At 70.2% G+C, this 107657-nt stretch carries 88 protein-coding genes (1 of these 88 only partly in view); 20 read left to right on the top strand and 68 right to left on the bottom strand.

Translation table 11 applies throughout. The features are described 5' to 3' along the window. The 4 genes from metK to LY40_RS11175 form a co-directional block, all read right to left on the bottom strand. Positions 1-809 (bottom strand): methionine adenosyltransferase (metK, locus tag LY40_RS11190; RefSeq protein WP_258936771.1); only part of this gene is annotated, 809 nt, incomplete at its 3' end. Positions 810-876: 67 nt separating this feature from the next. Continuing rightward, on the bottom strand, positions 877-2577 hold the full coding sequence (locus tag LY40_RS11185) for a glycine/sarcosine N-methyltransferase (protein WP_183784091.1): 1701 nt from the start codon (positions 2575-2577) through the stop codon (positions 877-879). A gap of 881 nt (positions 2578-3458) precedes the next feature. Further along, positions 3459-4802, bottom strand: a complete 1344-nt coding sequence (locus LY40_RS11180) for an alkaline phosphatase family protein (protein WP_258936731.1) — start codon at positions 4800-4802, stop codon at positions 3459-3461. Next, positions 4799-6487, bottom strand: a complete 1689-nt coding sequence (locus LY40_RS11175) for an alkaline phosphatase D family protein (protein ID WP_258936730.1) — start codon at positions 6485-6487, stop codon at positions 4799-4801. The genes LY40_RS11180 and LY40_RS11175 overlap by 4 nt, the downstream gene beginning before the upstream one ends. 177 nt (positions 6488-6664) lie before the next feature. Here LY40_RS11175 and LY40_RS11170 point away from each other — a divergent pair, with 177 nt between their 5' ends. Beyond that, the gene (locus tag LY40_RS11170) at positions 6665-8371 is read left to right on the top strand and encodes a GGDEF domain-containing protein (protein WP_183785660.1); all 1707 of its coding nucleotides are present in this window, start codon (positions 6665-6667) and stop codon (positions 8369-8371) included. 11 nt (positions 8372-8382) lie between these two features. On the opposite strand, the gene LY40_RS11165 is transcribed toward LY40_RS11170, so the two are convergent. Beyond that, a complete protein-coding gene (locus LY40_RS11165; RefSeq protein WP_258936729.1) occupies positions 8383-9336 on the bottom strand; it encodes a hypothetical protein in 954 nt (317 codons plus the stop codon). Between the two features lie 404 nt (positions 9337-9740). Between LY40_RS11165 and LY40_RS11160 the strand changes: the two genes are divergently transcribed. Together LY40_RS11160 and LY40_RS11155 are read left to right on the top strand one after the other, a co-directional pair. Further along, on the top strand, positions 9741-9998 hold the full coding sequence (locus tag LY40_RS11160; RefSeq protein WP_183784083.1) for a winged helix-turn-helix domain-containing protein: 258 nt from the start codon (positions 9741-9743) through the stop codon (positions 9996-9998). A gap of 108 nt (positions 9999-10106) precedes the next feature. Beyond that, positions 10107-10496: a DUF2237 family protein gene (locus LY40_RS11155; RefSeq protein ID WP_183784081.1), complete on the top strand. Its 390-nt coding sequence runs from the start codon at positions 10107-10109 to the stop codon at positions 10494-10496. A gap of 11 nt (positions 10497-10507) precedes the next feature. Here LY40_RS11155 and LY40_RS11150 read toward each other — a convergent pair whose 3' ends face one another. Together LY40_RS11150 and LY40_RS11145 are read right to left on the bottom strand one after the other, a co-directional pair. Continuing rightward, positions 10508-11251: a class I SAM-dependent methyltransferase gene (locus LY40_RS11150; RefSeq protein WP_183784080.1), complete on the bottom strand. Its 744-nt coding sequence runs from the start codon at positions 11249-11251 to the stop codon at positions 10508-10510. Between the two features lie 273 nt (positions 11252-11524). Further along, complete coding sequence (locus tag LY40_RS11145; RefSeq protein WP_183784078.1) at positions 11525-11935, bottom strand: STAS domain-containing protein; 411 nt, start codon at positions 11933-11935, stop codon at positions 11525-11527. Positions 11936-12637: 702 nt separating this feature from the next. Between LY40_RS11145 and LY40_RS11140 the strand changes: the two genes are divergently transcribed. The 3 genes from LY40_RS11140 to LY40_RS11130 all read left to right on the top strand — a co-directional run bounded on the left by LY40_RS11140 (position 12638) and on the right by LY40_RS11130 (position 16883). Then, on the top strand, positions 12638-13462 hold the full coding sequence (locus tag LY40_RS11140) for a PIG-L family deacetylase (protein ID WP_258936728.1): 825 nt from the start codon (positions 12638-12640) through the stop codon (positions 13460-13462). 254 nt (positions 13463-13716) lie between these two features. Further along, entirely contained in the window at positions 13717-14439 is a 723-nt protein-coding gene (locus tag LY40_RS11135) for a beta-phosphoglucomutase family hydrolase (RefSeq protein ID WP_183784074.1), read from the top strand. Continuing rightward, positions 14436-16883 carry a glycoside hydrolase family 65 protein gene (locus LY40_RS11130; RefSeq protein ID WP_258936727.1) on the top strand — a complete coding sequence of 816 codons (2448 nt, stop codon included), beginning with the start codon at positions 14436-14438 and terminating at the stop codon, positions 16881-16883. Before LY40_RS11135 ends, LY40_RS11130 begins: the two co-directional genes overlap by 4 nt. Here the strand turns inward: LY40_RS11130 and LY40_RS11125 are convergent, their stop codons facing one another. Continuing rightward, entirely contained in the window at positions 16884-17120 is a 237-nt protein-coding gene (locus LY40_RS11125) for a hypothetical protein (protein ID WP_183784070.1), read from the bottom strand. A gap of 88 nt (positions 17121-17208) precedes the next feature. Here LY40_RS11125 and LY40_RS11120 point away from each other — a divergent pair, with 88 nt between their 5' ends. Further along, positions 17209-17457 carry a hypothetical protein gene (locus tag LY40_RS11120; RefSeq protein WP_183784068.1) on the top strand — a complete coding sequence of 83 codons (249 nt, stop codon included), beginning with the start codon at positions 17209-17211 and terminating at the stop codon, positions 17455-17457. Positions 17458-17478: 21 nt separating this feature from the next. Here LY40_RS11120 and LY40_RS11115 read toward each other — a convergent pair whose 3' ends face one another. Further along, complete coding sequence (locus LY40_RS11115) at positions 17479-19155, bottom strand: DUF885 domain-containing protein (RefSeq protein WP_258936726.1); 1677 nt, start codon at positions 19153-19155, stop codon at positions 17479-17481. An 89-nt stretch (positions 19156-19244) separates the two neighbouring features. Here LY40_RS11115 and LY40_RS11110 point away from each other — a divergent pair, with 89 nt between their 5' ends. Beyond that, positions 19245-19952 carry an Lrp/AsnC family transcriptional regulator gene (locus LY40_RS11110; RefSeq protein WP_258936725.1) on the top strand — a complete coding sequence of 236 codons (708 nt, stop codon included), beginning with the start codon at positions 19245-19247 and terminating at the stop codon, positions 19950-19952. Positions 19953-20043: 91 nt separating this feature from the next. On the opposite strand, the gene LY40_RS11105 is transcribed toward LY40_RS11110, so the two are convergent. From LY40_RS11105 to LY40_RS10985, 25 genes are all read right to left on the bottom strand, one after another. Then, on the bottom strand, positions 20044-20970 hold the full coding sequence (locus LY40_RS11105; protein WP_258936724.1) for an RluA family pseudouridine synthase: 927 nt from the start codon (positions 20968-20970) through the stop codon (positions 20044-20046). Next, positions 20967-21698, bottom strand: coding sequence for a signal peptidase II (gene lspA / locus LY40_RS11100; protein ID WP_258936723.1), 732 nt, complete (start codon positions 21696-21698; stop codon positions 20967-20969). Before lspA ends, LY40_RS11105 begins: the two co-directional genes overlap by 4 nt. 42 nt (positions 21699-21740) lie before the next feature. Then, positions 21741-23219: a potassium/proton antiporter gene (locus LY40_RS11095; protein ID WP_183784059.1), complete on the bottom strand. Its 1479-nt coding sequence runs from the start codon at positions 23217-23219 to the stop codon at positions 21741-21743. 203 nt (positions 23220-23422) lie between these two features. Next, positions 23423-24082, bottom strand: a complete 660-nt coding sequence (locus LY40_RS11090) for a response regulator transcription factor (RefSeq protein WP_183784057.1) — start codon at positions 24080-24082, stop codon at positions 23423-23425. Continuing rightward, positions 24079-25596 carry a sensor histidine kinase gene (locus tag LY40_RS11085; RefSeq protein ID WP_183784055.1) on the bottom strand — a complete coding sequence of 506 codons (1518 nt, stop codon included), beginning with the start codon at positions 25594-25596 and terminating at the stop codon, positions 24079-24081. The genes LY40_RS11090 and LY40_RS11085 overlap by 4 nt, the downstream gene beginning before the upstream one ends. 38 nt (positions 25597-25634) lie before the next feature. Continuing rightward, a complete protein-coding gene (locus LY40_RS11080; protein WP_183784053.1) occupies positions 25635-26006 on the bottom strand; it encodes a hypothetical protein in 372 nt (123 codons plus the stop codon). A 101-nt stretch (positions 26007-26107) separates the two neighbouring features. Beyond that, a complete protein-coding gene (gene ileS, locus LY40_RS11075; protein ID WP_258936722.1) occupies positions 26108-29317 on the bottom strand; it encodes an isoleucine--tRNA ligase in 3210 nt (1069 codons plus the stop codon). Positions 29318-29632: 315 nt separating this feature from the next. Beyond that, the gene (locus LY40_RS11070; protein ID WP_183784049.1) at positions 29633-30238 is read right to left on the bottom strand and encodes a hypothetical protein; all 606 of its coding nucleotides are present in this window, start codon (positions 30236-30238) and stop codon (positions 29633-29635) included. Between the two features lie 116 nt (positions 30239-30354). Next, on the bottom strand, positions 30355-31275 hold the full coding sequence (wag31, locus tag LY40_RS11065; protein ID WP_183784047.1) for a DivIVA-like cell division protein Wag31: 921 nt from the start codon (positions 31273-31275) through the stop codon (positions 30355-30357). 49 nt (positions 31276-31324) lie between these two features. Then, positions 31325-31594: a YggT family protein gene (locus tag LY40_RS11060; protein WP_183657479.1), complete on the bottom strand. Its 270-nt coding sequence runs from the start codon at positions 31592-31594 to the stop codon at positions 31325-31327. A gap of 142 nt (positions 31595-31736) precedes the next feature. Continuing rightward, the gene (locus LY40_RS11055; protein WP_183784045.1) at positions 31737-32399 is read right to left on the bottom strand and encodes a cell division protein SepF; all 663 of its coding nucleotides are present in this window, start codon (positions 32397-32399) and stop codon (positions 31737-31739) included. Between the two features lie 78 nt (positions 32400-32477). Beyond that, entirely contained in the window at positions 32478-33242 is a 765-nt protein-coding gene (locus LY40_RS11050) for a YggS family pyridoxal phosphate-dependent enzyme (protein WP_258936721.1), read from the bottom strand. A 2-nt stretch (positions 33243-33244) separates the two neighbouring features. Then, positions 33245-33949 (bottom strand): peptidoglycan editing factor PgeF, encoded by a 705-nt coding sequence (gene pgeF, locus LY40_RS11045; RefSeq protein WP_183784041.1) that lies wholly within the window; start codon positions 33947-33949, stop codon positions 33245-33247. Positions 33950-34103: 154 nt separating this feature from the next. Next, the gene (gene ftsZ / locus LY40_RS11040) at positions 34104-35558 is read right to left on the bottom strand and encodes a cell division protein FtsZ (RefSeq protein WP_183784039.1); all 1455 of its coding nucleotides are present in this window, start codon (positions 35556-35558) and stop codon (positions 34104-34106) included. 291 nt (positions 35559-35849) lie between these two features. Continuing rightward, positions 35850-36674, bottom strand: a complete 825-nt coding sequence (locus LY40_RS11035) for a cell division protein FtsQ/DivIB (protein WP_258936720.1) — start codon at positions 36672-36674, stop codon at positions 35850-35852. A 20-nt stretch (positions 36675-36694) separates the two neighbouring features. Next, entirely contained in the window at positions 36695-38143 is a 1449-nt protein-coding gene (gene murC / locus LY40_RS11030; protein ID WP_372497756.1) for a UDP-N-acetylmuramate--L-alanine ligase, read from the bottom strand. Continuing rightward, complete coding sequence (gene murG, locus LY40_RS11025) at positions 38133-39269, bottom strand: undecaprenyldiphospho-muramoylpentapeptide beta-N-acetylglucosaminyltransferase (RefSeq protein WP_183784035.1); 1137 nt, start codon at positions 39267-39269, stop codon at positions 38133-38135. Before murG ends, murC begins: the two co-directional genes overlap by 11 nt. Beyond that, positions 39266-40813, bottom strand: a complete 1548-nt coding sequence (ftsW, locus tag LY40_RS11020; RefSeq protein WP_183784033.1) for a putative lipid II flippase FtsW — start codon at positions 40811-40813, stop codon at positions 39266-39268. The genes murG and ftsW overlap by 4 nt, the downstream gene beginning before the upstream one ends. Further along, positions 40800-42197: a UDP-N-acetylmuramoyl-L-alanine--D-glutamate ligase gene (gene murD, locus LY40_RS11015; RefSeq protein ID WP_258936719.1), complete on the bottom strand. Its 1398-nt coding sequence runs from the start codon at positions 42195-42197 to the stop codon at positions 40800-40802. The genes ftsW and murD overlap by 14 nt, the downstream gene beginning before the upstream one ends. A 3-nt stretch (positions 42198-42200) precedes the next feature. Beyond that, the gene (mraY, locus tag LY40_RS11010) at positions 42201-43286 is read right to left on the bottom strand and encodes a phospho-N-acetylmuramoyl-pentapeptide-transferase (RefSeq protein WP_183784029.1); all 1086 of its coding nucleotides are present in this window, start codon (positions 43284-43286) and stop codon (positions 42201-42203) included. Next, the gene (locus LY40_RS11005) at positions 43283-44755 is read right to left on the bottom strand and encodes a UDP-N-acetylmuramoyl-tripeptide--D-alanyl-D-alanine ligase (protein ID WP_183784027.1); all 1473 of its coding nucleotides are present in this window, start codon (positions 44753-44755) and stop codon (positions 43283-43285) included. The genes mraY and LY40_RS11005 overlap by 4 nt, the downstream gene beginning before the upstream one ends. Next, positions 44752-46314 carry a UDP-N-acetylmuramoyl-L-alanyl-D-glutamate--2,6-diaminopimelate ligase gene (locus tag LY40_RS11000; protein ID WP_258936769.1) on the bottom strand — a complete coding sequence of 521 codons (1563 nt, stop codon included), beginning with the start codon at positions 46312-46314 and terminating at the stop codon, positions 44752-44754. Before LY40_RS11000 ends, LY40_RS11005 begins: the two co-directional genes overlap by 4 nt. Positions 46315-46718: 404 nt before the next feature. Continuing rightward, a complete protein-coding gene (kstD, locus tag LY40_RS10995; RefSeq protein WP_258936718.1) occupies positions 46719-48500 on the bottom strand; it encodes a 3-oxosteroid 1-dehydrogenase in 1782 nt (593 codons plus the stop codon). After that, positions 48497-48691 (bottom strand): ferredoxin, encoded by a 195-nt coding sequence (locus tag LY40_RS10990; protein ID WP_183784025.1) that lies wholly within the window; start codon positions 48689-48691, stop codon positions 48497-48499. Before LY40_RS10990 ends, kstD begins: the two co-directional genes overlap by 4 nt. Continuing rightward, complete coding sequence (locus tag LY40_RS10985) at positions 48688-50292, bottom strand: FAD-binding protein (protein ID WP_258936717.1); 1605 nt, start codon at positions 50290-50292, stop codon at positions 48688-48690. The genes LY40_RS10990 and LY40_RS10985 overlap by 4 nt, the downstream gene beginning before the upstream one ends. Before the next feature lie 190 nt (positions 50293-50482). Between LY40_RS10985 and LY40_RS10980 the strand changes: the two genes are divergently transcribed. Next, positions 50483-51169, top strand: coding sequence for a class I SAM-dependent methyltransferase (locus tag LY40_RS10980; protein ID WP_258936716.1), 687 nt, complete (start codon positions 50483-50485; stop codon positions 51167-51169). Here LY40_RS10980 and LY40_RS10975 read toward each other — a convergent pair. The 17 genes from LY40_RS10975 to LY40_RS10895 form a co-directional block, all read right to left on the bottom strand. Continuing rightward, a complete protein-coding gene (locus tag LY40_RS10975; RefSeq protein ID WP_258936715.1) occupies positions 51145-52233 on the bottom strand; it encodes a prenyltransferase/squalene oxidase repeat-containing protein in 1089 nt (362 codons plus the stop codon). The genes LY40_RS10980 and LY40_RS10975 overlap by 25 nt on opposite strands. Further along, positions 52220-52993: a class I SAM-dependent methyltransferase gene (locus LY40_RS10970; RefSeq protein ID WP_258936714.1), complete on the bottom strand. Its 774-nt coding sequence runs from the start codon at positions 52991-52993 to the stop codon at positions 52220-52222. Before LY40_RS10970 ends, LY40_RS10975 begins: the two co-directional genes overlap by 14 nt. Next, positions 52994-54223, bottom strand: coding sequence for a glycosyltransferase family 4 protein (locus tag LY40_RS10965; protein WP_258936713.1), 1230 nt, complete (start codon positions 54221-54223; stop codon positions 52994-52996). Between the two features lie 154 nt (positions 54224-54377). Continuing rightward, a complete protein-coding gene (locus LY40_RS10960; RefSeq protein ID WP_258936712.1) occupies positions 54378-55163 on the bottom strand; it encodes a hypothetical protein in 786 nt (261 codons plus the stop codon). Beyond that, positions 55160-55672 carry a hypothetical protein gene (locus LY40_RS10955; protein WP_258936711.1) on the bottom strand — a complete coding sequence of 171 codons (513 nt, stop codon included), beginning with the start codon at positions 55670-55672 and terminating at the stop codon, positions 55160-55162. Before LY40_RS10955 ends, LY40_RS10960 begins: the two co-directional genes overlap by 4 nt. Then, complete coding sequence (locus tag LY40_RS10950; RefSeq protein WP_258936710.1) at positions 55669-56997, bottom strand: MCE family protein; 1329 nt, start codon at positions 56995-56997, stop codon at positions 55669-55671. Before LY40_RS10950 ends, LY40_RS10955 begins: the two co-directional genes overlap by 4 nt. Continuing rightward, on the bottom strand, positions 56997-58280 hold the full coding sequence (locus LY40_RS10945; RefSeq protein ID WP_183784008.1) for an MCE family protein: 1284 nt from the start codon (positions 58278-58280) through the stop codon (positions 56997-56999). The genes LY40_RS10950 and LY40_RS10945 overlap by 1 nt, the downstream gene beginning before the upstream one ends. Continuing rightward, positions 58280-59461, bottom strand: a complete 1182-nt coding sequence (locus tag LY40_RS10940) for an MCE family protein (RefSeq protein ID WP_183784006.1) — start codon at positions 59459-59461, stop codon at positions 58280-58282. The genes LY40_RS10945 and LY40_RS10940 overlap by 1 nt, the downstream gene beginning before the upstream one ends. Next, entirely contained in the window at positions 59458-60504 is a 1047-nt protein-coding gene (locus LY40_RS10935) for an MCE family protein (RefSeq protein ID WP_258936709.1), read from the bottom strand. Before LY40_RS10935 ends, LY40_RS10940 begins: the two co-directional genes overlap by 4 nt. Then, on the bottom strand, positions 60501-61535 hold the full coding sequence (locus tag LY40_RS10930) for an MCE family protein (RefSeq protein ID WP_183784004.1): 1035 nt from the start codon (positions 61533-61535) through the stop codon (positions 60501-60503). Before LY40_RS10930 ends, LY40_RS10935 begins: the two co-directional genes overlap by 4 nt. Continuing rightward, complete coding sequence (locus tag LY40_RS10925) at positions 61532-63079, bottom strand: MCE family protein (protein ID WP_258936708.1); 1548 nt, start codon at positions 63077-63079, stop codon at positions 61532-61534. Before LY40_RS10925 ends, LY40_RS10930 begins: the two co-directional genes overlap by 4 nt. Next, on the bottom strand, positions 63076-63864 hold the full coding sequence (locus LY40_RS10920; RefSeq protein ID WP_221213338.1) for an MlaE family ABC transporter permease: 789 nt from the start codon (positions 63862-63864) through the stop codon (positions 63076-63078). Before LY40_RS10920 ends, LY40_RS10925 begins: the two co-directional genes overlap by 4 nt. A 118-nt stretch (positions 63865-63982) precedes the next feature. Beyond that, on the bottom strand, positions 63983-64771 hold the full coding sequence (locus LY40_RS10915; protein WP_183784000.1) for an MlaE family ABC transporter permease: 789 nt from the start codon (positions 64769-64771) through the stop codon (positions 63983-63985). Between the two features lie 46 nt (positions 64772-64817). Continuing rightward, positions 64818-65615, bottom strand: a complete 798-nt coding sequence (locus LY40_RS10910; RefSeq protein ID WP_183783998.1) for a glucose 1-dehydrogenase — start codon at positions 65613-65615, stop codon at positions 64818-64820. 8 nt (positions 65616-65623) lie between these two features. Then, positions 65624-67138 (bottom strand): aldehyde dehydrogenase family protein, encoded by a 1515-nt coding sequence (locus LY40_RS10905; protein ID WP_183783996.1) that lies wholly within the window; start codon positions 67136-67138, stop codon positions 65624-65626. Next, complete coding sequence (locus LY40_RS10900; protein WP_258936707.1) at positions 67135-68055, bottom strand: 3-oxoacyl-ACP reductase; 921 nt, start codon at positions 68053-68055, stop codon at positions 67135-67137. The genes LY40_RS10905 and LY40_RS10900 overlap by 4 nt, the downstream gene beginning before the upstream one ends. Beyond that, positions 68052-69140 (bottom strand): Zn-dependent alcohol dehydrogenase, encoded by a 1089-nt coding sequence (locus LY40_RS10895; RefSeq protein WP_258936706.1) that lies wholly within the window; start codon positions 69138-69140, stop codon positions 68052-68054. Before LY40_RS10895 ends, LY40_RS10900 begins: the two co-directional genes overlap by 4 nt. 354 nt (positions 69141-69494) lie before the next feature. On the opposite strand from LY40_RS10895, the gene LY40_RS10890 reads away from it, so the two are divergent. The 3 genes from LY40_RS10890 (at position 69495) to LY40_RS10880 (ending at position 73618) form a co-directional block, all read left to right on the top strand. Then, positions 69495-70799, top strand: coding sequence for an acyl-CoA dehydrogenase family protein (locus tag LY40_RS10890; RefSeq protein WP_258936705.1), 1305 nt, complete (start codon positions 69495-69497; stop codon positions 70797-70799). 96 nt (positions 70800-70895) lie between these two features. Continuing rightward, positions 70896-72002 (top strand): acyl-CoA dehydrogenase family protein, encoded by a 1107-nt coding sequence (locus LY40_RS10885; RefSeq protein ID WP_258936704.1) that lies wholly within the window; start codon positions 70896-70898, stop codon positions 72000-72002. Continuing rightward, a complete protein-coding gene (locus LY40_RS10880; RefSeq protein WP_258936703.1) occupies positions 71999-73618 on the top strand; it encodes a long-chain-fatty-acid--CoA ligase in 1620 nt (539 codons plus the stop codon). The genes LY40_RS10885 and LY40_RS10880 overlap by 4 nt, the downstream gene beginning before the upstream one ends. On the opposite strand, the gene LY40_RS10875 is transcribed toward LY40_RS10880, so the two are convergent. The 3 genes from LY40_RS10875 to LY40_RS10865 are packed head-to-tail and all read right to left on the bottom strand — an operon-like array spanning position 73599 to position 78897. Continuing rightward, complete coding sequence (locus LY40_RS10875) at positions 73599-76643, bottom strand: bifunctional acetate--CoA ligase family protein/GNAT family N-acetyltransferase (protein ID WP_258936702.1); 3045 nt, start codon at positions 76641-76643, stop codon at positions 73599-73601. The two genes, LY40_RS10880 and LY40_RS10875, sit on opposite strands and share 20 nt — an antisense overlap. A gap of 6 nt (positions 76644-76649) precedes the next feature. Then, entirely contained in the window at positions 76650-77822 is a 1173-nt protein-coding gene (locus LY40_RS10870; protein WP_258936701.1) for an acetoin utilization protein AcuC, read from the bottom strand. Between the two features lie 43 nt (positions 77823-77865). Further along, positions 77866-78897 (bottom strand): sulfurtransferase, encoded by a 1032-nt coding sequence (locus LY40_RS10865; RefSeq protein ID WP_258936700.1) that lies wholly within the window; start codon positions 78895-78897, stop codon positions 77866-77868. 193 nt (positions 78898-79090) lie between these two features. On the opposite strand from LY40_RS10865, the gene LY40_RS10860 reads away from it, so the two are divergent. The 3 genes from LY40_RS10860 to galE all read left to right on the top strand — a co-directional run bounded on the left by LY40_RS10860 (position 79091) and on the right by galE (position 82276). Beyond that, on the top strand, positions 79091-79783 hold the full coding sequence (locus LY40_RS10860; protein ID WP_183783986.1) for an iron-dependent transcriptional repressor DtxR: 693 nt from the start codon (positions 79091-79093) through the stop codon (positions 79781-79783). Then, positions 79780-81009 (top strand): galactokinase, encoded by a 1230-nt coding sequence (gene galK, locus LY40_RS10855; RefSeq protein WP_258936699.1) that lies wholly within the window; start codon positions 79780-79782, stop codon positions 81007-81009. The genes LY40_RS10860 and galK overlap by 4 nt, the downstream gene beginning before the upstream one ends. A gap of 262 nt (positions 81010-81271) precedes the next feature. Continuing rightward, entirely contained in the window at positions 81272-82276 is a 1005-nt protein-coding gene (gene galE / locus LY40_RS10850) for a UDP-glucose 4-epimerase GalE (RefSeq protein ID WP_183783983.1), read from the top strand. A gap of 1 nt (position 82277) precedes the next feature. On the opposite strand, the gene LY40_RS10845 is transcribed toward galE, so the two are convergent. Further along, entirely contained in the window at positions 82278-83393 is a 1116-nt protein-coding gene (locus LY40_RS10845) for a DUF4192 domain-containing protein (RefSeq protein WP_258936698.1), read from the bottom strand. Between the two features lie 393 nt (positions 83394-83786). Next, on the bottom strand, positions 83787-85544 hold the full coding sequence (locus LY40_RS10840) for a Xaa-Pro dipeptidyl-peptidase (RefSeq protein WP_258936697.1): 1758 nt from the start codon (positions 85542-85544) through the stop codon (positions 83787-83789). Between the two features lie 210 nt (positions 85545-85754). On the opposite strand from LY40_RS10840, the gene LY40_RS10835 reads away from it, so the two are divergent. Together LY40_RS10835 and LY40_RS10830 are read left to right on the top strand one after the other, a co-directional pair. After that, positions 85755-86663 carry a serine hydrolase gene (locus LY40_RS10835; protein ID WP_183783979.1) on the top strand — a complete coding sequence of 303 codons (909 nt, stop codon included), beginning with the start codon at positions 85755-85757 and terminating at the stop codon, positions 86661-86663. 29 nt (positions 86664-86692) lie between these two features. Further along, on the top strand, positions 86693-88726 hold the full coding sequence (locus tag LY40_RS10830) for a prolyl oligopeptidase family serine peptidase (RefSeq protein WP_258936696.1): 2034 nt from the start codon (positions 86693-86695) through the stop codon (positions 88724-88726). 201 nt (positions 88727-88927) lie between these two features. Here LY40_RS10830 and LY40_RS10825 read toward each other — a convergent pair whose 3' ends face one another. The 4 genes from LY40_RS10825 to LY40_RS10810 all read right to left on the bottom strand — a co-directional run bounded on the left by LY40_RS10825 (position 88928) and on the right by LY40_RS10810 (position 94009). Then, entirely contained in the window at positions 88928-89503 is a 576-nt protein-coding gene (locus LY40_RS10825; RefSeq protein WP_183783977.1) for a hypothetical protein, read from the bottom strand. A 382-nt stretch (positions 89504-89885) separates the two neighbouring features. Further along, positions 89886-92744, bottom strand: coding sequence for a vitamin B12-dependent ribonucleotide reductase (locus tag LY40_RS10820; protein WP_183783976.1), 2859 nt, complete (start codon positions 92742-92744; stop codon positions 89886-89888). A gap of 80 nt (positions 92745-92824) precedes the next feature. Next, the gene (nrdR, locus tag LY40_RS10815; protein WP_183657185.1) at positions 92825-93286 is read right to left on the bottom strand and encodes a transcriptional regulator NrdR; all 462 of its coding nucleotides are present in this window, start codon (positions 93284-93286) and stop codon (positions 92825-92827) included. Between the two features lie 447 nt (positions 93287-93733). Then, positions 93734-94009 carry a LysM peptidoglycan-binding domain-containing protein gene (locus LY40_RS10810; RefSeq protein WP_183783975.1) on the bottom strand — a complete coding sequence of 92 codons (276 nt, stop codon included), beginning with the start codon at positions 94007-94009 and terminating at the stop codon, positions 93734-93736. A gap of 647 nt (positions 94010-94656) precedes the next feature. Here LY40_RS10810 and lexA point away from each other — a divergent pair. After that, positions 94657-95361: a transcriptional repressor LexA gene (lexA, locus tag LY40_RS10805; protein ID WP_258936695.1), complete on the top strand. Its 705-nt coding sequence runs from the start codon at positions 94657-94659 to the stop codon at positions 95359-95361. A gap of 36 nt (positions 95362-95397) precedes the next feature. Here lexA and LY40_RS10800 read toward each other — a convergent pair whose 3' ends face one another. The 3 genes from LY40_RS10800 to LY40_RS10790 all read right to left on the bottom strand — a co-directional run bounded on the left by LY40_RS10800 (position 95398) and on the right by LY40_RS10790 (position 98785). After that, a complete protein-coding gene (locus LY40_RS10800) occupies positions 95398-96543 on the bottom strand; it encodes a hypothetical protein (RefSeq protein WP_372497755.1) in 1146 nt (381 codons plus the stop codon). A 116-nt stretch (positions 96544-96659) separates the two neighbouring features. Beyond that, positions 96660-98108: a GTPase HflX gene (gene hflX, locus LY40_RS10795; RefSeq protein WP_183785650.1), complete on the bottom strand. Its 1449-nt coding sequence runs from the start codon at positions 98106-98108 to the stop codon at positions 96660-96662. 152 nt (positions 98109-98260) lie between these two features. Then, entirely contained in the window at positions 98261-98785 is a 525-nt protein-coding gene (locus LY40_RS10790; RefSeq protein WP_258936694.1) for an ArsR/SmtB family transcription factor, read from the bottom strand. Between the two features lie 86 nt (positions 98786-98871). Between LY40_RS10790 and LY40_RS10785 the strand changes: the two genes are divergently transcribed. Together LY40_RS10785 and LY40_RS10780 are read left to right on the top strand one after the other, a co-directional pair. After that, on the top strand, positions 98872-99255 hold the full coding sequence (locus LY40_RS10785) for an MFS transporter (RefSeq protein ID WP_183783966.1): 384 nt from the start codon (positions 98872-98874) through the stop codon (positions 99253-99255). A gap of 498 nt (positions 99256-99753) precedes the next feature. Then, the gene (locus tag LY40_RS10780) at positions 99754-100605 is read left to right on the top strand and encodes an SGNH/GDSL hydrolase family protein (protein ID WP_258936767.1); all 852 of its coding nucleotides are present in this window, start codon (positions 99754-99756) and stop codon (positions 100603-100605) included. A 117-nt stretch (positions 100606-100722) separates the two neighbouring features. Here the strand turns inward: LY40_RS10780 and LY40_RS10775 are convergent, their stop codons facing one another. The 5 genes from LY40_RS10775 to LY40_RS10755 all read right to left on the bottom strand — a co-directional run. After that, positions 100723-103365 carry a valine--tRNA ligase gene (locus tag LY40_RS10775; RefSeq protein WP_258936693.1) on the bottom strand — a complete coding sequence of 881 codons (2643 nt, stop codon included), beginning with the start codon at positions 103363-103365 and terminating at the stop codon, positions 100723-100725. Between the two features lie 81 nt (positions 103366-103446). Continuing rightward, positions 103447-104115, bottom strand: coding sequence for a GOLPH3/VPS74 family protein (locus LY40_RS10770; RefSeq protein WP_183783957.1), 669 nt, complete (start codon positions 104113-104115; stop codon positions 103447-103449). 57 nt (positions 104116-104172) lie between these two features. After that, a complete protein-coding gene (locus LY40_RS10765; protein ID WP_258936692.1) occupies positions 104173-106713 on the bottom strand; it encodes a M14 family zinc carboxypeptidase in 2541 nt (846 codons plus the stop codon). Positions 106714-106859: 146 nt separating this feature from the next. Next, the gene (locus LY40_RS10760; protein WP_183783955.1) at positions 106860-107021 is read right to left on the bottom strand and encodes an MFS transporter small subunit; all 162 of its coding nucleotides are present in this window, start codon (positions 107019-107021) and stop codon (positions 106860-106862) included. Beyond that, positions 107018-107657: the 3' end of an OFA family MFS transporter gene (locus LY40_RS10755; protein ID WP_183783953.1), read on the bottom strand. The gene runs 728 nt beyond the window's last position; only the last 640 of its 1368 coding nucleotides appear in the window; its start codon lies beyond the right edge, outside the window — the gene reads right to left on this strand; it ends in the stop codon at positions 107018-107020. Before LY40_RS10755 ends, LY40_RS10760 begins: the two co-directional genes overlap by 4 nt.

The raw sequence follows: 107657 nt of genomic DNA, 5'->3' as shown, positions 1-107657 counted from the left end.
GCCATCCCGCCATAGGTGTCAACAATGATCTTCCGACCCGTCAGACCCGCATCACCCATCGGACCACCAACCACGAACCGGCCCGTCGGATTGATCAGAATATTCGGATTCTCAGCCTGCAGACCCAGATCCTCGATCTCCGGATCAATCACATACTTCTGCACATCCGCCGCAAGCTGCTTGTCCAGATCGACACCCTCAGCATGCTGCGACGAAAGCACCACCGTGTCCAACCGGACCGGCTTGTCCTTGTCGTACTCGATCGTCACCTGCGTCTTACCATCCGCACGCAAATACGGCACCGTGCCGTTCTTCCGCACCTGCGACAACCGCAACGACAACCGATGCGCCAACGCAATCGGCAACGGCATCAACTCCGGCGTGTCCGAGCAGGCATACCCGAACATCAACCCCTGATCACCAGCACCCTGCTTATCCAGATCATCCAGAGCGTTCTCCAGACGCGACTCATACGCCGTGTCCACACCCTGCGCAATATCCGGCGACTGCGCACCAATCGACACACTCACCCCACACGAAGCGCCATCAAAGCCCTTCTCCGAGGAGTCATACCCGATATCCAACACAGCCTGACGAATCAACGCCGTCGTATCGATGTTCGCCGCCGTGGTCACCTCACCAGCCACATGCACCTGACCAGTCGTCACCATCGACTCCACCGCAACCCGCGACCGCGGGTCCTGCGCCAACATCGCATCCAAAATCGTGTCGCTGATCGCGTCACAAATCTTGTCAGGATGACCCTCGGTCACCGACTCACTCGTGAACAACCTGCCTGTAGTCAAAATGCTTCCTTCTTGTCGACGGGAGCGGTCTTACTTGTTCTCGTGAACTTTCTTGCGATGTGGCGCCGGATCACGCCTTGACGTGGAAGATGCCCCACGCGAGGTTGCCGGACTTGCCGCCGGCCACCCAGTTCTTGAGGCCGAGCTTCATGCGGTCGCGGTAGTCCTGGCTGATCGTGCCCGCCAGCTCGTCCTCCCGCTTCTCCAGCTCGGCCAGCACGCGACCGTAGTGGTTCGAGAGCTGGTGGGTGTGGTCGTCGAACTCGACCGACTTCATGCCGAGGCGCGTCAGCTCCTTCTTGTAGAAGCCGGGCGCGCCGAGGCTGTCCAGGTGCAGCCGGTCGAGGATCGGCTGCAGCGACGACGTGTCGCAGTTGTCCGCGGCCATCGGGTCGGTGAAGACCATCTGGCCGTTCGGCTTGAGAACGCGCACGGCCTCCTCGACCACGCGGACACGGTCACCGCTGTGCAGGTAGGCGTCCTGCGACCAGATGACGTCGAACTCGTTGTCGTTGAACGCGAGGTTCTCGAAGTCGCCGTCGACGACGTCGATCAGCTTGGCAAGGCCCGCGTCCTTGTTGAACTGCCGGTTCCGGTCGTTCTCGACCTCGGAAAGGTTCAGGCACGTCACGTGTACACCGTAGGTCTCGGCCAGGTAACGGGCGGCACCCCCATAGCCCGCACCCAGGTCCAGCACCTTCTGACCCTTCTTGAGGTCGAGCTTGTTCGCCATCTGCTCGACCGTGCGGCGGCTGGCCGCAGCGATCTCCTCGTTCTCGGACTGGTAGAGGCCGACGTGGATGTCGGTGCCACCCCAGACGTGGTAGTAGAAGTTGTCCGCGTCCTCGGAGTTGTAGTACTCGCGCGCGGTGTTGACCGCGCTCGAGTAGTTCTCCGTCATCGCGCTCTCCAGGTACTCCTTCGTCGCGACGTGCACGAAGAAGTCCGGCGCGTTGTCGTTGCCGTAGGCCTCCTGGAAGTCGCCGTACGTGTCGACCTTCTGGAAACCGACCTCACGCAGCAGCCGGCGCAGGTAGTTCTTGCGCAGCGGGAACATGTTGAGGTGGTAGAGCGAGCCGTCGGGGAACTCGTAGCGGAAGCGGGCGAGGCCGTCGTCGACGTACTCGGGCTCTGCGCTGACCTGGTCACCGCAGTAGTAGTACGTGTGCTTGCTCGAGAACCCGTCGTCGAGGATCGAGTCGTAGTTGCGCTGGTCGATGATCAGGAGGCCGTCGTGCTTGAGCACGGCGTAGAACTCGGCGAGCGCTTTACGCCGGTCGTTCTCGTCGAACAGGTGCGTGAAGGAGTTGCCGAGGCAGACGATCGCGTCGTACTTGCCCTGCACGTCCTTGCTGAGCCAGCGCCAGTCGGAGTGCACGACCTTCAGGACGTAGTCGCCGTACTGCTTGCCGTTCTCGAACGCCTTGGCCAGCATCTCGGCGGCACCGTCGACACTCGTCGTGTCGAAGCCCGCCTCGAGCATGCGCACGGAGTGGAAGCCCGTGCCGGTCGCAGCGTCGAGCACGGACTCGACACCGTGCTTACGGAGCAGGTCGACGAAGAAGCTGCCCTCGCTCTCGTACCGGCCCTTCCAGTCGATCAGCTCGTCCCACTTGTCGACGAAGCCCTCGTTGTACTCCTCGGCGTAGTGGTCGCTCTCCCGAACGGCCAGCGGGTCGGAACCGAACGCCTGGTCGGGATGCGCGTCGGCGCGGCTCTTCTCTGCGACTTCGGCCTGCGCATCGGTGGTGCCAGCCGCTGATTCCTGCATTAGGTTCCCTCCACGTTCGGCGGATCGGTGCTTGATCGTCCGTGGCCGGCTCACCGCAGTCTCGCCTGCACCTCTCGGCGCACATCGGTGCGGAGATACGGCCGCGAACACGTCGGGGAAGGGCACAGAAAAATCCCGGGCCGACGACGCGATGTATCGATCGCGGTTCAAATCAGCCCGCGGCGCGCATTGTGCGCAGCCTGAGTATCGCGCGTCACACCTGACGCGGCCCTTCGCCCCGACTGGGCGGAATTGCGCCGTGATCCGCACTGATCCCGCGCAAACCGCCTGAGCCACAATCTATTCACAAACTCGCCGTTCGATCAATGGGTCCATGGCGTGACGTGAATTTTCACCCCTCGTATACCGCTCGAGCGGGCCGCGACGAGCGGAACAGCGCCGCTCGCCACGGCGCGGCGAGCGGCGTTCTGCCAGGTCGGAGCGCTAATGCGCGCCATGCGCAACCGCGCCTCCGTTACACATCCAAGGGTTTTGTGACCTCCGCAACAAGCCGACACGTTCGGCCGAGCGAGCACTACTCAGGGTGTGTTTGTACGGATATTTCGCCGCAGCTCTAGTCCACGAGCCTGATGAGTGATACGGGATCTAAGTTCGTAGCGTATTCGGCAACGCGTTGCGTATGAATCAACAAGAACACCCTCGCGAAAATCGTGAGATCTCCGCGAGGGTGCTCCGCTGCCTGCGCTCCGGTTGCCAGAATGTTGTACCGTTATCGTTCTGTTACCACCATGACATCGTCATGAAACACTGCAATGTGCACAGACCGCAATTTCAAGGTGTGCGAACAGGCACAATTCCGGTGATCGAGATCATCGCTGTCGGCCGATTCGGATTGCGAATCAGAATTTTTATGAGATGGACTACCCTCCCCTTGAAAATAGCGCTTCCCGCCGGACCTCGCCGTCGTAGCCGCCCTCGATCGGCGGCAGACCGAGTAGCTCGCCCACGGTGGGCGCCACGTCGACCGTGGTGGCCAGGGCCGACGACATCGCCCCCTTGCGCACTCGCGGATGCCCGCCCGCGATGAAGAACGGGATCGGCTCGGTCGCCGGGTGGCCGTGGTTGCCCGGGATCGGATTCGATATCGGAGTCGGATCCGAGAAGCGCCAGCCCGCCTTGCAGTACACGACCAGGTCCGCGCAGTCCGGCGCGAGCCGCAGCGAGCCGGGCCGATGGACCGACAGCACACCCGGCGTGGCGAGCGCGATCTCGCGCATCCGTGCCACGGCCGCAGCACGGTCGGCCTCGGGACCGGTGAAGGTCAGCAGGTCCGCTCCGCCGTTCTGCGCGATCGCGATCCTGCCGGCCAGCGCCGCATCGGCCTCCAGTGGCGCCTGCAGCGAGATCACCTTGTGACCGTGCGACCAGTCCATCGAATGGTCCGCGATCACCATGACCACGCTCGACTCCCAGCGTCCGCTGCTGCGCAGTTCGTCGACGAACCGGCCGACGTACGCATCCGTCGCACTCAGCGCACCCGCACGCAACAGGCCCAGCGACGTGCCGGTCAGATCCGCATGGCCGACCCTGTCCACGTCACCGAGGTTGACGAACACCAGGTCGGGATCGGTCTCGGCCACCATGGCCGACAGCGCCAGCTTCGTCGCCAGGTCCGGCGCGTGGTCGGTGATCGGGATCAGCGGCTCCGGTTCCCAGCGGACGCTCGCCCGCTCCCCGAAGATCGTGTACAGGTACTCCTTGCTGAGCACGCTTCCGCTCACCCGGCCGGTCTCCGCAACGCGCTCGAGCAGGGTGGGCACCCGGATGTCCGACGGCCGGTCGAGCGTGCGCACCGCGCCTTCCGCACGGTCGTAGACATCGTTGGCAGGCACGCCGGAACGGTCCGGCCGCACGCCGGTCATCATCATCACGTGATTGGGCAACGTCTCCATCACCGGCAGCGCCCGCGCCTGCGGGAAGTTCGTTCCCTCGGCACGCAGCGTGTACAGGTGGGGAGTCGTGTCCGGGGTGATCTCGTCCGGCCGCAGTCCGTCGACGACGAGAACGTAGACGCGCAGCTTCTTCTCCCCCGCGCCACCTGCACCGTGTACTCCTGCCTGCGATGCCGACACCGCCGGCACCCCCGCAGCCGTGGACAGCACGACGGCGGCGCCGGTGGTCGTCGCGATCCGGAGAAACCGGCGCCTCGACACGTCCGTGCCGTCCGATGCCGCCGCGCCGGGCGTAGTGATCTCGTCGTTCATCGCGCCTCCTGCCGTGCCAGTGCCTGCCGGTGCGCGGCCGCGAGCTCGTGTTCCGTCGCGGCCTCGTGTCGCGGGACGATCCCGTCCATCGAGCGCGGAGCCCGCTCGAGCTTGTCGGAGCCCGCAGGTACGCGGTAGGACGCCGTGACCTCGGCAGCGCTGGCAGGGTCGGCGCGATCGGCGAGCCGGAACCAGTCCATACGCACCTGCGCGGGCGTGACCTCGAGGACCGAAAAGCCGTGCGAGTCGAAGTCGAGGTACTTCACATGCGGGTTGGCGAGCTTGATGACCGCTTCGACGACCAACGACAGCGTGCGGGGCGGCAGCTTCAGGTAGTCGTCGAGGTTGTCGCTCGTGACCGAGGTACAGACCAGTTCTGTCGCGACGGAGTCACCGCTCAACGGATAGGTCATCGGGTCAGCAGGTAGATCGGCGGCCCACCCGGAGTGGATGTCACCGGTGAGAAACACGGTTCCGGAAACACCGTGGTCGCGCAGCGCCCGCAACACCGCCGCCCGATCGGACGTATAGCCGTCCCATTGATCCACATTGTACGGAACGCCCTCGATGGGACCGAGCATCTCCGCGACCGCCTCGAGTTCGCGATTGTTCAATGTGGATGGAAACTGCACGGGCGAGATCATCACAGAATTGCCCACGAGCTTCCACTGCGAGGTAGCGGTCGTGAGTCCGGCCGTGAGCCAGTCCAACTGCTCCTTGCCCGTGATGGTGCGCTCCTCATCGTGGACGCCCCGGTCGAACGGGTGCGCAACCTGCTCACTGCGATAGGACCGAAGGTCCAGCATGGACAGTTCGGCCAGCGAGCCGAACGTCAGCCTCCGGTACAACTTGCCCCCAGGCTCGTAACGCACCGGCATCCACTCCGCGTACGCCTGCTGGGACACGGTCTTACGGTCGGCCCACGCGCCCTCGTCCGGCTCGGTGTGGTTCTCGGCGCCACCCGACCACGCGTCGTTGGCCGACTCGTGGTCGTCCCACGTGACCGCGAACGGCGCTGCCGCATGCAGGGCCTGCAACGACGGATCCGTCTTGTACTGCGCATGCCGTCGGCGGTAGTGCTCCAGCGTCGTCATCTCGACCGGCGGATCGTGCCGGCGCGGCGCATCGGACTCGGCGCCGTACTCGTACAGGTAGTCCCCGAGATGGATCACCAGGTCGAGATCACCCCGCTCGGCCAGGTGCCGGTACGCAGCGAACTGCCCGGCCTGCCAGTTCGAGCACGAGACGACGCCGAAGCGCAGGCTCGCCACCGCACTGCCGACGGCGGGGGCCGTGCGGGTACGGCCGACGGGTGAGCTGCTGCCACGCCAGGAGAATCGATAGAAGTACCACGTGTCCGGATCGAGCCCGACCACATCGGCCTTGACCGTGTGATCGCGATCGGGGCCGGTCCGCACATGTCCGCGCGCAGCGATCCGACGGAAACCGGCGTCGTGGGCCACCTCCCAGCCCACGAGCGACTCCTCTCCCCTGCCCGAACCGGGTGTGGCGCCTGCTGACGGGGTCAGGCGCGTCCACAGCAGCACACTGTCGGGCAGCGGGTCCCCCGAGGCCACCCCGTGCCGGAACGGCTGCTCGGCGCCGGCCGCGACCGCAGGCCCGGCAAGTGTGACGCCACCCACAGCAGCGAGCGAACCCGTTCGCAGCACCTGTCTTCTGTTCATCGTGTTCACGCTGGCACCCTTGCCGAAGGCACACGTTCGTGTCACGGGGCGCAGCCGGTTCGTTCAGCAAGATTTCGCCCGGACGAACAGGGACCGACGCTCGCGTGTGACCGTCATGGTTGATGGACTCAGCACGCTTGTGTGAGTATCGGACAACTGCTCGCTGAGTCGGTCCGGATGCCCCCGGATTCGGACGGACAGGAGTCGGTGTTGAACCAGGTTCAATTCGCCTTCCAACCGCTCTACAGCCTGCACACCGGCAGTGCGGTGGCTGTGGAAGCACTGGCCCGCCCTGCCGCGGGCCGCATAAGCGAACTGCTTGAATCAGCCATGCGCCTCGGCAGGCTGGTTCAAGCCGACACGGGCCTCGCGGCCCGTGCGATCCATGAGGCCGAACACCAGGCCATGCGACTGCCGCTGCACCTCAACATCACGGCACTGACGGCCGCCTCCCCCTCGTCCTCACTGGAACCGCTCCTCACCGCGTTACAGGAGACCGGACGCCGACCCCACGAGGTCGTCTTCGAAGTCGGCCCGCCCTTCCACACAGCCCCGCCCGCCGCCCTGCTCGACGGACTGAACCGGCTCACCGCACACGGCTTCCGACTCGCCTTCGACGGACTCGGCGCCGCCGACCTGCCACTCAATCTGCTCGCCGAGTCCCAGACCGACATGGTGAAGCTGGACCGCAGTTCACTCCGCCGGCTGCCGGACGACACCCCGACGGCCGCGTTGACCGAGGCGCTCGTGCACTTCGCCGACCGCACCGGTGTCCGGCTCGTCGCGACCGGCATCGAATCCGAGGACCAGCTGGACATGGTCCGCGGCCTCGGGATCGGCCTCGTCCAGGGAAACCTGTTCGCTCCGGCAGGACCCGGCTCCGTCCCCGCCGGCGCCATCGCCCCCGCCCACCAGGGCCGCGACGTGTACCCGTCCGGCGGCACACCCGCGATCAAGGACTTCCTCCGTCCTGCCAGGACCGTCGCCGCCGACGCCACGTGTGACGAAGTGCGCACGGTCCTCGTCGACGACGTCGCACTCAGCGGCCTCGTCGGCGTCGACGCCGACGGCAGGCCGCGCTGGTCGATCGACCGCACCCGGTTCCTGCTCGCCGTCACCGGCCCGTTCGGCCACGCGCTCCACGCGCACCGCCCGGCACAGCGGCTCGCCGACCCGCCGCACGTGATCCGGAACTCGGCGTCCGCACTCGAGGTGCTCGATCTCGTCAGCGACAGCCCGTCGGGCCGCGCCTCGGACGACGTGGTCGTCATCGACGAATCGGGCCGCTGTCAGGGCGTGGTGCTGATGCACGAGCTCGTTCGCGGCATGGCCGAGGCCAAGGTGGAGCAGGCCGCAGCCCTGAACCCGCTGACCCGCCTGCCCGGCAGTGACGCCGTGGCCAGGGACGTCGACCGTCGCCTCGCCGCGAACGAATCGCTCGTCGTCGGCTGGCTGGACATCGACTCGTTCAAGACGATCAACGACACGGCCGGTTTCGCCGCGGGGGACGACGTCATCCGCGCGATCGGGCGGGCGCTCACGCGCCTCGCGACCGACCTGGGCGGCGTGACCGTCAGCCACGTCGGCGGCGACGACTTTCTCATCTCGTGCGGGCCGGACACGATCCGCCCGCTCGCCGACGCGATGCTGGACACCCACTGGTCGGCGGACGGCATGCCGGTCACCGTGTCGTTGTCCACGCTGTGGTGCCTGCGACGGTCGGTCGAGTCCTACGGCGAGATCTCCCGGCTGCTGGCGCCGTTGAAGAAGCACGCCAAGAACCTCGCGGGATCGAGCTGGGTGTGCGGCAAGCCGGGCACGGACCACGTCGAGGTGTTGCGCGGCACGCCCGGCGGCTCCGGGGCGTCGGCGTCCGCGGTCTGAGGGTTCACCCGTCACCGATCCGTGCCGGGCGCATCGCCCTCGGCATGTCCCGCCACGGCACACCGGACCCGGCCACCAGCCGGCACCGGCCGACCGGACACGAGGCCGAACTCGGCGCGCACCTCCCTCGCAGCCGCCAGGCACACCGAGGCAAGGGCGACGGGCTCTCCCGGATCGCCGAGGCCCGCCTCGACCGCATCGAAGTCGTCCCACAACGCGTCGATCACGCGCGGACCGGCATCGCAGGCCGGATGGACCAGGCGCCCCTCCCCGGGGTCACGCCTGCCGTCCTGCGGTTCGATCCGGGTGACGGCCGCTGCCGGCGCACCTCGCGTGTCGACGATCGTCGCCGCCAGCTCGGCGGCCCTGGCGGGAGCATCCCCCGGGCCCGCCAAGAAGGAGACCCGCTGCCACACCTGCCAGCACGGGCCCGGCATGGACGTCTGCGGCAGCGTCCGGCGTACACCGCGGCCCGCCAGTTCGAGCGCCGCGGCGTGATCGGCGGCCTGCGCACGTTCCGCGTCCCGGCGAGGCACGTCCGGACCGCACGGTAGACCCCCCACGAGAGTGTCGTACTCCGGTCCGGACGACGGATGCGGGCCGCCGTGCAGGCGCCCGTCCACGGCGGCGTCCACCGATCCCGGCGGACTCCACCGGACCGGACCTGCCACCGAACAGAGCCGCCGGGCATGGCCGGTGCGGTGGTACGGGTGCGCCAACGTCACGAGCCGAAAGGTCGCGTCCTCGACGTCCCGTGCCGTCGTTCGCACCAGCAGCTCCGCACACCACAACCGCACGGTGCGGCCTCGCCGCCGCGCCTCCCAGGCCTCGACGTCCAGCGCCTCCTGACGACGCCTCCACTCGTCGCCGTCCTCCTCGTACGGACCGGGTTCGGCGCCACGGAGACGCGCCTCCCCGACGGCCACCGCCGTCCACGGCAGATCGGCCCTGCCACTGATGCCCACGATCGGCTCCCCCGTTCCCTGACGTCCTCCGCCGCGCACCGCGCCCGCTGAAACCGCACAGTGACGACGCTGGACAGCTCGTGACGCTGGGCAACTCGTGACCCTGGGCAGTTCATGACCCTGGGCAGTTCATGACGCTGGACAGCGTCGACACCTGCCCAGAGCCGACGGTTCATCGGTGTGATGTTGTGCCGACCCGGGACGCGCGGCCCCAATCCGGCATTCAGTGCGTCATCGCTGGTGAGCGGCCCGCGGCGCGCGCTGATGGCGGGAAAACTAGCACGGAACGGGACAGCCGCGCTACAGCGCGTTGCACAATGGTGTGACGCGGACCGACGCCGACCGACGCGGTGTGCCGCGTTCCACAACTTCGTGCAGCTCGGGACCGTTCTAATGTCGAGGTCATGAGCGGTCCCGCACCACGCAAGTACAACCCGGACAACAAGACCGGATACGAATACGAGCTGCTGGCCGAACACCTCGCCGGACTCATCGCCAGCGGCGAATGGACCCCTGGCAGGCGCATGCCAGGTGAGCGGTCCCTGGCCGAGGAGTACGGCGTCGCTCTCGACACCGTCCGCAAGGCCACCCGCATCCTGCGCGAGCGCGGCCTCGTGCAGACCTTGAAGTCGAAGGGCACGTTCATCGCCCATCCCGACTGAACCGCCGTCGCCGGCTGCCGCCGCCGAAACCTACAACGGGCGCATCGACCGCACCCGAATCCGGCCGACCGCTGTCGGTGCGGCCACCGAACGTGTCACCGTGGAACCATGAGCGAGCGCAACATTCTCGGCGACGAGCTCGAACCGTGCGGTAAGGACCCGCTGACCGGCTACTACCGCACCGGATGCTGCGAGACGGGCGACGACGATCCGGGCAATCATTCGGTCTGCGCCGTGGTGACGACCGAGTTCCTCACCCAGCAGCGGGCAATGGGCAACGACCTCACGACCGCACGCCCCGAGTTCGGCTTCCCCGGCCTCACTCCGGGAGACCGGTGGTGCGTCTGCGCCGACCGCTGGCTCCAGGCACACGAGGCCGGCGCCGCTCCGCCGGTCGTACTGGCCGCGACCCACGAACGGGCCGCCGAGGTCATCCCGCTCGACGTGCTCCGCGACCACGCGGTGGACGTCCCGGCCGACCCGAGCAGCCTGCTCTGACGCCGGGCCCGTCAGGCGCGCTCGGGTCCCGGCTTCTCGGCGAGCACCCGCGCGACGGGCGCCGTCGTCTCGGCCTCGACGACGGTCATGCCGTGAGCCCGCAACGTGGCCGCGATGGCCCGGTGACCCGGCATCCGCAGTCCGGCGAGGCCCGCCGCCGCGGCGACGGCACCCGCGCCCGGCCCGGCGTATCCCGGTTGCAGGACCGCGATCCGGCCACCGGGTGCGACGACCCTGGCGCATTCGGCCAGCGCCGTCTCCTGATCATGCACGAGTTGCAGCACCATCAGGCACGTCACGGCGTCGACGCTCGCATCCCGCAGCGGCAGGTCCGTGACGTCGGCCCTCAGGAACCCGACGTTGGCCCCGGAATGGGCCTCAGCCGCGCGTCGCAGCATCGACCGTGACACGTCGACACCGATCGCGAGTCCCCGGCGGCCGACATCACGTCCCAGCTCCGCGGTCACGGTGCCGGGCCCGCATCCGACGTCGAGCGCCGTCCCGCCCTCCGGCAAGTGCAACCGCTCGGCCGGCGGCCGCAGCCGCGCGACAACCTTCCTGGCGAATGCCTGCACCGGTTCGTAGACGGCCGTGCCCGCGCGCGATTCCCACAGCGACTGCACCGGACCACTCGGCTGCGGCTCCTCGGCGCCCAGCAGGTCGAGGTAGCCGTCCTGCAGCGGCGCGGCCGCCGGCTCGGTGGTCAGCAGTGGAAGTGCGCGGCGCAGGGCGTCGGGCAGCGCAGTGGTGTCCATGCGCGCGACCGTACTGGGCCCGTGGCGCCCCGGCACTCCATCGACCGAGTGGGGCGGCAGGTGAATACCGAACGACCCGTGATCACCGTTCAACAGTAGTTCGCCGGTCGGAAGCCGGAATGACACCGGGAATTCACTCCCCGGGTGCGGCTGACGTCGAGCTCCGCCTCCATCGGTGACCGAGCCGGAGAGTCCGGTTCACACCGGCCGCGACCGACGACGCCCGCCCAGCCGTCCGAACCTCCGTCGACACCGGCCGCGACCGACCGCGACTTATGCCGACATCGACCTGCTGGGCATGCGCACCGCGTCGACCGCGGGTGGGACGTCACGGTAGACCGGAAGTTGCCGCTCCAGACCGGTCACCTCGATCGGACGCAGGACCGGCCGTGCCGCGGCGAGCGCCCACGGAATGTTCCGCGACCGCGCATCGGCTCCGGTCTGCAACAGCAGAGACAATCCCGCCGCGCTCAAGTAGCTCGTCTCAGTGAAATCGAGAACCAGAGCCCGCACACTCCGTAATTGACGTTCGAAGCAGGGACGCAACAGGGAAACACCGAGCAGGTCGATCTCTCCCAGCACGTGCGTCACCACCAACCCGCCACTCCGAGGTTCGATCACCACTTCGACCCCGGTGGCCGAGATCGTGCCCGCGCCGAATCTTGCGCCGACGACCGTCTCCATGAAATTCCCTCCCCCGGATTCCATACTCTGTTGTCCCGCCCCGACGTCGGAACCCCGGATCGGTGCCCCGCAACACCGCAGCACCACAGCACCGCAACACCGCCGCAGCACCCGACGCCCCGTCGTTCGGTGAACCCCGCCGTCCGTGACGTCCGCCGTTCCCGTGGCTCGTCGTCGACCCGCGGCCCGCCGGACTCACCGGAGGATCACGCCACATCCCGCGATATGACGAGTACCCGCAGCGGCGAACAAATCGGAGCCGACCGTCCGCGATCTCACCTGCCCCGAGCCGAATTCACTCGGCGAAACCCGCTGCGAATCGGCGAAACTGTCACCAATCGCCGTCACCAATCGACGATGCGTCAACGGCCCCGACGCCGCTGCGGAAAACGGTACGCCCGTCGCAAACGAACTTCAATACCCGACCTCACCCGGCATTGGCTTGTCCTTAATGGACATCATCTGGAAAGTAACTCACGAACTTCATTCGTTCTACGATTAATCGCCGAATGCGAATGCGGCACTTCCGAGCGTCCACCACAGTCGGACCTCGTTCACGCACCCGCGGCGCATCTCCGACACGGCCCGTCACTGCGGCACGGTGACCACACCACTCTCGCCGCGACCGTCGCCCCACCCCGCCGTCGCCCCACCCGGCCGTCGCCGCAACCGGCGCGGACCCGAACGGCTACGGTCGTTTCCATGGCGACGCTGGTGACTTTTCACGCGCATCCGGACGACGAGTGCATCACGTGCGGCGGCGTGATGCGCATGGCAGCCGACCAAGGGCACCGGGTCGTGCTCGTGGTCGCCACGCGGGGTGAACTCGGCGAGGTGACCGACGGCGTGCTCGAACCGGGGGAACCGCTGTGGCGACGCCGGGTCGCCGAGACCCACGCCGCCGCCGACATCCTCGGCGCCGCCCGCGTCGAGTTTCTCGGCTACACCGACTCCGGCATGATGGGCGAGCCCTCCAACGACGAAGCGGGCACCTTCTGGCAGGCCGACGTGACCGAGGCCGCGCAGCAGTTGGCCGGCCTCCTCCGGGAAGAGGCCGCCGACGTCCTCACCGTCTACGACTCGCACGGCGGCTACGGCCATCCCGACCACATCCAGGTGCACCGGGTGGGCATGCGCGCGGCGGAGCTCGCCGGCACGCCACGCGTCTACGAGGCCACGCAGAACCGCGACCACATGGTCAGGGGACTCGCACAGCTGGCCGACAACCCGGAACTCGCGGGCGTCGAACTGCCGGATCTCGACGACGCTCCCGAGTTCGGCACCCCCGAATCGGTCCTCACCGCGGCGGTCGACGTGACCCCGTATCTGAACGCCAAGCGCGCGGCCATGCGGGCGCACGCCAGTCAGATCGCCGAACAGTCGTTCTTTCTCGCCATGCCCGATGAGGCGTTCGGGTTCGCTTTCGGCACCGAGTGGTTCATCCGGGCGGGCGGCGGGCCGGGAATCACCGAGAGCGACCTCATGGCGGGGCTGGACGTCACGGCCGGAGCGGAAACGTCCGGGTGAACTCACCGTCGCCACGGGCATGAGCGACCCGGCCGTCTCGCGGGTAACGCGGCGCCTCCGCGCGCACGGACCGGTCACCGCCGAGTGCGGCCACGGCCGGGTCGGCTCCCACCGGCTCACGGACGAGACCATGCCGAGGTGATCCACCGGGTTCGTCCGCGCCGGTGAGCCCGATCAGCTCGGCCCGATCAACGTTGACCCGCGAGCGCTGTGCAGATGGCAGGGTGACGACGAGCCCACTAGCGTGGAGGCACATGATCGGCCTTCCCGCGACGATCACCGCCTGCCTGTTCGATCTCGACGGCGTGCTCACCAGCACGGCGTCCCTGCACCGGGCCGCATGGAAGCGCACGTTCGACGAGGTGCTCGCCCGCCACGGGGACACGCCCTTCACCGACGAGGACTACGCCACCTACGTCGACGGGCGGCCACGGCTCGACGGTGTGCGTGCGTTCCTCGCCTCACGCAGCCTCGACCCGCCGGAGGGCGGTCCGGACGACCCGCCGGATGCGGAGACGGTCCACGGCATCGGCACCCGCAAGAACGACCTGGTCATGCGGCTCATCGACGAGACGGGCGTGACCCCGTTCCCGGGCTCGGTGCGGTATCTGACTGCCGTGCGGGAGGCAGGCCTCGCGATCGGCGTCGTCACGTCGTCGGCGAACGCGGTCCACGTGCTCGGCGCCGCGGGCCTGGACGGGTACGTGCAGGCCCGCGTCGACGGCGTGACGATCGCCGGCGAAGGTCTGCGCGGCAAACCCGCGCCCGATTCGTTCCTCGTCTGTGCCCGGCAGCTGGGAGTCGCACCCGAGGCCGCCGCCGTGTTCGAGGACGCGCTCGCCGGGGTCGAAGCGGGCCGAACCGGCGGCTTCGGCCACGTCGTCGGCGTCGACCGGGCCGGACAGCCAGCCGCGCTGCGCGAACACGGCGCCGACGTGGTCGTAGCCGACCTCGCCGACCTGCTGGAGGTGCCATGACCGGAACACGAGGTTACGAATGCTCGCCGTGGCAGCTGCTGTGGCGGGGTCTCGACCTGAAGGGGCTCACCCAGACCGAATCGACGTTCGCACTGTCCAACGGGCACATCGGCCTGCGCGCGACACTCGAGGAGGCCGAGCCGCGCGGCAGGCCCGGGACGTATCTGAACGGGTTCTACGAGGAACACCCGCTGCCCTACGCCGAGGCGGGGTACGGCTACCCGGAGGCAGGCCAGACGGTCGTCAACGTCACCGACGGCAAGATCATCCGCCTGCTCGTCGAGGACGAGCCACTCGACCTGCGCTACGGCCACACCACGGCACACCACCGCGTGCTCGACTTCCGCTCCGGCACGCTGCGGCGGGAGACGGAGTGGACCTCGCCGACGGGCAGGCGGGTGCGCGTGTGCAGCGAACGCCTGGTGTCGTTCTCGCAACGAGCGGTGGTGGCGATCCGGTACGAGGTCGAACCCCTCGACGGCGAGATGCAGCTCGTGGCGCAGTCCGACCTGCTGACGAACGAACCGATCGAAGCCGAGACCGGCGATCCCCGGGTCGCCGCTGCCCTGGAGGCACCGCTGCACTGCGAGTACATGACCGCAGCCGACTACGGTGCGGTGCTGATCCACCGGACGAGCCGGTCCGACCTGCGCATGGCCGCGGCGATGGACCACGAGATCGGGGCTCCCAACGGCACCGGCCTTCGCACCGACATCGCCGTCGAGGACGATCTCGCCCGGTTGACGGTCGCCGTCAACGTCGCCGAGGGCGGGAAACTCCAGCTGACGAAGTACCTCGGCTACGGCTGGTCGGCACAGCGTTCGATCCCGGCGCTGCGTTCCCAGGTGGACGCGGCACTGGCCGGGGCGCGTCAGACCGGGTGGGAAGGCCTGCTTGCCGAACAGCGGCAGTTCCTCGACGACTTCTGGACCTCGGCGGACGTCGAGCTCGAGGGCGATCCGGAGCTGCAGCAGGCGCTGCGATTCGCGCTGTTCCACGTGCTGCAGGCCGGCGCCCGTGGCGAGAGCCGCGCCATCCCCGGCAAGGGCCTGACGGGCCCCGGATACGACGGGCACGCGTTCTGGGACAGCGAAACGTTCGTCGCACAGGCTCTCACCTACACGTTGCCCGGCGCCGCCGGGGATGCACTGCGCTGGCGACACTCCACATTGGATAAGGCGCGTAGCCGCGCGCAGCAACTGGGGCTGCGCGGATCGGCGTTCCCCTGGCGTTCGATAAACGGGGACGAGTGTTCGGCGTACTGGCCGGCCGGCACGGCGGCGTTCCACGTCAACGCCGACATCGCCGACGCCGTGGCCCGCTACCTCGCCGCCACGGGTGACACCAAGTTCGAACGTGATCACGGCACGGAACTGCTGGCCGAGACCGCTCGGCTGTGGGTGTCGCTCGGTCACCACGATCCGCACGGCGGGTTCCGCATCGACGGCGTCACCGGGCCCGACGAGTATTCGGCCATTGTGGACAACAACGTCTACACGAATCTGATGGCGCAGCGGAACCTGTTCGAGGCCGCCGCATCGTGCAACCGCCAGCCGGACGTCGCCGCCCGCCTGTCGGTGACCGAGCACGAGATCAAGGCGTGGCTTGCGGCGGCCAGGGCGATGCTCGTGCCCTACGACGACCTGCTCGACGTACACCCGCAGTCCGAACGGTTCACCGAACACGCGCGCTGGAACTTCCAGGCGACGCCGGCGTCGGCCTACCCGCTGCTGCTGCACTTCCCGTACTTCGACCTGTACCGCAAGCAGGTTGTCAAGCAGGCGGACCTGGTTCTGGCCATGCACCTGCGCGGCGACGCGTTCACCGACGAGGAGAAGCGGCGCAACTTCGCCTACTACGAGGCACTCACCGTGCGGGACTCGTCGTTGTCGGCCGCCACACAGGCGGTGCTGGCGGCCGAGTGCGGCCATTCCGACCTGGCCTACGACTACCTGGCCGAGGCGGCGCTCGTCGACCTGCGCGACGTCCACGGCAACGTACGCAACGGCCTGCACATCGCGTCACTCGCGGGCGCGTGGATCGCGCTCGTCGCAGGGTTCGGCGGCATGCGCGACCACGACGGCGAGCTGTCGTTCCGGCCCCGACTGCCGCGCGACCTCGACTTCATCGCCTTCCACGTGTGTTTCCGGCAGGCGCGGTTCCGGGTCGAGGTCAGGAAGGACGAGGTGACGTACACGCTCACCGACGGCGGCCCGGTGTCGCTGCGCCATTACGGCGACACGGTGACGCTGGTGGCGGAGCCGGTGACGTTGCCGTTGCCCGAACCGCCCGACCTGCCGCGTCCGGCACAGCCCGAAGGCCGCGCGCCGCAGCGGCGTCGGCCGCGGCCGGGAACCGGTGCGGCTGCCGCCGCCGCTGCCCCTGCCTCGGTCGCGCAGGGCACGGTGACCGGCGCGGAGGACGGCAGGGTCAGCGGCCGCTGACTAGTCGGGGGGCTCGACCGCCCCGGCATCCGGGTTGACGTCGTCGTTTCCCTGCAGCTCTCGGCGCTGCCGGCCGGGCAGTCCGGTGTCGACCTCGTCGCGGTTCGGCGGTTCCGGCACGTCCTCGGTGCCGCCACCGGCATCCGGATGCGGCGGCACGGGTACGTCCGGGGACAGCGGCGGTGGCTCGGCCGGCCCCTCTGTCGTCGGCTCGTCGGGATTGCGCTGATCGCCCATACCCCGAGGTGTACCCGCAACGCCGCGACCCTGTCGACGTCACCGACACGGGCCGCGGCCGCGGCTCGCAGCGACTATCCTGCGCGCCATGGGGAAACGTCGTCAGCGGATGTGGCCGCCGTGCCAGTGCGGCGAGGCGTCGTCGCACTCGGAGCAGATGCCGGCCTGTGGCCGCGCCACCTGTCTGCGCCGCTGGTGGACGCTGGTCGGCATGCCGTCGTTGCTCGCACTCGCCGCCCTGGTCACGGCGGGAATGCTGCTCGGCTCCGACCAGACCCGCAGCTGCCCCGACGGCATGATCGACAAGGGCGCCGGCATCTGCGTCGACGCCGGCTGAGACCGCGAAGGGACCCGCCGACTACGAGGCCGCCACCTCGGTCGCTCCCGCCCATGCGGATACGACCCCGTCGAGTACCGACAGCGGCATCGCACCGCCGCCCAGCACCACGTCGTGGAACGCCCGGATGTCGAAGGCCTCCCCCAGCGTCTCCTCGGCCTTCGCACGCACCCGCTCGATCTCCAGCCTGCCCACCATGTACGCCAGCGCCTGGCCGGGCCAGTTGATGTACCGGTCGACCTCCGAGACGATCTCCACCTCCGGCATGGGCGTGTTCTCCAGCAGGTAGTCGATCGCCTGCTGCCTGCTCCAGCCCTTCGCGTGCAGCCCCGTGTCCACGACGAGCCTGCCCGCGCGCATCGAGTCGTTGCTCAGCATGCCGAGTAGCGTCACGTCACCGGAGTACAGGCCCATCTCGTGCGCCAGTCGTTCCGCGTACAGGCCCCAACCCTCGGTGTAGGCGTTGAAGTCACCGAGCCTGCGCAGCAGTGGCAGGTCCGTGAGCCCCAGCGCGCGGCTGATCTGGAAGTGGTGACCGGGAACGGCCTCGTGGAAGGCGGTGGCCTCGACGGTGTGCCGGAACCGCTCCTCGGCCTGGTACGTGTTGGCGAAGTACATGCCGGGACGTGACCCGTCGGTCGCGGGCGAGAGGTAGTACGCGGGCGCCGACCCCGGGGCCTCCGCCTCGGGTACGGCCTCCACCACACACTGCTCCGAAGGGATCGTGCCGAACCACTCCGGCGTGGCCCGCTCGGCGCGGGCCACCGCCTCCCGGGACGCCTCCATCAGTTCGTCCCCGCTGTTCCAGCGCAGTTCCTTGTCGGTGCGCAACCGCCGGAAGATCTCCTGCAGATCGCCGGTGCCGAAGACCCGCCCACCGATCTCGCGGTACTCCTCGGCCAGCTCACCGATCAGCCGCAGCCCCGTCTCGTGCAACTCGTCGGCGGTGCGATCGGTCGTCGTGTGCACGCGCGCCAGCGAACGGTAGATCGTCTCCCCGCCGGGCACGTGGCACACGCCGGACTCCTCGTCGGGCCTGCCGCGGGGCAGGATCTCGGTTTCCAGCACATCGCGGTACCGGCGGAACGCGGGCCGGACGCGTTCGGCGAGGATCTGCTCCCGCTCGGCGGCGAAGTCGGGCGCGTCGGTGGGCGCCTCCTGGCGCAGCAACGGGTCGGCGCCCGAGTCGGCCAGATAGCGGTCGATGTGGGCGATCGCGTTCCGCACGCCACGGGCGACCGGCCTGCGTCCCGCGGCGATCCCCGTGCGATGCCGTTCGGCGGCCTCCTCCAGGAAGCCGGGGACCGCGCGGAGTCTGTCGAGCTGCGCGGCGGCCTGCCCCGCCGTGGCGACGGGCGTCATCGGCAGCAGCATCAACACCCCCGTGGCCGGCGCCTGGAATCCGTCGCTGACACAGAACTCGACGGTCTTCGCGTCGAGGCTCTCAAGGCGAGCCTGCGCCGCCGCGATCAGCACGTCCCTCGTCGTCCTGCTCTCACCCGACAACCGCGCCGGGTCGATCGCCTTCGCCCGAGTGACGATGTCGGTCAGGGCCCGCCACTGCCGCTGCTCGGCCTCCTCCCCGAGGTCCTCCAGCCCCGATCGCTCGGGATCGATCCCGAGAATCGCCGGCATCAGCGGGTCCACGTCGAACATCAGGTCCATGTACTCATCAGCGAGCGCCACGACGTCATCCATGGGCGACGAGGATAACGGCTGTCGCGCGTTCCGGCTGCCCGTTTCGACTGCGCCCGGCGGCCGTGGCCGGTCACGGTATCGTCGGTGGCGTGTCCGTCACCGATCCCGCTGACGCACGGCTGCTGCAGGTCGTCGCCGACCTGGGCAGGGCGTCGGTCGTCGACATCGCGTCGCGTGCCGGCATGGATCCGCGCGAGGTCGCTCAGCGACTGCTAGCACTCTCGGCGACGGGCCTACCGTTGCAGGTCGGTGTCGAAGCCGACGGCAACCGGTTACGCGCCGCACTCGCGGCCGCGCCAGCGTCCCCGAACACCAACCCGCCGAACATCACCGCACCGGGTTCCGGGCCTGTACCGGGTTCCGGGCCTGTACCGGGTTCCGGGCCTGTACCGGGTTCCGGGGCCGCGCCGGGTTTCGGGGCCGCCGCACCGCAGGGCAGGCCCGCGTATCCGGAGCGGCAGGGGCGGCCGGGTCCGTCGGTGCCGCCTCCGGCCGGCCCGCCTACTCCGAGCGGACCTCTCCCCGCGGGCCCGCCGTATCCGGCCCCGCCCACCGCACCACCGCCCACTCCACAACCGCCCACTTCACCACCGCCCACTTCACCACCGGGCACGGCTTCACCACCGGGCACGGCCGCGCCGGACACGGCACCACCGCCGCCCACCGAGTCGCCAGCGGCACCGCCACCCGCCGCCGAGCCCGCCGAAGCGGACGAGTCCCGGCAGGCGATCGACCCGGTGATCAGCACATGGGGACCGCCGCAGAGCGCGTCGTGGACCCGCCACGACGACGCCTGACCACCGCGCCGGCGGCGGACGATGACCCCGTGCCACACGTTCCGCCTCAGGCCTGCGCGGTACCGGGCCCGTGTCGTCGGCCCCGACGTCGTCAGGATTCGGCGCGCAGGATCTCCAGCGCGTGGGCCAGATCGTCCGGATAGTCGCTCGTGAACTCGACCCACCGGCCGTCCGCCGGGTGGGCGAAGCCGAGGGCCCGTGCGTGCAGCCACTGGCGCGTCACGCCGAGCCTGCGCGCCAGCGCGGGATCCGCACCGTAGGTCGCATCGCCCACACACGGGTGCCGCAGTGCGGAGAAGTGCACGCGGATCTGGTGCGTCCGGCCTGTCTCCAGCTTGACGTCGGCCAGCGACGCCGCGCGGAACGCCTCGATCACTTCGTAGTGCGTCACCGAGGGCCGCCCGCCCTGCACGACCGCGAACTTGTAGTCGCGGGTCGGATGACGGTCGATGGGCGCGTCGATCGTGCCGCGCATCGGATCCGGATGGCCCTGCACCAGCGCGTGGTAGCGCTTCTCGACGGTGCGCTCCTTGAACGCACGCTTGAGCACCGTGTAGGCGTGCTCGCTCTTGGCCACGACCATCGTGCCGGTCGTGCCCGCGTCGAGGCGGTGCACCACGCCCTGCCGCTCCGCCGCTCCCGACGTGGAGATCCGCAGTCCTGCGGCGGCGAGACCGCCGATGACGGTCGGGCCCTCCCAGCCGGGACTCGGGTGTACGGCGACACCGACCGGTTTGTCGACCACGACGATGTCGTCGTCCTCGTGCAGCACCTTCAGCCCGTCGACCGGCTCGGCCACGACCTGCGGCGGTTCCTCCGGTTCGGGAAGGGTGACCTCGAGGAGTCCGCCCGCGACCAGCCGGTCCGACTTGCCTGCGGGCACGCCGTCGAGGAGCACGTCGCCCTTGCCCGCGAGCTCCGCCACCACCGTGCGCGACAGGCCGAGCAGCTTGGCCAGCCCCGCGTCGACGCGCATGCCGTCGAGCCCGTCCGGCACGGGCAGCATCCGGGCGCTCATGCCTCGTCCTCCGGGTTCGTCCGCGCGGCAGTGCCGGACCGCGATCCGTCCGCCGGTTCGGCTGCCGCGGTCCCGGTTGCGGTCCCCGACGGTGCGTCGACGTCGGAACCGGTGTCGGGAGCGGCCGCTGCACCATCGTCGTCGGCGTCGCCGGTGTTCTTCTTCGGCCCGCGGGTGATCGCGCCGTCGTAGTCGCGGCCGAGGACCGACAACACCACGATCAGGACCGCGCCGACCGTGATGGCCGAATCGGCCGCGTTGAACACCGGGAAGTACCGGCCGTCGGGGCCGAACACGGAAAGGAAGTCGACCACGTGCCCGTGCATCGGCGCGGGGGCACGGAACACCCGATCGGTCAGATTGCCCAGCGCACCGGCGAGTACGAGGCCGAGACCGATCGCCCAGCCGGTCGAACGCAGCTTCCTGGCGAACCAGATGATCACACCCACGACCGCGAGGGCGACCAGCGCGAGGATCCACGTGCCCCCGAAGTCCATCCCGAACGCGGCGTAAGGGTTACGGATGAGCTGCAGGTAGACGATGCCACCGAGGATGCGGACCGGCTCTTCGCCTTCCAGCGCGGTGGTCGCCGCGACCTTCGTGCCGAGGTCGATCAGGTAGGCGACCAGGGCCACGGACGCGAGCAGCACGACGTACCGGGCCGGTCGATCGCCGGTGCCCGCCGGTTCGCCGGACGTGGCGGTCTCGGGTTCACGCTCGGTGTTCACCGGTCCATTGTCCACCCCGGCCACCTCGACCCTCCCCGGTGGTCAGTCGCCGGACTCGCCCTTCCACGCGGCCAGCGGCCCAGCGCGGTCGACCGCACGGATCCGCCGCTCGGCACGACTGCGCGCCTCGCTGGTGGTGACGACCAGCAATCGGTCCCCCGACTTCAGCCGCGTCCCCGCGCCGGGGGTGAAGCTCGCCCCGTCTCGCACCACCAGGCTGACGCCCGAACCGGTGGGCAGGCGCAGCTCGCGCAGGTACACCCCGTGCAGCCGGGAGTCCGGCCGGATCGCGACCTGCAGCAACACCGCGCCCAGCTCGTCCAGCGGTGCCGCGTCGACGTCGAGCTCCTCGGGTTGCCCCGTGCGGGCGAGCCCGAGCAGCCGCGCGACCGGGCCGAGCAGCGCCCCCTGCAGCAGCGTGAAGACGATGACGATCACGAACACAGCGTCGAGCAGCCCCTGCGCGCCGGGCAGCCCCTCGGCCAGAGGGATCGTCGCCAGCACGATCGGCACCGCACCCCGCAGCCCCGCCCACGACAGGAACACCTGCTCCCGCCACGGGAGCCGGAACGGCAACATCGACACCAGTACCGACACGGGCCTGGCGAGCACCAGTACGACCGCGCCCGCGACCAGGCCGGGCACGATGCCGTGCACCAGGCGTTCCGGCGAGGCGAACAGCCCGAGCAGCACGAACAGCCCGATCTGGGCCATCCAGCCGAGTCCCTCGGCGAACGACAGCGTGTCACCGCGGTGCGGCAGCCGGGCGTTGCCGAGCACGAGCCCCGCCAGGTAGGTGGCGAGCAGCCCGGACGCCTGGCCGAGCTGCCCGGCCGAGTAGGCGACCACGCACACCGCGACGGTCGCCAGTGGGTACAGGCCGGTGGCCGGCAGCGCGATCCGCCGCAGCGCCTGCGCACCGAGCCAGCCGAGCGCCAGCCCGATACCGGCACCTGCCCCCAGTTGGTACAGCACCACCAGCGGCAACGTCCACTGCACGTCGGCGCCACTCGCCAGCAGCACCACGGCGATGTAGGCCGGCGCGTCGTTGAGGCCCGACTCTAGTTCCAACGTGCCCGACAGCCGCCGGTTGATCCCCGACCCGCGCAACATCGAGAACACGGCCGCCGCGTCGGTACTGGCCAGGACCGCGCCCCACAGGAACGCCAACTGCCAGTCGAGGTCGAGCAGCCAGTGCAGCGCCGACCCCGCGACGAGGATCGTCACCACGATGGCCATTGTGGACAGCGCGATCCCCGGTCCGAGTGCGGGCCGCACCGCCTCCCAGCGGGTCGTCAGCCCACCTTCGGCCAGGATCATCACGAGCGCCGCGAGCCCGAGACTCTGGGTGAGATCGGGATTGTCGAACTCGATGCCCAGGCCCGCTTCGCCCAGCAGCACACCGATACCGAGATAGATCAGCAGCGACGGCAGTCCGAGTCGGATCGAGAACCGGACGGCGAACACCGACGCGAGCAGGACGATGGCCCCCGATCCGAGAATGATCGGAAGCTCGTTCATGCCGCACGTCCCTCGCTCTCGCCCCCTGCGCCGTCACCCCCGCGACTCCGCCCTCCGGCCGGGCTCACCCGCACCGCGGGCCGACTCATGGAAATACGGTATCCGGCCGCGGCGCCGCCGGCCGTCACAGCCGCCGCGGACGTGACGCCGGCCGCACCGGTGGTGACCACGCGAGCACGCGCGGGTGAGGTGCCGCCGTCGCCTCAGTCGAGGCGGTAACCCATGCCCCGCACGGTGACGATCCGCTCCTGGCCGATCTTGCGGCGCAGCGTGCGCACGTAGACGTCCACGACGTTCGAACCGGGATCGAAGTCGTAGCCCCACACGTGCGAGAGCATCTGTTCGCGGGAGAGCACCTGCCGCGGATGCCGCAGGAACAACTCGAGCAGGGAGAACTCGCGCGCGGTGAGGTCGACGACGCCATCCGGGGTTTCGGCGCGGCGAGTCCGCAGGTCGAGCGACAGCTCCCCGTGCCGCAGGACCGTGACCTCGGGCGTGCGATCGGCCGACCGCAGCCGCAGCCGCACGCGCGCCAGCAGTTCCTCGAACCGGAACGGCTTGGTCATGTAGTCGTCGGCGCCACCTTCGAGCCCCGCGACCGTGTCGTGCACCGTGTCCCTGGCGGTCAGGATGATCACGGGGATGTGCACGTGGGCGCGCCGCATCGCCTGCAGGACCGCGAAACCGTCGCGTTTGGGCAATCCCAGATCGAGGATCACGAGGTCGAACTCGCCCGCCACCACCTGTGCGAGTGCGGTATCGCCGTCCTCGACCACCGAGGTGGTGAAACCGTTGGACCGCAATCCCTTCTCGATGAACGCTGCGATCTTCGCCTCGTCCTCGGCGATCAGGATGCGGCTCATCGGTCTCCTCCCTGTAGCGGCAATTCGAATCCGAACGTCGCGCCCTGTCCCGGCGCCGACATCACCCGCACCTGTCCGTGGTGCGCACCGGCGATCGCCTTCACGATCGCCAGGCCCAGACCGGCCCCCGTACCGTCGCGCGCACCGGCGCCGCCCCGTACGAACCGGTCGAAGATCCGCTGCTCGTCCCCGCTCTCCAACCCGGGACCGGTGTCGCTGACCCAGAACGAGACCGTCTCCGCGCCGACAGCCGAACCGATGCGGATCACCGCCCCGTCGGTGGTGTGGGCCGCCGCGTTCTGCGCCAGCTGCACCATCGCCTGGGTGACGCGCTGGGCGTCGACGCGGGCATCGCCCTCCCCGACGGCCTCGAGCGTCCAGGCCCGCGGTGCGATCGCGCGCACCTTGGCGTCGATGTCGCTCGTCAGCTCGGGCACGGACGTCCACGCCGGATGGACGAAGTCCGGCTGCTCGGCCTTCGCCAGCAGCAGCAGATCATCGACGATCCGCGCCATGCGATCGAGTTCGTCGGTGCACAGGCGCACGACCTCCGCGCGTTCGGCCGGGTCGTCGCCCATCAGCTCGAGATGCCCGCGCACGATCGTGATCGGCGTGCGCAGCTCGTGGCCCGCATCGTCGAGGAACTGCCTGCGCGTGTCGAACGCCCGCTCCAGCCGGTCGAGCATCGCGTTGAACTGCTCGGCCAGCGCCGCGACGTCGTCCCGGCCCTCGACCCGGATCCGCCGCGTCAGATCGGCCTCGGTGAGCCGCCCCGCCGCCTTCCGCACCGTGTTGACCGGGGCGAGGATCTGCCCCGCGACCAGCCACGACACCCCTGCCGCCAGCACCAGCGCCACCGCACTGACGATGATGAGGGTGCGAACCGTCGCGCCGGCCTCCGCCCTGACCTCGTCGACGAAGTAACCGCTGACGAACCAGGCGTCGGCCTCGGTGCCGCCCTGGCGGGGCAGCACGTCGACGCGCAGCCAACGCAACGTCCCTGCCGGGGTCGACACCGTGCCCGTGACGTCCTCGCGCGAGACGATGTCCCGCAGCACCGCGTCGGAGAGCCGCACGTCCCGGAACGTCTCGTCGGCCTGCCGGATCGCCTCGAGCTCGCCCGCGGTGCTCCGGATACCCAGCATGAGCTCGGCATTGTCCGGATACTGGCTGCTCAGGTGGCGGTAGAACAGGTCACCGGGGTCCGTCACCGGCTTGCCGGTCGCCGGGTCCAGACCCGCTTCGGCGAACCGCCGGAACTCCTCGGCATCCTGGGCGAGGGCCGCGTTGACCCGGTCGTCGATCGCGCGGTACTCGAATTCGACGACCAGCAGGACGACCGAGGCGAGGCCTGCCGCCATGACGGCCGCGAGCCAGCCCGTGATCTGCAGCCGGGCCGGGATGCGCGTCCCTCGCCTGCGTCCGGGCACGGGCCTGCCCGCGCCCTCCGTGTCCGACGCGTCACCGCCTGCACCGGACGCGGCGAGTTCCTGCGTGGTGAACACGTCAGGCATCGGCCACCGCACCCGCCGGTCCGGGTCGGCCACGCCGGTCAGTCGTCGTCGCCGTCGTCATCGTCCCCACCGTCGTCGTCATCGTCGTCATCGTCGTCGTCGACCGGCGGCGGTGGCGGGACGACATCGCGGGTCGGCTGCGGCTCGGATCCGGGACGCGACGGCGGCCGTTCCGGCCCGTCCGGACCGGTTCCGTGCCCGTCCGTCGTGGTCGACGACGGCGGCGGCGTCGAGTCGCGAGACGGCAGCGAAGGCAGCTCACTGCGTGATCCGTCGGCTCCGCCGATACGGACCACCGGGCTCTCGTTGACGGGCGCGTCGGACCCGCGCAGCAGCAACGTCACGACCACCGCGGCCACCGGCAGTGCCAGCACGGCCACGAGCGCCAGCGCCCTCGGTGTCGGTTTCATGGCGTCCACTCTGCCCCGATACGGCGAAGCCCGGATGAGCCGGAGATGAAGACATCTTCATCAAGTCTCATCCGGGCCTGCTCACCGGCCGGACGCGAACGTCAGCCCGCGTGCGCGCGCACCGCGACGGTCACCTTGTCACCGTCACCGACCGCACCGGCGAAACCGTCGCTCACAGCCGCGTACGCCACCTCCGTGGCCAGCGTCTCCGACGCCACGAACTCCTGGTGCTCCCGCACCGCCGCCACGACCGCGTCCGGCGCGTCGATCGTCAGCGCGATGCGGTCGGCCACGTCGAGCCCCGCATCGCGCCGAGCCTGCTGGACCACGCGCACCAGGTCACGCGCCACGCCCTCGGCGGCCAGCTCCGGCGTCACATCGGTGTCGAGCAGCACGAGGCCGGAACCCCCCGGCAGCTCACCAGCGATGCCCTCACCCGAGGCGACCAGCCTGCGCTCGTACTCACCGTCGACCAGTTCGATCCCGGCCGCGACGACCGCACCCTCGGCCGTGGTGGACCAGTCGCCCGCCTTCACGGCCTTGATCACGGTCTGCACGTCCTTGCCCAGCCGCGGTCCCGCAGCACGGGCGTTGACCGCGACCTCGAACGATCCGTGCGCCGCCACGTCGGTGGTCAGTTCGAGGGCCTTGACGTTCACCTCGTCGGCGACGATGTCGGAGAAGGGCCGCAGCAGCTCGGCATCCTCGGCCGCCACGAGCAGGGAGGCCAGCGGCAGCCGGACCCGCAGCTTGTTCGCCTTCCGCAACGACAGCGCCGCGGAACACACCTGCCGCACCCGGTCCATCGCGGTGACGAGCTCGGGGTCCGCGGGCAGCACCGCGGTGTCCGGCCAGTCGGCCAGGTGCACCGACCGACCACCGGTCAGCCCGCGCCACACGGCTTCCGTCGTCATCGGCAGCAGCGGTGCGGCCACCCGGCACACCGTCTCCAGCACCGTGTGCAGCGTGTCGACCGCGGCCTGCTCGCCCGCCCAGAACCGGTCGCGGGAGCGCCGCACGTACCAGTTGGTCAACACCTCGAGGTAGTCGCGCAACGTCGCGCACCCGCCCGCGATGTCGTAACCGTCCAATGCGGACTGCACATCGGCCACGAGCTCGCGCGTCTTGGCGAGGATGTACCGGTCGAGCACGTGCCGCGAGGGCTGCTTGCAGGCGCGAGCCATCGCTTCAGCGTCGGTGACCGATGTTCCCTCGACACCCTCGGCGTTCGCGTACAACGCGAGGAAGTAGTACGAGTTCCACAGCGGCAGCACCGCCTGGCGCACCGCGTCGCGGATGCCCTTCTCCGTGACGACCAGGTTGCCGCCGCGCAGGATCGGGCTCGCCATCAGGTACCAGCGCATCGCGTCGGAACCGTCCCGGTCGAACACCTCGTTGACGTCCGGGTAGTTCCGCAGCGACTTCGACATCTTCTGCCCGTCGGAACCGAGCACGATGCCGTGCGAGACGCAGGTCCGGAACGCCGGCCGGTCGAACAGCGCCGTGGCCAGCACGTGCAGCGTGTAGAACCAGCCCCGGGTCTGGCCGATGTACTCGACGATGAAGTCGCCCGGATAGTGGTCCTCGAACCACCCGGTGTTCTCGAACGGATAGTGCACCTGGGCGTACGGCATCGACCCGGAGTCGAACCACACGTCGAGCACGTCCGGAACGCGGCGCATCGTCGAGGCGCCTGTCGGGTCGTCCGGGTTCGGCCGGGTGAGCTCGTCGATGTACGGCCGGTGCAGGTCGGTGGGCCGCACCCCGAAGTCGCGTTCCAGCTCGTCGAGCGATCCGTAGACGTCGACGCGCGGGTGGTTCGGGTCGTCGGAGACCCACACCGGGATCGGCGTGCCCCAGTAACGGTTGCGCGAGATCGACCAGTCGCGGGCGTTCTCGAGCCACTTGCCGAACTGGCCGTCCTTGATGTGGTCCGGGTACCAGGTGATCTGCTGGTTCAGCTCGACCATCCGGTCCTTGAACTCCGTCACCGCCACGAACCACGACGACACGGCGCGGTAGATGAGCGGGTTCCGGCACCGCCAGCAGTGGGGATAGCTGTGCTCGTACGTCTCGTGCCGCAGCAGGATCGCGCCCTGCCGCGCGGCCGAGCCGGTGCCGTTCTTCAGGTCGCGGATGATGTTCGGGTTGGCCTCGAACACCTGCTGGCCCTCGTAATCGGGCACCTGCGCGTCGAATCGGCCCTTCGCGTCGACCGGCGTCGCGGGAACGATGCCCGCCGCATCGGTCACGACCTTGTCCTCGTCGCCGTACGCAGGGGCGATGTGCACGATGCCCGTACCGTCGTCGGTGGTCACGTAGTCGGCCGACAGCACCCGGTGGGCGTTCTCCCTGCCGACGAAGTACGGGAACGGCGGTGCGTAGCGGGTGCCGAGCAAGTCGGATCCCTTGTACCTGGCGACGACCGTCGGCTGTTCGCCGAGTTCCTTCGCGTAGGCGCCGAGGCGCGCTTCGGCGAGCACGAAGCGCCTGCCGTCGGCGTCGGCGACCTGGACGTAGTCCACATCGGGATGCACGGCCGTGGCCAGGTTGGACGGCACGGTCCACGGCGTGGTGGTCCAGATGAGCAGATATGCCCCGTCCAGCTCGCTGTCGTTGCCCTCGACGCGGTAGCCGATGGTCACCGCCGGGTCCTGCCGCGACTGGTAGACGTCGTCGTCCATCCGCAACTCGTGGTTGGACAACGGCGTCTCGTCACGCCAGCAGTACGGCAGCACCCGGTAGCCCTCGTAGACCAGGCCCTTGTCCCACAGCCGCTTGAACGCCCAGATCACCGATTCCATGTAGGTGACGTCGAGCGTCTTGTAGTCGTTGTCGAAGTCGACCCACCGCGCCTGCCGAGTGACGTACTCCTGCCATTCGGCGGTGTAGCGCAGCACCGACTCGCGGCACGCCCGGTTGAACTCGGCGATGCCCATCTCGTCGATCTGCGACTTGTCGGTGATGCCGAGCTGTTTCTCGGCCTCGAGCTCGGCGGGCAGGCCGTGGGTGTCCCAGCCGAACCGGCGCTCGACCCGCTTGCCCCGCATCGTCTGGTAGCGCGGAACGGTGTCCTTGACGTACCCGGTCAGCAGGTGGCCGTAGTGCGGCAGCCCGTTTGCGAACGGCGGACCGTCGTAGAAGACGTAGTCGTTGTCACCGCCGGTGCCCGCATCGCGCGCCTCGACACTGGCCTGGAACGTGCGGTCGCTCTCCCAGTAGGCCAGGATGTCCTTCTCCAGGGCAGGAAAGGACGGCTGCGACGGGACCTCGTCGGCGGCCTGCGCGCCGACGGATGTCTTGGGGTACATCCGGTGTGCTCCTCGCGGAAATGTCCGTGTTGCCGTACGGGCCTTCCGGCCCACACGGGGACGACGCGAGCGCTACAGAGCGCACGTTCCGCGGTACCACCCCGCTTGCCCGCGCCGGTCGGCGCGGACCCCTCGTTCGGCGGCTGTGACGGGCCGCTGCCGTCCGGTTCTACTGAGCCGTCGCGGGCGTGTCGCCCCGCGACGGCCGTTCTTCCGGAAGCTCCCCGGTGATGGCCGGATCGTCGCCGTGTGTGTTCAGGATAACCGGTCACGAACCGGCCCATCACGCGCCCACGGAATCACGCACCCGCGGAGTCACGCACCAGCCGAGTTACGGTGCCGCTGCGCGAGCGTCGCGTCCGGCGCGCACCGGCCGCACGGGCTGAAACCGAGTTCCCTGGCCTCCCTGGCCGGCAGCGGGATCGTCTCGCGCGTCTCGAGCCAAGCGCATTCTGCGAGGTGGTACCGGGGCCGCTCGTCCACGACGACGACCTCCTCCTCCAGTCGCGACACGAGCAGCGCGTCGGCGTCGGCGGAGTTCTCCGTGGCCGGTTCGTCGTCCGGATCGGCCAGGTCACCCTCGGCCGCGATCAGCTCCGTCTGGCCCTCGCCGACGGGCTCCTCGGCGTCGTCGGCCTCCTCGAGGGCCCGGTCGATGTCCTCGTCGTCGGTGTCCGAGGCCGTGGACCGCTCCGAGTCCGCCTTGCCGGCCTCGTCGTCCGATTCGGCCCGCTCCGGCTCCGCCTCCGGCTTCGCGTCGCTTCCTGCCGAACGGCGGCGCCACCAGTCGATCACGAGCAGAATCGCCGCGACCACGGACACACCCAGCGAGATCCAGGCCCACAGCGAGTCGGCGGTGATGAGCGCCGCGACCACGAGGCCGAGCGCCCCCAGTACGAGAATCAGAACGATGTAGAGCACAGTGAATTACAACACGAACGCGAAAGAGACGGCCCCGACCCCTTCCTCAGGGTGTCGGAACCGTCTCTCTCGGTGAACATCAGCCCGGTGGTGCCGGTGACAGTGCCGTGTCGGTGTCAGCCCGCTTCGGCTCGCGGACCGAACGAGTAGCCCTGGCCACCGTTCGAGGAGTTCGAGCTCGAGCTGCCCGTCGACGACGAGGACGAGGACTCGGACGACGAGGACGTCGACGCCGAGGCCGGTGCGGCCGAACCACGGTCGTCGAGCTCGCGCAGCTGCGATTCGAGGAAGCCGCGGAGTCGAGTACGGTACTCGCGCTCGATGGTGCGCAGCTCCTCGATCTTCTTGTTGAGCTCGCCCTTCTCGGTGTTCAGGTTGTTCATCGTCTCGGTGTACTTGCGCTGCGCCTCGCGATCCAGAGTGGTCGCCTTGTCGCGCGCCTGACGCTCGAGCGTCTCCGCCCGGGTCCGTGCGTCGTTGAGCATGCTCTCGGCGCGCGTGCGCGCCTCGTTGACCATCGAGTCCGCCTTCGAGCGGGCGTCGGACAGCAACTGCTCGGACTTCGTCCTTGCCTCGGCGAGCATGCCGTCGGACTCGGTCTTGGCCTCGGCGGTCAGCCGGTCGGCCATCTCCTGTGCCAGGCCCAGGACCTTCGCGGCCTGCACGTTCGGCTCGCCGTTCTCACCACCGAGCAGGCCTGCGGCCGTGGCCTGCGTCTGCTCGGTCGACGACGGGGGCGGCACCGGGGCGAGCCGCCGAGACGGGGCCTCGTCGGTGGACCCGCGCTGCGGGGCGGGCTGTGCCGCCTGCGCGCTGCCGCCGGCCTTCGCCGACTCCAGCTCACCGCGGGTCGACTCCAGCTCGGCGTCGAGCTGCTCCACCTGCTGGCGCAGCTCGTTGTTGTCCTCGATCAACCGGGCAAGTTCCGTCTCCACCAGGTCGAGGAACGCATCCACCTCGTCCTCGTTGTAGCCCCGCTTGCCGATAGGCGGCTTGCTGAACGCGACGTTATGCACGTCAGCAGGGGTCAACGACATCAGATCACCTCACGCACTCCATGGGCTGTCGGACGATCCGGGTTCCCCGTCACCCGGGTAGCGCCAGTTGCATCAGTATGAACACAACCAACAGCAGCACCATAATCGATAAGTCCAGGCCCACGCCGCCTATCCGCACGATGGGAATAACACGTCGTACGAGCTTGACCGGTGGGTCTGTCACTGTGTAGATGCTCTCGACCGCGACCGCAACCCCTCCCGCGGGTCGCCATTCGCGCGCGAAAGCCCGTACAAGCTCGACGACGATCCGCGCCGTGAGCAGGAGCCAAAAGACAAAGAGCAGCCAATAAAAGACCATCCGGACCGCATCCACGCCGCCACTCTAGCCACAACCGGCGACGTTGTGGGCCACCGGCCCGCCGACGCGCCCGGCGGCTCTCCCCCGGCGCCCGGCGGTGGCCGGGTGACCGGCGGCGGGGGTCAGTGACCGGTGACGGAGGTCAGCGGCGGAGGAACAGTCCACCCTCGGCGATACGCCTACGGTCCTCGGCCGAGACGTCCGCGTCCGGCGGCGAGAGCAAGAACACCTTGTTGGTGACGCGGTCCATCGAGCCACGCAATGCGAACGCGAGCCCCGCCGCGAAGTCCACGACCCGCTTCGCGTCCGCATTGTCCATTTCGGTCAGATTGATGATCACCGGCGTGCCGTCCCGGTAGGCCTCGCCGATCTCGCGCGCCTCGGTGTAGCTCGTCGGGTGCAGGGTGCGGATCCTGCTCAACGGGTCCCGATTCGCCGCAGGGGCGCGCGCAGGCGGCTCCGGCGCCGGACGCAGCCGGGTGACCGGCTCGGGCTGCCGGTCGACCGCGAGTGAGCCGTGGACCGGCGACGGCTCAGCGGCCGAACGCCGCGCGCGTGCGGGTTCGGGCTCCTCGAACTCGTCCATGACGTGATACCGCGAACGACCCCGGCGCGGCGGCTCGTCGTAGTCCGCCTCCCGGTAGTCGCCCCTGCCGCGGTCGTACGCGTCATAGGAGTCGTAGGCCTCGTAGGAGTCGTACGCGTCCGGGTCGTCGGCGTAGCCGCGCCGGTAGTCGTCGTAGTCGTACTCGTCCTCGGCAGGGACCATCCCGAAGTAGGCCTTCAGCTTGTGCAGCGTGCTCATGCCTCTCCCTCGCCCGCACGGTCGCGTCCCCACCCTTGACGCTGAGTCACCGCAAAACGCCACTGTGGGTGAACGTCTCTATGGCGAGGCTAGACCGCGGCCACCGAGCAACGCGGTTCCGACACGCACACAAGTCGAGCCGTGCGCCACCGCGGCCTCCAAATCCCCGCTCATCCCTGCTGAAAGTTCCACGGCGTCGGGATGATCACGTCTCACCCTCGCGTGCGCCTCGGCGAGTCGGTCGAAGGCCGGCTCCGGGTCCCCACCCAGCGGGGCGACGGCCATGACTCCCCGCAGTCGCAGCGACTCACCCGACCGAGCGATGACGTCGGCGAGTTGTGGCAGCTCGTCGAGCGGACATCCGCCGCGCCGTGCGGCATCATCGGCCGTGTCGAGGCTCGCCTGCAGCAGCACGTCCAGTGGTCCGGACCGGGTGCCCGCCTCTTGAGCGGTACGCACGGCCTTGGCGAGTGCCTCGGCGAGCCGCTGCGAGTCGACCGACTGCACCTCACTGGCCCAGCCGGCGACCGACTTCGCCTTGTTCCGCTGCAGCCGCCCGACCATGTGCCAGCGCACGGCCGCCTCGGGCCGCAGTTCGGTGACCTCCGCCGCCTTCGGGGCCGCCTCCTGGTCGCGATTCTCGGCCAGGTCCGTGACGCCAAGGTCGCTCAGCAGCGCGGCGTCGGACGCGGGAAAAGTCTTCGTCACGGCCAGTAGCCGCACCTCACCGGGCTCGCGCCCGGCCGCGGCACACGCCTCGTCGATCCGGCCCCTGACCGCCTCCAGCGAGGCCGCCAGCTCCGCGCGGCGCTGCTGCGGATCACCCTGGGTCTCGACGGTCACGCTCACTCCTCGATCCACGTCAAGGCAGCGATCCGCCCCGACGGGTTGTCCCTGCGGTGACTGAACAGTGTGTCGTCCTCGACGGTGCAGCGTGGGTCGACGCCGATCCTGCCCACTCCCGCGTCGGCCAGCTGCCGCCACAGGCCCGCGCGCAGGTCGAGCGCCGCCGTGCCCTTCCGGCTCCGGCAGCGACTGCCCGGCAGGTGCGCCTCGACGTCGGCGGCCATGTCGTCGGGCACCTCGTAGCACGAACCACACACCGACGGCCCCAGCAGCGCCTCGATCCGGCTCGGCTCGGCTCCCACCGAACGCATCGCCTCGAGCGCGGCAGGCACGACGCCCACTCTCGCGCCCACTCGGCCGGCGTGCACGGCGGCGACAACACCCGCCTCGGCGTCTCCCAACAGCACCGGCACGCAGTCCGCGACGAGCACAACCGGCACCACGCCGGGCGTCGCCGTCACCAGCGCGTCCGTGGCCTCGGCGGGTTCGGTCTCCGTGCCGTCGACAACCGTTGCGGTGCGGCCGTGGACCTGTTCCATCCAGGCGAGGCGGTCCTCGGTCAGTCCCAACTCCGTCGCCAGCCGCGCCCGGTTGGCGCGCACCGCGTCGGGGTCGTCCCCGACGTGCAGGCCGAGGTTGAACGAGTCGTACGGGGGTTTCGAGTAGCCGCCCGCCCTCGTCGTGATCACGCGCCTGATGCGCACCGATTCGTCCTTTCACTCGGGCGTCGTCCGCGAGCGGCGCCGCAGAGCCGCCTGCACCGGAGAGCCTACGGACCCCGGACACACACCGAGGGTCACCGCCCCCTGCCGTGGGAACGGTGACCCTCGAAAGCGATCCGGGTGCTGCGAACGTGCCTCAGCGGCGCATGAACGGCGGGACATCGACCTCGTCGTCGGACGGGTCCTCGGTCACCGGCTGGGTGCCGCCCGGCAGTCCCGTCTGCGGGCGCGGTGCGCCGGCCTGCGCCTGGCCCGGAGCCGGCTGCTGCGCCGAACCCGGCTGCGGCTGGCCCTGCGGTGCCGCTCCCTGCGGTGCCTGACCCTGGGGTGCCTGCCCCTGAGGGGCGGACGGCTGGGGCGCGGGCCTGCCCTGTTGGCCGCTCGGCACGGGCTGGGCGCCACCAGACGGCGGAGCCGAACCCGCTCCGTTGGCGTGCGCCGAGGCCGCCCCGTTGGCAGGGGTCGCGCCCGCCGAGGCGGACGGCGACTGCTCGCCGGGCTTGCCCGCGGCGGGCTGTGCCGGGGCGGCGGGGGCCGCGGGGCCTCCCGATTCCGCCGCTGCGCCGCCGGCCTCTCCGGCCTCGACCGTCATGGTCGACCCGTTCGCCGTCAGCGTCCCGGGATCGAGCTTCTTGTGCGTGGGAGTGCCCGCGTCGAAGCCGGCCGCGATCACCGTCACCCGGACCTCGTCGCCGAGCGAGTCGTCGATGATCGTCCCGAAGATGATGTTGGCCTCCGGGTGCGCGGACTCCTGCACCAGCGACGCAGCCTCGTTGATCTCGAACAGGCCGAGGTCGGACCCGCCGGCGATCGACAGCAGCGCGCCGTGCGCACCGTCCATGGACGCTTCGAGCAGCGGAGAGTTGATGGCCTTCTCCGCGGCCTGCACGGCGCGACCCTCGCCACGCGCCGAGCCGATGCCCATGAGTGCGCTGCCCGCGCCCGACATGACGCTCTTGACGTCGGCGAAGTCCAGGTTGATCAGACCGGGCGTGGTGATCAGGTCGGTGATGCCCTGCACACCGGACAGCAGCACCTCGTCGGCCGAGCGGAAGGCGTCCATCAGCGAGACACCGATGTCGCCGAGCTGCAGCAGCCGGTCGTTCGGGATGACGATGAGCGTGTCGCACTCGTTGCGCAGCTCCTGTATCCCGTCCTCGGCCTGCTTTCCGCGCCGTTTGCCCTCGAACGAGAAGGGCCTCGTGACCACACCGATGGTCAGTGCGCCGAGCTTGCGGGCGATCTGCGCGACGACCGGGGCACCGCCGGTGCCGGTGCCGCCGCCCTCACCCGCGGTCACGAACACCATGTCGGCGCCCTTGAGGACCTCTTCGATCTCCTCCCGATGGTCCTCGGCCGCCTGCTGGCCGACGTCGGGGGCGGCGCCCGCACCGAGTCCCCGGGTCAGTTCCCGGCCGATGTCGAGCTTGACGTCCGCGTCGGACATCAGCAGTGCCTGGGCGTCGGTGTTCACCGCGATGAACTCGACACCTTTGAGGCCGACCTCGATCATGCGGTTCACGGCGTTCACGCCGCCGCCGCCGATACCGACGACCTTGATCACCGCGAGGTAATTGTGCGGGGGCGTCATCGGGTTCGCCTTCCTGATCGTGGTGCTTGTCCCTGGCTCGCGCTGGATGTCGACCTCGGACTCCCGGAAACCCTCAACCTCAAGTTGAGGGTCAGACTTATGTCAACTACCAACGTTGCGGTAGGACGGTATGCATCGCGCGGGCCCGAATCCAGGCGCCACGCCGCGTGTCGCCGGATGTTTGCACCACGTCGGGCGTTATTTGCACCACCGCGCGGCCGGCGTCTCGGCTGCCCTGACCGCGTTGCCGCACAACGGAAAACCGGTCGGACACCGGATGCGGCGCGGCCGTCAGGACACGGTCGGCAGTTCGGGGCTCGACACGTCGTAGACCTTGCCGGGCCGGGTCATCAGCGCGCCGAGGACCTTCGCCTTGCTCTCGCTGTCCGACGCATCGCCCCACCGCACCGACTTGCCGCTGCGGAGCGTGAACTCGACGCTGCCCGGCGAGTCCGCGCGCCACTGCGTGACCTTGTCCCGCAGCTGTTTCGGCAACGCCTTGCGCACCGCGATCACCGCACGGGTCTCGGCGTTGCCGACGCCCACTTCGGACATCTTGAACTCCGGAAGTCCTTGGGGCCGCTTGGAAATCTCCTTGTACACCACCCCGCCGGTGTCGACGAGGTACAGCGTCGAGCCGGTGTCGTACACCCCGGCGGGGGCGCGTTCGGTGACCGCGATCTCGATCGTCGACGGCCAGGACCGGGAGACATCGACGGTCGCGACACCGGGGATCTCGGCGACCCGTTCGGCGATCGCGTCGGTGTCGACGCGGAGCATCGCGCGCCGCTCGGGCACTTCGGCCACCTGACGCACCCGGTCCGCCGCGACGTCACGATTCCCGGTCACCTCGACCGACCGCACACCCAGCAATGACGTGAACAGCAGCACGTAGGCCAGGCCGAGCACCGTGAGCACGCTCAGCACCGCGATCCAACGCCGCCGCAACGCGCGCGCCCGCGACACGAAACCCGTCGCCGCCTGCGCGGCGGTGCGGCCCGGCGCTGCCCTGTCCCGCTGTCCGGAAGCGGGACGACCGCGTCGTTGGGCCGCCCTGGCAGGCCGCGTGGGGGCATCGTCGTCCCTGCGCGGCCTCCGCCGGCTCGTGCTGGTCATGTCCGGAGTCCGTTCGCCGATCAGGTCCCGCGACGGTCCAGCTCGGCGAGGATCTCCGGGCCGAGTTGCGTCACGTCGCCCGCGCCCATGGTCACCAGCAGATCGCCCGGCTTGACGAGGTCGGCCGCGAGCACGGTGGCACGGTCGAAGGCCGGCTCGTAGTGCACGGCGGCACCGGTGATCCGCTCGGCGATGAGTTCGCCGCTCACGCCCGGCTTCGGTTCCTCCCGCGCGCCGTAGACGTCGAGCAGGATCACCTCGTCGGCCAGGCCGAGCGCCTCGGCGAACTCGCTCGCGAACGCCTCGGTGCGGGAGTAGAGGTGCGGCTGGAACACGACCACGACCCTGCCGGTCCCCGCGGCGTGCCGCACCGCCCGCAGCTGGGCATCGACTTCGGTCGGGTGGTGGGCGTAGTCGTCGTAGACGCGCACGTCCGCGGCACGGCCCTTGAACTCGAACCGCCTGCGCACACCACCGAACACGGCGAGGCCCGCGAGCATCCCGTCGACCGGGGCGCCCAGCTCCAGGCCCGCCAACAGCGCGGCCACGGCGTTGAACGCCATGTGCTCGCCCGGCACGGTCACCCGGACCTCGAGTTCCTCGCCGCCGAGCGCGAGGCGCACCGTGCCGCCCTCGTCCGCCGGCTCGTAGGTCACGACCCGCGCGTCGTGCTCTCCGGTCGCCGACCGGCCGTACCGCAGCACGCGCACGCCCGCCGCCTCGGCGCGGACCGCCAGCTCGGCGGCGGCCGCGTCGTCGGCACACACCACGAGCGCGCCGCCCGGCGCGATCCGGTGGAGGAACTCGGTGAACACCGCGATGTAGGCCTCGACGGTGCCGTGGTGGTCGAGGTGGTCGGGCTCGACGTTCGTCACGACCGCCACGTCCGGCGTGTAGCTCAGGAACGAACCGTCGCTCTCGTCGGCCTCCGCGACGAACACGCCGCCCTCGCCGTGATGGGCGTTCGCTCCGGACTCGTTGAGGTCGCCGCCGATCGCGAACGACGGATCGAGCCTGCAGTGCTGCAGCGCCACGGTGAGCATCGACGTCGTCGACGTCTTGCCGTGGGTGCCGGCGATGCACGCGACGCGGTGTCCCGCCATCAGCTCGGCCAGTGCCTCCGCGCGGTGCAGCACCGGGATGCCGCGGGAACGCGCGGCCGCCAGTTCGGGGTTGTCGTCGCGGATCGCCGTCGACACGATCACGGCGGTCGGTTCACTTCCGGCGAGGTCGAGATTCTCGGCGGACTGTCCGACCGCGATGTGCGCACCCTGCGCACGCAGGGTCAGAAAGGCCCGCGACTCCTTCGCGTCGGAGCCGGACACCTGCGCGCCCCTGGCCAGCAGGATCCGCGCGATGCCGCTCATGCCGGCACCGCCGATGCCGATCAGGTGCGCCCGCAGCAGCACCTCGGGCGGCCGCGACGCGACGGCGTTCATGCCGGCCTCCTCGGGTGTGTCAGTTGCCATCGCCATGTCCCCCGGCCTCCAAGACCATCCGCGCCAGTGTTTCGTCGGCCGCGCCGTGGCCCAGCCCGACGGCGGCCGCGCTCATCTTCGCGAGCCGCTCGGTGTCGGTCACCAGCGGGATCACCTGTTCGGCGATCGCCTCCGGCGTCAGCGCCTCGTCGGCGACCAGCAGACCGGCTCCCGCGTGCACCGCGGGTTCGGCGTTGAGCGCCTGCTCACCATTGCCGTGCGGCAGCGGGACGAACACCGCGGGCAGGCCGACGGCGGACACCTCGGCGACCGTCATCGCACCCGATCGGCACAGCACCAGGTCCGCCGCGGCATAGGCGAGGTCCATCCGTTCCAGGTACGGCACCGGCACGTACGCCGGAGCGCCGGGGAATTCGCGCACCGCGACGGAGTTCTTCGGGCCGTGTGCGTGCAGCACACCGACACCGGCCTCGGCGAACGTCTGCGCGGCTCCGGACACGGCCTCGTTGATGGACCGCGCGCCCTGCGAACCGCCGAAGGCCAGCACGGTCGGCGCGTCGGGGTCCAGTCCGAAGTGGGCGCGCGCCTCGGCACGCAGGGCGGAGCGGTCGAGGGAGGTGATCGAGTGCCGCAGCGGGATGCCGACGACCTCGGCGCCCGGCAGCGGTGTCCCGGGCACGGCCGCGGCGACCTTCGCGGCGAGCCGGGCGCCGATCTTGTTGGCCAGGCCCGGATGCTTGTTGGCCTCGTGCACGACGATGGGTGTCCGCCCGCGTGCGGCCAGGTAGGCGGGCAACGCGACGTACCCGCCGAAGCCGACGACGACATCGGCGCCGACCCGGTCGAGCACCTCACGCGTGCGCCTGACCGCGTCGCGGACCTTCAGCGGGAGCCGCAGCAGCTCCGCCGTCGGCTTGCGCGGCATCGGCACCGGCGGGATCAGCTCCAGCGGGTAGCCGCGGTCCGGCACCAGCGTGGTCTCCAGGCCGCGCTCGGTGCCCAGCGCGACTACCTTCGCGTCCGGCCGGAGCCGCGTGACCGCGTCGGCCAATGCGAGCGCGGGCTCGATGTGGCCGGCCGTGCCGCCCCCTGCGACCACAACCGTCGGCGCGGTGCGTGCCGGTGTCTTCTCCGCACCGGTGTCGGGCTGGCTCACCTGCGTCCTCTCCGTGTCGATCGACTGGTTCCCGTGGAACGGTCCGGTTTCGGCCTGCGCGGTCCGCCGCGCGCCGATTCACCGCGGCTGCGGCGACCGTACTCCGGCGCTGCACCGCGCCGGTCGGGCGCCGACGCCGACCGCGCCCCACGGGTGGCCGGCCGGCCTGCCTTGGCTCCCGACGACCGGGTTCCGCCTTGACCGCGGCCACCGCCCCTCGAGCCGCCGCGCCGCGTGGCGGGAGGCCGGTACGGGTCCGGGGCGGGCAACCGCATCAGACGTCCGAACTTACCCGGCCCCTGGGTGCGCAACGCGGCCACGGCCTCCGGTTCGTGCCGCGCACAGTTGGCGAGGAGGCCGAACAGCAGCATCGTCATCAGGAGCGAGGTGCCACCGTAGGAAATCATCGGCAGTGTCACGCCCGTGACGGGGAGCAGTCCGACGACGTAGCCGATGTTGATAGCGGCCTGCGACACGATCGACACGGTCAGTGTCCCGGCGACGATCCGGATCCACGGGTCCAGGTTGCGCATCGCGATGCGCAGGCCCACGAAGGTCAGCAGTCCGAACAGGCCGATCACGACGATACAGCCGACGAACCCGAGCTCCTCCCCGATCAGCGCGAAGATGAAGTCGTGCTGCACGTTCGGCAGGTACATCCATTTCGACTGGCCCTGCCCGAGGCCCTTGCCGAACAGCCCGCCGTCGGCGAGCGCGTACAGCGCCTGGTTGGCCTGCATCCCCTTGCCGAGCGGGTCGGCGCCGGGGTTGAGGAACGTCATGACCCGGTCGAGCCGGTAGTCGGCGATCAGTGCGAGCACCACCGCCCCCGCGACACCGGAGGCCAGCACGATGCCGAACAACCGTTTCGGCGCTCCTGCGAACCACAGCAGGGCGATGAGCACGATGCCGAGCGGCACGGTGCCACCGAGGTCGGGTTGTGCCATCACGAGTGCGCACATCAGCAGCGCCCCGGGTACCACCGGCACCAGCAGGTGCCGCCACTGATGGAGCACCTGGTATTTGGTCACGAGGATGTGTGCGCCCCACAGCGTGAGCACGACCTTGCCGAGCTCCACCGGCTGCAGCGAGAGCGGCCCGACGACGAACCAGCCCTGGGAACCGTTCTGTTCGCTGCCCAGCGGGGTGAGCACGAGCGCCAGCAGCCCCAGCGTGACCACCATCGCCGCGGGCGAGAGCGTCCGGATCCGCGGCAACGGGATGCGCACGCCCAGCCAGAACACGACAGCGCCGACGGCCGCGAACACCAGATGCCGCTGGAACAGGGCGTACACACTGCCTGCGTTGCCCGGGTCGTAGGACGAGACCGACGACGCCGACAGCACCATCACGGTGCCGATCACCATGAGCAGCCCGCAGACGGCGAGGATCAGGTGGAAGTCCGCCAGCGGACGCGACAGCCACGCGGTCAGTGCGGTACGGACCGCCGCGAATCCGCGTTCGGTGCGTTTCCTCCGGTTCCGGTCGTCGCTCCGCCGGGCGGAGTCGGAGGAACCGGATCGGCTCTCGTCAATCGCCGTCACCGAGGCGTTCCCGTCTCAGCGCGTCGACGGCCGTCGTGAACGCCTCGCCCCTCGCGGCGTAGTCGCGGAACATGTCCAGCGACGCCGCCGCGGGGGCCAGCACCACCGTGTCGCCCGCCGTTGCGAGCGTGTGAGCCGCGTTCACCGCCGATGTCATGGGCTCATGGTCACCCGGATCGACGCGTGTGACGGGAACATCGGGCGCGTGTCGCGCAACAGCGGCGCCGATCACGTCCGCGTCGACCCCGAGCAGGACCACCCCGCGTAGCCGGGCGGCCACCCCCTGCACGAGTTCGTCGACGGACGCGCCCTTGAGCTGGCCGCCCGCGATCCAGACGACACCGTCCTGGGCGAGCAGTGAGCCCGTGGCGGCGTGCGGGTTGGTGGCCTTCGAATCGTTGACGTAACGCACCCCGTCGACCTCCCCCGCGACGACGGCGCGGTGCGCGCCGGGGGTGAAGGTGCGCAGCCCTTCGGCGACGGCGGCGGACGGGATGCCATAGGCCCGTGCCAGCGCGGCCGCGGCGAGGGCGTTGGCGACGTTGTGCGGGCCGAGGGGACGGACGTCGGCGAGCGTGGCCAGTTCCTCGGCGCCCTGCACCGGGTCGCCGACGTAGGCGCGGTCGACGAGCAGGTCCTCGACGATGCCGAGTTCACCGGGCCGCGGGGTGTCGAGGCGGAAGCCGACCCGGCGTGCGCCCTCGGGTGCGTACTCGTCGGCGAGGCGCTGCGACCACGCCTCGGCCACGTTGTGCACGACCGTCCCCGAGCGTGCGTGGACGGTGCCCTTCGCGGCGGCGTAGGCCTCGAGGCCGCCGTGCCAGTCGAGGTGGTCCTCGGCGACGTTGAGCACGACGGACGCACGCGGCGCCAGCGTGGCCGACCAGTGCAACTGGAAACTGGACAGCTCGACGGCCAGCACGTCGTGGCCGCCCCGGACGGCGTCGAGCACGGCGAAACCGACGTTGCCGCAGGCCACGGCGTCGGCACCGGCCGCACGCAGGATCGACTCGAGCATGCCGACGGTGGTCGTCTTGCCGTTGGTGCCGGTCACCACCAGCCACGCGGGCGGCCGCTCGCGCTCCTGCCCGAGCCGCCAGGCCAGTTCGACGTCGCCGATCACCTCGACATCGGCCTCGGCCGCCGCCTGCAGCAGAGGTGCCGTCGGCCGCCAGCCCGGGCTGGTCACGACCAGTTCGGTGCCCTCGGGGGGCACGTCGAGCCCAGGCTCCAGCGTGGCGCCGAGCCCGCCGAGTTCGGCGAGCCGCTCCGCGTTGCCGTCGGTCACGGTCACGTCGGCGCCGAGTTCGGTCAGCGTCTCGGTGACCGACCGGCCGGTCACCCCGGCGCCGGCGACCAGCACCCGTGTTCCAGCCAGCTTCACCGGTCAGCCCCCGCCGAGACCGAGCTGTTCGCTGTAGAACAGGCCCAGGCCGAACATGCAGCACACGGCTGCGAGCAGCCAGAAGCGGATGATCACCGTCGTCTCGGCCCAGCCGGAGAGCTCGAAGTGGTGGTGGAACGGCGCCATCCGGAACAGCCGCTTGCGCGTCGTGCGGAAGACCGCGATCTGCAGCACGACCGACACCATCTCGACCACGAACAGACCGCCGATGACGATGGCGAGCAGCTCGGTGCGCGTCGTCATCGACAGGCCGGCGATGAGGCCACCGAGCGCGAGCGAACCGGTGTCGCCCATGAAGATCTTCGCCGGTGCGGCGTTCCACCACAGGAACCCGACACACGCGCCCGCCGCGGCCGCGGCCACCACTGCGAGGTCGAGCGGGTCGCGGACGTCGTAGCACGCGGCCTGCGGCGTCTCGACACAGCTGAGCCGAGCCTGCCAGAAGGCGATCACCACGTAGGTGACCAGCACCATCGCCCCGGCGCCGCCTGCGAGGCCGTCGAGCCCGTCGGTGAAGTTCACCGCGTTCGACCACGCCGAGATCAGCAGGTAGCAGAACAGGATGAATACCGGGAGGGGGAAGAAGATCAGTGACAGGTCCCGCACGTACGACAGGTGCTGCGAGGCGGGTGCCAGGCCGTTGTCGTTGACGAACTGCAGCGCGAGGATGCCGAACACGACCGCGACGAGCAGCTGGCCGACCAGTTTGGCCGTCTTGTTGAGACCGAGGTTGCGCTGCTTGCGGATCTTGATGAAGTCGTCGAGGAAGCCCACGAGGCCGAGCCCGACGGACAGGAACAGCACGAGCAGACCGGACGCCGTCGGCCCGGAGTTCGACGAGTCCCGCAGCACGTCGACCAGGTGCGCCACGAAGTACGCGACGACCATCGCCACGATGATCGCCACACCGCCCATCGTGGGGGTGCCGCGCTTCGAGCGGTGGCCTTCCGGCCCTTCCTCACGGATCTCCTGCCCGAAGCCCTGCTTCGAGAACAGCCTGATCAGATACGGGGTGAACAGGATGGAGATCAGCAGCCCCACCGAGGCCGCGATCAGGATGCTGATCACTGGGTGCCCTCCAGCTCGGTGCCCTCCAGCAACGCGTCGGCCACCCGCCACATCTCGGCGACCTTGGAGGCCTTCACCAGGACCACGTCGTCGGAACGCAGTTCGTCGCGCAGCAGGGCGACGGCCGCGTCGGTGTCGGGAACCAGAACCGACTCCTCTCCCCAAGAACCTTCGTGGCTGGCACCGGTGTGCATCGGGGCGGCCGCGTCTCCGACCACCACGAGTCTGCTGATGTTCAGGCGCACCGCGAGCCTGCCGATCTCGTCGTGCGCGGACACGCTATCGGTACCCAGTTCGCCCATCTCCGACAGGACCGCCCACGACCGCCTGCCCGCGCCCCGGGTCATCGACGCGAGGGTCTTGAGCGCGGCCTTCATCGACTCGGGATTGGCGTTGTACGAGTCGTTGAGCACGGTGACGCCGTCGGCGCGCGTGGTGACCTCCATGCGCCGGGAGGACCGGCGCTCGGCGCCGGACAGGCGTTCGGCCACCTCGGCGACGGGCGTACCGAGTTCGAGGGCGATCGCGGCGGCGGTGAGGGCGTTGCCGACGTGGTGCTCACCGTGCAGCGACAGCGTCACGTCGGCGGTGCCCTGCGGGGCGACCAGCCGGAACGAGGCACGCGCCTGGTCGTCGAGGCGGACGTCCTCGGCCCGCACCGTCGCCTCGGAGCTCTCGCCGACGAACACGACGCGCGCCGAGGTGCGCGAAGCCATGGCGGCGACCAGCGGGTCGTCGGCGTTGAGCACGGCCACGCCGTCGGCGGGCAGCGCCTCGACCAGCTCACCCTTCGTCCGCGCGATGCCCTCACGGGAGCCGAACTCGCCGACGTGGGCGGTGCCGACGTTGAGCACCGCACCGATCGTCGGCGGCGCGATCTGCGCCAGCTCGGCGATGTGGCCGGGGCCGCGGGCCGACAGCTCCAGGACGAGGTTGCGCGTCGAGGAGTCGGCACGCAGCGCGGTCCAGGGGTGGCCCAGCTCGTTGTTGAACGAACCCGGCGGCGCGATCGTCGGGCCCAGCGGCTCGAGCAGCTGCGCGATGAGGTCCTTGGTGGAGGTCTTACCGGACGAACCGGTGACGCCGACGACCGTCATCCCGCCCTCGGTCAGCCGCGTGACGACGTGCCTGGCGAGCCTGCCGAGCGCCGCGAGCACCGCCGCGCCGGACCCGTCGCTGTCACCGGCCAGCGCCATGGCGTTCGCGTGCGCGGCCTCGACCGGCGGGGCGATCACGGCGGGCGCGTCGACCTCGCGGCCCGCGAGCACACCCGCGGCACCGTCGGCCACGGCCTTCGCGGCGAACTCGTGCCCGTCGACCCGTTCGCCGGGCAGTGCGACGAACAACCCGCCCCCGGTGAGCCTGCGGGAGTCGAACTCCACCGACGCCGTCACGCGTTCGGTGCCCTCGGCCCGGTGCAGCCGGCCGCCGGTCACCTCGGCGATCTCGGCCATGCTCATCTCGATCACACGCTCACCTCGAACCTGTCGCGGATGGCGGCCGCGAGTTCATCCCTGTCGGAGAAGGGATGCACCACGCCCGCGATGTTCTGCCCGCTCTCGTGTCCCTTGCCCGCCACGAGCACGACGTCCCCGTGGCCTGCCGCGGCGACGGCGGCGACGATGGCCTCCCTGCGGTCGCCGATCTCGCGGATCTCGCCGGCCTCGGCCGAGTCGACGGCCCTGGCGCCCTGCAGTATCTCCGCCCTGATCGCGGCCGGATCCTCGCTACGCGGATTGTCGTCGGTGACGATCACCAGTTCGCTGCCGCGCACCGCCGCCTCACCCATGATGGCCCGCTTGGCGGTGTCGCGATCGCCGCCGCATCCGAGCACCGTGATGATGCGTCCCTGCGTGCCCGCCCGCAGCGCACGCAAGGCCTCCGTGACGGCAGCGGGCTTGTGCGCGTAGTCGACGACGGCGGCGAACGGCTGACCCAGCGCGACGCGTTCCATCCGGCCCGGGACCTCGACGGATGCCAGGCCCGCGACGATGGCGTCGAGGGGGATGCCCACCGTGTCCAGGATCGCCGCGGCCAGGGTCGCGTTGGCGACGTTGAACTCCCCCGGCAGCGGGATGCTGGCGCGGGCGGTGCGCCCGTCCGGCCCGTGGAGGGTGAAGCCCTGTTCGCCGGTGGGCGTCGTGGCGATGTCGGTCGCCCGCCATACGGCGTCGACGCCGCGCTCGGTGGCGACCGTGATCGTCTGCGGGGTGACGAGCCTACGACCCCACTCGGCGTCGACGACCACGACCTCGCTCGTCGACCGGCCGTCGAACAGCAGCGACTTCGCGGCGAAGTAGTCGTCCATGTCGCGGTGGAAGTCGAGGTGGTCCTGCGACAGGTTGGTGAACGCCCCCACCGTGAACCGCGTGCCGTTCACCCGGCCGAGGCTCAGCGCGTGACTGGAGACCTCCATGGGCACGTGCGTCACGCCCTGCTCGACCATGAGCGCGAACAGCGCCTGCAGGTCCGGTGCCTCCGGTGTGGTGAACGCGCTGGCGAGACGTTCGCCCGAGACGCGGGTCTCGACCGTTCCGATGAGACCGGTCGTGTGACCCGCCGCGCGCAGGCCCGACTCGACGAGGTAGGCCGTGGTCGTTTTGCCCGATGTGCCCGTGGTTCCGAGGACGTTGAGGGTCAGCGACGGTTCGCCGTAGATCCAGGCGGCGATCTCACCGAGGACCGCACGCGGCTCGGAATGCACGAGCACGGGCAGCTCGGTCTCGGCGATCGCGGGACGTTCGGTGCCCGCCTCGTCGGTGAGGATGGCAGCGGCGCCCGCGGCGATCGCGCCGGCCGCGAAATCGGCGCCGTGCACACGCGCGCCGGGCAGCGCGGCGAACAGGTCCCCTGGCCGCACGTCCTGTCCGCGCAGCGTCGCCCCCGTCACGGTCACCTCGGGCGCGGACGGGTCGGCGAGCAGGCGCGAACCGGAGCGCGCCACGAGCGTCGTCACGGGAACCGGTTCGGTGTACGCGGGCCGCGGTGGCCCGGTACGACCCGACGGCGCCGCGGACGGACCGGACACACCGGGAGCAGCACCACCGGACGCAGAACCACCGGAGGCAGTGACGCCGCGCTCGTCCTTGTTGACAGACACGCGGGAAGGTTACCCACGCCCGCGGTGGCGCCACTCAGCGGTCGCCGGCAGGAGGAGACACCCAGCGTCGCCCGCGGTCCGGCGTCCCCGACGGCACCGTCACGGCCGTGGCGGTGCCGGCACCGTCACGGCTGTCGGTCCACACCGCTGCCCAGCACCACGGCCCGCCACCCCCGCCGTCACACCACTGCCCGACAGTGCTGCCACCCCGACAGTGCTGCCACGGCGGCACCACCTGCACCCTGCCCTGCGGCGCCACCGTTCCTGCGGACCGCCGTCCTGTGACGGTTCCACCTCACTCCGACGCCATGCCGCCTACGCAGCCGTGGTGACTACGAAGCCGTGTCCGTGCGTGCGTCCTGGTGCTCGGGGCCGGCCGCCGTACCGGATCCGGCCGCTGTGCCGGCGCCCGTCTCCGCCAGATCCTCGGCGGCCAGGTAGCCGAAGACCATCGCCGGGCCGATCGTCGCGCCGGGGCCGGCGTAGGTGCGGCCCATCACCGCGGCGCTGCTGTTGCCCGCCGCGTAGAGCCCGTCGATCACCGATCCGTCCTCGCGCAACACTCGCGCCCGCGTGTCCGTGCGCACGCCGCCCTTCGTGCCGAGGTCCCCCGGCACCATCTTCACGGCGTAGAAGGGCGCCTGGTTCAGCGCACCGAGGCTCGGGTTGGGACGGTTCCGCGGATCGCCGTAGTAGTGGTCGTAACGGCTGCGGCCCCGACCGAACTCGGCGTCCTCACCCGCACCGGCGTACTCGTTGAAGCGCTCCACTGTGGACTCGAGTGCCGCGGCCGGTACACCCATCTTCTCGGCCAGTTCACCGACCGACGACGCCTGCACCACGACGCCGTGCTTGTACCAGCGCCCTGGCAGGGGCTGGCGGGGGCCGAGCCCGGTGAACATGTACCGGTTGCGGTACCGCTGGTCGAACACCAGCCACGTCGGGATGTTCTCCCCGGGACCGTCACCGCGCCCCTGGTCGCCGCCGTACATCGCGTGAACGGCGTCCACGTAGGGCGCCGACTCGTTCACGAACCGGCGGCCGTGCTCGTTCACCATGATGCTGCCGGGCCGGGACCGTTCCGCCAGCGCGAACCACGGTCCGCCCGGCAACGGGATCGACGGTCCCCACCAGGCGTCGTCCATGAGGTCCACCGCAGCACCCACGGCCGTCGCTGCCGTGATGGCGTCGCCGGTGTTGGCCTTGGCTCCGACCGTCCATTCCGTACCGATGGGGGCGCGCTGGTACCGCTCGCGCATCGCGGCGTTGTGCTCGAACCCACCCGCGGCGAGCACCACTCCGTGGCGGGCGCGCACCACGGCTTCCTCGCCGTCCCGGTCGACGACGACGCCGGCCACCCGACCGCCTGCCGTCTCGAGGCGCAGCAGCGGCCGGTTGAGCCTGACCTCGGCACCGGCGCGGCGAACGCCGATCCGGAGCGCGGCCGCGATCGCCTGTCCCATGACCAGCTGGCGTTTGCCCAGCAGCAGGCCGCCCAGCCAGCGCATGCCCAGGCTCAGCAGGGTCAGCAGACCGCGCGGGTGGCGTGCGATCAGGCTCAGCCACCGGTAGTCGGCCTGCCCGAGCGGAACCCCGAGCGGCGGCGCGCTGTACGGCGGCTCCAGCCGATCCCGATCCTCGCCGAGCAGCCGGGCGTCGACGGGCTTGGGCTCGGCGGACCGGCCGACCGCCTTCCCGCCGGGAGCCTCGGGGTAGTAGTCGGAGTATCCGCGCACCCAGCGCAGCCGTAACGGCGTGGTCCGCTCCACGAACGACAGCACGGCCGGCCCGTGCTCGAGATACGTGTCGATGCGCTCCGGCTCGGCCGCATCACCCACGATCGAATGCAGGTACTCCCGGGCGGCCTGCGGCGTGTCCGAGACGCCCGCGCGCCGCAGGGCGTCGTTGCCGGGAACCCACACGCCGCCACCCGACCGGGCGGTCGACCCGCCGAAGGCGGCGGCCTTCTCGAGCACCACGGTGGACAACCCGAGATGCGCCGCGCGCAGGGCCGCGGTCAGTCCGGCCGCACCGCTGCCGACCACGACGACGTCGAACTCCTCCACATCGGTACCCTCCCGCGGCGCCGCCCCGGCCGCCTGCTCGCCCGTCACTCGGACTCGTCCAGCGACAGCGCGGCCTTCGGGCACGACTCGACGGCCTGCAGGATCCGGCCGCGGTTCTCGGCATCCGGGTCCGCCTTGAGGATCAGGTTCTCGTCCTCGTCCAGTTCGAACACGTCGGGTGCGACGGCCTCACAAATTCCGTTCGACTCACACAGGTCCCAGTCGACGACGATCCTCACGCCTGTTCCTCCTGAAATCGCTTCTCGGTCAGTGCGGCCGCCACGCGGCGCCCGGAGAACACGCAGTCCGCAATGGACAGACCGCTCACATAGGACTCCGAGCACACGCCGACGGCGTTGCGGCCCGCGGCGTACAGCCCCGGCACGGGCGAGCCGTCCTCACGCGTGACGGCCCCGGTCGTTTCGTCGACGGTCAGGCCGCCGAGCGTGATCATCGGGATCGGGAATCCCGGCTGGGTACGGATGGAGCAGTCGATCGCGTAGAACGGGCCGCTCGACAGCGGGTGCACATGTGCCGGGTCCTTGCCCATCCGGTCGTGACCGGCGGCGGCACCGGCGTTGTACTCCTCGATCGTGTGGGCCAGCACGTCCGGGTCGATGCCCCGGCTGCGGGCCAGCGTCGGCAGGTCGGTGGCGCGGACGTGGCCGATCCGCAGGACGTACTCGGCCTGCAACCGCTGGAACCACAGTGTCTGCGACGGGGCCTGCCGGAGCGCCTCGGCACGGATGCGGGCGTCGATGATCAGATACGCCTCCGAATCGGGCTGCCGCGCGACCCGGTCGCCGATACGCGCGCCGTAGTAGGCCTCGTTGCAGATGCGCTCGCCGCGATTGTTGACGAGCACTCCGTCGACCATCGCCAGCGGCGGGTTGAAGAACCGCCACGCGGACACGCGGTGCAGCCGGTCGGCCCGCCCGCCCACCGATTCCCCGAGCGCGATGCCACTGCCGTCGTCAGCGATCGTGCCGAGCGACGAGCCGCGGCGGTAGGCGGGCGCATGTTCGGCCACCAGCTGCCGGTTGAAGACGAACCCGCCTGCGGCGAGCACGACGCCGCGGCGAGCGCGATACCGGCGCGGCACGCCGTGCCTGCGTTCCAGGTTCGCGACCGGCCCGTCGAGCATCCGGCCGAGCGGCCGGTAGTAGATGTTGAGCTTGCGGCCCGCCCACGCCAGCACCCGGTGCAGCCCGCGCGGGACGCGCCCACCGATCTCCGAGACCTCCACGCCGACGATCCGCTCGCCGTCGGTGACGAGGCTTCTGGCCTTGGTCTGGGTCCGCACCGCGATCGGCCTGCGGGCCACGGCCCTGCGCAGCGCCCCGAACAGCGGTTTGCCGGACACGCCCGCCCCCTTCGCACGGTGCCCGCGCGGGGCGGGAACCGCGGCGTCGGAGAACGGCGGGGCGAGCTCGTTGCCCGAGTAGTACAGGTAGTGCTCGTTGGTGGGGTACGACGTCTTGCGCGGCGCCATGCTGCCCTCGAACGGCACGCCGTGTCGTTCGAGCCAGCGCAGATTGTCGGGACTCTGCTCACAGAATCGCGCGAGCGTCTCGTCGGAGACCACACCGTCGGTCTCGAGCCTGAGATAGTCGAGCATCGCCTCGGTGGTGTCCTCGAATCCCGCGGCCCGCTGATGCTGCGTGCCGCCTCCGGCGTAGACGACCCCGCCGCTGATGGCGGTCGCGCCGCCGCCCTGGAAACGGTCGAGGACGAGCACGTCGGCACCGCGGTCGCAGGCGTCGATGGCGGCGCACGCCCCTGCGCCCCCGAAGCCGACGATCACGACGTCGGCCTCGGCGTCCCATTCCCGGTGCGGCATCGAAGGCTCCTTCCGGCGAGCTGATCGCCTCCACATGATGCCGATTTCTGAAACATGTTTCAACTATTGTCTGGCTCGGAAAACGGTCGCTGACAGCGCGGGCGACGGTCATCAGCACACAGGGCGGCATCGTGTTGCATTCGAAAGACGACGGTTGAGCCCGTCGTGGCACGCGCCTACAGTTCCCCGCATGCCCGCTGCCACGGCCATGCCGCCCGAGCTGTTGACCGCCGCGCTCGAGGCACCCGGCTTCATGCCCACCGACGAGGGACTCGCCCTCTACGACGCCCTGCACGAGACGGTGGCCGCCCGGCGAGGCGACGCCACGGAGACACCCGTGGCCGTGGAGATCGGCAGTTACTGCGGCAAGTCGACCGTCTTCCTGGGCGCGGCCGCGCGGGAGACGGGCGCACGCGTCGTGACCGTCGATCACCACCGCGGTTCCGAGGAACATCAACCCGGCTGGGAGTACCACGACCCCGGCCTCGTCGATCCCGGCACCGGCCGCCTCGACACCCTGGGCGCATTCCGCCGCACCATCGCCGGCGCCGGACTGGAGGAGCACGTCGTCGCCGTGGTCGGCCGTTCCCCCGACGTCGCAGCACTCTGGCGGACGCCCGCCGACCTGGTGTTCATCGACGGCGGCCACACCGAGGAGGCCGCCGACGCCGACCTCGCGGGCTGGGCGCCGTGGGTGCGACCGGGCGGACTGCTGGCCATCCACGACGTGTTCCCCGATCCCCGCGACGGCGGCCGCCCGCCGTTCCACATCTTCCGCCGCGCACTCGCCTCCGGCCAGTTCGCCGAACACACGGCGAATGGCTCGATGCGATTGCTGCGCCGGATCGACGGTCAGCCGGGAACGCCGGTCACGTAGGTGTCGCAGTCACAACCGGTGCCGACGGGTGCGAGGCCGAGCGGGAGGCCGTCGCCGCGGAAGATCGCCGAAGCCGGGGTGGTGCGCGACAGCGCATCGGCGGCCAGGATCACGGCCGCACCGGTCCACGTGGTCCGCTCCTCCGGCCAGCGTTTGCCGTCGGTGAAGACGTAGCCGGTCCAGTACGAGCCGCCGGGATCCCGCAGATGCTGCATGGCCGCCAGCAACTCCCTGCCGAGCACGGCTTCGCCCACGGCGTCCAGGCTAAGCACGAGCTCGCACGTCTCCGCCCCGGTGACCCACGGCCGGTCGTCGACACACCGCGCACCGAGCCCGTCGACGACGAACTCGGGCCAGCGCCGGTGGATCCGGTCGAGCCCGGCGGGCCCGCGGACGGCTCCCCCGAGCACCGGGTAGTACCAGTCCATCGAATACCGACTCTTGTCCGTGAACGCCTCGGGGTGGGCCCGCAGGGCGTGTCCCAGTCTCCCGAGCGCGACCTCCCAGTCCGGCTGGGGACGCTCGACGTGGTCGGCCAGTGCGAGCGCACATCGCAGGCTCTGGTGGATGCTCGCGCACCCGGACAGCAGCGCCTCGCTCGCCCATGTCCCGTCGCCGCCGCGCGCCCAGGCAACCTCGCCGCGTTCGGTCTGCGCGTCGAGCACGAGGTCGATGGCGGCCCGCACGACCGGCCACATGCGCCGGGCGAACTCGTCGTCCCCGGTGCACGTGAGGTGGTGCCACACGCCGACAGCGACGTAGGCGCAGAAGTTCGTGTCGGTAGTCGGGTCCCCCACACCGCCGTCGACGACCTTCGCGGGCCACGATCCGTCGGACCGCTGGGTGCGGCGGCACCAGTCGTAGGCGGCCGCGGCCTCGTCGCGAAGCCCGGCTGCCGTCAACGCCATGGCGGATTCAACGTGGTCCCACGGGTCGGTGTGGCCACCGGGAAACCACGGAACGGCACCGGAGCCCTCCTGCACGGCGGCGATCGACCGGGCTGTGGCGGCCACGTCGGCGGCGGCGAGGACTCCGGGCACCTCGGGCACGTCAGTCCGGGGCACCGGCGACCCCCTGTCCACCGCCGTCCCCGCCCGCGCCGGCGACGGCACCGGCGTCCTTGACGCTGTACACCGCGAGGCTCTTGCCGACCACGGGGTCGAGCAGCCGCTCGGCGGTACGTGTCGGCCAGGGGGCGCGCATCATGTCCCACACCAGCAGCCGGTGATAGGCCTTGACCAGCGGGTTGTCGTCGTTGTCGGGCCCGACGGCGCACTTGAGCCACCAGTAGGGCGCGTGCAGCGCGTGGGCGTGCTCGCCCGCGACGGGCCGCAGCCCGGCGGCACGCAGCTTGCCGCGTAGTTCGTCGCCCCGATAGATGCGCACGTGCCCGCCCTCGACCTCGCGGTAAGCGTCGGAGAGCAGCCAGCACACGCGTTCCGGCAGCCACCGCGGCACCGTGACGACGACGGAGCCGCCGGGCCGCGCCACGCGCACCAGTTCGGCGATGGCCCGCTCGTCCTCGGGGACGTGCTCCAGGATCTCCGAGGCGATCACGCAGTCGAACGAGTCGTCGGGGAACGGCAGCCGTAGCGCGTCGCCCGCGACCGTGGTGGCCGCCGCCCCCGCCGGTACCTGCCCTTCGGCGGACATCGCCGCGAACATCGTCTCGACCTCGGCCAGCGCGGGCTTGTCCTGGTCGAACGCGACGACGTCGGCGCCGCGCCGGTAGGCCTCGAACGCGTGCCTACCCGCACCGCAACCGACGTCGATCACCGTCGTACCCGGGCCCACCCCGATGCGGTCGAAATCCACCGTCAGCATCTACCCCGCCTTTCGCCGTGTCCGGTCGATCACCTCGCGGTATACGTCCACTGTGGACGCAGCGACCGATCGCCAGCTGTACCGTTCGAGGGCTCGTGCCCTTCCCGCATCACCGAGACGGCCCCGTAACTCCCGGTCGTCAAGCACCGTGGCCAGTTCCCGCGTCAGCGCCTCGGTGTCGCCGGGCGGCACGAGCCGGCCGCAGTCGCCCACCACCTCTGGCAGCGCACCCGCGCGGCTGACCACCAGCGGCGTGCCGCACGCCATCGCCTCGACCGTCGGCAGCGAGAACCCCTCGTAGAGGGACGGCACGCAGGCCACCTCGGCTGAGGCCAGCAGGCCGGCGAGCTCGTCGTCGGCCAGCCCGTGCACCGCGCGCACGACGTCGCCGATCGCGAGTTCGTCGATGAGCCTGCGGGTCGGACCGTCGTCGGCGAGCTTGCTGACCAGCACCAGCTCCACGTCACGTTCGACCCGGAGTTTCGCCACCGACTCGAGCAGATGACGGACGCCTTTCAACGGCACGTCGGCACTGGCCACGGCCACGATGCGGCCCGGAACCCGGCCCCCGGCGGGGCGGAACAGCTCCGTGTCGACCCCGAGCGGAATCGTGGTGAGCCGCTCCTGCGCCACCCGGAAGTCCTCGGCGATGTCACCGGCGGACGCCTGCGACACGGTGATCAGCCGCGGAAGGCGCCGGGCCACCCGCGCCTGCATCGTCACGAAGCCGTACCAGCGGCGTACCGCGAGCTTGCGCCGCCACGACGCCGCGGCCAGGTCGGCGACCCGGTCCCTGGTGATCGGATGGTGAACCGTCGCCAGCAAGGGAACACCGGCACGCTGCAGGCCGAGCAGGCCGTAGCCGAGGCACTGGTTGTCGTGCACGACGTCGAAGTCGGACGCTCGGCCCCGCAGCAACCGCGCGGCGCGCAGACTGAATGTCAGCGGCTCCGGGAAGCCGGCCGTCCACATGGCGCCGGTCTCGAACAGGTCTATCGCGTCGCGGTACTCACCGAGCCGCGGGGTGCGGAACGGATCCGATTCGCGGTACAGGTCGAGACTCGGCACTTTCGTGAGCCGGCCCGGGTCGTCGAGGTCCGGATACGGCTGGCCGGACAGGACCTCGACGTCGTGTCCGAGTTCGGACAGTCCGCGGCTGAGGTGCCGCACGTACACGCCCTGCCCACCGCAGTGCGGTTTGCTCCGGTAGGACAACAACGCGATACGCATCCGATCACCTCACCCGCACCCGCCGGACGACCGCCATGATCATCGAGCAAGACTAGAACATGTTTCACTTTTTGGCAACGTCAGCGCCCGGGCCACACCGGACCCGTCGTACATGATCACCACACGAACGCGCCGCGCGCATCCGCTCCGGCACTCACACCGGCGACATCTCGGCGATGCGCCAGCTCCCGTCGCTGCGCACCGCCACGACGTCGATCCACACCGAATCCGAACCGCGGGAGGACATGTCCTCACCCAGCACCCGCCGATCGGCCAGCACGAGCAGCTCCGCCCGTCCGCCGGTCAGACTGCGCACCCCGACGGATCGGACCGTCGTCGACTGCACGGCACCCGACGCGGCCGCATCGCCTGTCCCGTCGGCTCCGTTCCCGCCGGCCCGGTTTCCGCCATCCCGACTCCCTGCGGCCTGCGCGCGGAGACGGGCGAAGAGGGCCTCGTACTCACGGCGCGCCGCTCCGGTCAGTACCCGGTCGGCCGCCCGCTCGGTACGCGCGAGATCACCGCGGTCGTACGAGAACACGGCCGTGACGGCGGCGTCGACCTCCTCCGTCAACTGCTGCGTCCGCGCCGCATCGACATGGGCCACGTCGTCCGGCGCGGCGTCCACCGAACGCATGCCCAGCCAGACCGCACCCGCCGTGGCGACGACGCACACCGCGGCCAGGACGGCGAGCACCGTCGCGCGCCGTGCCGCCGGACCATCCCTCCGGGCCGCCGCGTCGTCGGCATCACCGGGCTCGCCGGCCGCACGGTCCTCGCCGTCCGCATCCTCGTCCTCGGTGTCCACGTCCTCGTCCACGGTGTCCCTGTGGCCGCGGCCCGCCCGGTCCTCGCGGTCGTCCTCGGGCTCCGCGCCGGGCTCCGTGACGGGTTCCTCGTCCTCGCGGTCCCCGGGCTCCCGCACCGTACGCCGGGTCACGAGCCGACCGCCTGCACGTTCGACACGGTCCACCGCTCCCCTTTCCGCACCAAGGATGCGATCAACGTGCTGCGCCGCTGCTCCTTGCCGACGTCGGTGTCGACGACCGCCAGCAGCCGCGCCGTCCCGCCCTCGACGTCCAGTTCGGACAGCGCGGAGCGGGTCACCGTTGCCGTGGCGACGGTTTCGGCATCGCCGGCGCGGTCGATGTGCCGCTTCCGGTCACCAATCAACCTGCCGTGCAGCTCACCCGAAGTGACTCGTGCCCACGCGTCGAGATCCGATGCGGCGGTGCGGTGATCGATCGTGTGGAGCACCTCGAGTGCCCTGGTTCCTTCGCGTACGGCCGCGTCCCGGACAGCGGCGCCGTGGGCGGGCTCGCTGTGCGCCACCGCCCACCAGCGCCAACCCAGACCGGCGCAGGAGACGGTCGCGATCACAGCGACGGCCAGCAGCACCGCGACGGTGCGGTCCCGGGCCACCCGGCGCAGCAGCCGTACCGGCCTCATCCGTCCACCCCCAGCAGGCCGCCCATCCCGTCGCCGGACGACCCGGAGTCCGCCGAATCGCCCTGCCCGGAACCGCCGGTGGCCGAGAAGTCGAGCAGTCCGGGCAGCCCACCACTGCCGTCCTGGCCCCCGCGCCGTGACTCCTCCCGATCCCGATCGGCACCACCGTCGATGTCGCCGCTCGCGTCCTGGTCGCCACCCGGAACCTGCACCGGCTCACCCGCCACCGGCGCGTTCTGCGCACCACGGACATTGCTCGGACTGCCCTGCGGTTCGGCGCAATAGGCCTCGGTGTTGGGCTCGGTGTTCCGCGTGTCGTTCGCGGGGCGGCGCTCGGTGCCCTCGTACCCCTTGGTGCAGCCGTGCGGGTCGAAGAACGTGGGCACGAAACCGAGATGCCCTTCGCCGTTGGACACGACCGAACGCGAGAAGCCGGACACCATCGGCAGCGCCACCATCATGTGCTCGAGCGCGTCCGTCCGCGGTTCGAGCACCTGCGAGGTCGTCAGCAGGTTCGCGATCATCACCGACAGGCTCGTCCCGGACTCGTCGAGCAGCGCGGAGATCTCGCGGCTCGCCGCGGGAGCGCGGTCGATCACGTTGCGCAGGTCGGAGTCGGATTTCTTCAGCTGTGACGCGATGTCACGGAACCCGCCCGCGATCGACCGCAACTGGTCGGCGTTCCGGCGCTGGGTGTCGAGCACGGTCCGGCTCTGCCGCAGCAGTTGCGCGGTCTGCGGCAGATTCTCCTTGGCCTGGGCGGTGAGCGATCCCGCCGAATCCAGCAGCCGCCCCAGGTCGGGGCCCGCGCCGGTGAACGCGGTGTCGAGTTCGTCGACGACCGTTCGCAACGACTCCGGATCCACACTGGACACGAGCTGGTTGAGGTTGCCGAGCAGCTGCCCGGGCGGCACCGGCGTGCCGGTCCGGGAGCTGTCGATCGTCGAACCGTGTTCGAGATACGGCCCGTCGTCGGACCGGGGCCGCAAATCGACATATTGCTCACCGACGGCGGAGCGATTGGCGACGACGGCGTCGGAGTCGGCGGGAATGTCGGGCGTACCGCTGTCGATGTCCACGTCGACGGTCACACCGTGGCCGTCGAGGTTGAGGCCCGTCACCCGGCCGACCGTCACGCCCCGGTAGGCGACCTCCGCGTTCTCGAAGATGCCGCCCGACTCGCTCAGCTGGATGTGAACCAGATACCCGCGGTTGCCGAACAGCCGATCCAGGCCCGCATACGTGCCTCCGGCGTAGCCGACCGCCAGCAGGGAGATGAGGCCGAACACGACGAGCTGCAACCGGTTCTTGCGTTCCAGTCTCATCAGCCACCTCCCACCAGGCCGCCGAGCAGCCCGTCGACACCGCCGCCGGTACCGCCCCTCCCCTGGCCGGCACCGGCCTGCGGAGCGGTCAGCGATTCCGAGGGGTCGGGCAGCGGCAGCGGCGGCGGGGCGTCCCCGTCGTTGAACGGGATGGCACCCTCGGCGCCGGTGCCGTCGTCGTTCGGCAGCTGCACCGGCGGCCTCCGCGCATTGAGGACGTTCTCGAGGATCGCGTCGAGCTGCAGGTCCAGTCGCACGCTCACGTTCGCGTAGTCGCCGTGCATGATCGACTCGCCGAACACCGGGATCGGATAGCTGGGCAGCAGCTGCATCGCTTCCGGCAGATCGGCACCGGTCTCGGCGAGCTTCTCCAGCGTCGGGGTGAGCGCTCGCAGGTTCGCGACGAGACTCTGTTTGCTCGCGTCGACCACTCGGGTACCGGTCCCGGACAGCTTCCGCAGTGATTTCAGCATGCCGACCAGCTGCTCCCGCTGTCCGGAGACGACCTTCAACCCAGGCTCCAGGTGCTCGAGTGCCGTGGACAGGTGGCCGCGCTGTTTCGACAGGGTGCCCGACAACCGGTGCACCCCGTCGATCGCCCGCACGATCTCACCGCGCTGTTCGTCCAATGTGGTCGCGAGTTCGTCCACGCGGGTCAGCAGCGCCCTGATCTCCGGTTCGTTCCCGGCCAGCGCATCGTTGAGCTCCCCGACGATGTCCCTGAGCTGTTCCACTCCGCCGCCGTTGAGCAGGAGCGACAGCGCCCCGAGGACCTCCTCCACCTGCGGATTGCGGTTCGTCCGGTCGAGGGGGATCACGTCGCCGTCGCCGAGCGCGGCCTTGCCGCCGCCGTCGGCGGGCGGCCGCAGCTCGACGAACTTCTCCCCGAGCAGGCTCGACTGGCGCAGTTCCGCCACCGCGTCGCCGGGCAGGTCGATGTCCCCGTTCAGGGCGAGGTCGGCGAGCGCGGTCTTGCCGTCGTCGGCGAGCCGCACCCGCTCCACCCGCCCCACGGCGACGTCATTGACCTTCACCGCCGCCTGTGGCACGAGATCGAGCACGTCGTGGAACCGCACGGTGATCCGATACGGCCGGTCACCGAGGTCGGCACCGCCGGGCAATGGTGCGTTGTACAGCCCCGAGAATCCGCCGTCGCCACAGCCCGCCACCAGCAACAGCAGGCATACCAACGACAGTCGCAGCGCCCGCCGCGCCCTGCCGGGACGGGCACCGCCCGGCGTTCGCTGCACCGCCGTCGCTGTCGCCACCGTTGTCTCCGTCATCACCGACCTCCCGGTGCCACGATCGACGGGAGCGGCAGCGGCGGCAGCTCGCCGCTCTGGATCGAGGCCAGCAGCTGTGAGACCGACGGCAACTTCGCGGCGCCGTCGACGACCGGGCCGAGAATCTCGCACAGTTTGTCCAGCGCCTCCGGCGTTCGGTGGTCGGCCAGTGACTTCGTCAGCTTGCACGCGCTCGTCATCAGCGGATTGGTGACCTCGTTGAAGTTGTAGCGGATCGCGATCGACCCGGAGGCGGCGTCGTAGGAGTTGATGAAGTTCGACAGCCCGAGAGGTGCGACGTCGGCGATCTCCGCGACCGCGGCGCGCTGGTCGACCAGCACCTGGGTGATGCCTTCGAGCTTGCCGATGTTGTCCGACAGCGCCTTCCGGTTCTCGCCGACGAAGCCTTTCACCTTGCCCAGCGCCCCGCCCAGCGACGACAGCGCCTTGCCGACGTCGTCGGAATCCTCGGCCAGGAACCCGCTCACCTCGGACAGCCGCTCGTAGAAGCGGTTCAGCTGCGCGTCACTGGTCGCGAGCAGCTCGGTGAACTTCTGCAGGTTCCGCACCGTGCCGAACAGGTCGTCCGACGAGTCGTCGAGCGTCGTGGCCAGTTCGGACAGTTTCGTGACCGTGGTGTTCAGGTTCCGGCCGTTGCCGTCGAGGTTGGCCGCGGTCGTGTCGAGCACCCGAGACAGCGCACCGTCGGAGTTCGCCCCGTCCGGCCCGAGTGCCGTCGACAGTTCGTCGAGGCTCGCGTACAGGTCGTCGATCTCCATCGGGGTGGCGGTGCGGTCCCGCGGGATCACCGTTCCGGACGTCATCACGGGCCCGCCGTCGTACACCGGCGTCAGCTGCACGTAGCGGTCGCTGACGAGGCTCGGCGCGACGACGACCGCGTCGGCCCCCTCCGGCACCTGGACCCCGTTGTCGACGCGCATGGACACCACGACCTGCTCACCGCGTGGCTGCACCCGCGTGATCTCGCCGACCTCGATGCCGAGCACGCGCACCGTCGACCCGGCATACAGCCCGACCGCGCGGTCGAAGTGCGCCGTCAGCCTGATGCCCGCATCCTCGCGCAACAACCACCAGACGCCGCCGGTCAGCAGGAGTACCGCCACGCAGGCCGTCGCCAGCCAGCGATACACGCTCCTGCCCGCGCGCGTGTCCATCGTCATCGGCCACCTCCGACGCCCTGGTCCGGCGCGGCCATGTCACCGACGCAACCCTCCGAGTTGTACTCGTAGCCGGTGCCGGTGTTGATCGTCGGCGGCAGCATCCCGCAGATGTAGCCGTCGAACCAGCGGCCGTTACCGGTCACGTTGGTCCCGAGCCGGGTGAACGGCGCGAGCAGCTCCAAGCCGCGGTCCAGGTTGTTCTGATTGCGCTGCAGCACCGTGGTGACCTTGCTCAGTTCCTGCAACGCCGGCTGGAGCTGCTCCCGGTTGTCGTCGACGACCCCGGACAGCTGCTGCGACACCTGCCGGGTGCCGACCAGCATCCGGTTGATCGCCTGCCGCCGGTTCTGCAGTTCGGTCAGCAACGTGTTGCCGTCGCCGATCACCTTGCGCAGCTGCTGGTTCCTGCTGCGGAGCGTGCCGGTGATCTGCCGGGTGTTCGACAGCAGCCTGCCCAGTTCGGCGTCCCGCGACGACACCGTCTCCGACAACGCCGAGAGTCCCTGCAACGCCTCGGTCATCGGCTCGGAGGTGTCGGCGAAGGTCTCGGACACCACGTCGAAGCTCTTCGCCAGCTGGTCGGTGTCGATGTCCTCGACCGTCCCCGACAGCTGGTCGAACGCGTCCTGCAGTTCGAACGGCGTCTCCGTGCGCTCCACCGGTATCGGCTCGGCCGGGTCCTGCGGCGCCTCGCCCTCCGGGGCGAGCGCGAGGTACTTCTCCCCCAGCAGCGTCTTGATCTCGATCGACGCCCTCGTCCGGTTGCCGATCCGCGAGGTGTCGATGCCCTCGAGCGAGAAGGTCGCGCGCACGCGCGTGCCGTCGAGCACGACCTCGTCGACCTCGCCGACCCGTACCCCCGCCAGCTGCACGTCGTTGCCCTCTGCCAGTCCGGCGGACTCGGCGAAGTGTGCGGCGTAACTCGTGCGGTCGCTCAGAATCGGGATCTCGTCGGCCCGGTAGACGGTGACGGTCGTGAGCACCACCAGCACGAGAGCCACGAATCCCACCGCGGCCTGGTTGCGTTCGGTCAGCGGTTTCACTCTGTCTGGCACCTCTCCGGCTGCTCCGTCGCGGGCAGCGGCAGGATCGGCACGTCGACGTTGAGCGCCTTGATACCGATCGTCCCGCGCAGATCGCACAGGTAATAGTTGAACCAGCTGCCGTAGCTGACGGCACGCGTGAACTTCTGGAGGTGTCCCGGCAGCGTCGTCAGCACCTCGTCGATCAGTTCGCGCGAACCGGCCAGATTGCCCGCCAGCTTCCGCAGCGCTGTCACGTCCTGGCGCAACGGCTGCCGTGCGTCCTCGAGCAGTCCGCCGGTCGCCGTGGTCAGTTCGGCCAGCCCGGAGACGGCCTCCCCGATCGGTTTCCGCTGTTTCGCCAACCCGCTCACCAACTGCTGCGTCGTCGACACGAGGTTCTTCACCTGCGGCGTACGCGAGTTGACCGTGCCGAGGACACGGTTCAGGTTGTCGATGGTCTGGCCGATGACCCGATCCTTCGACGCGAGGGTCGAGGTCAACGACGCGGTGTGCGACAGCAGGCTGCGCACCGTGCCGCCCTCGCCCTGGAACACCCGGATGATCTCGTAGGAGAGCTGGTTGATCTCCTTCGGATCGAGTGCACGGAACAGTGGCTGGAAACCGTTGAACAGCACCGTGAGATTCAGCGCCGGACTGGTGCGTTCCGGCGGGATCGTGCCGCCCGGTTCGAGCCGCTCCCGGTCGGGCACGTCGGTGCCGAGCGCCAGATACCGCTGCCCGATGAGGTTGCGGTACTTGACGGTGGCCGTCACCAGCGCGGGAAGCCTGCGTTGGCCGTCGACGTCGAACCGGACCTCCGCGTGGTCGCCCTCGCCGACGGCGATCTCCTTGACCTGTCCGACCTTCACGCCCGCGATCCGCACGTCGTCGCCCTCGGACAGTCCGGACACGTCCACGAACCGGGCGGTGTAGCCCGAGGCGTCGCCGAAGTTCGTGTTGGCGATGGTCGCGGCCAGCAACCCCGTCAGCAGCACCGTCACGACGGCGAACACCGAGATCTTCAGCAGCGCGCCGGCGATACTCCTCATCGCAGCTCCACCGTCATCCCGCGGTACAGCGGACCGAGCAGCACGCCGCCCCAGCCCGGCAGCTCGTCCGGTGCGATCCCGGTGCGCGGCGACTGCAGCACGCCGATGAGCCGCTGTTCGGCGGCCGAGTTCGCGGGTGAGGAGATCCGGCCCTGCGCCGCACCGCCACCGCCCGCAGTATCGCCACCGGCAGCGTCACCAGCCGCGGCGTCACCGCGCGCAGCTGTCCCGGAACCGTCCTGAGCGTCGCCACCCGCTGCGTCGCCGCCCGCAGTGTCACCAGCGGCGTCGCCACCCGCTGCGTCGCCGGAACCGCCCTGCAGCGCGGCCTTGTCGTCCCCGTTCTCGGGGAACGGCACGTCGTAACCCAGCACCGGCCCCGGGAGCGGGCCGGAGTTCTTCGACGGCGCCGGATGGGTCGACCCGTCCTCGAGCGGGCCTTCCGGCGGATACTGCGGAAACCGCTCGGGCGGCACCTTCTGCGGATAGCACCTCGGGCCGCGCTTGTCGTTGTACCGCGGCTCGTCGACTCCCGGCTCGTACTTGCCGCGGTTGTCGGCCAGCATCCGGATCACGACGTGGTTCATCTCGTCGTCGCCGTGTCCGAACGCCGCCTTCGCGTTCGGCACCGCCTCGGCGAACTGCCGGAACATGCACGGATACTGCGGTGCGTACTTGGCGAGCACGTCCAGCGTGGGCTGCGACGACGTCGTCAGGCCGATGATGTTGCGCTCGTTGGCGGCGAGGAACCGGTCCAGATCGGCCGACGCACCTGCCACGCTGTTGTACACGCCGGCGAGACCCTGCCGCTTCTCGACGATCGTGCGCGTCGTCGTGGTCAGATCCCGCATCGCGGCGAGGAAATCGGGTGCCGCCTCGTGGTAGATGTCGGCCACGTCGGCCACGGCCGTGATGTCGTGCGACAGGTCGGGCAACGAGGGGTTGAAGTCCTTCAGGTACTCCGACAACCCGACGAGCGTGTCGCCGAACTTCTCGCCGCGTCCCTCCAGTGCGTCGGACACCGACGACAGCGTGCCGGAGAGCTTCTGCGGCTGCACCGACTGGAGCAGCGGCAGCACATTGGACAGCACTTCCTCCAGTTCGACGGCCGAGCGGCTGCGATCCTGGGTGATGACGTCACCGGCCGCCAACGGCACCACCTCCCCGGAGCCGGCCGAACGCTTCGGCGGTTGCAGCGCCACGTAACGCTCGCCGAACAGGGTCTTGGGCAGCAGCCGTGCCGACACACCCGCGGGCACGGCTTCGATCCGGTCACGTTCGATCGCCAATTCGAGGATCGCCTTCTGCCCGTCGGTGCTCACCGACCGCACCTCGCCCACGCGCATGCCGCGGATCTTCACATCGGCGCCCATGCGCAGCTGGTTGCCCGCGGTCGTGGCCTCGAGCCGCACGGGGACCGCGTCGGAGAACGCCTTGTTGTAGATCGCGATCGTCGTGGCGATGAACAGGGCGGCCACGACGAGGAAGATCAGCCCGAGCAGCTGCAGCCCGAGCCGATGCACCACAGCTTTCCGTGTGCTCATCCGGACAACCTCACCGTCGTCGTCGCACCCCAGATCGCGAGGCTGAGGAAGAAGTCCAGCACCGCGACCAGCACGATCGAGGTCCGCACCGCCCGGCCCACTGCCACGCCCACACCGGCGGGCCCGCCACGCGCGTAGTAGCCGTAGAAGCAGTGGGACATGATCACGATGGTGCTGAAGATGATCACCTTCAGGAACGACCACAGCACGTCCTCCGGCGGGAGGAACAGGTGGAAGTAGTGGTCGTAGGTGCCCGCCGACTGCCCGTACATCCAGATCGTCACCTGACGGGAAGCCAGATACGACGACAGCAGTCCCACCGCGTACAGCGGGATCACCGCCACGACACCGGCGATCACCCGGGTCGTGACCAGGTAGGGCAGACTCGGGATGCCCATGACCTCCATGGCGTCGATCTCCTCGGAGATCCGCATGGCGCCGAGCTGGGCGGTGAATCCGCAGCCGACGGTGGACGACAGGGCCAGCCCCGCGGCGAGCGGTGCCACCTCCCGGGTGTTGAAGTAAGCGGAGATGAAGCCCGTCAGTGCGGCCGTGCCGAGTTGTTCGAGCGCCGCATAACCCTGAATGCCGACGATGAGGCCGGTGAACAGGGTCATGCCGATCATCACGCCCAGGGTGCCGCCGATGACGGCCAGGCCGCCGGTACCGAAGCACACCTCGGTCAGCAGCCGCAGCGTCTCCTTGCTGTAGCGCCGGACCGTGCGCGGCACCCACGCGAGCACCTTGAGATAGAACAGCAGCTGCTCGCCGAGGCCCTCGAACATCGCACCCGGCCGCGCGATGGCTTCGAGCACGCGCTCGTCGGAGCGCGGCCCTCGCTGTGGGGACGGCTCCGGCTGCGGTGCGGAGGCGGCGTCTCGATCCTGGGTCGCGGTCATGGCGTCACAGCGCCTTCGGCGGGACGAGCTGCAGGTACACGGCGGTCAGCACCACGTTGATGAGGAACAACAACAGGAATGTGATCACGACGGCCTGGTTCACCGCGTCACCGACACCCTTCGGGCCACCGGACGGGTTGAGTCCCCGGAACGCGGCGACCACCCCGGCGAAGAACCCGTAGATCACGGCTTTGATCTCGCTGATCCACAGGTCGGGCAGCTGCGCGAGCGCGTTGAAACTCGCGAGGTACGCGCCGGGGGTGCCGCCCTGCATGACGACGTTGAAGAAGTACCCGCCCATCACGCCGACGACGCTGACGAGCCCGTTGAGCAGCACGGACACGACGATGGCGGCGAGCACCCTCGGCACGATGAGGCGCTGGATCGGGTTGACCCCGAGCACCTCCATCGCGTCGATCTCCTCGCGGATCTTGCGGGCGCCGATGTCCGCGCAGACGGCACTCCCGCCGGCGCCGGCGACGAGCAGCGCCGTGATCAGCGGACTCGCCTGCTGCACGATCGCCAGCGCGCTGGCCGCGCCGGTGAACGACTGCGCACCGATCTGCTGCGTCAGCGAACCCAGCTGCAGCGCGATCACCGCACCGAACGGAATCGCCACCAGCGCGGTCGGCAGGATCGTGACGCTGGCGAAGAACCAGCACTGCTGGATCCATTCGCGCCACTGGAACGGCCGCCGCGGGATCGCGACGAGCACCTGCCACGACAGCGTCGTCAGCCGGCCGACCTGGGCGAACGCGGCGGTGCCCGGGAGCGAACCCGTACGTGCGGTCATGACACCTCCTGCGCTCGCCCACCGGCTCGTGCCGGCGGCCCGGTCCTCAGAGCTTCAACGCGTGGGTCGCGGTCGCGCCGCCGTCGGCCACGAACTCGGCCCCCGTGCTGTACGAACTGTCGTCACTCGCGAGGAAGGCCACCAGGCCGGCGATCTCCTCCGGTCTGCCGACCCGGCCGAGTGCGACCTTCCTGCCCACCGGCGAAAGATCCGTGTCCTCACCGGTGAACCTGCGCACCATGGCGGTGTCGATCATGCCCGGATGCACCGAGTTGACGCGAATCCCGTTGCCGCCGAGTTCCAGGGCCGCCACCTTCGTCATGCCGCGGATCGCGAACTTCGTGGCCGTGTACGCCGCGACGTACGGCATGCCGGCCAGCCCTTCGACGGAGGACAGGTTGATGATCGAGCCGCCGCCCGCCGCCGTCATGGGTGCAACGACCGCGCGCATACCGAGGAACGTACCGATCTGGTTGACGCGCAGGAGCCGCTCGTAGTCGGCCAGCGACGTGTGCTCCAGCTCCGAGAAGTGCAGCAACCCCGCGTTGTTGACCAGCACGTTCGGCGGCCCGAATTCCTCGGTCACACGCTCGATCGCCGAGTTCCAGTCCTCTTCGGACCCCACGTCGAGCCGTTGGTAGGCGGCGGCACCGTCGCGCTCGGCACACAGCTCGGCCGCGAGCTCCTTGCCGTCGGCGTCCTCGACGTCGGTGATGAGCACCTGCGCGCCCTCGGCGACCAGTCTGCGCGCGAACGCCGCTCCCTGACCGCCGGCCGCGCCGGTGATCAGCGCGATCTTGCCGTCGAGCCGCAACCCGCGCGCGGCCGTGTCGGGTGTCGTCATCGCCTCACTCACATCATCTCGTCGCCGAGGGGCATGAGCACGGTCTTGAGCTCGGTGAACGACTCGATCGACGACTTGCCGCCCTCCCGGCCCAGGCCGGACTGCTTGAACCCGCCGAACGGCAGGTGCGGTTCGATCTGGAACCCGTTGACACACACCGTGCCCGCACGCACCTTGCGGGCCATGCGGAACGTGCGCTGAGCGTTCGCGCTGAACACGCTGGCGCCGAGGCCGTACTCGGTGTCGTTGGCCATCGCGACGGCCTCGTCCTCGTCGTCGAACGGGATCACGGCCAACACCGGGCCGAAGACCTCCTCCTGCGCGAGCGTCGACGAGTTGTCGACATCGGCGAAGATGGTCGGAGCGACGAAGTTGCCGTTCGCGTAGTCGCCGTCGAGGCGCTCCCCGCCGGTCACGAGCCGGGCGCCGTCGGCCTTGCCCTGCTCGATGTAGCCGAGCACGCGCTCCAGTTGCTTGCCGTTGATCAGCGGCGCGGACATCACGGCCGGGTCGAACGGGTCGCCGTAGCTGACCATGCCCGCCATGCCCTGCGCGGCGGCGATGAACTCGTCGTAGACGTTGCGGTGCACGAGCGCGCGCGTGTTGGCCACACACGCCTGGCCGGACAGGCCGAGGGTCACGGCACCGATCGTCGTGGCCGCGGCGAGACCGACGTCGGCGGCGTCGTCGAACACGATGGCCGGGCTCTTGCCGCCGAGTTCGAGCGACACGCGTTTCATCGTCGCCGCGGAGGCCTCGACGATCCGGCCGCCGACCCCGCGCGAACCGGTGAAGCTGACCTTGTCGACGTCGGGATGTGTGATGAGGCGTTCACCGGTCGGATCCCCGGGGCCGGTGACGACGTTGAGCACGCCGGCGGGCACGCCCGCCTCCTCCAGCAGCTCCACCATCCGCAACACCGTGAACGTGCAGTACTCGGACGGCTTCAGCACCACGGTGCAGCCGGTCGCGAGCGCGGGTGCGACCTTCTGCGCGAACAGCAGGAACGGTGCGTTCCACGGGAGGATCGCCGCGACCACGCCGATCGGCTCGCGGAACGTCATAGCCAGGTGGTCCCCGCCCTGATACGGCGTGAGCGTTTCGCCACCGAGCTTGTCGACCCAGCCCGCGTGGTGGTCGAACACGTCCGCGGCGACCTCGACCGAGACCGCGTAGACACCCGCGCCGAAACCGACTGGTACGGAGTTGTCCAACGCCTGCAGCCCGCGCAGTTCCTCGGCGTGCTCGCGCAGCAGCGCACCACAGCGGCGGAGCACGGCGATGCGCTCCTGCGCGCGGGTGTTGGACCACTCGCCGGAGTCGAACCGCCTGCGCGCCGCGGCGACGGCGGCGTCCACATCGGAGGCTGACGCGACGGCGAGCTCGCCGATGTCCTCGCCGGTGGCGGGGTGCCGGTGCGTCCAGGTGGCACCGTCGGTGGCCCCACCCCATTCGCCGTCGATGTAGAGCAGGCCCGGTTTGAGTCCCACCGTCTCGCGGTGCGGTTGCATGGTCAGCGTCATGGGCGCGTCTCCTGTCCCGGTTGTCCCAGTTCCAGCACGTCGGTCGCGGAGAACATGTGTGCGGGGTCGCGGTCGTCGAAGTAGCCGCCGATGCGGTCGGCGAGTTCGCCGACCGTCCAGGCCTCGCCGCCGGTGACGAAGTCCTGTTCGATCGACGGCGGACTCAGCAGTGCCACATGCCCGCCGTGCACGACGAACACCTGGCCGTTGATGTGGTCGGCACCCGGTGAGCCGAGGTAGGCCACGAACGGGGCGACGTGGTCGGTCGACAGCGGGTCGTTGCCGTCAGGGGCTTCGGCGCCGAACGTGCCGGCGGTCATCGCGGTGCGCGCACGCGGGCAGATCGCGTTGGCGCGCACGCCGTAGCGGGCGCCCGCCCGCGCGGTCGACACCGTCAGCGCCGTGATGCCCGCTTTCGCCGCGCCGTAGTTCGCCTGCCCGGCGGGACCGGACAGGAACGCCTCCGACGCGGTGTTGACGATCCGGCCGTACGCCGGGCCGCCGTCGGTTTTGGACACTCCGCGCCAGTACTGCAACGCGCCGCGGCACAACAGGAAATGCCCGCGCAAGTGCACCCGGACCACGGTGTCCCAGTCGTCGTCGGTGAGGTTGAACAACATCTTGTCCCGCACCAGGCCGGCATTGTTCACCACGAGGTGCAGCCCGCCGAAGTGCTCGGTCGCCGCGGCGAGGAGCGCATCCGCCGTGGCGCGCTCGCCGACGTCACCGGCCACGGCCAGCGCCTTGCCGCCGACCTCCTCGACGGCGGCCACCGTGGCGCGGGCGGCCTCGTCGGCGACGTCGTTGACGACCAGCGCGGCGCCCTGCCTGCCGAGTTCGAGCGCTTCGGCACGGCCGAGCCCGGCACCGGCGCCGGTGACGATCGCGACCCGGCCGTCGAGCACGGTCCCCGTCACCCGAAGGTCACCACCTGGCGGATCACGTCGCCGCTGCCGTCGCGCAGCGTCTCGAGTCCGGCGTTGAGGTCGTCGAACCCGATGCGGCGGCTGATCATGCCGTCGAGGTCGAGCATGCCCGCACGCCAGAAGCGCAGCATGGCGGCCGTGTCGCGTTCGACGTGCGCGGATCCGTAGAGCGAGCCGAGGATCTTCTTGTCGTGCAGGAACAATTCCTGCGCGCTGAACTCGACCATCGCGTCGGCCTTGCCCGCGCCCACCACGACGACGGAACCGCCGCGGCGGGAGTGGTCCCATCCTGCGCGGATCGTCGCGGGGGCGCCGACGACGTCGAAGGCGTAGTCGAATCCCTGGGAGGCCGTCAGCTGGTGCTTGGTCTCCTCCACTTGGTCGGGCGTCACCGCATGGGTCGCGCCGAACCGCGTGGCGACGTCGTGCTTCGCGGTGACCGGATCGACGGCGACGATCGTGGTGGCTCCGGCGATGCGCAAGCCCTGGATGACCGAAATGCCCACGCCGCCGCAGCCGTACACGATCGCGGTCGAGCCCGGTTCGACCTTCGCGGTGTTGAGTACCGCCCCGACGCCGGTGAGCACGCCGCACGCGATGAGCGCCGCGGTCTCGAACGGCACGTCCGGGTCGACCTTCACCGCAGCAGGCGCCGGTACGACGAGCTCCTCGGCGAACGTGCCGAGCCCGGAGAAGCCGAACAGCTGCTGATCGCCGATCCGGAACCTCGCCGTGGTGAACGCGTCGATGACGTGCACCGCGCACAGGTTCAGTTCCCCGCGCACGCAGTCGGGGCAGTGCCCGCACGGCGGCACGAACGACATCGTGACGTGGTCGCCGGGCTGCAGGTGGTCCACGCCGTCGCCGACGGCGACGACCTCGCCCGCTCCCTCGTGCCCGACGACCCCCGGCGCCATCGCGGGCAGCGTTCCGGTCATCGCGGACAAATCACTGTGGCAGATGCCCGAAGCACGCACCCGCACGCGCACCTCGCCCGGACCCGGTCCGGCGACCGTCACGTCGTCGCGCAGGTCGAGTTTGTCGTTCCCGATCTCGTGCAGAACGGCCGCTCTCACGTACTGCCTCCTCGTTGAAGCCTGCTCGGTGGGCGACGCGGCCGGTGGTGTGTGCTGGCTCACCGCGGCTCACATCGCGACCGACAATAGAATTTGTTCTCATTCTTGGCAAGGGCGGATTGCTCGGGTTCTCACCGAGGCTTGATAGCGCGTTTAGAACCACTGCGCGGGGACAATGCATCGCGCCCGACAAGTCGACGCGGTCGGACCTGTTCCCTCAAATAGAACCTGTTCTACACTCAAGGTCGGCAGGGTCCGCCGCTGTGGCCGGGCCGGGTCGACGGCGATGCGACCTGACCGGCGGGCGTCACGGCCAGGTCCCTCACTACGTCCAACGGCCCACGGGAGGATCGGATGCGGATCGCGTACACACCGGAGCACGACCGGCTTCGCGACGAGCTGCGCGCGTACTTCGCCACGCTCATGACGCCGGAGCTGCGCGACGGGCTCCGCACCGAGGGCCATGGCACCGGCGGCACCCCCGCCGGCGAGGGCGTAGCCGGCGGGAATGGGGGTCCCCCCGCCAATGAGGGCGTAGCCGGCGGGAATGGGGGTCCCCCCGCCAATGAGGGCGTAGCCGGCGGGGGAGAGTACGGCGACGGGGTGGCGTACAAGGAGATCGTGCGCAGGCTCGGCGAGGACGGCTGGCTCGCGCTCGGCTGGCCGCAGGAGTACGGCGGACAGGCGCGGTCGATGCTCGACCAGCTGATCTTCACCGACGAGGCGGCGATCGCGGGCGTGCCGGTGCCGTTCCTGACGATCAACACGATCGGCCCGACCATCATGCGGTACGGCACTCCCGAGCAGAAGGAGTACTTCCTGCCGCGCATCGCGAGCGGGCGCCTCCACTTCGCCATCGGCTACTCCGAGCCCGACGCGGGCACCGATCTCGCGGCGCTGCGGACCCGTGCGGTGCGAGACGGCGACGAGTACGTCATCAACGGCCAGAAGATGTGGACCAGTCTCATCGAGTACGCCGACTACGTGTGGCTCGCCGCGCGCACCGATCCGGACGCGAAGCGGCACAAAGGGATCAGCGTGCTGGCCGTGCCGACGTCCGCAGCGGGCTTCTCGTGGACGAAGGTTCACACCGTCGCCGGGCCGGGCACGAGCGCGACGTACTACTCGGACGTGCGCGTCCCCGTTTCCGCCCGGATCGCCGAGGAGAACGCGGGCTGGCCGCTGATCACCAATCAGCTCAACCACGAACGCGTCGCGCTCACCTCCGCCGCCCCGCTGCAGGCCGCGCTCGAGGAGGTCGTCACGTGGGCACGGGAGGCCAAGCGGGCGGACGGCAGCCGCGTCATCGACCAGGAGTGGGTGCGGGCGCACCTGGCGCGCGTGCACGCCCACGCCGACTATCTCAAACTGCGCAACTGGAAGATCGCCTCGACCGCCGACGCCGGCGGGGTCGCACCCGCCGATGCATCCGCGACGAAGGTGTTCGGCACGGAACTGGCGACCGAGGCCTACCGACTGCTGCTCGAGGTACTGGGCGCGGGCGGGCTGGTCCGCGAGGGCAGCCCGGGTGCGGTGCTGCAGGGCCGGATCGAACGGGCGCACCGGTCGGCGCTGATCCTCACGTTCGGCGGCGGCACCAACGAGATCCAGCGGGACATCATCGGAGCCACTGCGCTCGGCCTGCCCGTGACCCGCTGACGAGCACCACCCGCCGCCGGAGCACCCGCCGGATCACTGCCCGTCGGACCACTGCCCACCGCATCACTGCCTGTCGGAGCTAGCGAGGAGACGTCGATGGATTTCACCTACACCGAGGCGCAGCGCGACCTCGCGGAGCTGACCCGCCGGATCGCGGGTGACCACCCACCGGGAGCTCCGCACGGGACCGGCGGGTTCGACCGCGAACTGTGGCAGGCGCTCGCCTCCTCCGGGGTGCTGGACGCGGCTCTGCCGTCGACGGTCGGAGGCGGCGGTTTCGGCGTGCTCGAGCAGTGCGCGATCGGGCACGAGCTGGGGCGAGCCGTCGCGGCCGTGCCGTACGTGCCTGCGATCGCTCCCGCGGGGTCGGTGCTGGCCGAGTTCGGCGGTGGTGAGCTGCTCGAACGGTGGGTCGTTCCCGCTGTGCGGGGCCAGGCGGTGGTGAGTGCAGCCGTGCCGGACGACGGGGCTCCGACGGGGTTCGCCCTCGACGCGGAGGGCGGGTTGAGCGGTGAGGCTCAGGCCGTGCCGTACGGGGCGTTCGCCGACGGCCTGTTGGTGCAGGCGACCGCGACCGGCGGCGACGTGCTCGCGCTGGTCGCCGCGGACGCGTCCGGGCTGGACGTCGAACCCCAGCGCGTGGTTGATCACGCCGACGCCGCGTTGGTCCGCGCACGCGGCGTCCGGCCGCAGGCGGTCCTGCCCGCCGAGTCGGTGCCGTTCCTCCGCAGGCGCTTGACGCTCGGCGGGTGCGCGCGCCAGCTCGGCGTCGTGGAGCGCGCACTCGAGCTGACGGCGGACTACGCGGGCCAGCGCCACCAGTTCGGCACACCGATCGGCGGCTTCCAGGCGGTGCGGCACCGCCTGGCCGACGGCTACGTCGACGTCGATGCCGTGCGGCTTACGCTCTGGCAGGCGGCGTGGCGACTGGCGTCGGCCGACGGCGAGACTTCCGACGACGGAACCGGTGACGGCGGGGTCGACACCCGCGACACCGACGTCGATGTCGCGATCGCAACCGCGAAGTACTGGGCCGCCGAGGCCGGGCACCGAGTGGCGCACACGGCCGTGCACGTCCACGGCGGTGTCGGCATCGACGTCGAACACGACGTGCACCGATATTTCGTGGCGGCGAAACGGAACGAGTTCGCCGGGGGCGGCGCGACGGCACAGCTCAACCGGCTCGGGGAGCTGCTGGCATGACGGCGGCCGGGACGGTGTCCGAGTTGCTGCTCGCGCAGGCGGGGCGCACGGAACCGGGCTTGAAGACCCACGAGGGCACGTGGACGTGGGACGAGGTGGTCGCCACATCCGCCGCCCGCGGAGCCGCCCTGCGGGAACTGCTGAGCGGCCTGCCCGGCGACGGGCCGCCACACGTGGGCGTCCTCGCCGACAACCTCCCCGAGTTCGCGTTCCTGCTCGGCGGCTGCGCGCTGTCGGGGTCGGTCCTCGTGGGGTTGAACCCGACCCGGCGCGGTCCGGCGCTGACCAGGGACGTGCGGGTGTCGGACTGCCGCGTGGTACTCACGCAGTCGTCCTACCGGCCGTTGCTCGACGCCGACCCCGGCGTTCCGGTGCTCGACCTCGACGGTCCGGAGTGGACGAATCTGGTCGCGGCGCATGCCGGGGTGTCCACCGAGCAGGCTCCCGCGGGACCGGACGACCTGCTGATGCTGATCTTCACGTCCGGCACGAGCGGCGACCCGAAACCCGTGCGCTGCACCCACGGCAAGATCGCAGGTCCGGGGCGGATGCTGGCCGACCGGTTCGGCCTGTCGACCACCGACACCACCTACATCGCGATGCCGATGTTCCATTCGAACGCGATCATGGCCGGGTGGGCGGTCGGACTCGCCGCGGGGGCGGCCATCGCGCTTCGGGACCGGTTCTCCGCGAGCGGGTTCCTGTCGGACGTGCGCCGGTTCGGGGCCACGTACGCCAACTACGTCGGCACGCCCCTCTCCTACGTGCTCGCCACCCCGCCCGGTTCCGACGACGCCGACAACCCACTGCGCCTCGTCTACGGCAACGAGGGCGCCGAGGCCGACCTCAACGCGTTCGCGGAGCGGTTCGGCTGCCGCGTCGTCGACGCGTACGGGTCGACGGAGGGCGGCATCGGCTTCTCGAGGACCCCCGACACGCCGCCGGGATCACTGGGCAGACTCACCGACGGGGTGCACATCCTCGACCCCGACACCGGCGAGACGTGCGAGACCGCTGAGTTCGGACCGGACGGCGAGCTCCGCAACGCCGACACCGCCGTCGGCGAACTCGTCAACGTGTCGGGACCGGGCTGGTTCGCGGGTTACTACAACGATTCCGCGGCCGACGCCGATCGCGTCCGGGACGGCCGGTACCACACGGGCGATCTGGCCTACGTCGACGCCGACGGCTTCGCCTACTTCGCCGGGCGCACGGCCGACTGGGTCCGCGTCGACGGCGAGAACCTGGGCACGGCTCCGATCGAACGCATACTCGTCCGCCACCCCGCGATCGCCGAGGCCGTGGTGTACGCCGTGCCGGGGCGGGTCGGCGACGAGGTAATGGCGGCGATCGTCCCTGCCGGCGGAGCGTCACCCGGTCCGGACGAGTTCGCGCGGTTCCTCGACGCGCAGGACGATCTCGGCCCGAAACAGCGCCCCCGGTACGTCCGCGTGACCACCGACCTGCCGAGAACGGCGACGTTCAAGGTGATCAAACGGTGGCTCGCTGCCGACGGACCCGACTGCGGCGACCCGGTGTGGCAACGCACCGGTGACACCTACCGCCCGCTCCCCGGGTCGGGCAGCCACGCACCGGTCAGCCGGCAGGCGCGTTGAGCTGCCGCAACCGCCGGGGTCCGCTGTCGGGACGAGACGGCGGCGAACCGAGGACGATCCGCGCGTTCGTGACGAACGCTCCCTCCGGCGAGGCGAGAATCGGGTCGAGGACCAGCGACCGCACCTCCGGGTTGTCCTCCCCCAGCGCCGCGACCCGGAGCATGAGGTCCTGCAGCGCATCCAGGTCGGCCGGCTCGTCACCGCGGTAACCCGTCAGCAGCGGCGCCGTCCGCGGTTCCCGCACCAGCGTCGCCGCGTCCACATCGGTCAGCGGAACCGCCCGGAACGCACGATCGCCGAGCAGTGTACTGACCACTCCGGACAGTCCGAACGAGACGAGTGTGCCGAACGAAGGATCGTCCTGCAGGCCGATGACGCATGAGATCCCCTTGGGTGCCATGCGCTGCACATAGATCTCGGCCATGCCCGAGGTGTCGCGCAGATCGCGGTAACTCGTGCGCACGGAGTCGTCGGAGGTGAGATCGAGCCGAACCCCGGCCAGGTCGGGCCTGCCGCGCAGAGTGTCGTCGTAGGCCTTCAGCGTCACCGGGTAGCCGAGCTCGGCCGCGACCGCGGCAGCCTCGTCCTCGCCGGTCACCACCCGGAACGGCACGACATCGATGCCGTAGCACTCGAGCAGCCGGACCAGCTCCGCATCGGCCAGCCGGACGTCCCGGTCACCGGACCGCTGTCCGGCAGGGTGGGCACCCGCCGGAACGCCCGCGGCCCCGCCGACGCCGTCCGTCCCGGCCGCGCCGTCCTCCGCGGCCCCGCTGCCCTTCCCTGCCCCGCTGCCCTTCCCTGCTGCGGGGCCCTCCCCGGCTGCGCCGTGGTCCGCGTTCTCACCCGCATGCCGGGCCTCGGCCGGCAGCCACTCCCGCACCAGTCCCTGCGCTCGTTCCGGATGCAGGCCGTCGGGCCTTACGACCGCACCCTGGGGCCGTGCGCGCCACTCGGCGTACCGGATGACCCTGGCGAGTGCGTTCACCGCCCGCTCCGGACTGGGATAACTCGGTATCGAACCGACCACCGGCTGCCCCTGCTCCCCGAGAGTCGCCAGCTCGGCCGGCACACCTTCGACGGCGAGGAACGTGGACACGATCGGCTTGTCCGCGGCTTCCCGCGCCTGCACCGTCTCGCGTAACGCGCGCGCGTACGCCGTGCCCGGGATCGACACGGGCGGGGCGAACACGGCGACCAGCGCATCCACGTGCGGCGAGTCGAGCGCCTCGCCGACCGCCTCTGCGAATTCCTCCGGCGAGGCCTGCGGTCCGATGTCGACCGGCTCGATACCGAGTTCGAGGCCGTTCCCCCTCGCCGTGTCCGCCGCGAGCAGGCCGATCGCACTCGAGTTACCCACGATCCCCACCCGAGAGCCGGCCGGCAACGGCTGATGGGCGAGTACCAGCGCCGTGTCGAACAACTGCGCCAACGAGTCCACGCGGACGACACCGGCCTGCTCGAACAGAGCCTGCACACTCGACTCGTCGATCTCGGTCGACGTCGCCGCGAGCTGGGGGCGGACGGCGTGCCTGCCCGATTTCACGGCGACGATCGGCTTGGTGCGCGCGAGCCGCCGCGCGAGGCGGGCGAACTTGCGCGGGTTTCCGAACGACTCCAGGTACAGCAGCACGACGTCGGTGTTCGGATCGGTTTCCCAGTACTGCAGCAGATCGTTACCGGAGACGTCGGCGCGGTTACCCGCCGAGACGAACGTCGACAACCCGAGCCCGCGCGCCTCGGCGTCGGCCAGGATCGCCGTTCCCAGCGAACCCGACTGGCAGAAGAATCCGGTGCGGCCGGGTTTCGGCAACTGCGGTGCGAGTGTCGCGTTGAGCCGCACCCGCCGGTCGGTGTTGAGCACGCCGAGCGCGTTCGGACCGACCACGCGCATCCCGTGCGCCCGCGCCTCGCCGACGAGCTGCAGCTCCGCGTGCGCACCGTGCGGGCCGGCCTCGGCGAACCCGGCCGAGACGATGACGAGCGTCTTGACGCCCTTCGCCAGCGCACCGTCGAGCACCGCCTCGACCTGATCGGCGGGCACGGCGACCACCGCGAGATCAACCGGATCCGGGATGTCCAGCACCGACCGGTAGGCCCGCACCCCGCGCACGGACGCGTGCTCGGCGTTGACCGGATAGACCGGCCCGGAGAAGTCGGCGCCCAACAGGTTGGTCAGCACCGCGTAGCCGATCTTCGTCGGATCGGTCGAAGCTCCGATGACGGCCACCGACCGCGGGTGCAACAGGTTGTGCACGCTGCGCGCCTCCGCGGCCTGTTCGCGGGCGCGAGCCACCTCGAGAGAATCCTCGGTGGGGTCGATGTCGAACTCGAGGTGCACCACACCTTCCTCGAAGGCACGGCTCACCTGGTAGCCCGCGTCCCGGAACACCCGCACCATCGCCGAGTTCTCGGCGAGGACCTCGGCCACGAACCGGCGCAGCCCCGACTCCCGTGCCGCCGCGGCGAGGTGCTCCAGCAGGATCGACCCCAGTCCACGACCCTGATGGGCGTCGTCGACGACGAACGCCACCTCCGCGGAGTCGCCGTCGAGACCCTCGTACCGTCCGACCGCCACGGCGTCGTCGCCGAGCAGCGCGATGAACGCCACGCGACTGCGGTGATCGACGGTGGTGAACCGCTTGAGATCACGCGCGGGGATCCGCGGGTAGGCCCCGAAGTAGCGCAGGTAGCGCGTGCGTTCGGACAACCTGCTGTGCAGCGCGACGACCCGGTCGGCGTCGCTCGGCACGATCGGCCGCATGTGCACCGTGCCGCCGTCGGAGAGCACGACGTCGGCCTCCCACTCACGGGGATAGTCGAACGGGTCCGGCTCCCCGTGCTCGCCCGTGTGGGCGCCGGCAGCCGCCGTGGCTGCGGCCTCCGCACCGCCACCGGCGTCCATCGCACCGGTATCCATCGCACCGGTATCCATCGCGCCGCCGGTACCCGCGCCCGAACCCGACTCGCCGGAGCCCGCGCTCGAGGTCTCATCCGTACCGGAGGAATGCTGCTGGTCGGTCATGGCGGTTCAGTCCCTCGGATCGTCCGGATCCAGTCCGTGCAGGGGGAACACGGCCCGGCGGGTGTCACGTATCGCCGCGTCCACGGCGTCGTCGAGGCCGTCACCCCACGGCGAGTACCCCACGTCGGCGCCGTCGGACATGGTCGGCGGCACCTCGGCGGACGGCGCCACGCCGCGCACCAGGTCCGTCCATTCCACGGGCAGCGGGACGTCCGGCGTGACGTCGTGGTCGAGCACCGTCGCGATCAGATGCGTCCAGGACCGGGGCACGACCCGCATCAGCTGATAGCCCCCGCCACCGACGGCGAGCCAGCGACCCTCGGCCCAGCGCTCGGCCAGCGCACGCAGCTCCCGGTAGATCGCCCGGTGCCCGTCGACCGTGAGCGACAGATCCGCCAGCGGATCCTCGCGGTGCGAGTCGACACCGCACTGGGTGACCAGGACCTGCGGACGGAACGCCTCGAGCAGCGATGGCACCACCGCGTGGAACGCGCGCAGCCACCCTGCGTCACCGGTGTGCGGCGGCAACGGAACATTGACGGCACGGCCCTCGCCGTCGCCCGCACCGATCTCGCTCGAATATCCGGTCCCGGGGAAGAGCGTGAACGGATGCTGGTGGAGCGAGATCGTCAGCACCCGCGGATCGCCGACGAACGCCGCTTGCACCCCGTCGCCGTGGTGCACGTCCGTGTCGACGTACGCGATGCGGTCGTAGCCCTGTTCGAGCAGCCACGAGATCGCCACCGAGCAGTCGTTGTAAATGCAGAACCCCGCGGCACGGTCCTGCATCGCGTGATGGTGCCCGCCCGCGATGCTCACCGCCCGCTGCGCTCTCCCCTCGGCGATACACCGGGCACCCAGCAGCGTGGAGCCGACGACAAGCGAGGCCGCGTCGTGCATGTCGGTGAAGAGCGGGTTGTCCTCGGTCCCGAGGCCGTGACCGACGTCCCAGCCCGCCATCGGAGCCTGCTGCACGGCCTCGAGGTACTCGGCGGAGTGTGCGCGGTAGAGGTCCTTGGCTCCTGCCGGCTCGGGACTCAGCAGCGGCACGTCGTCGAGCACGCCGAGCGCCGCCGCGAGCCGCATCGTCAGGTGCAGCCGCACCGGGTTGAACGGGTGCTGGTCGCCCATGTCGTAGGCCAGCAGCGCGGGGTCCCAGACGACGGCGGAGGGAGACATGCCCAGAGCGTAGCTGCCACCGGCGCCGAGTCGAGGGTGAAGATCAGCCCGGCTCGTCGCCTGTCGCGGCCGGCCGGTTCGGGTCCGCCGACCAGTTCGACCACGAGCCCGCGTACAGCGCGGCCGGCCGCTCGCAGCCCGCGCGTTCGAGGGCGAGCACGACCGAACTGGCCGTGATGCCCGATCCGCAGTAGGCACCGACACCGGACATCGCCGACGCCGCCGACGCCGCGGCCGCCGAGACCGACCGACCCGGGCTCGCGGCACCCCAGGACTCGGTGTTCGAGGACTCGGTGTTCGAGAGTTCGGTGCCCGTTGCCGGTGTGGCCGGATCCGCGGTTCCCGGCTCCGCACCGGCGGTGCCGACGCCGAGGCGCGCGAAGTGTTCGCGCAGCTGCTCGGGGCTGCGCCAGTGTCCGTCTGCCTCGACGTGGGCCGCGAATGGGGCGTTGCGCGCGCCCGGGATGTGGCCGCCGCGCGGGTCGACGGGCTCGTGGTCGCCGATGTACCGCTCGTGGGCCCGCGCGTCGAGGAGGACGCCCTCACGGGCCAGTGCAGCCGCGCCGTCGGCGTCGAGCACGGGCAGGTGGCCGGGGTCGACGGTCACGTCGCCCTGAGCCGGCGCGGGGATCTCTGTGGTCACGGGCCTGCCCTCGGCCTGCCAGGCGGCGAACCCGCCGTCGAGCACGGCCACGCGGTCGTGGCCGGCCCAGCGCAGCAGCCACCACGCACGGGCGGCGACCGACGAGTCGGCATCGTCGTAGGCGACGACCGGTCGGTCGCTGCGCACGCCTGCGGCCCGCAGCACGCGCTGCAGCTCGCCGGGATCCGGCAGCGGGTGGCGCCCCGCGGCACCCGGCGTACCGGCGAGTTCCGTGTCGACGTCGACGAACACGGCTCCGGGCACGTGGCCCTCGGCGTACGATTCGGCCCCCGGTGGTCCGAGGAGCCGCCAGCGCACGTCGAGCACCACCGGCCGCTCGCCGGCCGGGCCGTCGAGCGCTGCGGCCAGCTCGGCGGTGCTGACGACCGGGCCGAACGACGCGGACTGCGAATCGGGCATGGTTTCGGGCATCGGTGACGTTCCTTGTCTAGGGAGCCCTCATTCAGGGAGCGGCGCGGGCGGCCTCCGGCGCTGCCGACGGGTGCTCCGCAGCGGCGCCGGTCTGTGATTACCACACCACCCGCGCGAGATCGCGGCACCTGACGGCCGACCGCTTCGTCGGGGGCGAGGACTACCATGAGTTCGGCGAACAAAGGGGACAGGCGTGAACGATCTCATCGACACCACAGAGATGTACTTGCGCACCATCTTCGAGCTCGAAGAGGAAGGTGTCACCCCGCTGCGCGCACGAATCGCGGAGCGGCTGGAGCAGAGCGGTCCGACGGTGAGCCAGACAGTGGCGCGCATGGAACGGGACGGCCTGGTCGTCGTGGCAGACGACCGGCACCTGCAGCTGACGGAGCACGGACGCGAGCTCGCGATCGCCGTGATGCGCAAGCATCGGCTGGCGGAGCGGCTACTCGTCGACGTCATCGGCCTGGAGTGGGAACACGTCCACAGCGAGGCCTGCCGCTGGGAACACGTGATGAGCGAAGCCGTGGAACGCAAGCTCGTCACACTGCTGAACCAGCCGACCACCTCGCCGTACGGCAACCCGATCCCGGGCCTTGACAAACTCGGTGACGGCGGCGAACCCGCCCCGCCCGCGGAGGCCGACCTCGTGCGGTTGGACGACGTGGCGCGCTCGGGTGGCGGCAAGGTCGAGATCCGCCGCATCGCCGAGCACGTGCAGAGCGACGAGACGCTCATGGCGCAGCTCAAGGCGGTCGGCATCGTGCCGGGCCGGACGGTCCACGTCGGCAAGAACGCGGGCACCTCCGTCGAGGTGTCGGACGACGCGGCCTCGGGCACCGTGAACACGAACGTCCTGCACGCCGTTCTGGCTCAGACCCGGTGACGGCCTCGGACCAGGCGACGGCGGCCGGCCCCGCCGACACCGCCGACGACGCGTTCCGATCCGTCCACGACCGGGCACCCGCAGGGGTGTGGTCGGCTCCGGGACGGGTGAACCTCATCGGCGAGCACACCGACTACAACGACGGGTTCGTGCTGCCGTTCGCACTTCCCCACCGTCTCGCTGCCGCTGCCGCGCCCCGCGAGGACGGCAAGCTGACGTTCGCCACCGTGGGCTCCGACGGTCGCGTCCACACCGAGGCGCCCGTGGCCGTGTCCGATCTGCGGCCCGGCACGCCGGACGGCTGGTCCGGTTATCCGGCAGGCGTGGCCTGGGTGCTGCGCGAGGCCGGTATCGGTGGCGGCGCCGAGACGGACGGCTGGACCGTCGACCGGGGCGCCGACCTGGTGATCGCCGGGGACGTGCCGACCGGAGCCGGGCTGTCGTCGTCCGCCGCGATCGAATGCGCCACGGCGATGGCACTGCTCGGCCTGGCGGGCGAGCACGACCAGCAGGCGGCCCGGCGCGCCGAGATCGCGCGGTGGGCACAGCGCGCCGAGAACGAGTTCGTCGGCGTCCCGACCGGCTCGCTCGACCAGACGGCGTCGATGTGCTGCGTCGACGGGCACGTGCTCTTCCTCGACTGCCGGTCCGGTGACACCGAGCAGGTGCCGTTCAACGCGACGGGCGCCGGCCTGTCGGTGCTCGTCATCGACACGCAGGTCAAGCACTCGCTGGGCGGGTCCGAGTACGGCGACCGGCGGGCCGGTACCGAGAAGGCCGCGCGGCTGCTCGGTCTGCCCGCGCTGCGCGATGTCACCCCGGACACCCTGGACGACGCCCTCGACCGGCTCCCTGCGGACCTGGTACCGCTCGTCCGGCACATCGTCACGGAGAACGCACGCGTGCTCGAAGCGTCCCGGTACCTGCGGGACGGCCGGATCGCCGACATCGGGCCCGTGCTGGACGCTTCACACGTGAGCATGCGCGACGACTACCGCATCTCCTGTCCCGAGCTGGACCTCGCGGTCGACACGGCGCGCACGGCGGGCGCGCTGGGCTCTCGCATGACGGGCGGCGGCTTCGGCGGGTCGGCCATCGCGCTGGTCCGCGAGAACGATCGCCACGCTGTCGAAGCGGCCGTGACCACGGCGTTCGACACGGCCGGGTACCGCAGACCGCGCATGTTCGTCGCCGTGCCGTCCGCCGGAGCCGGCCGCGACCGGTGACGACCTCGCCACAGCGGCACGACAGGGCTGCGGCACACTGTCGTCGGTCCAGTCGTCATCGGTCCAGTCGTCATCGGTCCAGTCGTCATCGGTCCAGTCGTCATCGGTCCATCTGTCGTCGGTCCAGTCGTCGGCTCGCTTGCCGGCACACTGCCCTGGCCCGGCGACGGCGGCCCACCACAGCGGCGCGGCGACACCGGTCCACCGGCCCGGCCGGATGTCACCCGTCCACCGTTCGCACCCGATCAGGAAGGCCCGGAACATGCCCACCGACCCGGCCCTGTCCCGCAGTCCGATGAAGCTGGTCGTCACCGGCGGCGCCGGGTACGTCGGCAGCGTGTGCGCCGCCCGGCTCGTCGAAGCCGGCCACGACGTCACCGTCGTCGACGACCTGTCCACGGGGCATGCCGACGCGGTTCCGGACGGAGTCCATTTCATCCAGGGCGACGCCGCCGACGTCGCCCAGACGTTGCTCAGCCAGGGCTTCGACGGCGTGCTGCACTTCGCGGCGAAGTCGCTCGTCGGCGAGTCCATGCAGGACCCAGGCCTCTACTGGCGGGGCAATGTCCTCACCTCCCTGCGGTTGCTCGACGCGATGCGGACGCACAACACGCCTCGGCTGGTGTTCTCCTCGACCGCCGCCACCTACGGCGAACCGGACGTCAGTCCGATCCCGGAGACGGCCCCGACCGGGCCCACGAACACCTACGGTGCGACGAAGCTGGCCATCGACTACGCGATCACCAGTTACGCTCGCGCCCACGGCCTCGCGGCGACCAGCCTGCGGTACTTCAACGTCGCCGGCGCCCACGGCGCGTTCGGTGAGCGCCACGCCACCGAGACGCACCTGATCCCGATCGTGCTGCAGGTCGCCACGGGCGACCGTGAACAGGTCCAGATCTTCGGCGAGGACTACGCGACCGCCGACGGCACCGCGGTCCGCGACTACATCCACGTCACCGACCTCGCCGACGCACACCTGCTCGCGCTCGAACACGCCCGTGAAGGCCGGCACGAGATCTACAACCTCGGCAACGGGACCGGTTTCTCCGTGCGCGAGGTGATCGACACCTGTCGCGAGGTCACCGGGCACGACATCCCGGCGGCCGTCGCACCGCGGCGGGACGGTGACCCGGCCGTGCTCGTGGCGTCGTCCGAGAAGGCGCGTGCGGACCTGGGCTGGAAGCCTGTGCACACAGACCTGCACGGGATCGTGGCCGACGCATGGCGGTTCACGCAGGACCGCCGTTCCGCGGGCCGCCGGTGACCTACGGCCCGGCGCCTCCCGGTCCACGGGTCGCGCCGGGCGCACCCGACCCGCCGGCACGAAGCGCCAAGTGCCTTCCCCGGTTCCGCGCGAGGCCGGCGAGCGTCTCGGGCGGCACGGCGTGTGCCAGCGCCCGGTCGAGGAGTTGAGCCAGCGTGTGCCCCGGATGCGACTCGAGCGCCTTCCTCACGGCGACCCCGGCCAGCGGACCGTCGCCGCGGAGATAGGCGGTGTAGGCGAGCAGTGACGCCGCTTCCGCCCGCTCCGGGGCCGGAACGCCGCGCACCAGCACGGTCCAGAGACGCTCGGCGGCCACGGCCAGATCGCTTCGCGGTGGCCAGCACACGCCGAACGACGCGTCCCGCACCTCGTGGTGCGTCAGGGCACGTGCCAACTCCACGATCTCCCGATCGGACAACACGGGCCCGGTGCCGCCCACCCCGCTCCGGAACCGCGCGAGTACGTCGCCGACGAGCGCACAGGCGTTCTCGATCTCCTCGTCGCGGCAGGCCGGGTCCGTCTCGTCGCGAGAGGCGGCCAGGTCCAGCAGGGCCGCCCGCCGAGCGAGCACCGCCGCCCCTTCCGGATCCAACGCGCCTTCCATCGCCTCCCGGCTGGCGTAGGTCAACTGTCCCGCGTGCGTCGTCACCGCCGCCATGGTCGAGGCCGTCGGATCCGGCAGTTCACCGCCGCACATTTCGTCCCCGTAGCAGCACCAGCGCGCCCCGAGCCGGATCTCCGATGCCCACAGCGCGTGGTTGATCGGTACGCCGAGATCGGTCATCACGGCGGTCAGCGCCCGCATCACGTCGCGGTGCGCAGGCCCTTCGTCCGGTGCGATACCGCCGACGAGTACGACGGTCACGGCAGCGGCATCCGCCAGCGGGACGCGCAGCGGCGGCTCCAGCTCGGGTACCGCCGCCACATCCGGGATGTCGACGCGCATGACGTGGCCGACGGTGTCGGCCTCAGGGCCGTCCGGTGCGTGCGCCAGCAGCACCAGAGAATCGGCGGGCGTGAACCCGAGCAGATACGGAAGGGCCGCGAGGAGCTGTTCCGGACTGCGCAGGTCGACCCGCGTGCCGAACTCGGGATTGGTCGTCGATGAAGTGCTCATGCCTCCACGATGCGGCGGCGCGAACGCGTCGGGCGGCACCGCGGGAAATCTGTGGACACGCTCGTACGACGTGGACAACTCGCGGCCGGGCCGACGCCGGAACGCGGAACTGTCGGTGGCAGGCGTTAGGGTGCCGCGCCCGCCACCGGCGGCCGACCCGCAAGGCAGGAGGCCGGGCCGATTCGGAAACCGGCCCGGCCCCTCCTGTTCGGCCTGGACCTCACTCGCCCTGGACCTCACTCGCCCTGTACCTCACTCGCCCTGTACCTCACTCGCCCTGTACCTCACTCGCCCTGGGGCCTCGCTCGCCCTGGAACTGTTCGCCCCGAGCACCGCCCCCCTGCCCAGGCCAACCCGGCGCCGGTCGGACTGTCGCCGGGCCCGGCCTGACACCTACTGGACCGCGCCGGCCCCGCCGACGGTCGGAACCGTGACCGACGAGTGCTTCACGTCCACCGTGATCCCGGTGCCCGGCCGCGGCCGCAACGTGAAGTCGTGGTCACTGGAGAGCACCGCGAACTCGAGACGGTGCCCCTCGTCCAACACGTAATCCTGCGGCTGCAGGTCGAACGACAGGCGGTACGACTGCCCGGGCCGCACCGGCCGCGTCGATGCGCGGTCGTGCCGATTCTGTGGATCCGCCCAGCCGCGTGTGATGACGTGCGAGCTGCCGTCCGGAGCGCGATCGACGAGGACGCCGGTCACGTTCGCCGCGGGCCGGTCGAACGAGACACGCAGGTCCACCGACGGTGTTCCGCTCAACCGCACCGCATTCGGGACGGCCTCGGTGGCATAGCGCAGCCGATGCGGGGACGTCTTCGCGTCCACGAGCTGCTCGACCTTCTTCGATGCGTCGTCGGTCAGTGACTCCGTCACCGGTCGGCCGTGCTGCGCACCGTCGGGCGACAGCCCGCCGACACCGTCACCGCCCGGACGCAGGTGCAGTCGCGCGTCCTCGGCACCGGCCGCGGGCCAATCCGCCTCGTCGTGCCACGACTCGTCCTCACGCTGGATCGTCGCACGCGGTTCCGCGTCGACGCCGTTGTCGATGCCGTAGAGATAGTGCGAGAACCACCGGTTCAGCGTCCGCAGCCACGCCTCCTTGCGCACGCCGTACGGGTCCGTGTGCGCGAACTGGTGCAGCCAGATCTTCCGTTCGACGCCGTGGTCGGCGAGCGCCTCGTACCAGCGCACGGTCTGGCTCGGCGTCACGTTCCAGTCCGAAAGGCCGTGCACGGCCAGCACCGAGGCCTGCACGTTGCCCGCGTCGTCCAGATAGGACCTGTGTTGCCAGAAGTCACTGTCGTCGCCGGTGACCCGGTCCTGCCGACGTGCCAGCTCGTCGATCACGGGCCGGCAGATCTCCCTGTCGTCGCGGGTGTAGACGTACTCGGCGAGCACATCGGCGTCCTCACCCTGATAACCCCCTGGCGCGACGACGGCGCCGTTCTCCCGGTAGTAGTCGTACCACTCGGAGATCGCCGCGATCGGCACGATCGTCTCGAGGCCCTCGACCCCGGTGCTCGCGACAGCGTTCGGCAGCGTCCCGTTGTAGGACACGCCCATCATCGCCGTCTTGCCCGTGGTCCAGTCCGCCTGTACCGGATCACCGCTCTCGGCGCGCGCCGGCGCACGCCCGTTCAGCCAGTCCACGACGGACCTCGCACCGATCGTCTCGTTCTCACCCCCTGTCGTCGGGCAGCCCGTCGACCCGCCGGTGCCGAGCGATTCGGCGTACACCACCGCAAAACCGCGGGAGAGCAGATAGTCCTCGTACCGCGACGTCATCTCCGCGCGCGGCACGTACAGTTCCACGTCGACGTCGTGGTTCTGCACGTCGTTGCCACCCGAGAAGTAGGGACTCGCGGTGTAGACCACCGGTACCCGCACGCCGTGCTCGGTCTCGGCGGGCCGCACCACGCGAACGTGCACCTCGTCATCGGCGCCGTCGCGGTCACTGTCGACCGGAGCGCGTACCCACAGGTTCTCCCGCACGACGTCGCCGGGATCGAACACCGGTTGTGCCTCGCCGCCGGCGAACACGGGCCGTTGCGGCGATCCCGCGGCCGCCGCGGGCGCGAGCAACGGCAGTGCGATGGCCGCCGCCAGCAACGGAACGAAACGTCTGGCTCTCCCTCTGGCTCTCAACACGAAACACCTCGATCGGCTCGTCGGGCAGGGACGGTGCACTCGGTGCGCGCACACGAGCGGCCCGACCCTTCCGCCGATCCCGAGGGCTGTCAAGATCGCGCGAACTGCGCTCCCTGCGGGAGAATCACCGCCCGTCGTCACCCCGAACTCCGGCCGCACGCCGCGCCGCCGGGCCCGGCGAAACGCGCCGAGACGTGGTCGGATGGGGCCATGGGACATCGCGTCGTCGCGGCAGGTGTCGTCGCCGGTGCAGTACTGGCCGCCGGCATCACCCTCACCGCAGGCGGAACCTCGGACGATTCCGCAGGGGACACCCGCCGCTCCGTGATCGCGGCCGCGCCCGGACGAAGCAGCGACCGCGCGACACTCGAACCGCCGACCACCGCACACGACCGCGAGCAGGCTGCCGCGGCCGTCGTCGGAGCCGTCCGCGGTGTCGTGCCCGGTTCGAGGCCGGGGCTGGCCGTCTACGACCGGCACACCGACGCGATGGTCGTCGGAGCCGGCCCCGACGAGCCCTTCTACACCGCCTCCGTCGTCAAGCTGCTGATCGCCGTCGACGTGCTGCGTGCCCACGACTGGCGCGTGCCCGGCGGGGACACGGGCTCCGATCTGACGACGATGCTGTCGGCCAGCGACGATGCCGCAGCGACGCGGCTGTGGGACGAGTTCGGCGGCGCCGCCATCATCGGCCGCACCGCCTCGCTCATCGGACTGGACTCCACGACGCCGCCCGGCGAGGCCGATGAGTGGGAGCTGACCCGCATGAGCCCCCGTGACATCGTGCGCACCTACACCTACCTGCAGCACGACCTGCCCCGGCCTGCGCGCGACGCGGTGCTCGGCACGCTCGCCCACTTCGACGCGACCGCCGCCGACGGCTTCGACCAGCGGTTCGGCCTGCCGACGGCGTTCGGCGACGCGACCGTGGCGGTCAAACAGGGCTGGATGCCGGTCGGCGACGACGTGGTGCTGAACACGACGGGTGTCGTCGGCGCGGGCGGCCGGTTCGTCGTCGCCCTGCCCGTGGTCCTTCCCGGTGACACCGATTTCGCCACGGCACGGGACGCGCTGACCGCGGGCGCGCAGGCGCTGGCCCGCTCCCTCGGCCACAATTGACTCTCCGCACCTGCTGGCAGACTGTGGTCATGACCGACGCGCCCGACCCCGCCACAACCCCCGACGACCCGTACCTCTGGCTCGAGGACGTGACCGGCGAACGCGCCCTCGACTGGGTTCGCGCCCGCAACGACGAGACGACGGCCACCTACACCGACCGGCCTCGGTTCGCCGCTCTGCAGCAGGAGCTGCGCGAGGCCCTGGACGCCGACGACCGCATTCCGTACGTCGTGCGACGGGGCGAGTTCCTCTACAACTTCTGGCGCGACGCGCAGCACCCGCGCGGGCTGTGGCGCCGCACAACTCTCGATGAGTACCGCACGGCCGAACCGGAGTGGGACGTGCTCATCGACGTCGACGCGCTGGCCGAGGCCGAGGGCGAGAACTGGGTGTGGCAGGGCGCCACGGTGCTCCGGCCGTCGCTGGACCGCTGCCTCGTGGAACTCTCCCGCGGCGGCGCCGACGCGGCGGTGGTGCGCGAGTTCGACCTGCAGCGCCGGGAGTTCGTTCCGGACGGGTTCCAGCTGCCGGAGGCCAAAAGCTCCGTCAGTTGGATCGACGCCGACACGATCTACGTCGGCACGGATTTCGGCGACGGCTCGCTCACCGCGTCGGGTTACCCGCGCGTGGTGAAACGCTGGCAGCGCGGCATGCCCCTCGCCGACGCCGAGACCGTCTTCGAAGGGAAACCCGAGGACGTCGCCGTTCGCGGTGTCCACGACCCGACAGAGGGGTGGGAACGCGACCTGGTCCGCCGGACGATCGAGTTCTACCGCAGCGAGCTACACCTGCTGACGGGCGACGGCCTCGTGCGGATCGACGTGCCCGACGACGCCGTCGCGTCACTGCACCGGGAATGGCTGCTGGTGCGCACTCGCTCCCCGTGGGGTGACCACCCCGCCGGCTCGCTCCTGGTGGCCCATCTCGACGCGTTCCTCGCCGGCGACACCACGATGACGGCCCTGTTCACCCCGGACGCCCACACCTCGCTCGACTACTACGCCTGGACCCGCAACCACCTCGTCGTCGGCACCCTCAGCGACGTGAAGACCCGACTGCGCGTACTCACCCCCGGCGAACACGGCTGGCGCGACGAACCGCTCCCCGGCGTTCCCGATGTCGGGACCGTCGACCTGGTCGACACCGAACCGGACATCGACGACGCGATCATGCTGGAGGTAACCGGGTTCACCCAGCCGTCCTCGCTCCTGCACGGAGACGTCGGAGGCGAGTACGAGACGGTGAAGCAGGCTCCGGCACGGTTCGACACCGCAGGGCTCACGACCGAGCAGTTCTTCGCCACGTCCGACGACGGCACCGCAGTTCCGTACTTCGTGGTCCGCTCCCCCGGCGCGGCACCGGGGCCGACGCTGCTCGGCGGTTATGGCGGCTTCGAGGTGTCTCAGACGCCGTACTACAGCGCCGTCGTCGGCCGCGGCTGGCTCGCCAGGGGCGGCACCTACGTGCTCGCCAACATTCGCGGCGGCGGCGAGTACGGACCGGATTGGCACAACCAGGCCGTCAAACAGCACCGACACCGCGTCTACGAGGATTTCGCCGCCGTGGCACGGGATCTGACCGAACGCGGCATCACCACGCCGGACCGGCTCGGCATCCAGGGCGGCAGCAACGGCGGACTACTCATGGGCGTGATGCTCACGCGGTATCCCGAACTGTTCGGCGCGATCGTGTGCCAGGTACCCCTGCTCGACATGCGGCGCTACCACCTGCTGTTGGCCGGGGCATCGTGGATGGCCGAGTACGGTGATCCCGACGACCCCGAGCAGTGGGACTACATCCGTTCCTATTCGCCGTACCAGAACGTCCGGAGTGGACACTCCTATCCCCCGCTGCTGATGCTCACGTCAACACGCGACGACCGGGTGCACCCGGGCCACGCGCGCAAGATGGTGGCGCGGCTGCTCGAATCCGGCTATGCGCCCGAGAACGTCCGCTACTACGAGAACATCGAAGGTGGCCACGGCGGCGCGGCCGACAACGCACAGTTGGCCTTCAAGACGGCGCTGGCCTACGAATTCCTGTGGGAACGGCTCGGCGACTGACGTGGCCAGCAGCACCACGGTGGACCGCACCACGCCGGCCCGCACCACCGTGGACCGCACGACAGGGGCCCACACAGCGTGAGGGTGGCGCAGCGGCGGGGCCGGAGACGATGTCGGTCTCCGGCCCCGCCGTTGCGGTGGTCACCACTCCGATCGCGTCACCGGCGGCTCCTTGGCCCATCACCGCGTTCCGGTGCGGTGTCAGGCGGAGAACTCGCCGTTGAGCTCCTGAGCACGCTCCTCCAGCTCGAGCGCGATCGGTTCGGCTTCGTCGTATCGGTCCGGGTAGGCCGATCGCTGCACGGACTGCGCGACCTGTCCCGCGGTGAAGTCGGGATTCGCCGCGTCGATCTCGATCGCACCCGCCGTACCGTCCGACGGATTGCCGTGCAGGAAGTCGTACGTCGCGAGCTCCGGATCGCCCGCGTTGACCCAACCGTAGTCGGGCCGCTGCTGGAACACGCCAATCGACGACGCGTGTCCGCAGTCGAGATCGTTGGCATGCGATTCCACCCACGCCGCCTCATAGGTGGCCAGCCGCACCTTCTCACTGGCCTCCTCCGCGTCGAGAACGTTCTCGATGGTGACGAGAACGTCGTCGTCGGCGTCCGCGGGAACCTCACAGTTGATCTCCACAGGAGACTCGGCCGCCGGAACGTGACCGCCCGGCCGCAGCAGCGCATCGGAGCCCTCGTCCGCCGCCGCGGGTGCCGCGAGTCCCACTGTCAGTGCCGACACGGCAAGGCCGGTCAGCAATCCTGTCCTCAGCTTGGTCATGCCGTCCCTTCCATAGGTGGTCGTCCTACGAGCAGGTGAAGTGACGTACTCCGGTCACCCACCAGGCGACCACTCCGCGGAGTCGGTCCACCCGATGCAGCGACCGCGTTCACGCTAAGTGCACCCACAGGTAGGCACCTACGGCCGAAAGTTCCTTACACACTGAACTGGACCGTCGCGAATATCGCACAACGAACGATATCGGGCACAACACGCGTGGGTGACGACGAACCGATCGCGCCGACGGGCGAGTCGCCGACGTACGAGTGAGGGCCGGGGATCGTCGTGATCCCCGGCCCTCACCATCGGTCACGCCGGCCGGTTACCGCCGACTCGTCGGCGGATCAGCTACCGCCATTAGGCCCAGCTACCACCCTTCGGATCAGCTGCAACCCGACGTGGCGCCACAGCCCTCGCAGGCGTAGCACGAACCCGCGGGGCGCATCTTGGTCCCACACGTCATGCACAGCGGCGCGTCCGCGGCCTTGCCGAGCTGCAACTCCACCAGTTCCGTGGTCGTGTGCGCCTCATCCCCGGAGGTGGCTGTCTCATCGGCGGACTGTTCGGCCACCTGCGTTCCACCGGAGTCCACCGTGCTGCGCAGTGTCTCCAGGTCGACACCGTCGCCCTCGGAATCGCCTCCGCTGTAGTCGGCCTCGACCTGCGCCGAGCGCTCGTCGGCGGTGAAGATGCCGAGCTGAGCCCGCTTGTCGTACGGCAAGTAGTCGAGCGCGAGCCTGCGGAACAGGTAGTCGAGCACGCTCGTCGCCATCCGCACGTCCGGGTCGTCGGTCATGCCAGCAGGCTCGAAACGCAGGTTCTGGAACTTCTGCACGTAGAACTCGAGCGGGATGCCGTACTGCAGCCCCACGGAGATCGACATCGAGAAGGCGTCCATCACGCCTGCGAGGGTCGAACCCTGCTTGCCGAGCTTGACGAAGATCTCGCCGAGACCGTCGTCCGGGTACGAACCGGCCGTCAGGTATCCCTCCGCGCCCGCGACGGTGAACGACACCGTCTGGCTCGGCCGCTTCTTCGGCAGGCGCTTGCGCACCGGGCGGTACTCGACGACCTTCTCCGGTTCCGCCTCACCCTTCTCCTGCTTGCCGGTCGACAGCGGCTGGCCGACCTTGCAGTTGTCCCGGTAGATCGCCAGCGCCTTCAGCCCGAGCTTCCAGCCTTCGAAGTAGATCTCCGCGACCTCGTCGACCGTGGCCGACTCCGGCATGTTGACGGTCTTCGAGATCGCGCCCGAGATGAACGGCTGCACCGCCGCCATCATCCGCACGTGTCCCATCGGCGCGATGGACCGCTCACCGACGGCGCAGTCGAACACCTCGTAGTGCTCGCTCCGCAGCCCCGGGGCGTCGATGACGTGTCCGTGCTGGGCGATGTAATCGACGATCGCCTCGACCTGCTCCTCCTGGTAGCCCAGGGCACGGAGTGCGCGCGGCACCGCGTTGTTGACGATCTGCATCGACCCGCCGCCGACGAGCTTCTTGAACTTCACCAGCGAGAAGTCCGGCTCGATGCCCGTGGTGTCGCAGTCCATCATGAACCCGATCGTGCCCGTGGGCGCGAGCACACTCGCCTGAGCGTTACGCCAGCCGGAGCGCTCGCCGATCTCGATGCCGCGCTTCCACTCGTCCGTGGCGAGGGCACGCACGTTCGCGTCGTTGCGGTGCAGCGTGCGTACGAGCTCGTTGGCCGCGGCGTGCTTGCGCATGACCCGCTGGTGACCTTCGGCGTTGCGGGCGTAGCCCTCGTACGGGCCGACGACGCCGGCCATCTCGGCGGAGCGACGGTACGACACCGCGGTCATCAGCGACGTGATCGACGCGGCGAGCGCACGGCCGCCGTCGGAGTCGTAGGCGTGGCCCGTCGCCATGAGCAGCGCGCCCAGGTTGGCGTAACCGATGCCGAGCTGGCGGAACTTCCGCGTGGTGTCACCGATCGCCTCGGTCGGGAAGTCGGCGAAGCAGATCGAGATGTCCATCGCGGTGATGACCAGCTCGACCGCCTTCGCGAACAGCGGTGCGTCGAACGACCCGTCGTCGGACAGGAACTTCAGCAGGTTCAGCGATGCCAGGTTGCAGCTCGAGTTGTCGAGGTGCATGTACTCCGAGCACGGGTTGGACGCGGTGATCCGGCCGGACTCGGGACACGTGTGCCAGTCGTTGATCGTGTCATCGTACTGCATCCCCGGGTCGGCACATTCCCAGGCCGCCTGCGCCATCTTCCGGAACAGCGGCTTCGCCTCGGTCTGGTCGATGACGTCACCGGTGGTGCGGGCGCGCAGGCCGAACTTGTCGTCCGACTCCACGGCGCGCATGAACTCGTCGGACACGCGCACCGAGTTGTTCGCGTTCTGGTACTGCACCGAAGCGATGTCGGAGCCGCCCAGGTCCATGTCGAACCCGCCGTCGCGGAGCACCCGGATCTTGTGCTCCTCCTTGGCCTTGGTCTCGATGAACTCTTCGATGTCGGGGTGGTCGACGTCGAGCACCACCATCTTCGCGGCGCGGCGGGTGGCCCCGCCGGACTTGATCGTGCCCGCGGAGGCGTCGGCGCCGCGCATGAACGACACCGGGCCCGATGCCGTACCGCCCGACGAGAGCAGCTCCCTCGAGGAACGGATCCGCGAGAGGTTCAGACCGGCACCCGAGCCGCCCTTGAAGATCCGGCCCTCTTCCTTGTACCAGTCGAGGATCGACTCCATGGTGTCGTCGACCGAGAGGATGAAGCACGCCGAGACCTGCTGCTTCGACGCGGTGCCCACGTTGAACCAGACCGGCGAGTTGAAGCTGAACACCTGGTGGAGCAGCATCCAGGTGAGCTCGTGCTCGAAGATCTCGGCGTCGGCGGGCGAGGCGAAGTAGCCGTGTTCGGTGCCCGAGGCGACGTAGGTCTTCACGACGCGGTCGATCAGCTGCTTGAGGCTGCTCTCCCGCTCCGGGCTGCCGGCGGCACCCCGGAAATACTTGCTGGTGACGATGTTCGTGGCGTTGATCGACCAGGACTCGGGGAACTCGACGCCCCGCTGTTCGAAGTTCACCGTCCCGTCGCGCCAGTTGGTCATGACGACGTCACGCTTCTCCCACGTGACCTCGTCGTACGGGTGCACCCCCTCGGTCGTGAACACACGCTGGACCCGCAGGCCCTTCCGTGTGCCACCGCCGCCACCGGACCGCTTCTTCGACGTCTTCGAGGCCTCGGCGCCGGCTCCGACCGTTTCTGTCATGACTCCCACTCCCGCGATTGGCACCAAGCGGCGACGCCGGGGCGTCGTCCGCATTTACTCCCGCTGTCGACCGAGGAACCTCAGTCGACCGAATCCGCAATCGCCTGCCGAAGGTCCGTGATCTCCTTCTCGAAGTCTTCGATGGAGGAGAACGCGCGATAAACACTCGCGAACCGCAGATACGCCACAGCGTCCAGTTCCCGCAGGGGACCGAGGATCGCCAGACCGACCTCGTGACTCGGGATCTCCGCCACGCCGGCGGCCCTGATCGACTCCTCGACCCGCTGCGCCAGCTGCTGCAGCGCGTCGTCGTCGACCGGGCGCCCCTGGCAGGCCCGATGCACGCCCCGGATGACCTTGTCCCTGCTGAACTGTTCCGTCACCCCGGAGCGCTTGACGACGGCGAGCACCATCGACTCCGAGGTCGTGAACCGGCGACCGCACTTCGAGCACGAACGCCGGCGCCGGATCGCCTGCCCTTCATCCACCTCACGAGAATCGACGACGCGGGAATCGGCATGCCTGCAGAACGGACACCGCATGACCGAACCACCTCCCCATCACAGGCGCCGGCGCACCGTGCGCCGCAACCATCGCCGGGCCACGTCTCGCGACACCGGCTGCCGGCGTGCCCTGACGCACCGCCGACGACTCTCGAGCCCCACCGATCCCGGAACCCGATGACGTGATCGGCCGCGAAGACTCGGCGAGGACTGTCGTTCACCAGGGCGATCCTGGTGATCAATCTGTGGATACCCGGTGGGCGAAGGCCGACGAGCTGTGGATAACTCTGTCCGAGTTTACCCCAATTTGTGGACCAACTACAGCCGTGTAACTACTAGATGTGGGGGTTGACTCTAGGAGTGCACCCACCCGCCGCGCAAGCTGACACAGCCATCCGACGGGTGATCACCGACATAGCTCACCGTCACGGGGGAGCTGGTCCGGGCGACGTCCCAGGGAAACCGCAGGAAGACGTGCCACGGCAGTCACGGTCCGACGGGCACCACCAACGGGGTACCCGTGCGCACCGCGCCGCCGGCCAGGTCGTTGAGTTGCTCGATCCGTGTGACGACGGCCGCCGGATCCGCCTCGGGTGCGGTGGACTCGGCGATGTCCCACAGCGACTCCCCCGCACCCACGGACACGACCGCCGTCTCCGCCGGAACCTCGCCGGCACCGGAGCCGCCGAGACCGGCGAGCGCGTTGGCGACGAACCCGGACGCCACGACGAAGGAGAACACGCCCACCGCCACGGCGATCAACAGCCACCCCTGCGCTGTGATCCGCGTCCGAGCACACGCGCGCACCGGAATACGCGTATGCGGCCGGACGGGACCGCGCCTCGTCGGCGGGCGACGGGAATCGGCGGGTACGACACGAACCCACCGGACCGTTCGCCGGTCGCGAACGCCGCCGCCGATCGACGTGGACACCGTGTCCGCATCCCGACCCGCACGCGCACCGTGGACCTTCTCGAACACGCCGCGTCCACGTCTCCGCGCTCGGTCCGCCTCGACACCCGGAGCGAGGCCGGCGGACCCGGGAGAATCACCCGGCTCGCCGGACCGCTCCGGCCTGCTATACCTCGCATGCCCGCGCTCCAGCGGCTGCTCCCGCTGCAGTACCATCGGCATGGCCACCTCCTCGAACATCCGGTCGATCGAACGCCTGTACGATGTCTACCACCCGGGTCTGACAAAATCGAGACCCACACGGCGTGTCCCTCGAACAGATGTTTGAGATTCGCGGCCGGGGAGGCTAGCGTCGGAGATGTACGGCGTGCCATCCGGCCATCACGGCCTGTCGCGGCCCGCCGAACACGACCGAGCACACGACGACACGCGGCTGCCGCACGGCACCGCGATCACCGGGCAGCCGTACCCGCTGCCCGCGACTGGGAGGCGACACGGTGGCACGCAAGACCCACGACGAGACCGGCGGCAAGCGCGGTCCCGGCAGCACTGTCCACGACCTGCCGGAAGTCACCGAAGAAGGCCTCACCCCACGACAGCAGCGCGTGCTGGCGGTGATCCGCTGGTGGGTGGACCGCTACGGCTACCCGCCGAGCGTGCGTGAGATCGGCGAGGCCGTCGGTCTCACGTCGACCTCGTCGGTGCACCACCAGCTCGGAGCGCTGCAACGCAAGGGCTACCTGCGACGAGACCCCAATCGTCCTCGCGCCGTGGGCATGTTGACCACGGACTCGATCTCGAAGCTGAATCCCTCCGAGGACCGGCCAACCCCCGCGTTCGTGCCGATCCTCGGTCGTATCGCCGCAGGCGGCCCGGTACTGGCCGAGCAAGCGGTCGAGGACGTCTTCCCACTGCCGAAGGATCTGGTCGGTGAGGGCAATCTGTTCCTGCTGAGCGTCACCGGTGACTCCATGGTCGACGCGGCCATCACCGACGGCGACTGGGTCGTCGTCCGCCAGCAGGAGGATGCGGAGAACGGCGAGATCGTCGCGGCCATGATCGACGGTGAGGCGACCGTCAAGACGTTCAAGCGCAAGGACGGCCACATCTGGCTGTTGCCGCACAACGAGGCATACGAGCCGATCCCCGGGGACGATGCGCAGATCCTCGGCAAGGTCGTGGCGGTACTGCGCCGACTGTGAGGGTGCCGTCGTGACCCGGTGTGCCGCGCACCGACGTCACGATCTGCGACGACGGACGACCACGAGGATCGCCCCGAGTAGTCCGATCACGAGCGCGCCCACACCGACCGGTACTGGGGGAAAGCCGGACGCATCGCCGTCACGCTGGGCATCGCCGTGACGTTGGGCATCGCCGGCAGACCCTCGATCCGCCCGCCGGCCGTCGTCCGGCCCGGCCGGCCCCCTGCCTCCCTTCGCGTGGGCATCGTCGTCGGTGCCGTCACCCGCTGATCCGTCCCGCTCTGGTCCGCCGCCTCCGGAGCCGGTGACGAGGTCGGTGGCGTCGCGTACGACGCGAACGGGGTTGCCCACTCCTTCGCTCACCGACACGAGAGTGCCGTCGGGTTGGAACGCGATGGCCTCCCCCTGGGGTTCGCCGGGCAGTGGGATTCTCACCGGGTCGCGCTGGAGCGCAGCGACGACGTCGCCGTCGGGTGCCGGGTACAGGTAGGCGTCCGTGTAGGTGCGCAGCGCGACGACCCGTCCGTCGTGGCTCGTCGCGCCGCCGGTGATGAGCAGTGTCCCGGCGGTGCCCACGGGACCACCGGGAGTGCCTGTCGGTGGGACTGTCACCGAGCCCACCCGTTCGAGTGGCGTCGGCCCTGGACTCTGCAGCGCCGCGGCAGGACGGTACACGCCCGATGTCCCGGTCACGCTCTTCGTGACGATGTACGGCGTGCCCTCCCGGTCGAGGAGTACGGCCTCGGCGTCGTGCGCACCGTCGGGATACGTGAGCCGGTAGAGCGTCGATCCATCTCCCGGGCGAAGCGCGTGCAACGCCACGGTGTCGCGGGCCGAGCGGTTGTCGCCGATGTCGGCGAGCCAGAACGTGCCGTCGGCCGCTCTGGCGAGATCCTCGACGTCGTACGGGTCCGTGGGATCGGTGATCACGTCGGTGACGGCGCAGTCCCGGTCGAGCGCGTAGACGCGCAGGACCGTGCCCCCGTCGTTGACGGCGTACCACCGGCCGTCACCGGCGACCAGCCCAGATGCCTCGTCCACGGCGGGATCGTCGATCCGGCACACGGCCCCGGGCTCAGGCGGGCCGTTGCCGTGGGGCTGTGCCTCCGCCGCCGGTACGGCCGCGGGAATGCCCAGCACCACGGCGACACACGCCGTCACGACCGCGAACGTCCCGCGCATTCGCCACGCGCGCCGACGCCTCGTGGTGCGCTCGATCGAACACGGCCTCGTCGAACGGGGCATCGGCGAACGGGGCATCGGCGAACGTGTGGTCACTGTCCCTCGAGGCCGGGTCGTCAGCCTGCCGGTTCGCCGACAGCGCCCGCGTCGGCCGGTTCCGTCACGTCGGCGCCCTCGATGCGGTACGAGTCCAGCGCACCGGCGAGATCAGCGTGGACACGTGCGCACAGGCGAGTGCCGTCGGCGGTGTGGTCCTCGGTCAGCACCTCGCCTTCGGCGTGCGCCCGTGCGACGAGTTCACCGCGCGCGTACGGCACGAGCACGTCGACCAGCGTCTCCGGACGAGGCAGCCGATCGGCGATCTCCGCCACCAGTTCCGTGACGCCCTCCTGCGTCCGGGCGGACACGACGTGCGCGTCCGGAAGCAGGTGCCGCAGGCGGGCCAGCGATACCGCGTCGGCGGCGTCTGCCTTGTTGATGACGATCAGTTCCGGCGGCAGCGACTCGGAACGTTTGCTGCCGATCTCGGCGAGCACCGTCCGGACCGCCTGCACCTGTTCCTCGGGTGCCGGGTCGGAACCGTCGACGACGTGCAGCAGCACGTCGGCGTCGGCCGCCTCGTCGAGCGTCGAGCGGAAGGCGTCCACCAGCTGGTGCGGCAGGTGCCGGACGAAACCGACGGTGTCGGTCAGCGTGTATGCCCTGCCGTCGGGGGTGACGGCCCGGCGCGTCGTCGGATCGAGGGTGGCGAACAGCGCGTCCTCGACGAGCACACCGGCATCGGTGACGGCGTTGAGCAGGCTCGATTTGCCGGCGTTGGTGTAGCCGACGATCGCCACGCTCGGCACGTCGTTCGCGACACGGCGGCCGCGTTTGGTCTCGCGGATGGTGTCCATCGCCGAGATCTCGCGCCGGAGTTTGGCCACGCGCTTGCCGATGCGCCTGCGGTCGATCTCGAGCTTGGTCTCACCCGGTCCGCGCAGCCCCACGCCGCCGTTGCTACCCGCACGACCACCGGCCTGTCGGGACAACGTGTCACCCCAGCCGCGCAGTCGCGGAATGAGGTACTGCAGCTGTGCGAGTTCGACCTGCGCCTTGCCTTCCTTCGACCGCGCGTGCTGGGCGAAGATGTCGAGGATCAGGGCCGTGCGGTCGACGACCTTGACGTTCAGCTTGTCCTCCAGCTGGCGGAGCTGGCCGGGCGAGAGCTCACCGTCGCAGATGACGGTGTCCGCACCGGTGGTGGCGACGATGTCGGCGAGTTCGCGAACCTTCCCCGAGCCCACGTACGTCGCCGGGTCGGGCCGGTTGCGCCGCTGCACCAGACCCTCGAGCACCGTGGAGCCCGCCGTCTCGGCAAGCCTGGCAAGTTCTTCGAGGGAGGCTTCCGACTGGGCAGCCGTGCCTTCGGTCCACACACCGACGAGCACGACATGCTCGAGCCGCAGCTGCCGGTTTTCGACCTCGGTGATGTCGGACAGTTCCGTGGACAGCCCGGCGACCCGGCGCAGCGACGCGCGGTCCTCGAGCTCCAGTTCGCCGGTCGACGGTGCGTCGTCGAACACCTCGTCCAGCGATTCGGCGGGCAGATCCGCCTGCGACGTCAGTACGTCGCCGCGATTCGGGTTACTCACAAGCCTCCATGTCGAATGTCGTCACCGCGTATGCGGCTCCTCCGGGTCCATCATCCCACGTTCCGTCGAATTCTCCGACCCGTTTACCCGCTCGGGTACAGAGCCAGGTAGATCGCGGTCGCACCCGGCTGCTCGGCGGCAGACTCGGGTGGCGCGTCCTCCTCGTCACCGGCTGCGAACTCGTCAATCAGCTCGGCCAGCCGGCCGCGGAACTCGGCGATGCGGGCTTCCGGCAACCGGGCGACCGCACGCGTCTGGTGCAGCGCTGCCGGTTCGAGGTCCGCGATCTCGGTCAGAAACGCCTCGAGCATCGCGTCTTCCACCGGCGCGTTCCACGGGCCACTCAGCCGCCACGACAAGCCGGTCGACCGGTACGGAATCTCTTTCGCACCACGCGCCCCCCGGCGTTCCACGTCGGTGACGAGGAAGCCCGTGGCAACGAGTTTGCGCACGTGATACAGCGTCGTTGCCGGATCCCGGTCGAGCCGCCGAGCGATCTCCTTGTTGGTCAGTGCCTCGTGATAGGTCAACCGGATGATGCGCAGGCGTATTCCCGAGGCGAGTGCATTCGCCTCGGCCTCGGTCGCTGTCCGTCGCCCCGCTCCCATCCGCCCAGCATACGTGGCTGACATACGGGAATGATTGACGCTTTCCAATCAGTTCGGAACACTCGCCGGATGCGACAGGAATCGCCGTGGCGGCAGCCGGATTTCCGCCGATTGTGGGTGGGCTCGCACAGCCGGGCGCCGGAGCCTGGTTCGTCGGCGGTGCGCTGGCAGCCCTCGGTCACGGTATGACCGTGTACAACATCGTCCAGGTCAGTTACCGGCAGGCGATCTGTCCCGACCGGCTACTCGGCCGCGTGACCGCCGGGATCCGGTTCCTGGCATGGGGCACGGCACCCGTGGGAGCGCTGGGCGGGGGCGTCCTCGGCGAAACGATCGGGCTTCGTGCGACCGTGTGGGTGTTCGCGGGCATCACCCTCGGCGCCGCGGTGCTGCTCGTGCTGTCGCCGCTCCGTACCGCCGGCACACCGGCCGAGCGAGCCCCCGACGCGGCCGCTCGACCCGGTTCCTAGGTGGCCCCGGCCGCACCAGCGCAGCCACGCTGCTGACGGTCACGTCCCACAACATTGGCCGATCACGACCAGGCCCCGCGCTGCTGGACGACCGGCGGCAACCGGGCCTCGCCTCGTATGCGGGACGGCACGGTCTCAGTGCGCCCAGTGGGGCTCTCGGTGACCGGGATGCAGGCAGACCCGCGGTAGGCGGTTTCCTGCGTTCACGCGAAGTTCCGCGCACCGGTCACCGGTCGTGATCGCGGCATCAGCAGGTCGGGCGATGGTGTCTACACGTTCGCCGTCTGGTCACCGGCATCCGCCGACGGATAGGACATAACAGGCCTGTTCGACGGCGATCGGGGACACATGCCGGCACAGCGATCCGACCACACCGACACCCACCACCCGTCACACCGTCGACGGCACCATCGGCTCCCCCACGCCGTCACCGCGCGCGGCGCCCGGCCGACGGCACGGGTTGTGACCGCACTCGGCACACTCGCTCTCGCGCTGGCCATGACGCTCACGGCCACCCCGTCGGCGTCTGCCACCGCGTGGCAACCGCGGTTCGAGCACTACGTCGCCCTCGGCGACTCCTACACCTCGGGCCCGTTGATCCCGCTGCCCAAACCGACCCCACCGCTCGGCTGCGCCCGATCGACGACGAACTACCCGACCGTGCTCGCCGTTCAGACGCGGGCCGACACGTTCCACGACGTGAGCTGCGGCGGCGCGACCACCGGTCACATGACCGAACCGCAGCACACCCCGCTCGGCACCAACTCGCCCCAACTCGAGTCCTTGCGGCCCGACACCGACCTCGTCACGCTCGGCATCGGCGGCAACGACGAGGGCGTCTTCGGCGACATCATCGGCACCTGCCCCAAGCTCCGGGACGAGAACCCCTCCGGAAGCCCCTGCCGGGAGCACTTCACCGAGGCCGGCACCGACACCCTGGCCGAGGCCGTGGCTCGCACCGGGAGCCGGGTCGCCGCGGTACTGGAGGAGATCACGGCTCGTTCCCCGCACGCCACGGTGCTCGTCGTGGGCTATCCGCGGATCGTCCCCGGCCCCGAAACCGGTGTCACCTGTCCGGACGTCCTGCCGTTCGCCGACGGCGACCTCGCGTGGGCTGACGAGATCGAGATGGCGCTGAACGACGCACTCCGGACGGCGGCCGAGCACCACGGCGCATCCTTTGTGGACATGTACCCGGCGTCCTACGGCCACGACGCGTGCGCGGGGCTCCAGGCGTGGATCCAGGGCAAGGACACCAATCCTCTGGTCGCGATGTCGTACCACCCGAACGCCGCAGGCATGTACGGCATCGCCACGGAGATCCGACGGACCCTGGACGCGATGTCCTGACACCGGCGTCCCGAACCCGGGGCGGAGCCCACCTCGAACCCTCGAACCGGAACACCCGTGGCCCGCTCCTCCGCTGGACGCGGAGTCGCGGGCCACGGCAGGAACGGCACCTGAGGGTCAGGACGCGGGCAGCGACTCCAGCCGCGCGGTGATGCGCTCGATGTCGGCGGCCGCCGTGTCACGGCGTACGCGGATCTTGTCGACCACGTCGGCGGGCGCCTTGTCGAGGAACGCCTGGTTGCCGAGTTTGCCCTCGGTCTGCTTCAGCTCCTTCTCCGCTGCCGACAGGTCCTTCTCGAGCCGCTTGCGCTCGGCGACCACATCGATCGTGCCCGACGTGTCGACCTCGACCGCGGCGGTGCCGTCGGCGAGCGCGACCTCGATCGACGCCGTGGCCGTGAACTCGTCGCCGGGTTCGGTCAGCTTGGCCAGCGAGCGGACGGCCTGCTCGTGGGCGGCAATGGCCTCGAAACCGGCGCCGGTCAACCGCGTGGCCACCTTCTGGCCCGGCTTGAGGCCCTGATCGGAACGGAACCGGCGCACCTCGGTGACGAGCTTCTGCACATCACCGATCCTGCCCTCCGCGGTCGGGTCGGCAGCCGGCAGCAGCTCGCCCGTCGGCCAGTCGGCCACGACCAGGGACTTCCTCCCGGTCAACGTCGTCCACAGCCGCTCGGTCACGAACGGGACGAACGGGTGCAGCAGGCGCAGCACCGTGTCCAGCGCGTGCCCGAGGACGGCACGGGTGTCGTCGGCCCTCTCGCCCGACAGCTGCACCTTGGCCAGCTCGATGTACCAGTCGCACAGCTCACCCCACGTGAAGTGGTAGAGCGTGTTCGTGGCCTTGGCGAACTGGAAATCCTCGAGCAGTTCATCCACTTCGGACAGAACCGTGGACAGCCGGCCCAGGATCCAACGGTCCGCCTCGGTCATGTCCTCGACCGCGGGAAGCGGGCGCGCGGTCGTCGCACCGTTCATGATCGCGAACCGCGCCGCGTTCCACAGCTTGGTGCAGAAGTTGCGTGACCCGGCCGCCCAGTCCTCGGCCAGGGCCATGTCCGTGCCGGGGTTGGCGCCGCGGGCGAGCGTGAAGCGCGTGGCGTCGGCGCCGTAGTTGTCCATCCAGTCGATCGGGTCGAGAACGTTGCCCTTCGACTTCGACATCTTCTTGCCGTACTGATCACGGATCAGGCCGTGCAGATAGATGTGCTGGAACGGCACGGACTGCTCGGCGCCGCGTTCCCGCATGCCGTGCAGGCCGAACATCATCATCCGCGCGACCCAGAAGAACAGGATGTCGTAGCCGGTGGACAGCACGGTCGTCGGATAGAACTTCGCCAGGTCGGCGGTGTCGTCGGGCCAGCCCATCGTGGAGAACGGCCACAGGCCAGACGAGAACCACGTGTCGAGCACGTCGGAATCCTGGTACCAACCCTCTCCGGACGGCGGCTCTTCGTCCGGGCCGACGCAGACCTGCTCGCCGTTCGGGCCGTACCAGACCGGAATCCGGTGCCCCCACCACAGTTGGCGGGAGATCGTCCAGTCGTGCATGTTGTCGACCCAGTCGAAGTAGCGCTTCGCCAGCTCCGGCGGGTGGATCTGCACCCGGCCGTCACGCACGGCGTCGCCCGCGGCCTCGGCGAGCGGGCCGACCCTGACCCACCACTGCAGCGACAGCCGCGGCTCGATGACCGTGTCGCAGCGCGAGCAGTGACCGACGGCGTGGACGTACGGCCGCTTCTCCGCGACGATCCGGCCGTCCTCCCGCAGCGCGGCCACGATCGCGGGGCGTGCCTCGAACCGGTCCATGCCTTCGAACGGACCCGACGCGGTGACCACCCCGCGCTCGTCCATGATCGACGGCATGGGCAGGTCGTGGCGCCGGCCGATCTCGAAGTCGTTCGGGTCGTGCGCGGGCGTCACCTTGACCGCACCGGTGCCGAACTCGGGGTCTACGTGCTCATCGGCCACGATCGGGATGCGCCTGCCGGTGAGCGGCAACTCGACCTCGGTCCCGACCAGGTGCCGGTAGCGCTCGTCGTCGGGGTGCACCGCGACGGCCGTGTCACCGAGCATCGTCTCGGCACGCGTCGTGGCGACGACGACCGACGCCTCGCCCTCGCCGTAGCGGATGGACACCAGTTCGCCGTCGTCGTCGGAGTGGTCGACCTCGATGTCCGACAGCGCCGTCATGCACCGCGGACACCAGTTGATGATGCGTTCGGCCTGGTAGATCAGTCCCTCGTCGTAGAGGAGCTTGAACATCGTCTGCACGGCGCGCGAGAGGCCGTCGTCCATCGTGAAGCGTTCACGGGACCAGTCGATGCTCTCGCCGAGCCGCTTCATCTGGTCGAGGATCTTGCCCCCGTACTCGTTCTTCCACTCCCAGACGCGCTCGACGAACTTCTCGCGGCCGAGGTCGTGGCGGGAGACGCCCTCCTTGGCCAGGTCCCGTTCGACGACGTTCTGCGTGGCGATACCGGCGTGGTCCATGCCCGGCAGCCACAGGACCTCGTAGCCCTGCATCCGCCTGCGCCTGCTCATGGCGTCCATGAGCGTGTGGTTCAGCGCGTGGCCCATGTGCAGGGTGCCGGTGACGTTCGGCGGCGGCAGTACGATGGAGAACGGCGGCCTGTCAGACGACGCGTCGGCGGTGAAGTAGCCCGCGTCTACCCAGCGCTGGTACAGGGCGGCCTCTTCGTCGGCCGGGTTCCAGGCGGTGGGAAGGTCCGTGTGCTGCTGGTTCGCGTTCTCCGTCACAGCCGGTAAGTCTACGAACCCGCTTGCGGCGGTTCGTCACCGGCGTGGCCCTACTCGCGGCCCCGCCTGCGAAGGCGCCGGCTACGAGGTGGTGACGACGGCCGCCATCACCGCGACCATCACGGCGGCCGTCACCTCGTCGATGGCCTTGCGCACGGCGTCACTGCCCCAGTTGCCCTCGGCGACCTGCTCGGCCCGTTTCTGCGTCAGCTGCGGGTCGTCGGTCGGGAACGCGTGCCGGACCGACTTGGTGGCGACGAGCAGGGCGACCACCGCGGCGGTGCGCTCGTCCGGCTCGGCCTCCTCGACGAGCACGCGGTGCAGCTCGGTGCGGAGCTGTTCCTCGTGCCGGCAATCGGCCGCGGGCCAGCGGGTGACGGGGAACAGCTTGAGTACCTTCCTGTCCTCCCGCTTCAGCACACCGCGGTCGGCCAGTCCGGACAGCAGCCGGTCGACGGGACCGTCCTTGGCCAACCGGTTGACGGCGTCCTTCGGCTTCGCCCCCTCCTTCTCGGCGAGCGCCTCGAGCGCCCCGTCCAGTTCGGCCTCGCCCACGGGAGTGGCGTCGCGCAGCACGATGCGGCCGGCCCGGCCCTCGTCCGCCTCTCCGGTGACGTCCACCCTGCCGCGCAGAGTCAGTTCGAGCAGGAGTGCCCCGGCCACGGCCTGGTCGAGGTTGTGGACGCCCGAAACGGGTTTGCCCTCGGTGTCGTCGAACGCCAGGAGCAGCAGGTCCTCCGCGATGAGCATGGCCGCACCCTAGCCGCAGCCGCCGGTGTCCACCACCGGTTCGCCGCAGCTCCGGCGCTACGACGTCGCCCAGAACACCGCGTCCGCGACCTGCGCGTACAGCCCCTTCGGATGGTCACGGAACATCGGCTCGGTGCCGAACAGCACCGTCCGCGTCCCCCCGGCCGAGACGCCCGAGACGACCGACGCCTCCCCCGCGGCCTCGGCAGGACCGCCCGCGGCCTCGCCCGGCAGCCAGTGCCCCGCGACGAGTGGATCGCGGGCGTAGCGCTGTTCGGCCGTCACGGAGTCGGCGAGACCGGTGAACCACACCGGCGAGTAGACGAACGAGTGCGCGGGCGCGCGGTCGAGCACGCCGCCCTCACCGTCGGTCACGGACACGACGCCGTTGGCGTCTCCCCGTCCTTCGACCGCGGTGACCGGCAACAGCCCGGCCGCCTCGTTGAACGCCGCGCCACCGCCGCCGCGGGTGATGACCCCGCCACCGTCGTCGAGGAACGCCTGCAACCGCCGCTTCGCCTCGGCCGTCAACGCGTCGTGGTCGAGACCGGTGGAGACCAGCAGCGCGCTGACGTCGTCGAACTCGAAGCCCTCGTTGAGCACCGCGGTCGAGACCGGGCGGACCTCGAACCCGAGGCCGCGCAACACGGCGAGCTCGTCGGCGGACGCCGCGGCGGCGATCACCGGCGCTGCCAGCGCAGTTCCGGCCGGGCCTCTCCCGGCCTTGGTGAAGGTCACGCCGAACCGGTCGGCCGCCGTCGCCGCTTCGCTGCGCGCCGACGCGGGGACGACGAGCGTGCCGTCGTCGCCACGGGTCACCTCGACCCCGCGATCGAGCAGGTAGGTCACGGCCTGCACGTCGGCACCGTCGGTGAGCGCGAGCTCGAGGTCGGCCTTCGCCGGCGGCGGAAGCGACCCCGTCGGCCCGGCCGCCGCGACCGGCGACGTGCGCACCGCGGGCGCCTCGTCGGCCGAGACGTCGACCGTGGCGCCCCACAGCAGCCCGAGACTCCAGCCGGAGATGTCGTACATCCGCGGGACGTCACCGGAGATGTCCTGGCCTGCCGAGAGCATGGCGTTGGCCAGGCCGCGCTTGGGCTGGTGCATGTCGACCACGTACGAGCCCTTCGGGTAGCGCTGCCCGTCGAGGTGGAACGTGTGCTCCGCACGCGAGACCCGCACGTCGTGCGCAACCAGGTGGTCGACGAGCCGTGCCGCGGCGGACGCCGACCGCTGGTCATCGCCGGCGGGGATGACGTAGGCCCGCGGGAACTCCGCCGAGTAGCGGTCTTCCTCGCCGAAACCGGGAACGTATCCGTCGGGGATCTCGCGCTGCGGCTCGCCGGCCCAGCCACGGCGGAACGTCTCGATCTGGTCGTCGATCAGCTCGGCCCGGTTGCTCTCGGCGTAGTCGATGGCCGACGTGATCGTCGCGCCCGCCACGTCACGGTTGATGTCCGAACGCCGCCGCAGCTCCTCGACCGGCAGCTGCTCGTACTCGCCGCGGTTCACCCGGAGCGGCACCTCGACCGTGTGCCCCACCGCGCCGTGATAAATCGAGTACATCGGCGTGAAGATGGGCGGCCAGTCGTCCCACTCACCCGGCTCGAAGTCGCGGAACGGGATGTCCGCCCGCTCCGTCTCGTCGTGGCCCAGCTTCCCGATGGCACGTTCCATGCCGAGTGCGTTCTCGTAGGCGTGCTTGATGTAGAGGTCGTACTCGTAGTCCCGGCCGTGCGGCGGCGTTCCCGGCTCGATGAGTGTCGTGCCCGTGTAGCCGTGCTCGTCGATCATCACGAGCGGCTGGGTCTCGATCAGCACGTCCCGCACCGCGCGGGATTCCGGCTGTGTCGAGCTGATGTGGTCACGGTTGACATCGAATCCCGCGGCGTTCGCACGCGTGCCCGCGACACGGCCGTCGGGATTGTTGGTGACGGTCAGGTAGATCCGGGTGGATTCGAGCAGGTCGGAATCGGCCTCGTCGGTGCTGGTGGCGAGGCGTTCGATGACGTCCAGCGCACCGTCGGTGCCCTCCCACTCGTCACCGTGGATGTTGGCGTTGATCCACACCGGTGCCTTGTACTCCCGAGCCAGCCGCTCGTTGCCCGCGGCAGCCGACGGATCGTCCTCGATCAGCTCTCGCCAGCGCGCCTGCCGCGCCGCCTCGGCGGGCGATTCGGGAGCGGTGAGCGTGACCAGGTAGAGGTCTCGGCCCTGGGTGCTCCGCCCGACGACCTCCGCCGAGACGCGGTCGCTGCGCTCCTGCAGCTCGTTCAGCTGCGGTGCGATGTCGTGATACGGCGTCAGTCCGAGCTTGATGGCCTTGTCGTCGGGGTTCTCGGGGAACTCCCGCAGCCTGGTCTGCCGTGGGTAGCCGGTCTGATCCCCGGCCTGCCGGTTCTCGTCCGATGTCGCGAGCCGAGTAGCCGCGGGGGTGGCGCCACTGCGCGCCAGCTGCCCGGATTCGCGGTGGGCACCGCCCCCGGATGCGCCCGGATCGCTCCACTCCTGCGCGCTCACCGGTGTGGTCAGCGCGGGCAACGTCACCAGGACGGCGAGTGCGGCGAGTCCGCGGCGGACGGATCGGGATACGGCCACGAGAACCTCCGGTCGGCAGCTGCTCCCTGTCGGGATCGGCTGCCCAGCCTTTCGCACGGCTAACGATCGCCGCAAGACGCAGCGGGTAACGCGGACGTAAAACCACCCGGCCGCTGTAATCGGACACCCGCGGCCGAACACTCCCGTCAAGCGCCGAAGAGCTGCACCAGTTTCCGCGCCAGTTCGAAGGCGCCGTACGCGAACGGCAGCCCGACCCACAGCCACGCGAGCACCAGCAGCCCCCTGCGGCGCTCGGCCACGGGACTCGTCGCGCTGCCGCCCGGTTCCTCGCTCCGCTGTTCTGTCATCGCCCCTCCTTCGCGGGATCGCCGGCCGTGGCCCCCTCGGATCCACCGACGCCCGGTTCATGGAACCGGGGATGCACCGGCCGGACGAACTCGTTCGCCACGAACCCGACGATCAGCAGGCCCATCATGATCAGCAGCGACATGCCGTACAGGTCCGGCCCCTGCTTGCCCGCGGCCTCCTGGCTGTCGGCGATGGCGTTGACGATCAGCGGGCCGAGCACGCCCGCCGTCGACCACGCCGTCAGCAGTCTGCCGTGGATCGCACCGACCTCGTAGGTACCGAACAGGTCCTTCAGGTACGCCGGGATGGTGGCGAACCCGCCGCCGTAGAACGACAGGATGAGTGCCGCGCACAGCACGAACACCAGCGTCGAGGAGTTCGTCGTCAACGCGATCGCCAGGTACAGCAGCGCACCGACGCCCAGGTACATCCGGTAGATGTTCTTGCGGCCCACGACGTCCGATGTGGAAGACCACACGAAGCGGCCGAGCATGTTCGTCAGCGAAAGCAGCCCGACGAACCCGGCCGCAGCCGCCGCGCTCACCGGCATCGCCGTGTCGCGGAAGAACTCGGTGATCATGGGCGAGGCCTTCTCGAGGATGCCGATGCCCGCGGTCACGTTGAGACAGAGGATG

The sequence above is a fragment of the Prauserella salsuginis genome, assembly GCF_024648885.1.
GTDB classification, from domain to species: Bacteria; Actinomycetota; Actinomycetes; order Mycobacteriales; family Pseudonocardiaceae; genus Prauserella; species Prauserella salsuginis.
This window is presented reverse-complemented; position numbering and strand designations above follow the sequence as displayed.

Excerpts from the sequence above, each read along its gene's own strand:
- LY40_RS11185 (WP_183784091.1), bottom strand. The coding sequence starts at position 2,577 with ATGCAGGAATCAGCGGCTGGCACCACCGATGCGCAGGCCGAAGTCGCA.
- LY40_RS11180 (WP_258936731.1), bottom strand. The coding sequence starts at position 4,802 with ATGAACGACGAGATCACTACGCCCGGCGCGGCGGCATCGGACGGCACG.
- LY40_RS11175 (WP_258936730.1), bottom strand. The coding sequence starts at position 6,487 with ATGAACAGAAGACAGGTGCTGCGAACGGGTTCGCTCGCTGCTGTGGGT.
- LY40_RS11170 (WP_183785660.1), top strand. The coding sequence starts at position 6,665 with ATGCCCCCGGATTCGGACGGACAGGAGTCGGTGTTGAACCAGGTTCAA.
- LY40_RS11160 (WP_183784083.1), top strand. The coding sequence starts at position 9,741 with ATGAGCGGTCCCGCACCACGCAAGTACAACCCGGACAACAAGACCGGA.
- LY40_RS11155 (WP_183784081.1), top strand. The coding sequence starts at position 10,107 with ATGAGCGAGCGCAACATTCTCGGCGACGAGCTCGAACCGTGCGGTAAG.
- LY40_RS11150 (WP_183784080.1), bottom strand. The coding sequence starts at position 11,251 with ATGGACACCACTGCGCTGCCCGACGCCCTGCGCCGCGCACTTCCACTG.
- LY40_RS11145 (WP_183784078.1), bottom strand. The coding sequence starts at position 11,935 with ATGGAGACGGTCGTCGGCGCAAGATTCGGCGCGGGCACGATCTCGGCC.
- LY40_RS11140 (WP_258936728.1), top strand. The coding sequence starts at position 12,638 with ATGGCGACGCTGGTGACTTTTCACGCGCATCCGGACGACGAGTGCATC.
- LY40_RS11135 (WP_183784074.1), top strand. The coding sequence starts at position 13,717 with ATGATCGGCCTTCCCGCGACGATCACCGCCTGCCTGTTCGATCTCGAC.
- LY40_RS11130 (WP_258936727.1), top strand. The coding sequence starts at position 14,436 with ATGACCGGAACACGAGGTTACGAATGCTCGCCGTGGCAGCTGCTGTGG.
- LY40_RS11125 (WP_183784070.1), bottom strand. The coding sequence starts at position 17,120 with ATGGGCGATCAGCGCAATCCCGACGAGCCGACGACAGAGGGGCCGGCC.
- LY40_RS11120 (WP_183784068.1), top strand. The coding sequence starts at position 17,209 with ATGGGGAAACGTCGTCAGCGGATGTGGCCGCCGTGCCAGTGCGGCGAG.
- LY40_RS11115 (WP_258936726.1), bottom strand. The coding sequence starts at position 19,155 with ATGGATGACGTCGTGGCGCTCGCTGATGAGTACATGGACCTGATGTTC.
- LY40_RS11105 (WP_258936724.1), bottom strand. The coding sequence starts at position 20,970 with ATGAGCGCCCGGATGCTGCCCGTGCCGGACGGGCTCGACGGCATGCGC.
- LY40_RS11095 (WP_183784059.1), bottom strand. The coding sequence starts at position 23,219 with ATGAACGAGCTTCCGATCATTCTCGGATCGGGGGCCATCGTCCTGCTC.
- LY40_RS11090 (WP_183784057.1), bottom strand. The coding sequence starts at position 24,082 with ATGAGCCGCATCCTGATCGCCGAGGACGAGGCGAAGATCGCAGCGTTC.
- LY40_RS11085 (WP_183784055.1), bottom strand. The coding sequence starts at position 25,596 with ATGCCTGACGTGTTCACCACGCAGGAACTCGCCGCGTCCGGTGCAGGC.
- LY40_RS11080 (WP_183784053.1), bottom strand. The coding sequence starts at position 26,006 with ATGAAACCGACACCGAGGGCGCTGGCGCTCGTGGCCGTGCTGGCACTG.
- ileS (WP_258936722.1), bottom strand. The coding sequence starts at position 29,317 with ATGTACCCCAAGACATCCGTCGGCGCGCAGGCCGCCGACGAGGTCCCG.
- wag31 (WP_183784047.1), bottom strand. The coding sequence starts at position 31,275 with ATGTCGTTGACCCCTGCTGACGTGCATAACGTCGCGTTCAGCAAGCCG.
- LY40_RS11060 (WP_183657479.1), bottom strand. The coding sequence starts at position 31,594 with ATGGTCTTTTATTGGCTGCTCTTTGTCTTTTGGCTCCTGCTCACGGCG.
- LY40_RS11055 (WP_183784045.1), bottom strand. The coding sequence starts at position 32,399 with ATGAGCACGCTGCACAAGCTGAAGGCCTACTTCGGGATGGTCCCTGCC.
- ftsZ (WP_183784039.1), bottom strand. The coding sequence starts at position 35,558 with ATGACGCCCCCGCACAATTACCTCGCGGTGATCAAGGTCGTCGGTATC.
- LY40_RS11035 (WP_258936720.1), bottom strand. The coding sequence starts at position 36,674 with ATGACCAGCACGAGCCGGCGGAGGCCGCGCAGGGACGACGATGCCCCC.
- murC (WP_372497756.1), bottom strand. The coding sequence starts at position 38,143 with ATGGCAACTGACACACCCGAGGAGGCCGGCATGAACGCCGTCGCGTCG.
- LY40_RS10985 (WP_258936717.1), bottom strand. The coding sequence starts at position 50,292 with ATGCCGCACCGGGAATGGGACGCCGAGGCCGACGTCGTGATCGTCGGC.
- LY40_RS10980 (WP_258936716.1), top strand. The coding sequence starts at position 50,483 with ATGCCCGCTGCCACGGCCATGCCGCCCGAGCTGTTGACCGCCGCGCTC.
- LY40_RS10970 (WP_258936714.1), bottom strand. The coding sequence starts at position 52,993 with ATGCTGACGGTGGATTTCGACCGCATCGGGGTGGGCCCGGGTACGACG.
- LY40_RS10965 (WP_258936713.1), bottom strand. The coding sequence starts at position 54,223 with ATGCGTATCGCGTTGTTGTCCTACCGGAGCAAACCGCACTGCGGTGGG.
- LY40_RS10955 (WP_258936711.1), bottom strand. The coding sequence starts at position 55,672 with ATGAGGCCGGTACGGCTGCTGCGCCGGGTGGCCCGGGACCGCACCGTC.
- LY40_RS10950 (WP_258936710.1), bottom strand. The coding sequence starts at position 56,997 with ATGAGACTGGAACGCAAGAACCGGTTGCAGCTCGTCGTGTTCGGCCTC.
- LY40_RS10945 (WP_183784008.1), bottom strand. The coding sequence starts at position 58,280 with ATGACGGAGACAACGGTGGCGACAGCGACGGCGGTGCAGCGAACGCCG.
- LY40_RS10940 (WP_183784006.1), bottom strand. The coding sequence starts at position 59,461 with ATGACGATGGACACGCGCGCGGGCAGGAGCGTGTATCGCTGGCTGGCG.
- LY40_RS10930 (WP_183784004.1), bottom strand. The coding sequence starts at position 61,535 with ATGAGGAGTATCGCCGGCGCGCTGCTGAAGATCTCGGTGTTCGCCGTC.
- LY40_RS10925 (WP_258936708.1), bottom strand. The coding sequence starts at position 63,079 with ATGAGCACACGGAAAGCTGTGGTGCATCGGCTCGGGCTGCAGCTGCTC.
- LY40_RS10920 (WP_221213338.1), bottom strand. The coding sequence starts at position 63,864 with ATGTTCGAGGGCCTCGGCGAGCAGCTGCTGTTCTATCTCAAGGTGCTC.
- LY40_RS10915 (WP_183784000.1), bottom strand. The coding sequence starts at position 64,771 with ATGACCGCACGTACGGGTTCGCTCCCGGGCACCGCCGCGTTCGCCCAG.
- LY40_RS10910 (WP_183783998.1), bottom strand. The coding sequence starts at position 65,615 with ATGACGACACCCGACACGGCCGCGCGCGGGTTGCGGCTCGACGGCAAG.
- LY40_RS10905 (WP_183783996.1), bottom strand. The coding sequence starts at position 67,138 with ATGACGCTGACCATGCAACCGCACCGCGAGACGGTGGGACTCAAACCG.
- LY40_RS10890 (WP_258936705.1), top strand. The coding sequence starts at position 69,495 with ATGCGGATCGCGTACACACCGGAGCACGACCGGCTTCGCGACGAGCTG.
- LY40_RS10885 (WP_258936704.1), top strand. The coding sequence starts at position 70,896 with ATGGATTTCACCTACACCGAGGCGCAGCGCGACCTCGCGGAGCTGACC.
- LY40_RS10880 (WP_258936703.1), top strand. The coding sequence starts at position 71,999 with ATGACGGCGGCCGGGACGGTGTCCGAGTTGCTGCTCGCGCAGGCGGGG.
- LY40_RS10875 (WP_258936702.1), bottom strand. The coding sequence starts at position 76,643 with ATGACCGACCAGCAGCATTCCTCCGGTACGGATGAGACCTCGAGCGCG.
- LY40_RS10870 (WP_258936701.1), bottom strand. The coding sequence starts at position 77,822 with ATGTCTCCCTCCGCCGTCGTCTGGGACCCCGCGCTGCTGGCCTACGAC.
- LY40_RS10865 (WP_258936700.1), bottom strand. The coding sequence starts at position 78,897 with ATGCCCGAAACCATGCCCGATTCGCAGTCCGCGTCGTTCGGCCCGGTC.
- galE (WP_183783983.1), top strand. The coding sequence starts at position 81,272 with ATGCCCACCGACCCGGCCCTGTCCCGCAGTCCGATGAAGCTGGTCGTC.
- LY40_RS10845 (WP_258936698.1), bottom strand. The coding sequence starts at position 83,393 with ATGAGCACTTCATCGACGACCAATCCCGAGTTCGGCACGCGGGTCGAC.
- LY40_RS10835 (WP_183783979.1), top strand. The coding sequence starts at position 85,755 with ATGGGACATCGCGTCGTCGCGGCAGGTGTCGTCGCCGGTGCAGTACTG.
- LY40_RS10830 (WP_258936696.1), top strand. The coding sequence starts at position 86,693 with ATGACCGACGCGCCCGACCCCGCCACAACCCCCGACGACCCGTACCTC.
- LY40_RS10825 (WP_183783977.1), bottom strand. The coding sequence starts at position 89,503 with ATGACCAAGCTGAGGACAGGATTGCTGACCGGCCTTGCCGTGTCGGCA.
- LY40_RS10820 (WP_183783976.1), bottom strand. The coding sequence starts at position 92,744 with ATGACAGAAACGGTCGGAGCCGGCGCCGAGGCCTCGAAGACGTCGAAG.
- nrdR (WP_183657185.1), bottom strand. The coding sequence starts at position 93,286 with ATGCGGTGTCCGTTCTGCAGGCATGCCGATTCCCGCGTCGTCGATTCT.
- LY40_RS10800 (WP_372497755.1), bottom strand. The coding sequence starts at position 96,543 with ATGCGCGGGACGTTCGCGGTCGTGACGGCGTGTGTCGCCGTGGTGCTG.
- LY40_RS10790 (WP_258936694.1), bottom strand. The coding sequence starts at position 98,785 with ATGGGAGCGGGGCGACGGACAGCGACCGAGGCCGAGGCGAATGCACTC.
- LY40_RS10780 (WP_258936767.1), top strand. The coding sequence starts at position 99,754 with ATGACGCTCACGGCCACCCCGTCGGCGTCTGCCACCGCGTGGCAACCG.
- LY40_RS10770 (WP_183783957.1), bottom strand. The coding sequence starts at position 104,115 with ATGCTCATCGCGGAGGACCTGCTGCTCCTGGCGTTCGACGACACCGAG.
- LY40_RS10760 (WP_183783955.1), bottom strand. The coding sequence starts at position 107,021 with ATGACAGAACAGCGGAGCGAGGAACCGGGCGGCAGCGCGACGAGTCCC.